Source organism: uncultured Ruegeria sp. (assembly GCF_947489545.1).
In the GTDB taxonomy this organism is placed as follows: Bacteria; Pseudomonadota; Alphaproteobacteria; order Rhodobacterales; family Rhodobacteraceae; genus Ruegeria.
Genome location: NZ_CANLDZ010000011.1, coordinates 1 through 112509 on the forward strand (window position 1 = coordinate 1; position 112509 = coordinate 112509).

The window sequence follows — 112509 nt, forward strand, 5'->3', positions numbered from 1 at the left end:
GCCGCGACGCCATGAAAAAACCCGTCGCAGTCGCAGGCGTCAGCGCAAACGACATGACACCTCAAATACAAGCGTAGGAGCGTGAAACCTCTGCGTACAATTCTCGGAACTGAAACCGGTTCCGACAAGATCATCGCCCTTGCTGAGGGCGATGATCCACGCGTTGTTGAAGGTGCTCTGAAGGCGCGCGCTGAAGACATTGCCCAGATTATCCTTGTTGGAGATCGGGCAAAGGTCATTGCTTTGCTAGAAGAACAGGGCGGGACGGATGTCGATGGAATAGACATTCATGATCCCAACGATTCTCCGCATTCGGGGGCATTTGCGGCGTCTCTTTATGAGTTGCGCAAACACAAAGGCATGACGCCTGAACAAGCGCAGCAACAAGTCCGCAATCGTCTGAACTATGCCGCGATGTTGGTGCATGAAGGTTTCGCAGACGGAACGGTTGGCGGAGCGGTTGAAACAACATCAGCCACTGTCCGGGCCGCGCTTCAAATCATTGGCAAAGCGCCTGACGCTGCGATGGTCTCCAGCTTTTTCCTGATGCTCTATTGCCGCGACCATCATACCGTTCGGGGCGCGCATATCTTTGCCGATTGCGGCCTCGTCGTGGATCCGAATGAACAGGAACTGGCAGAGATCGCGCAAGCATCAGCCAAGTCTTATCAGACCTTGACCCACGAAACGCCCAAGGTTGCGATGCTGTCGTTTTCGACCAGAGGCAGTGCAAATCACCCCAAGGCCTCAAAGGTCATCGAGGCAACACAGATTGCAAAATCTGCAAATCCCGACCTTTTGATTGATGGTGAATTGCAGTTCGACGCCGCCTTCGTTCCAGAAGTGGCGGCGAAAAAGGCGAAGGATTCTCCACTGCACGGAGAAGCAAATGTCTTTATCTTCCCAAACCTCGATGCGGGTAATCTAGGCTACAAAATCGCCCAGCGGATCGGTGGTGCCGAAGCAATCGGACCAATCCTGCAGGGTCTGGTAAAACCCGCAAACGACCTGTCGCGTGGATGCTCGGCCGAGGATGTATTGCATATGATTGCCGTGACTGCCGTGCAGGCACATCACTCAAAAGCACAGGACGCATCCGATTAAAGCCAGCTAGCAATAAAGGTTTTGTTCTGACCGAAATACTGGAAGGATCGAACCAACAGCCAAAGGGACGTACATGAACCAGCCAGCTATCGACACATCGCCGAAGGTTTCGGACGAGGTCCGAAAGACCACCTGTTACATGTGCGCCTGTCGATGCGGCATCAATGTACATATGAAAGACGGCAAGGTTGCCTATATCGAAGGCAACCGTGACCACCCGGTCAACAAGGGTGTCTTGTGCGCGAAGGGCAGCGCCGGGATCATGCAAGTCAACGCGCCTTCGCGCCTGCGCAAACCATTGCGCCGGGTCGGGCCACGCGGATCGGGTGAATTTCGCGAGATCGAATGGGACGAAGCGATCAGCACTGCGGTAGGCTGGTTGAACGAGCTGCACGAGACCGCGCCGCAAAAACTGGCGTTTTTCACCGGGCGGGATCAGAGCCAAAGCTTCACTTCGTTCTGGGCGCAGAACTTCGGAACGCCAAACTACGCGGCGCATGGCGGGTTCTGTTCCGTCAACATGGCTGCCGGCGGCATCTACACGATGGGCGGCGCGTTCTGGGAGTTCGGTCAACCCGACTGGGACCATACAAAGCTGTTCATGCTGTTTGGCGTGGCAGAGGACCATGACAGCAATCCGATCAAAATGGGCATCGGCAAGATCAAGGCGCGTGGCGCGCGGGTGATCGGGGTCAACCCGATACGGTCCGGGTATAATGCTGTGGCTGATGACTGGGTCGGCATCACGCCCGGCACCGATGGCTTGTTCATCCTGTCCCTGATCCATGTGCTGATGAAGGCAGGCAAGATCGATCTGGACTATCTCGGCCGCTACACCAACGCGCCGGTTCTTGTGAATGCTGCGGACGGCCCGGAAAAAGGTCTGTTTCTGCGCAATAACGACGGCAAGCCACTAGTGATTGACCGCAACACCGGCAAACCCACTGCATTTGACAAACCCGGTGTTCGCCCGAATTTGTCAGCGACTTACGAAAAAGATGGTGTTACCCATCGTCCCGTCTTTCACCTAATGGCGGACAAGTACCTCTCGGATGAACACGCACCCGAGGCCGTGGCCGAACGGTGCGGTATCCCAGCCAAACGCATTCGCGCGATTGCCGCTGAAATCGCCCGTGTGGCCTTTGACGAGGCCATTGAGCTGGATCAGGAGTGGACTGATTTCCGCGGTGAAACCCACGCAAAAATGATCGGTCGCCCTGTCAGCTTTCATGCGATGCGCGGAATTTCAGCCCACGCCAATGGATTTCAGACCTGTCGCGCGCTGCATGTGCTTCAAATCTTGTTGGGAACGGTCGAGGTTCCGGGCGGCTTCCGCTTCAAACCGCCCTATCCCAAACCGGTTGAGGCGCACCCGACACCGCATGGTGATCGCCGCCCCGGGCGCCCGCTGAATGGCCCGCATCTGGGCTTCCCACGTGGCCCCGACGATCTGTTGCTGGATGATGACGGACAGCCGCTGCGCATCGACAAGGCCTTTACCTGGGAAAACCCGATGTCGGCCCACGGGTTGATGCACATGGTGATTTCCAACGCCGCGGCAGGCGATCCGTACAAGATCGATACGCTGTTCATGTACATGGCCAACATGTCCTGGAATTCCTCGATGAACACCAAGGGCGTGATGGAGATGCTGACCGCCCGCAACGAAGACGGCAGATACGTCATACCAAACATCATCTATTCAGATGCGTATTCGTCAGAAATGGTGGCCTATGCCGACCTGATCCTGCCTGACACGACGTATCTTGAACGGCACGATTGTATTTCGCTACTGGATCGCCCGATCTGCGAGGCCGACGCCGCTGCCGACGCCATCCGCTGGCCGGTGATCGAACCCGATCGTGACGTGCGAGGATTCCAATCCGTGCTGATTGAACTGGCCAACCGCATGAGTCTGCCCGGCTTTATCAATGAGGACGGTAGTCCAAAATGGAAAGACTACGCAGACTATATCGTTAATCACGAACGTCGACCGGGCATCGGGCCACTGGCCGGGTTCCGTGGCCCGGACGGTGACAAAGAAGGCCGTGGCGAAGTAAATGCCGAGCAGTTGAACCGCTATATCGAGAATGGCGGTTTCTATGTCGCGCATATTCCGGACGGGGCTGACTATTACAAACCCTGGAACACGGCCTATCAGGACTGGGCCGTGGGTATGGGCATCTATGACAGCCCGCAGCCCTACCTGTTTCAGCTTTATTCCGAACCCATGCGCAAGTTCCAGCTGGGCGCCGAAGGCCATGGCGACCGGCAACCGCCGGATCACCTGCGTCAGCGTATCCAAGACACGATGGATCCGCTACCTATCTGGTACGAAACAGACCAGCAGGGCAACGAAGGTTACAGTATCAACGCGCTGACCCAACGCCCCATGGCGATGTATCACAGTTGGGGCACACAGAATGCCTGGCTGCGGCAGTTGCACGGGCGCAACCCGCTTTACGTACCAACGAAACTCATGCGGGAACACGGGCTGCAGGATGGCGATTGGGCCAAAGTCAGCTCTCCGCACGGAGAGATCACTGTTCCGGTCATGGAGATGGCGGCGCTGAACGACAATACGGTCTGGACGTGGAACGCCATCGGTAAGCGCAAGGGTGCTTGGGCGCTGCAAGACGACGCGCCCGAGGCGACCAAAGGGTTCCTGCTAAACCATCTGATCCACGAACTGATGCCGCCCAAAGGCGACGGGATGCGGTGGGCCAATTCGGATCCGATCACCGGTCAGGCCGCGTGGTTCGACCTAAAGGTCAAGATCGAGAAATCAGAACCCCCGGGCGATGCTGAAAGCCAGCCAGAGTTTGATCCGATTAAATCACCGGTAGGAACCGGCCCCAAAGACCTTGCGTGGAAGGTAGGCAAATGACCCAACTCCCCCAATCCACGGACCGCAAGATGGGTTTGGTCATCGACCTTGATACCTGTGTGGGCTGCCATGCCTGCGTTATCTCATGCAAAGGCTGGAACACCGAAAACTATGGCGCCCCTTTGTCCGATCAGGACGCCTATGGCGCTGACCCCTCGGGTACCTTCCTGAACCGAGTGCATTCTTATGAAGTCCAGCCGGCCGAGGGCCACGCCCAATTGGTTCACTTCCCCAAATCTTGCCTGCATTGCGAAGATGCGCCCTGCGTTACTGTTTGCCCCACCGGGGCCAGTTATAAACGTGTCGAGGATGGCATCGTTCTGGTCAATGAAAGCGACTGCATCGGGTGTGGCCTGTGTGCGTGGTCCTGCCCGTACGGAGCCCGCGAACTGGATATGGCCGAGGGTGTGATGAAGAAATGCACGCTTTGCGTCGATCGCATCTACAACGAAAACCTGCCCGAAGTGGATCGGGTTCCATCCTGTGTTCGCACCTGCCCGGCAGGCGCACGCCATTTTGGCGATCTGGGCGATCCCGACAGCGATGTCAGCAAACTGGTCGCGGAACGTGAAGGCATGGATCTGATGCCAGAGATGGGCACGAAGCCGGTCAACAAATATCTGCCGCCGCGCCCCAAAGACACTGTTGAAGACCAGATCGATATTCTGGCACCACTGCTGGCCCCTGTTGCGGAAGAACCAAAGGGCTTCATGGGATGGCTCGACAAAGCCCTCGATAAAGTCCCCGGGGGAGCGAACTGATGCACCCGGCACCTTCTGTCATCATCTTCACCACCTTCTCTGGTCTGGGCTTTGGGCTACTGTATTTCCTTGGGTTCGGTGTCCCGGACGTCTCGGGCGTCACGGCATTTGTCTTCTTCGCGATCGCCTTTGGTCTGGCTGTTGGCGGCCTGTTGGCGTCGACCTTTCACCTCGGCCATCCCGAACGGGCGTGGAAAGCGTTCAGCCAATGGAAATCAAGCTGGCTAAGCCGCGAGGGCATCTGCGCCGTGGCCGCCCTGCTGGTCATGGGGCTCTATGCCATTGGCGTGATATTCCTGGGACAGCGCTGGGTTTTTCTCGGACTTCTCGGCTCGATCCTCAGCCTCGTAACGGTCTTTACGACCTCGATGATCTATGCCCAGCTCAAAACCATCCCGCGCTGGAACATGTGGGCGACACCCGCCATGTTCATCACCTTCAGCATCGCGGGCGGGTCCTTGCTGGCGGGTGCAGAAAGCCTTGCGCCCAAGCTGATGGCTGTGGCCGGGGTCGTGCAACTGATCTATTGGGCGATGGGGGACAAAGCGTTTCAGAAGGCGGGCACCGACCTGGGCTCGGCAACGGGTCTTGGTGATCGCGGCTCTGTCCGCGCCTTTGAACCGCCCCATACCGGCACAAACTACCTTCTGCGCGAATTCGTTCATATCGTCGGGCGCAAACACGCCCAAAAACTGCGCATCATATCGTTCGCTCTCGCCTTTGTACTGCCCATCCTGCTGATCATCGCCCCGGTAGACGGCATCGTGATCAAACACCTTTTCGCGCTGTTTGCCGTCCTCTCTCACATCGCTGGAGTCGTCGTCTCTAGGTGGCTTTTCTTTGCACAAGCCGAACATGTTGTCGGGCTGTATTACGGAAAACGGTGATAATTTTGAAAAGAGCCTCAAAATAGAGGCTCTTTTTTTTCAACTATGTCACAAATCTAGTCGCTGGCCCGTCCTGTTTCTGTTCAACTCAGAAACAGGAGATTTCAATGTCCGTACGCATCAATCATTTTTCCGTTGCGCCAACCTTGATGCAGCCCATGCTCGACCTGGAGGAGCGTCTCAGAGCATCAGGGTTGGAACACAGTTTGATCGAACTTGTGAAGCTTCGTGTGTCGCAGATCAACGGCTGCGCCTATTGCATCCACATGCACACCCATGACGCCCGCGCAAATGGCGAGAGCGAGGACCGGCTGCACTTGCTGAACGCGTGGCACGAATCGTCGTTATATTCCGGACGCGAACGCGCCGCGCTATCTTGGGCTGAAAGCCTTACCAGGATTGAATCCAACCGAGCTGCCGAAGCGACGTATCAGACAATGGCGGCACAGTTTTCCGAGGAAGATCAAGTGGCGCTGACATTGGTTATCACAACCATCAACGCCTGGAACCGCATCGCAATTGGCTTCGCGATACCACACCCCACGTCCAGCAAGGCATCAGCGGCGTGACCCGCAACGAAGAAGTCCCCGACGATCAGGTTTTCGTCGTTCTGCAGCCGCGCTTGTTCGCGGTTGCATATCGCATGCTCGGAACCGTCAGCGATGCTGAGGATATAGTGCAGGATGCCTATCTGCGCTGGCGGCGTGTCGACCCCGAAACTGTGCGTGACACGACGGGCTACCTTATCCGTATCGTTACGCGGCTCTGTCTCGACCATTTGCGCGCGTCAAAGGCTGTTCGCGAAACTTATCCTGGTGAATGGCTACCAGAACCTCTGGTGACCGAGGATCCAACAGAACGGCTGGATCGGGACGTGTCGATCGCACTGTTGATGGCGCTGGAAAGGCTGTCCCCGCTGGAACGCGCGGCCTTTCTTCTGCATGACGTCTTCGACCAATCCTATCACGAACTGGCCGAAACGCTAAAGCGCAGCCAAAGCTCATGCCGGCAATTGGTCAGCCGCGCAAGAAAACATGTCGATCAGGCCAAACCGCGAACCAAGATCGCACGCGAACATGGTGAAAACCTTGCCACCGCTTTCTTCAGAGCAGCCAAAAGCGGGGATACCAACGGTCTGGCAGAAATGCTGGCGCAGGATGTCCAATTACATTCCGACGGTGGCGGCAAGGTTATCGCGACGCTAAATCCGATCTATGGACAAGATAAGGTCATTCGATTTTTTGCCGGGCTGGCGCGGAAGCCATCTGCTCAACAAAGGGTCGACTGGGTCACGTGTACGCTGAACGGGCAACCTTCGATCATTAGTCGCGACCCGAAAGGCTTCGTACAGGCGATTTCCCTCAACGTCGAAGCAGACCAGATCACAGCTATCTATATGGTGCGCAACCCCGACAAGACCCGGCACCTTGAAGCACTTCTGACCTAACAGGGCCTGCACGACGCACAGGCCCAGAGGTTTGACGTTAAAGTAACCCTGCGTGGGCCATGGCCGCGTCGATGGCGACCTTGGTGCTGTCTTCCAGCGTGGTCAGTGGCGAGCGCACCTCTTCGCTACAACGCCCAAGCTTGCTCAGCGCGTATTTTGCGCCCACAAGCCCGGGTTCGATAAAGATCGCCTCGTGCAGCGGCATCAGTCGGTCCTGATACTTCAATGCGGTCGCATAATCGCCGGCCAGTGTTGCCTGCTGGAACTCTGCGCAAAGTTTTGGTGCGACGTTTGCCGTGACCGAGATGCACCCAACCCCACCATGGGCATTGAAGCCAAGCGCCGTCGCGTCTTCGCCAGACAACTGACAAAAATTGGGACCACACGTCGCGCGTTGCTGGCTGACACGGGCCAGATCACCGGTCGCGTCTTTGACGCCGACGATGCGTGGCAGCTTAGCCAGCTCACCCATCGTCTCAGGCGACATATCGATGATAGAACGGCCAGGAATATTGTAGATGATAATCGGAATGTCCGCGCATTCGTGCAGGGTTGTGAAATGTGCCAACAACCCGCGTTGGGTCGGCTTGTTGTAATATGGCGTCACGACCAAAGCCGCAGCGGCACCAACAGTCTTGGCGAACTGGACAAACCGGGTGGCTTCGACCGTGTTGTTTGATCCTGCCCCGGCGATGACCGGAACGCGTCCAGCAGCGGCTTTGACAACCTCTTCGACCACCGTCTCATGCTCTTCATGGCTAAGCGTTGGGCTTTCCCCAGTGGTGCCGACAGGAACCAGCCCGGTGGAGCCTTCCTGGATTTGCCACTCAACCAAGTGTTTGAGCGTATCCAAGTCCAACTCGCCGTTGCGGAACGGGGTGACGAGAGCTGGCATCGAGCCTTTGAACATGGAACGTTCCTTCGGGTACAGTTTAGAATTTTCGCACCCCGGTCCATCACGATTTTAGCTTTGTGAGTTGATCCCGGCGGCGCAAGGTTTATCCTCACAGGCTCTATCCTCGGTTGGTTGGGAAATGCAAGGGATGACACGCGTTATAGCCCTGTTGATAGCAGGGATTATGTTTTTGGCGCTGCAGCCGGTCTCGGCACTGGCGAATACGGCAGGGGACTTGCAGGCCGGGCTGCATGAAATGCGCAAAGGCGACTGGAACGAAGCGCTACGGGTTTCGGGGGCACGTGGATCTGTGTCGCGAGACATCATCGTTTGGCACTGGTTGCGCGAAGGATTCGGCAGCTCGGGCGATGTTCTCGTGTTTCTTGAGCGACGCCCGGATTGGCCGGGCCTCGCCTGGCTGCGCCGCGAAAGCGAGCCATCATTTACAGGCGCAGATCCCAATCGGGCGCTTAAGTTCTATGCCGAGGTTCCGCCGCAAACTGCAGAAGGCGCGTTGAACTATGCCGTCGCGTTGATGGCCAAGGGTCGGCAAGGTGACGCCGAGGCAGATATCGTGACCGCATGGCGCACGATGCCCATGGGTTCCGGGCTGCAAAAAGACTATCTGGAGAACTTCGGCAAGCTGCTCAAGCCCCATCACGCGGCACGGCTGGACCGACTGCTTTGGGACGGCCATCTTATCAGCGCCGACCGGATGCTACCCCTGGTCAGCGATGATGATCGCAAGCTGGCCGAGGCGCGTATCGCCCTGCAAAAACGCCAGCCGGGTGTGGATGGCAAGGTCGCGGCGGTTCCAGACTCTCTGACCGGGTCCGCAGGCCTTGCGTTTGACCGCTTTGTATGGCGCGACCGCAAAGAACTTGACGATAGCGCAATTGACCTGATGCTGGCCCGTTCCACTGACCCAGACGCATTGGGCGAGCCGGACAAATGGGCGGAAGGGCGGCGCAGGCTGGCCCGCCTTGAAATGCGCAACGGTGACCCGTCGCGCGCGTACAGAATTGCCGCAAACCACCACATGACCCCCGAGATGGGGTATGGCTATGCCGATCTTGAATGGCTGTCCGGATTTCTGGCACTGCGTAAGCTGAACGATCCGGCAACGGCCGCCCGGCATTTCCAGAATTTCACGGGCGCGGTGAAGTCACCTATCTCAAAGGGTCGTGGTGGGTACTGGCTGGGACGCGCCTATGCTGCGTCAGGGGACGCCGAGAAAGCCTATGACGCTTACGCCAAGGGCGCTGACTATCAGACCTCTTTCTATGGTTTATTGGCTGCCGAGCAAATAGGGCGACCCTTTGATGCCGAGTTGGCCACACCCCGCCGTGCGCCACATTGGAAGCAAGCCGGTTTCGCCGATTCCAGCGTTCTGGAGGCCGGGTTGTTGCTGCTGAAAGCTGGCGAGGACAATTTGGCGGAACGCTTTCTGACTCATCTGGTTGAAGACCTTGATTCCGTAGAAGCCGCCCAATTGGGCGATCTGGTCATAGAACTAAAAGAGCCGCATCTTGCGGTCATGATTGCCAAGCGCGCCGCAACAACCGGAACTGTTTTGCCTGCCGCCTACTACCCAGTGCATCCGGTTGCTGACATGGGGCTACCAATGGCCAAGGAAATGACCTTAGCCATCGCCCGTCGTGAAAGCGAATTTGATCCGGTTGTCGTCAGTGGTGCGGGTGCGCGCGGTTTGATGCAGGTGATGCCTGCCACAGCAAAACTGGTCGCGCGGGAACTCGGGATCCTCAGCGGGCATCAGACCGGTCGGTTGACGTCGGACTGGCAATATAACGCAAAGCTAGGGGCCAACTACCTGTCCGGGCTGGCCGCTGATTTCAACGGCAATATCGTGATGATGTCCGCTGGTTACAATGCCGGACCCAGGCGGCCAATATCCTGGATGGCACGCTACGGGGACCCTCGTACCGGGGACATAGACATGGTCGACTGGATTGAGACCATCCCGTTCAGCGAAACCCGCAACTATGTGATGCGCGTGGCGGAAAGCCTGCCGGTGTACCGCGCACGTCTGGGCCAGCCGGCGCTGCCAGTTCCCTTCTCGCAGGAATTGGTTGGCTCAACTCTGGCGGCGTTCGCGCCATAACGTGAACAGCCCTGCGGCAACGACAATCGATGCACCTGTGACAACCTCGGGGCGCAACGCTTCACCAAAGATGGTGATTCCAAGAATTGCGCCCCAGACCAGGTGGAAATAGGCGAATGGCTGCACGGCGCTGGCCTCGGCCATCTCATAGCATTTGATCAGTAGCCAGTGCCCCAACACGCCGCTGACGCAAAGCACCGCCATCCAGATCCAATCGCCTCTGGCCATGGGTTCCCAGAACCACATGCCGACCAATGTCATCGCCACTGCGCCCGCAACCCCAGTCCAGAAGAAACTGGTGGCGGTGCTGTCCTGACGCGCCGCATATCGGGTCAAAAGCCCATAGAGCGCAAACATCAGCGCTGAAATCAACGGGACAATGGCCCACGGGTTAAAGACGCCCACGCCAGGCTGCAAAATGATCAGAACACCCACGCACCCAACGCCGATGGCGGCCCAGCGCCGCCACCCAACTTTTTCGCCTAATACCGGGCCACTCAACGCTGCAATCAAAAGGGGGTAGCAGATAAAAACGGCCATGGAGTCGATCAGACCCAGGATCGTGAAACTGAACACGGCCACGCAGATCTCGGCCGCCAACAGAACGCCGCGAAACACCTGAAGACCCAGCTGGTTGGTTTGGGTTGCCGCCTTCAATCCACCGGGTGCCCGAGCCGCCAGCGCAATGACAAACGCGGCAAAGAACCAATAGCGGATCATCACGACCATATATGTGTTGTAGGTCCCGGCCAGATGGCGCGAGATGCCATCCTGCAAGGCAAACACAATCGTCGCGGCGATCATCAGCGCGATGCCTGCGCGGGCATTGTTTTGCTGTGTCATAGTTTGACAGCCCGCGTCATATGCCGCTTGTGGCCATAGCCAGATGTTCGCGTGACCTGAAAACCGGCCTCTTGCAAACCTCGCCGTACAAAACCTGCGGCGGTGTAGGTGGCCGCTGTACCTCCTGGTGCGGTGTGTTGGGCGACGTCCTGCATCAACTCTGCGCCCCACAGCTCCGGGTTTTTTGCCGGGGAAAACCCATCAAGAAACCACGCATCTGCTATCCCGGCCCAAGCGGGCAATGTCGCTCGTGCATCCCCTTGGATCACTTCAAGCTGCAGGGTTTCAAGCTGGCACTTGTGACCATCCCAATGCGTTAGGAACCGATCGCTCCATGGCTGCAATTCAGGGAACCCAGCCAAAGCGCGCCGCATGTCTGCGGACGCCATGGGAAAGGCTTCGAAGCTGCTAAAGTACAGCGGGCTGGTTTGCCCCGATCTCTCCCACTCGGACCAAACGGTCAACATGTTCAGACCGGTGCCAAAACCAAGTTCTGCAATGTGAAACCCAGGGGCGAAACGCACGGGCAGATCATTGCCCGCCAGAAATACATGGCGGGTTTCTTCCAGGCCGTTGTGCAGTGAGTAGTACGGGTCATCAAAACGATCCGAGACCGGAATCTGATCATCCGTCCACGTCAACTGGGCGCGCTGGTCTGCCATTCGGGAATCCTGTAGCTAAGCGGCGCGACACTGAACAAGGATAAGGGAATTGGCAATGGTCGATGTGACGGTGCGCGGCGCGGGGATTTTTGGCTTGTCCATCGCATGGACCTGCGCCCGACGCGGTGCGAAGGTTCAGGTTGTCGACCCCTTTGGCCCAGCCGCAGGGTCAAGCGGAGGTCTGGTCGGCGCCTTGGCCCCACATGTGCCCGAAAACTGGAACGCCAAGAAGGCTTTTCAGTTCGAAAGCCTGATCATGGCCGAACCGTTTTGGACTCAAGTTGAAGCAACTGGTGGAGTATCAGCTGGTTATGGTCGCCTGGGGCGCATCCAGCCCATCCCTGATCAACATACCCTGAACTTGGCCCACCAACGCCAGATATCAGCTGAGGAACTGTGGCAAGGTCGTGCAGAATGGCGCGTTGTCGAAATAGCACAAGCCGGTTCATGGTGCCCACCCAGCCCAACAGGCTATGTTATCCACGATACTCTGACAGCGCGCATGCATCCCCGCCGTGCCTGTGCAGCGCTGGTTGCAGCCTTGTCCGTGATGGGCGTGGGGGTCCTGACCAAGGCCCCTGACCAAGGCCGCGTTGTGCATGCAACCGGGCTTGCCGGGCTACAGGAACTGAACGAAGCCTTTGGCAAGACCGTCGGCAATGGCGTCAAGGGTCAAGCGGCGCTGCTGCGGTTTGATGCAGGTGTAGCGCCGCAACTCTTTGCCGATACGGTCCACATGGTGCCGCATGCGGACGGAACATTGGCCATCGGATCCACGTCCGAGCGGGACTATGACGACCCAACCAGTACCGATAGCGCTTTGGACGACGTGATTGAGCGCGCCACGCGCGCCGTTCCTGTCCTGCACGGCGCCGAGGTGATTGAGCGTTGGGCCGGAGTTCGCCCCCGCAGCAAAAGCCGGGCACCGATGCTGGGGGCCCATCCCTTGCATCAGGGACAATTCATCGCCAACGGCGGGTTCAAGATCGGTTTTGGCATGGCCCCCAAAGTGGCCGATGTCATGGCTGATCTAATTCTTGAAGACCGCGACACCATTCCCAAAGATTTCCGGCCCGACGCGTCTTTGTGATAGCCAAAGACCGACCCCGCCTAGCCGGGGGCAGTCAAAGCAACCGCCTGCATACAGGACCGCCCGTCTGACCCACGCACCCAAAGATCCGGCCCATTGCGGCACAGCGTGGCAGTTTCGAAATGAATCAAGGGTGATGACGCACGGAAGGAAAACTTGGTCAGGTTACCCATAAGCTCTTCGGCAAACATCATTAACAGTTGCGCTAGTAAAGGGCCGTGCACGACCAGCCCTGCATAGCCTTCAACATCCCTCGCATAGTCCAGATCATAATGGATGCGGTGACCGTTGAACGTCAAAGCCGAATACCGAAACAGCAGAGTTGAATCGAACCCAATCTCGCGTTGGTCCGTCTCATCTGTTCGAGCCGCAGGCGTCAGCGGCTCAACCGCTGTTGCCGAGGGGTCTTCGCGATACACGAGGTCCTGCCATTCGGTCAGGCAATGCGTACCCTCTTGCCAAATCTCATGCCGCAAAGTCACAAAACCAAGCGGCCCGGACCGCCCGATCTTAGAAGTTTTCGAGTCTAGCACCGATCTGCGTTCTGCCTCGACACCTGCCCGTATGGGCGCATGAAACTTCAGACGCCCACCAGCCCACATCCGGCGCGGCAGTCCCATATCGGGAATCGGACCAAGACCAACCTTAGGGTGCCCGTCGCGCCCCAGTTCGGCAGGTGCGCGTGGCGTCCAGAAGTACAGCTGGTGAAAAAACGGCGGCAGGTACGATCCGTCAACAATTGTCGCCGCCCGGCCCAGCGCCACCTGAAAAGCAGCGGCGCGGGCGGGATCCATTTTGTCAAACTGGATATCGTCGATCATGCTAACAGCGTTGACTTAAATGCCAATCTCGGCGCGTAGCTTCTGCATTAGCGTGTGCAGCATTTTCTCATACCGCTCGGATGTCAGTTTTCCCTGTTCGTCAAACTCGTTCGAGCTGTTGGCCAGATGAATTTCGGGCCCCTGAAGGATGCGCGGTTGGAACGGCACCATATACGCGCGAAGAATCATTTGCGCCCGTTCTCCACCAGCGCGACCTGCCGCAGCAGACATCACCGCAACCGGTTTGTTTGCCCACGGATTGCCTTGTGTTCGACTCACCCAATCCAGCGCATTTTTCAGAACGCCAGAAGGGCCCTTGTTATATTCAGGGGTCGAAACGATAATCGCATCCGCCTGCCCGATCTGGTCCGAAAGTGTTTGGACACCGGTTGGTATGCCTTCGCCTTCCTCCAGGTCGCCATCGTAAAGGGGCAGGTTCAAATCTGCTTCGACGAAACTGGCAGGATCGAACAATCGGGCTGCTTCGCGCAGAAGTTTGCGGTTGGTGGCGCTTTGGCGCAGCGACCCGGAAAGGCCCAGAAGGATCGGTTCGGACATCAAGGAAAACTCCGTTTCGTTGTTTTCCAATAGTTAGACCGAGTTCACCCGGTTCCAAACCCCGTTTTGCGCACAATCGTTGCGCAACGCCAGGGCCGCCCTCAGGCGACCCTGTTTAGGACTTTTGTCAAGGATCAGGCGTTGCCGCTGGGAATGACGATGATCTCGACCCGACGGTTCTGTGCCTTGCCCTGAGGTGTCAGGTTCGACGCCACCGGATTGTTTTCGCCCTGTCCGATGGTGCGAATGCGATTGTAGCTGACACCGTTGGCTTGCAGGATATCGGCCACGGCATTCGCCCGACGCACTGACAGACCCTGATTGTAGCTCGCATCCCCATCACTGTCGGTATGACCGATGATCTGCACGTTGGAATTCGGGTAATTTACGAGGTTCTGACCCACTTTCACCAGATCGGACCGCAGCGCCGGGCGCACGGTCGAGCTGTCGGTGTCAAAGGTGATGTCATTCGGCACAGTGACAATCAGACGGTCGCCTGCGTTCACGATAGTGATGCCGTCATTGGCCAGTTGCTGGCGCAGTTCCGCCGCCTGACGATCCAGCTGATTACCGATCACGCCACCGCCCGCGGCACCAATGGCACCACCTGCGACCGCCCCCAGAAGCGGATCCGAGTCGTTTGCGATGGCGCCTACACCTGCACCGATCAAACCGCCAATCAGAGCACCCTGCTTGGCGTTCTGGTTGGGGTCGTTTTGGACATTCAACGTGCCCGGATCGGTACACGCGCCTAGTGCAAGCGCTGAACACAGCCCTACGGACACAACAAACTTGGAAATCGTCATAGTTTCACCTTCTGCTCTGGCACCCACTGTAAGGGCTTGCCTCATTTGGTGCAGTATAGCACGGCGCGTATGCGCAGCCTCAAGCTACAAAAGGGTGATATCGGCAAATACTCGCCAAATGCCCGTTTTCACACGGTTTCGGCAGTGCTGTCCCAAAGGTCCTGCTCCTGCCACAGATCCCGCAACGATTCACCTTGTCCACAAAAACTCTCGTCAGCGCTTTCGCTGGCCCAGATGCGGTCTGTACGGAAATGACGAAACCCATTGCGCAGCTCGCACCATCCAGCCAGCATTGTGCACTCGATGTGGTAGATCAGCGCGACCGGTCGAACGACACGGGTTGTGCGCTCGCCCTCCGCACTCACATAGGTAATCCGCAGTTTCTGTTCGGCCCGGATAGCCTCACGATAATTGGCAATTGGCACACAGCCTTTCGCGGGGTCATCGGTAGGTGTGCCCCACGGCGCGACTTGCAACCAGTCTCTGGGGGCGTGTAGCGCATCGATCTTCCTGCAAATGCGCCGGGCTGCCTGCTGCAGCTGGCTGTCGCCGGTACGCGCCAGCATGGACAGACCGACCCAAAGTGCCTCGACCTCTTCAGAGTCGAAATTCAGCGGCGGAAGATCATAGCCACGTCGCATCAGATATCCGACACCCGCCTCGCCTTCGATAGGTGTCCGCTGGGCCTGTAATTCCGCGATGTCCCGATAGACCGTGCGTACCGAAACCTCTAGTTTTTCCGCCAACATTTCGGCCGTTACCGGTGCGCCAGCCGCGCGAAGAATCTGGATGATTTCAAACAATCGGGTCGAGCGGCGCATGTCTTACTCCTTGGGATCTGCTGACACACTAGCACACCCCCCTGACAGGGTGGTGTCAGGAGTGATGCGCGAGACTTTCTAAGAGCTGAAGAAAGGATCGAAAGATGTCTTACTACGACAACCACGTCATGATGAGCTTGAAACTTGGCCGCTGGTCGCAGGAGCATTCGCTGCGCGCATATGAGATTGAACGCGAGATTATGGCAGCCCGCCAGAAAACACCGGTTAAGTCCAAAATACGCATTAAGCGGTTTTCATTGGGCAACCTGAAATCCCTTTGGGGCAGCACGGCCTGACCTCAGAACGCGGGCGCGGCCGTGAATTTCATAGACACCCCACCTTCCGGGTGTTTCAGGCGCAATTCCTCGGAATGCAGCATCAGGCGCGGGAAATCACGGGCCGCACCTTCGGCATAGAACGGGTCGCCCAGAATCGGGTGCCCCGATGCCAGCATATGAACCCGCAACTGATGCGACCTGCCCGTCTTGGGAAACAAACGGATGCGAGTGGTGTCGGCTTCGTGCTTAACAACGCGCCAATCCGTGACTGCCGGTTTTCCGGTTTCGTGACAAACCATCTGACGCGGACGGTTGGGCCAATCCACGATCAACGGCAGGTCCACCGTGCCGACCTTGGGCTCAACAATCCCCCAGACACGCGCGACATAGGTCTTCCGGGTCTGGCGCTTTTCAAACTGCAGGCCCAGATGCCGTTGCGCATGTGGCGTTTGGGCGAAAACCATCACGCCGGATGTATCCCGATCCAACCTGTGCACCAGCAATGCCCGGGGAAACGATGCCTGAACCCGTGCCAGCAGACAATCCGCCAGATGCTCTCCGCGCCCTGGCACTGACAACAAGCCCGGCGGTTTGTTCACTACGATCAACTGCGCATCTTCGTGCAACACGTCCAGCGGCGTTTGAGGGGGGCTATAGGTCTCGCTCATGGGCGCCTGCCTATCGCAGCCCGCCACCTCTCGCAACGTCGTCCTTGCCTGTCGGCTGACCTTCGGCAACTCTCGTTCCAGCGACAAAGGAGAGGCCATGCACCCGACCATCGAACGACTGCAAAAGGTTGTTGCCAAAGGCGACGACTCGCTGATTTCAGAGCTTCTGGCCGAAGATGTCCGGTTCATGCCGCCAACATATTACAGCACTTGGACAGGCCGCGCGCCGGTCGCGGCCGTGTTGGGCCATGTTGGACAGGTCTTCTCGGACTTCAGCTATCGCCGGATTATGGGTCAGGGGAAAGACTGGGCGCTGGAGTTTCAGTGCAAGGTCGGCGATCTGGATGCCGTTGGTGCAGACCTGATCACGTTGAACGACGACGGCCTTGTGCAGACCTTTGAGGTTGTCATGCGCCCCTACAAAACCATCGGTGCATTGCGCGAAGCGATGATGGCGCGTGTGATGACAGATGTCCGGTTTCTGGAATTCAAAAACGCCCTGAGCTGATCATGCCCGCTCGAATTGCTGCCGATCAGATTCTGCGATGGCCACTATTGCCTGTGCTTGCCGCGCAAGGCCTGTCCGTGCGGCGCAAGGCACAGTTGCTGCCAGAACCAAAAGGCCCAAGGGAAGGGCGCGCAGGTCGTGGACCTCGCCTGCGTTTGTTGATCGCAGGCGACAGTTCGGCAGCTGGGGTTGGCGCGGGGACACAGGCGCAGGCTCTGTCGGGGCATTTGGTGAGAAAACTCGCCAAACACCATTCGGTCGAATGGCGCCTCGAGGCCACGACGGGCCATACGACCGAGGACACGATCAACCGCCTGCAATCACTTCAGGGCCGGTTCGATGTCGTGGTGACTGCGCTTGGCGTGAACGATGTAACCCGTGCGGTGACACGCAAGCAGTTTGTCGAACGGCAAACCCGGCTTGTAGATGTCCTGACCGGTACCTTCGGCGCACGTCGGGTTGTCGTGACAGCCGTACCGCAGATGGGTCGGTTCCCCGCCTTACCGCAGCCGTTGGCTTGGGTTCTCGGGCGTCAGGCTGCGCGGTTGGATCACGGGCTGCGGCAGGTCGCCGACGCCTGCCCCCAAGTTCGGCACCTGACGCTGGACCTGCCGGATGACCCGGCACTGGCGGCTCCCGACGGGTATCACCCTAGTCCAAAAACGTATGCGCTCTGGGCTGAAGAGGCGGCGCGCCTACTGCTTCAGGTCTGAGCTCGGGCTTGCCGGATCATCGGGATTGAGTAGACCACGAGGGCCGACCAGATCAGCGGGAATGCAATCATGCGACCCCGATCAATTTGTTCGCCGAAAACAGCGACTGCTGTAACGAAAATCATGGTCGGGGCGATGTATTGAAGAATGCCCATTGTGGACAGGCGCACCAGCTTTGCCCCGTTAGCATAAACCAACAACGGAACCGCGGTCACAATACCAGCACCTGCCAGTAGCATCGTGTCTGTCGCAACCGATCCGAAATGGCCGGTGCCTTGCGCGCCTAACCATGTCACATAAGCCAATGCCGGGATCAGAAGGATCAGAACTTCCAACAAAAAACCCTGATTGGGACCAATGGGAAGCGAGCGTTTGAAAAACGCATAAAACCCCCAGCTGAACATCAGACCCAGCGCGGCCCAGGGCAACCGCCCGGCCTCAAGCACCAGCACCAGAACGCCAAGCGCCGCTAAGCCAACTGCCACCAGTTGTGTGCGATTTAGTGGCTCGCGCAGCAGGATCGCACCCAGCGCGATGCTGAACAGCGGGTTGATATAGTATCCAAGAGCCGCGTCCAGCGCGTGTCCTGACGTGATCGCCCAGACATAAATTGCCCAATTCACGGATATCAACATTGCCGTCAAAGCGGCCATGCCGAGCATGCCCGGGTTCCTGATAGCAGCTTTGATATCCCGTGTACGGCCAAGGGCGACCAACAGTAATCCTGCGATAGGAACCGACCAGATGATGCGATGGGCCACGACCTCAACCGGTCCGATATGTTCCATCGCTTTCATATAGATTGGCAGAAAACCCCACAGCACATAAGCGGTTACAGCCAGGACCAAGCCCTTTGGCGTGTCCTCGTTCTGAGGCTGTTTCGGCAAGTTGGCCATTGTGGGTCTCCGGTTGATACCAAAGACCTTTACGGCAGATCATCGCCTGTTGGGAACTGTGAAATCCGTGAAGTCGGACATCAAGAAATGTGATGGGTCCGTGGCAGACCAGCACATCCCGAGGAAACGAGGCGCATACACGCCTCGACCAGTTCGTCATTGCGTTTTGTTAGACCTTCACGCGTTCTGATCTCGGATCATACATCGGCTTCAGCGACGCTTCGGCTTTGACCTTTACGCCGCAGACATCGATCTCGTAGGTCGACGCCAACACATCAGCAGGTTTCTCACCTTCGCAAGGCACATAGCCAAGGCCAATCGCGCCACCCAGAGTATGGCCGTAGTTGCCCGAGCTGAGATAACCCACATATTCGCCATCCCGCACAATGGGTTCGTTATGGAACAGCAGCGGCTCGGCGTCGGTCAGCTTGAACTGCACCAAACGGTTCTTGGCCCCCCTTTCCTTGCGCGCAATCACGGCCTCACGCCCGATGAAGTCACTGCCCTTATCGACTTTGACTGCAAAACCAAGCCCGGCATCGACCACGTGATCCTCGCACGTAATGTCATGGCCAAAATGGCGGAAGCCCTTTTCGATCCTGCAACTGTCCATCATATGCATGCCGCACAGCTTCAGCCCCAAGTCCTGGCCTGCCTCGTGAAGCGTTTCAAAAACATGACCTGCCATGTCGGAAGACACGTAGATTTCCCAACCAAGCTCGCCCACGTAGGTAACGCGATGCACGCGGGCCAAGCCCATGCCGATCTCGATCTCTTGTGCTGTGCCAAAGGGGTTTGTGATATTCGAGAAATCAGCGGGCGAGACTGTTTCCAACAACGCCCGCGCATTGGGGCCCATAACAGCCAGAACACCTTCGCCTGCCGTAACGTCAGTGATAACGACGTTGAAGCCTCCGGCGTGGCGCATCATCCAAGTCTGGTCGGCCAATCGGGTCGCCGCTGGAGTGACGACTAAGTAAGACGTTTCAGTCAGACGGGTCACGGTCACATCTGCCTCAATCCCTCCTAATCGATTGAGGAATTGGGTGTAGACGATCTTGCCGTTGGCCACCGAGTAATCGCCGCCGCCAATGTAGTTCATGAACGCCTCGGCATCCGGTCCTTCGACGCGAATTTTGCCGAACGAAGACATGTCATACATGCCCACGTTTTCACGCACCGCACGATGCTCTGCAGCCGAATTCTCGAACCAGTTCTGGCGCTTCCAGCTGTATTCATACGCACGCTCCTGGCCCTCATTGGCGAACCAGTTTGCCCGTTCCCAACCCGCTAGCTCGCCCATTATGGCGCCCTGTTCCATCAACTGGTGATGGAATGGGGTCCGACGTACGCCGCGCGCGGTGGCTTTTTGGCGATACGGATAGTGATCGGCATACAATAGACCCAGCGTTTCCTTCGAGCGTTCGAATAAATACTGCTTGTTGCCCTGGAACGGCTGCATTCGGCTGACGTCTACATCGCCCAGATCGAAAGGCTTCTCACCGGAATCCATCCACTCAGCCAATGCCATTCCTGCGCCACCAGCAGATTGGATACCAATAGAATTGAAACCCGCTGCAACCCATACATTGTCCATCTCGGGTGCCAGCCCCAAATGATACGCATCGTCAGGCGTGAAGGATTCCGGCCCGTTGAAGAAGGTGTGAATACCCGCTTCGGCCAACATCGGCATCCGGTTACACGCCGCTTCGAGGATCGGCTCGAAATGGTCGAAGTCTTCAGGCAACTGATCGAACTCGAAACTGTCGGGAATGCCTTTCATCGCCCAGGGCTTGGCATTGGGTTCAAACGCACCCAGCAGGATTTTTCCCGCGTCTTCCTTGTAGTAAGCACATTCATCCGGCACGCGCAGCACCGGCAGCTGCGTCAGCCCATCGATCCCTTCGGTCACGATGTAAAAGTGCTCGCACGCATGGAGCGGCACGTTGACCCCGGCCATGCGACCCACTTCGTGGCCCCACATTCCGGCACAGTTGACGACCATATCACATTCAATGTGGCCCGACGCGCTGCCATCATCCGCGACCCAATCTACACCCGTGACATTGCGACCATCTTTGACGATGTCAGTGACCTTCACACGTTCTTTGACAATCCCACCCCGCTGCCGCGCGCCCTTGGCCAAGGCCAGCGCGATATTGGCTGGATCCCCCTGCCCGTCGAGCGGCAGGTAAACCGCGCCTTTCACATCTTCCAGATTCAAGTGCGGATACAACTCGCCAACACGCGCGTTGGAAATTTCTTCGACCTCGACACCAAAAGCCCGGGCCATCGCGGCCTGACGATAGATTTCTTCCTTACGCTCTTCGGTCAGGGCAACGGTGATCGATCCGCACCGTTTGAACCCGGTGGCCACACCCGTTTCTTCCTCTAGCGCGCCATAGAGTTCCTGACTGTATTTCGCCAGTTTGGTCATGTTCGCAGTCGCCCGCAGCTGGGCGATCAAACCTGCAGCGTGCCAGGTTGTGCCGCTGGTCAGCTGCTTGCGTTCCAGCAGCACAACATCGTTCCAACCTTTTTTGGTCAAGTGGTAGGCGACAGAGCATCCGATAACGCCGCCACCGATGATGACCACGCGGGCCTTGTTAGGAAGATCAACCATTCTGACGACTCCACTTTGTCAGGTTTCATCCTGAATGACATGAAAGATCGACAGGAAACCCACCAAAAACGTCAGCGCGTCGGCAAAAATCACCTTTGAGACGCTTGTCGTTTTTCCCGCCGCATCACAAACGGCGTGATGCCAAAAACGCTTTTGTAGACTGACGAGAACCCGTTGGTGAAACCGCAAGCCAACCCAATTTCCCGCACGCTCATCGTTGTGTTCAACAGCAGGTTATTGGCTTTGGCCAATCGCATTTCCCGGTAGAAGCTATTCGGGGTCGTGCCAAAGAATGATTTGAATTTGCGTTCCAGCGATCGGTTCGACAGGTGCAGATCCTTAACGATCTGGTGGATTGGCATCGGATCTTCGATATTCGCCTGCATCAGCTTTATACACTGATCAAGCTTTGCATCCCCGGTAGCGGTTGTTTTTGCGCCAGAAAACGGTTGCATGGATGAGAAATCGCGGATGTTCTCATGCAGCATGATATCGGCTACCGTCATCTTCGCAGGTCCCGAGATATGCCGACCTATTACGGCCAAGGCGATGTCGGCCGTCGCGCCCATCCCTGCGCAGGTCACGACGCCACCCTGTTCAGTAGCAATCGAGAGCTTTGCCTCGAATCCTGCCCCACGTTCGCGAAGAAAAAAGGCATTTTCCCAATGGGTTGCCAGATCGGCAGTGCCTTGTTCGTCAATGTAACGGCTCGCGGCTTCGGCCAGCAAAAAAACCTGGGCACCACGATAGGTGTAGTCTGAAACGATCCGCCCCAGTGACAGATCTGGCTGATCGGGGTCCGAGTTGCCGATAACAAACAGATAATCAGCCTTTGGCTGCGATGGCACGCATTCGGTTGAAACCGTGGCATCGCTGCTGCTGGCCACCGAACCGCCCCGCAGGGACCGGTACGCGTATCTGAACGGGGGCGCGGCGCAGACCCGGTTTGCCAGACGCAATACATCCACCAGTGACGCCACTTCCAGCAACACAAAACCCGGTGCCACCAGAATGTCGAAGCTCCAGGTTTCCTGAGTTTGCTCGGAACCAGTGGGGGATGTTTTGGCTGCCATGTGCCTTCCTCAGACGATCCGATGCCCGGCCAATCGAAGCTTTTTGGACAAAACCTCGATATGATCAGGACCAATCTCGCAACACCCGCCGACAATGGTCGCGCCTTGAGCGATCCATGCCATGACATGTTCTGCGTATGCGTCCGGGCCAAGGTCCTGTCGCTGATCCAAACTGTCGACAGTTGGCGCATCTTCCAGGAACCCTGAGGAGATATGCGTGAACCCATTGGCATAGGCACCAAACGGCAGTCCCATCCCCGCAAGGATCTGCAAGGCAGCCGGAACGGCCTCGGGCCGCGAGCAATTGATCAGCACAGCATCCGGCCGATATCGTTCGACAAGCGGCGCGATGTCGCCAAGCGACTCACCGGAACGCAAACGTGTGCCATCCTCATCCATGACCGACAGCGCCAACCAAACTTGTTTTGCGGACGTTGCAGTGCCTCGCATTGCACCTTCGGCTTCAAGCACTGAAGACACTGTTTCAATTAGAAACAGATCGACGCCACCCTCCATCAACCCAACCAATTCGGCGAATTTTTCGGCGGCATCCACGGGATCGGGATTCAAGTCTGGGCGATATGACGCCAGCAAAGGCCCAAGAGCACCGGCAATGCGGGCATGTGTATCCGGGCGGGCTGCCCGAGCCTGCGACACGGCGGTTTCGACCAACACTTCCAGCTGATCCTCCAGCCCTTCACGCACCAGTCTCGAGCGGTGGATCGCATAGGTATTGGTTGTCGCAATTGTTGCGCCACGACGGAAGTATTCGGCATGAACGGCCTGGACCAACTCGGGATGGTCCATCATGACTTTGGTCGACCACAAAGGCGTCGGGCTGTCACCGCTGCGCTTGACCAGTTCTTGCCCAACCGAGCCATCCAAAAGAGTAATATCTGCCATCTTAAGACTCCTCAGGGGATTAGAACCATCTTTCCCGGCGACGTTTTGGATAGGAAATCCTCTTGCGCCTTGGCAATGTCCTTCAGGGGGTAGGTGCGTGAAATCAATGGCTTGATCCGCCCTTCGTTCATCAACTCAACCAAGCGACCAAAAACCTCAGGCGACTGATAAGTGCAGCCGTGAATGGTGATGTCGCGCAGATAGATATCGCGCAGATCGGCCTCGACGATCGGACCGCCAATGGCGCCGGAGACGGCATAATGACCGCCCGGCTTCAGTGCGAGGATCAGGCCGGACCAAGCGGCACCACCAACCACATCTATCACGGCATCGAACATGTCCTTTGGGATGGAAGCGTCGCGTTCGAAAGTCGAAACAGCACCTTGTGATTTGACCGCTTCTGCTTTGGCCGCACCGGTCACACCGCAGACGGACGCACCGCGCAAAGCCGCCAGTTGTACCGCCGCCAAGCCAACACCTCCGGACGCGCCAGTGATCAAGACCTTGTGCCCGGCGGTGACGCCAGCCCGTGTCAACAGGTTCTCGGCCGTCCCGAATGCGCAGGGAATTGCAGCGATTTCCACGTCCGTCAAGGGCGACGCGGACACATCGTAAAGGTCATCTGCCTCAACCAGACAATATTGCGCGAACGCCCCGTCGATTTCTGAACCCAGTGCGATAAATCCATGCGGGTTACCGGGCCTTGGGCGTGGCAGGTTGATTGGGCAGGTCACGCGCTGCCCATGTTCGAATGAACTACCTGTTCCAACTGCCTCAACGATACCGCACAGATCACCGCCCTGAACACGCGGGAACTGCAGGGCCCCGCCCCAACCGCCTGCTTCGACCTCTTGATCGACCGCATCCGTGGCGCCAGTCACATCCGACGAATACCAGCCCACCCGCGTATTGATATCTGTATTGTTGACCCCGGCAGCAGCCACCCGGACAAGCACCTGACCCGACCCGGGCTGGGGAATGGGTATGTCGTCACGCCATTCCAACGCCTCTGGACCACCATGGCGTGTGAGGTAGACACCGGCCATCGTTGCAGGAGATGCCATCATTCAGCTCTCGTCATCGGGGTGAGGCGGGATTGGTCCCATTGGCACGATATCGTAACGGGCATTCAACTCAGACATCTTTGCCTCATCAGCGAAATCGGTTTCGCTCATCTTTGCAAGTTCCGCTAGAAAACCGTCAAACCCCGATGGTTGAAAGATCATCAGCATCTTAGCAGGCGCATTCCCGATCACGCGGCAAGCATGGGCTACCCCCGGCGGGACATGCATCGTGGTTCCTTTGCCACATCGGTGCCAATCCCCGTTAACGTAGAAGTCCACTTCACCTTCAAGGAAATAGAACGTCTCGGCATGGGTGTCGTGGCGATGAAGGCCAAGCGCAAAGCTGGCCTTCAGATTGTCTTCCATGAGCGTATAGGCACCATCCGTGTCTTTTCCGGACACTTTGACAAAGGTATGATCGTTTTCCCAGTCATAGTTGGGGCCCTCACCGGGTCCCAAAATGGCGTATCGTTTGCTCATGGCGGCCTCCTTGAGAGTCTAAGCGCGCAACCGCTCATTCTCGGGATCCCAAAGCGGTTGATCCTGCTCTACCACGGCGCGGCACTTCTGACCGTAGATTTCGATCTCAAGCTCGGTGCCCGGATTTGCCAGATCAGCCTTAATCATGCCCAGCGCGATCGATTTGCCAACGCGGTACCCCCAAGCGCCCGAAGTGGTCTCGCCGACAATCTCTCCGTTTTGCCAAATGCAGGACATGTAAGGCGCATCGCTATCGCCTGCATCAACGGTCATCGTGACAAATGCCTTTTTCACGCCTTGCTGCTTTTCGTTCAGGATCGCGGCCTTGCCCGGGAAATCCTGTGGCTTGTCCAGCTTGACGAACCGCTCCAGCCCACCTTCCAGCAATGTGTAGTCGGTTGACAAGTCGCCCTTCCAGGTGCGGTAGCCTTTTTCGATACGCAGGCTGTTCAGAGCATACATGCCAAAGGGTTTGGCACCGACGTCCAAAATCGCATCATAGATCGCAGGCATATCCGCATTTTCGGCATGAACCTCCCAGCCCAGCTCGCCAGCGTAGGACACGCGCAACAAGGCGACCCAACCGCCCTTGATTTCGCTTTCCTGAAAACTGAGCCAAGGCAACGACAGATCTGCATCACATACTTTGCTCAGAACGTCCCGAGATGCGGGTCCCGTGACGATGAGCGTGCTCATTCGGGTTGTCCAATCGTCAAGCGCAAAGGCAGCGTCGGCGGGTATGTGGCGCTCCAGCCACTCGCGGTCGTGCCACTGCGCCGTCGCCGCCGTGACCAATATAAAGAGGTCCTCTGCCTCCCGCGTGACAGACATTTCAGTCACGATCCGACCGCGTTCATCCGAGAAATACACCAGCCCAACGCGGCCAATCTTGGGTAGCGCCCCCGTGACCATGCCACGCAGCCACTCATCCGCACCGGGTCCTTGAATTTTGAATCGCGAAAAGCCTGGCAAATCCAATACACCGCAATGGTCGCGCACAGCCTCGCATTCCTGTTTGATCCGCTGCTCCCACGGACCAGAACGACCCCAGGTATGGGTCGCCTCAAGCGAGGTGTCATCGCCGGGTTGCGCGAACCAATTGGCGCGTTCCCAGCCATTATAGGCGCCCATGACACCGCCTTGGTCTTTGACCTTGGCATGTATCGGCGACAGCTTTTTGTCGCGGGCGGCAGGCCATTCATGGTGGGGGAAATGCATGGCGTATTCATTGCCGTAAACTTCCATGCCTTTCCGATTGCAATAGTCCTGATCGGTGTAGTCGGTATATCGGCGCGGATCGACGGCCCACATATCCCATTCGGTGCTGCCATCGACGATCCATTCGGCCAGCACTTTGCCAGCACCACCGCCCTGCGCAATCCCGAAGGTAAAGGTGTGTGCCTCGAACGCATTCTTTACGCCCGGCATTGGGCCGATCAGTGGCAGACCATCTGGCGCGTAGGGGATCGGTCCATTGATCACGCGGCCAACACCCGAGGTTGCCATTAGCGGCACACGCTCCATCGCGTCCGTCATGATATCCTCGATCCGATCCAGATCGTCATTCCACAGTTGGAACGAGAAATCTTCGGGCATCGGGTCATCCTCGGTCATCCAATGGCCCTTACAGTTGGGTTCATAGGGGCCAAGATTGAAGCCGTTCTTTTCCTGCCGCAGGTAGTAGGAGATATCTACGTCACGCAGCAGCGGAAGTTTCTTGCCGCCGTTCTCTTTGGACCATGTTTCGACTTCAGGCACTTCGTCGGTCAAAAGATACTGGTGGCTCATCACCATGGCCGGAACGGTGCGACCACCAAAGGCTTTGAACCATTCACCCACACGCTGCGCATAGTAACCGGCGGCGTTCACAACATAATCGCAGTCGATGTCGCCCTTATCCGTATGGACGGTCCAGGTTCCATCACCACGCTGCGTCACGCCAGTTGCGGGTGTGAAGCGCAGGATCTTTTGCCCAAGATCACGCGCACCCTTGGCCAGAGCTTGGGTCAGCTGCGCAGGATCGATATCACCATCGGTTGGGTCATATAGGACGCCTTCGAGGTCATGCGTTTCAAGAAATGGATACCGTTCCTTCGCTTCTTCCGGGGTCCACATCTCCATCGGGATACCCTGGTACCGACCCATCGACATGGCATGTTCGAATTCCTGCATCCGCTCCTTGCTGTGCGCCAATCGGATCGACCCCGAAACGTGATAGTTCATTGGGTAGTCGACCTCATCGGCAAGGCGTGAATACAGCTCGGTCGAGTAGCGCTGCATATTCATGATCGCCCATGAATTTGAGAAGGTCGGTACATTGCCTGCAGCGTGCCATGTCGAACCAGCAGTCAGTTCGTTCTTTTCCAGTAGAACACAATCGGTCCAACCTTTTTTTGCCAGATGGTAGAGCGAGGAGGTCCCCACCACACCACCACCGATGATGACCACGCGGGCTTTCGTCGGAAAATCACTCATGCGTTTAGTTCCCTATCACTGTGCCTCTTGAGGCAGGTCGTCTTTGATGTCGTAGTAATCGCCCTTGTCGGCCACAAAGATGTGCCGGGCGAGCTTCAGGTCGGTGGGCTCATCCAAGGCGCCCATAGAAATTGAAATCGTATCTTCATCATCGTGCTGCCAGAACAGGAACGATCCGCAGGCCCTGCAGAATCCACGGCGCGCAATGTCCGAGGCACGGAACCAACTCAGCGTTTCATCCGACGAAAAGCTGAGATTGTCCTCATGGGTACTCGTCGAGGCCCAGACATGGCCTGATTGGTTGCGGCACTGGCCGCAATGACACGCGGATGGTGCAGAAAGCGCACCATCGATCGCAAACGCAACCGAACCGCAGAGGCATGAGCCTGAATGCATGTGACTATCCCTTCGCAATAGGCGCGGTGCTGGTTCCCAGCAACACACCGTAGATGATGAAGCAGCCCGCCATCGCCCGACGGACCCAAGTATTGAAAACCGCTCCTAAAGCCGCTTTTCCCATCACGGCGCCCAATACGGTGAACCCTGTGTAGCTGAACATTGTGATCACCAGCGCGGTCGGCATGATCATCATCATCTGCTCCCAGATCGGCACGTCTGGCTGCACGAACTGGGAAAAGGCCGCGAGATATCCGGCAACGCTTTTGGGGTTGATCGTCGCTACCGCCAATGCGTGCAGATAGACCTGCCGCGCAGGGCGTTCCGAAGCAGGCGCAGGTTTTGTTGCATTCATCCAGCTTCGAAGACCGAGCCAGATAAGAAATCCGGCTCCGACAAGTTTTGCAATGAAGAACCCAGTTGGTGAGGCAGCGATAAGGGCTGTCACGCCCAGCGCCGAAAGGATCAAGAATGCACTGGCCTGTGTCAGGATGGCCAGTACACCCAGCATCGCTTTGGAAAGCGGCAAGCTCATTCCGTTTGATATACAGTTGACCGCATTCGGCCCCGGTGTGGTGACGAACACCACCCAGAACAGCGCGAATATGGTCCAGGCATCAAAGCTCATCAGTACACCGGCGGAGCGATGACCCAGATGGCCACAGCAGGAGAGAAGAATGGGTTCGACCATTGGTAGGGTTCGTGTCGGATCCGAAAGCTGTCACCGGGCCCAACCGTGAATTTGCGATCCCCAATTTTCAGATCCAGATTGCCCGAAATCATGTACCCCACTTCTTGCGTGGGCCGATTTGCAGGGGTCTGCATGCGCGAGTTCGGCTCAAATGTGGAATACACCATCTCAAAGTCATCGGTCAGATCGGGTGAGAGCAATTCTTCGATCAAACCTTCCTCATTTGACCCCATTGGCCGACGTGACCCTGCCCGGACGATGTATCCTTGCTCATCTGCTGGCGCGGCCGAATGTGCAAACAGCATCGACATTGGCACACCCAGACATTCTGCGATCAACCTCAGGTCTGAGATCGAAGGTTCAGACATATCACGCTCAACCTGGCTGAGCCAACCGACAGACCGATCCAATCGTGCGGCAATTTCGATCAGGGTCAACCCACGCGCCTTGCGCAGGGCGCGCAAATCCGCTCCGAGTGTGGCGCTGGGTAAGGCCTGGCTGTTCACTAACCGCTCCGAATCTTGTGAAATTTTCTTTCCGTTTTTCACGATGAAGCAAAACTGTGAAATTTCAAAGTATTTTTTCATTTGCAGCGTGTCACCCAGATGTCTAATCGTCTGGCATGTGGATTTCGGTGGTGTACCTTTGGATGATCAACGTCCTGACCTTGCTAACTTTTGGTTGGGACAAGGCACGCGCAAAACGACGCAGGCGCAGGGTTCCTGAGCGTAAATTGCTCTGGCTGGCTGCGCTTGGTGGCAGCCCCGCAGCGCTTCTAGGTCCCTGGATATTCCAGCACAAGACACGCAAGCGCGGATTCACGATGCGGTTGCTAGGGATCGTTCTGGCGCAGTCGGCGGCTGTTTACCTGGTGATTTCAGGAAACCTTTTCGGGCTGGATTGACACGTAGAAACTACCCCTTTGAAAGGCGGTTACCCAAATTCTATCCGCAAATGATGACTTGGCTTTCTCAGAACAAACTCATCCCGTATCCAACGAAGAACCCGCCTTTGACCGCCGAAGGCAACCATTTCAACAGCGCCGTCAAAGCTGACCCAAACATAGTCACTGTGCTCAAAGTTCAGTTTCACGTCAGCTTCGTTGTCGATGTAAGCAACAAATACTGGGGACATCGTTATGGCATCGCGATGTGGCTCGTAAAACTGTTCGCAAATGTCAGCAGAGTACAGCGAAACCGCTTCTAAACCCGTTTCTTCCCGCAGTTCACGCAGCGCAGCCTGCCAAGCCGTTTCGTTTTCTTCAATCGAACCGGCGATCTGGCACCATTCTCCTTCAAGCGACTGGGTGCGCTTCAACAGCAAGACTTCGACATTGTCACGACCTTCACGAATGGCGACCAATGAGACAATGAATGCTCTGATAGGAACTTCGGGCACATCGATATCCGCTTGCTTGAGCTGCGTTGTCAGTATCGCGAGAATACACTGGTTAGGATTTCACCAAGTTTCTCTGCGTCTTTCTCATCAAACGCATCCGGCTGGTCACTATCGATATCAAACACCGCGATAACCTCGCCAGCCGCGTTCCGGACCGGTAGAACCAGTTCGGATCGGGTCGAGGATGCACAGGCAATGTGACCGGGAAAGGCATCGACGTCGGCGACAAGCTGCACTTCACCCGTACGCGCGGCAGCGCCGCACACACCCCGATCAAAAGGGATCACAAGGCAACCATGGCCGCCCTGATAAGGTCCGATTTTCAACAACCCGGGCGCGGTGACACGATAAAACCCGGTCCAATCGAACCGTGCATCAGAATGGTGCACTTCACAGGCAACAGTTGCCATCAGGGCGATTTCGTCAGTTTCGCCCTCGGTCAGGGCAGCAATGGTTTTGGCAAGCGCGCCATAGTCGATCATCATGTGTGTACCCGTTTCGCTGAGGGGTCAGGACACCGCCCGGTTCCCGAACCGCTTGGTCAATTCCCCCGAATTATTGCGAAACAGGGAAAGGGTCAAACGCGTTCAATGGCGATGGCTGTACCTTCCCCACCACCTATACAAATCGCGGCGACGCCCCGCTTGAGGTTGCGTTTTTCCAGCGCATTCAAAAGCGTCACCATGATCCGGGCACCGGACGCACCGATAGGATGCCCCAATGCGCAGGCGCCACCGTTCACGTTGACCTTGTCGCGTGTCAGACCCATTTCATGCATGAAGGCCATGGGAACCACGGCAAAGGCCTCGTTGACTTCCCACAGATCGACATCCTCTTTCGCCCAACCGATGCGCTCCAACAGCTTTTGCGCCGCCGGAACCGGAGCGGTGGTGAACAGACCCGGGGCCTGCGCATGGCTTGCATGGCCCAGGATCCGGGCGCGAACGTTCAGACCCTGAGCCTCAGCTGCGTCAGCAGAGGCGAGGACGAGCGCCGCAGCCCCGTCAGAGATGGAAGAGGAATTGGCAGCTGTGACGGTTCCGTCTTTCCGGAAGGCCGGTTTGAGGGTCGGTATTTTCTCGGGCCGCGCGGATTTGGGCTGCTCATCAACATCCTGCGTTAGTTCACCTTTTCGAGTTCGCACGACAAAGGGCGTGATTTCACCCTCGAACGCACCACTGTGCTGTGCCGTCAACGCGTTTGACAGCGATTGCAGGGCGTACTCGTCCTGTGCTTCGCGCGTGAACTGATAGGCTTCTGCGCAGTCCTCGGCAAAAGTGCCCATCAGGCGACCCTTGTCGTAAGCATCCTCCAACCCGTCGAGAAACATGTGGTCAACCACCTGACCATGGCCAATACGTGCCCCGCCACGCATCTTCGGCAGCAGGTACGGCGCGTTTGTCATGCTCTCCATCCCGCCTGCAATCATCGTGTTCGCATGGCCCAGCGCAATCTGATCAAAGGCAATCATCGCCGCCTTCATCCCTGACCCGCACATTTTGTTGAGCGTGGTGGCCGGGACCTCTTCGCCCAGACCTGCCGCAAATCCTGCTTGACGAGCGGGCGCCTGACCCTGCCCCGCCGGAAGGACGCACCCCATCAACATCTCATCAACTGTCCGGGCACCTGCCTGCTGCAGGGCAGCAAGCGCAGCACTGCCGCCCAGCTCAGCCGCAGTGACACTGTCAAAGACACCCTGAAACCCACCCATCGGTGTACGCGCGGCCCCTGCAATCACGACTTCTTTCATCCCGGTATTCCTTCTGTTGTCGGCCCTTGAATACCGAATGGTAAGAATTGCCGTCTAGCGTATTTATACGACGCAATTTCAGTTTGGAGGGCAGTCGATCATGGGGCTGACCAGCACAATCACTGGCGCAACACAAGTTATCACGGTTCATTCCGACCGTATCGACGCCGCAATGGCCATACAGTTCAAAGAAGATATGCGCCGCGAAACCGATTCGGGTACAAATCGAGTTGTTCTCGATCTTGCGGGTGTGGAATTTATCGATTCCAGTGGCCTCGGCGCGATTGTCGCATCGATGAAGCAGCTGGGAGGCAATCGAAAACTGGATTTGGCGGGACCTCAACCGGTCGTCGAAAAAGTGTTCAGATTGACGCGCATGGACACAGTTTTTCGGCTGTTCCCGACCTTGGACGACGCATTGTCAGCCACCGCTGACTAACCTCTAGCAGGAGTGGACCGGCGTGAATCCAATTTCTAACGAGACCTGTCTGGAGTTGAGCTTTCCCGCAACGGAAGCTGAGGCCAGTGCCGGGATTGAACAGCTTAGCATCGGTTTGTCCAATCAAGGCTTACCTGTGCAGAAAGCGGATGATGTGAAAATCGCACTGGCTGAAGCCATCAACAATGTCGTCGAACATGCTTATGCTGGCATCGCGCCGGCGAAAGTACAGGTCACTTGTCGACTGGATCAGGATCGACTGGATATTCTGATCTCGGACACGGGCAACCCTCTGCCAGGATTGCACCCCCCTGACGGAATACCAGCCTCGGTCGATACGACCCAGCAGGATCTGCCGGAAGGCGGGTTTGGGTGGTACCTCATATATGAATTAACGAGTGATATCAGCTACGAGCGTCGCAAGGGATGCAATCGACTATCCTTGCGGTTTGATTTTACGGGGCACAGTTAGTTTAGCGAGGATAGTCACAATAAGGCCATTTTCGAACCATTGTAGCGCCCCAAACAACGTTCATAACTCATCCTGTAGCTCAGATAGCTTCCCTCGGCGTCACGAATCACAGCCCCCACCCAGTGAACGGCGCCGAGGAACTTCTCCCTTGAAATAGCTGGACAAAACGAGACCGCGATATACCTTCGCCACGTCAATGCGAAGGGGATGCGCCATGCGTGATTTGCACAAACCGGGTCGGTCAGAGGTTTTGGCAACCGAAGGGATGTGCGCCACATCGCACCCGCTGGCTGCAAAGGTGGCGATCGATGTTCTCGCCCAAGGCGGCAATGCGATGGATGCTGCGATTGCCGGTGCCGTTCTGCTTGGAATTTGTGAGCCGCAAATGACAGGATTGGGCGGTGATTGCTTTGTTCTGTTCAATCGAGCGGGCGAAAACGAAATACGCGCCCTGAACGGTTCGGGCCGCGCGCCTGAGAGCGCTTTGGCGCAACACTTGCGGGACAAGGGTTTTGCCTCCGTTCCCCTGAACAGCCCGGACGCCGTCACCATTCCCGGTGCGGTGGACGTGTTTTGTCACCTTGCCCAGACCGAGGGGCGCTTGGGTCTGGAAGCTCTTTTGCAACCGGCGATTCACTATGCGGAACGGGGCGTTCCAGTCGCCCCCAGAGTGGCTTTTGATTGGCAGATCGGTGCGGCGACGCTGCAAGGCAGCGCCAGAGAGCGCTATTTGATCAACGGAAAGGCACCAGAAACCGGTCAGGTTTTTCGAGCACCGGGGCAAGCAGAAGTTCTACGCCAGATCGCCCGCAATGGGCGCGACGCCTTCTATTCGGGCGAAATCGCTCAAGACATGATCGCAGCATTGGCTTCAATGGGCGGCGTTCATACCGACGAGGATTTTATGAATACCAGATGCACGGTCACGGACCCCATAAGCGGAGACTACGGTGGCATCGAACTTGTCGAGCATCCGCCCAACGGACAAGGCGCCACGGCCATTCTGTTGCTGAACATTCTCAAGCATTTCGATCTGCAAAACATGGATCCTTTTGGGGCAGAACGGGTGCATGTCGAGGCTGAGGCCACGAAACTGGCGTATGACGCACGAAATCGTCTCATCGCCGATCCGGATCACACCGATATGTCGGAGCGGTTCTTGAACCGTGAGATAGCAGAGCAGCTTGCCGCCCTAATCGATCCAAAACGCGCGATGTCGACACCGGCGCCGCTGACCGAGACGGTCCATAAGGACACGGTTTATATTACTGTTGTGGACCCGGACCGAATGGCCGTGTCGTTGATCTATTCCATATTTCACAGTTTTGGTTCAGGCATTGCATCCGAAAAATACGGAATTCTTCTGCAGAACCGAGGGGCTGGATTTACCTTGCAGCCGGGTCATCCCAATGAATTTGGTGGCGGGAAACGTCCCATGCATACGATTATCCCGGGGATGCTTCGCCAAAACGGCCGGGTGATGATGCCATTTGGAGTTATGGGCGGAGCCTATCAACCAACCGGTCACGCGCGTTTCCTGTCCAACCTTACTGATTTCGGCCTTGGCCTGCAGGAGAGCATTGATGCCCCTCGCGCTTTTGCTGACGGATCCGTCCTAAAACTGGAGCGCGGCTATACAGATGGGATCTCGAAACAATTGTCTGAAATGGGTCACAATATTCAAGAACCGGAAACACCACTGGGTGGCGCACAGTCAATACGAATCCGCGAGGATGGAGTTCTCGAAGGAGCCAGTGATCCGCGCAAAGACGGCTGCGCTATCGGGTATTGACGGAAACCGCATCGAGACGTGCGGGTCAGACTTACTCAGTTAAGGTGGAAGTGCAGCGGATATCCACCGTCTTCAAAAGGCCCGAACATGTTGGGAATGTCGGGATGCTCAACGGGCTCACCCGACTGGTCAGCGATCAAATTTTGTTCTGAAACATAAGCTACATAGAAGGATTGGTCGTTCTCGGCCAGCAGGTGGTAGAATGGCTGATCTTTGATCGGGCGGCTGTCTTCCGGGATCGCCTCATACCATTCCTCAGTGTTTGAAAACTCAGGATCCACGTCAAAAACCACCCCTCGGAAGGGATGTTTTTTGTGGCGAACCACCTGACCCAGGCGGTACTTGGCTTGTGTCTTCAGCATTATTCTGCCCCCAAAGCAGTTACTACCCCGTTCCGGGTATAAAATCCAATCATTGATCTGCAATTCAGGGAAACAGTCTGTGAACCTCTGACTGACAGTGTGCAAGGACATGGGGTTCGTTTTTTCAACTGCAAGGACAGGTTTTACTACGGTGACGTTAGGTTTCGTCGTCGATTAGCTGGCTGTCGCCCGATTTGCGACGCAGGAAATGACGTGTGCTTGCATGTCCACGCCTGACGGATCGGCCGTTTTGGCCATCGCTTCATGACGAATGTGATTCCCTCAGACTACAATCTGCGCTAGAATAAAGAAAAAAGGCACGAGGCACATGAGCAGAATTCTTATCGTACTCTTCGGGGTGCTGCTTTTGGCATCCTGCGGGGGTGGTTCGCAACGACCGCCCAGCAAGCTGAACGATGCATGCAGCATTGCGCGCGAACGTCCCGATTTCATCAAGGCGTTCAAAAGCACCGAGCGGAAATGGGGCGTGCCGGTCCACGTCCAGATGGCGACAATTTATCAGGAAAGCCGATACCGCCACGACGCGCGCACGCCGCATCGTTACGTATTAGGCGTGATCCCGATGGGTCGGCAAAGTAGCGCCTATGGCTTCAGTCAGGCTCTGGATGGAACCTGGGATGAATATCAGCGCGAAACCGGAAAGCGCCGCGCCAAGCGGGATCGCATCCGCGATGCATCTGACTTTATCGGTTGGTACATGAACAAATCGTACGAGCGCAACGGCATTCACCCCGCCGACACACGCAATCAGTATCTAGCCTATCACGAAGGTCACACTGGTTTTGCGCGCGGAAGCTATAACAATAAGTCCTGGCTGCTGAACGTCGCCAGCGATGTGGATTCACGCGCACAGTTGTATCAGTCACAACTGGCCGGTTGCAGATACTAAGACTGGCTTGGCGGGTCAGCGATTGTCTGACCCGCGCCTTTCCTTGCTGGAAAACAAATCCTGATCCAGGCGACCGCCGTCCGCCAGCGGTCCAAGCAATACCGTGGTCTGGCTGCCTGCGTTATCATGGATCACCCATTTGCGAAGCTCAACCGGATCACCTGTGAACATAAGTTCAATACGACCGGAATCTGGGTTTTTGGGATCCTGAGCTGTCACGACTGTAGCCGTACCATCGAAGCTATGGCCCACGACCATATTCGCCTGACTAAGGTTCACGTTCCGCGCCAAAACCAAGGATAGTGGGGTGCGCTTCAGGGGATACTGCTCGGGCGGCTGGTTCGACTTAGGGTCGAATATCTTGACGCTGCCAGACCGGGCCACAACAACCGCACTGTTGGGTGGGTCGTATTCAAACCGCATTTTGCCCGGTCGCTCCAGCCACAGCTTCCCTGTGCTCAGCGACCCGTCATCATTGACCTGAGTGAACGTTGTCTGAACCGTTTTCAAACCGTTCAGGTAGGTTGATATCTGCGACAGCGGAAGCTTATCCGCGGCCCAGGCCGCCGGGGCAGCCATTGTTAAAGCAAGGGCAAAAGCAATCTGTTTCATGACACTCAGATATGCGCTTTGACCTTGTTATTAAATATCCTATTGCTCGGGGACCAGGATTTCGCGCTTACCGACATGATTTGCCGATGAAACAACGCCTTCGTCCTCCATTTGCTCAACAAGCCGCGCAGCTTTGTTGTAACCAATGGCAAGTTTCCGCTGAATGTATGAGGTCGAGCATTTGCGATCCTTGATCACAATCGCCACCGCCTGATCGTACAGAGCGTCCTCACCATTGGTATTACCACCGGTGTTCAAGCCCAAAACAGCATCGATATTGTCGGCTTTGTCTTCGGCCGGACCATCCAAAACGGTGTTCACATAGTCCGGCGGGCCGTACTGTTTCAGGTGGTTGACGATTTCTTCGACCTCTTCGTCCGAGACAAATGGGCCGTGACAACGGGTGATTTTGGCGCCGCCCGCCATATAGAGCATGTCGCCCTGACCCAGCAGTTGTTCAGCGCCCATTTCACCCAGAATGGTACGGCTGTCGACTTTCGATGTTACCTGGAACGAAATACGGGTCGGGAAGTTTGCCTTGATCGTACCGGTAATCACGTCGACTGAAGGCCGCTGCGTGGCCATGATCAGGTGGATACCCGAGGCCCGTGCCATCTGTGCCAGACGCTGAATACAGGCCTCAATCTCTTTACCTGCAACCATCATCAGGTCGGCCATTTCGTCGACAATGACAACGATATAGGGCATCGACTCTGGTGCGAATTCCTCCGTCTCGAACATCGGCTCGCCGGTTTCATCGTCAAACCCGGTCTGAACCGTACGGCTGAACATTTCGCCCTTGGCCAGCGCATCCTTCACCCGGCCATTGTAGCCGGCGATATTGCGGACACCCATTTTGGACATCTTGCGATAGCGATCTTCCATCTCGCCGACGACCCATTTCAGGGCGACAACTGCCTTTTTCGGGTCGGTTACAACGGGCGACAGCAAGTGCGGAATGCCATCATAAACCGACAATTCCAACATCTTGGGGTCGATCATGATCAGGCGGCACTCATCCGGAGTCAGCTTATACAGCAGCGACAGGATCATCGTGTTAATTGCCACCGACTTACCGGAACCGGTGGTTCCGGCAATCAGAAGGTGAGGCATCTTGGCCAGATTAGCTACAACAGACTCGCCGCCGATATCCTTCCCCAATGCCAGCGGCAGGGCCTGATTGCCGTCGCCAAAATCTCGGCCGGACAGAATTTCCCGCAAAACCACCATCTCGCGGTTCTCGTTCGGCAATTCGATGCCAATGACCGAGCGACCCGGCAGGGTCGAAACCCGTGCCGATAGCGCTGACATCGACCGCGCGATATCGTCGGCCAGACCGATCACACGGCTGGCTTTCAAGCCTGGTGCGGGCTCCAATTCGTACATGGTAACAACCGGGCCGGGACGGACGCTGACGATCTCGCCTTTGACACCGTAGTCGTCCAGCACGTTTTCAAGCATCCGTGCATTTTCCTCCAAGGCCTCATCGCTCAGATGATGGCGCTGAATGGCGGACGGGTTTGACAACAAGCCAAGCGGTGGCAATTCGAAATCCGAGTGCTTTTCTTCGAATGACAATGTCGGTTGCGCCTCGGCCTGCGCACGACGCGACGGTGAAGGTGCACGGCGAACCGGTTGTGCCACAACGGGCTTCCGCGGTTCTGCGACTGGAATTTTCATCGCAGGGCGCGATTGCATCGCCTGATCGGCCGCATCTTCAAACACGGCTTCGTCCTCAATTTCTGGCTGGGGCTGATACTCATTCATGTAGTCGTCGGCATCAGCCAGCTGCGGTGCATATGCGTCGGCAACCGGGTCTTGCCTGTCGACTGCCCCGGCACCTGTCATCGGCGGTTCCGGCGGCAAACCCGTCGAAGTCAGTGGCGGCTCAGGTGGTAATCCATCGTTCTGCGAAGCATTCAGGATCAGGGGGTCGGGTCCGCGCCCCCTGCCCTTGGTGAGCGGCAGATTCGGATCGGGCTCTGGTGTCACTTCCCCGCTGGCGACTTTGCGATTGCGCACAGCCGCCGAGATTTTGGACTGAATGCGGTCCTCTCCGGGCATGTCATCATAGCCCATGACAGGATCCGGGTCGATCAACTCAGGTTCTGGCATTGGGTCCGGGCGGCGGATCAGTGAGGGCATTCTGGCCAGTAGACCCGTCTTAGCAACGGGTTCCGGATCGAACAATTCCGGCTCATCAAAGACTGGATCGGCGTAGGCCAACTCGTCCTCGTAAACAGCCTCGGCCGCTTCCACGCGAGCCGCTTTGCGATCTTCCCACTGTGCGCGACGTTCGCGCGCAGCCCGTGCCGTCGCTGACGCTCCGCGGCCCAACAGGGTCATCAACATGTCGTAGGCCATCACGAGTCCCAACAGAAACGCGCGGAACCCCCGCTGTACATCCGTTTTGATGAAGCCCAGCACAAAGATACCCAATGCGATCATCCCAACGGCCATAATCAGGGACATCAGTTTGACCAGAAAATGAGAGGCGATCGGCAGCAGGGTCAGCAAGGCGCCCATTGCAGTATCACCGAACAGGCCTCCTAACCCATAGCTATGGGTCGCGCGCCAATCGGCACCGGGTAGCAGCGTTGCGGCGTACACAGAGACAACGGCAATCCAGATCGGGGCAAAGATCAAGCGGGCTACGGCCCGCTCTTCTCCGAAATGCCCGGCAAACCGCACACCCCAGCCAATCAGCACCAACGCAATGCCCCAGCTTCCCCAACCAACGATCATGAACAGCGGCGCTGCGATCGAGGCGCCGATCCGCCCCATCCAGTTCTGCACTGGTGCGTCTGTTGATACCATCCAGTTCGGATCGTCCGGCGTATAGGACCAGATCATTGCAGCGGCGGCAAAGCCCAAAAGGATCAGGGCTATCCCGATCAGTTCCTTGCTGCGCCGTTCAATCGCGGCTTGGGTCGTGCTGTCCAACAATGGATCGCGGTTGCGCGCGTTGTAAGATGCCATTTTGCCCTCGTACCTCACAAATAGATGCAGTCGCGGAGCTGGGTCAGCCCGTGCTGCATCTCTGTTCTTGGGGCCACCATGGCGACCCTGATAAACTGCTCGCCCGGGTTCTGTCCCGGATCACCTTGAGAAAGATATGCGCCCGGCAAAACCCGAACTCCGGTTTCCTGCCAAACCTTAAGCGCTGTTTCCTCGCCATTCTCGACGGGCAACCACAGGAAAAACCCGGCTTCAGCGGGCATGTAGCCCTGAACGCCGGCGAAAACCGCATCCGCAATGGCGTATTTTTCCTGATAGAGCGCACGGTTTTCAGCAACATGGGCCTCGTCTGCCCAAACCCGGGCAGCGGCAGCTTGAAGCGGTGCGGGCAACGGGGCACCTGAGTAGGCGCGCAACTGTTTGACGCGCTTGATCGTTTCTGGCCCGCCTGCAATCAGACCCGACCGCAAACCAGCTAAATTCGACCGTTTCGACAGTGAATTGAACAGCGTGACCCGCTCGGGATCAGCGCCGAGCTCTTGTGCGACAGTCAGAACGCCAACTGGTGCCTCGTCGCGGTAAATCTCGGAATAGCACTCATCGGCGAAGATGCGGAAATCGTATGCCTCGGCCAGCCGGATCAATTCGGCCCAATATTCGCGCGATGCGACCGCCCCCTGCGGGTTCGCGGGCGAGCAGATATAGGCCACGGCGGTGCGGTTCAACACGTCCTCGGGCAAGCCTGCATAATCCGGCAAATGTCCCGTGGCTGCGGTGGCAGGTACGAAATACGGCTCCGCTCCGACCGAGATCGAGGCGACCATGTAGACCTGATAAAATGGGTTCGGGCACAGGACGACCGGTTTTTGGCCGTTCTTTTGTTCGGGGCACAGGGCCATCGCGGCATTATATAACCCCTCGCGCGTGCCGTTCAGAGCCATCACATTGGTGTCCGGATCCATCGCCACGCCATAGCGCCGTTTGATCCAGTCAGTGATGGCAGCGCGCAGTTCGGGTGATCCTTCATTCGGCGGATATCCCTGGAATCCACCCGCGTTTTCCATGATCACATCCGTCACCCAGGCCGGAAAATCGTGCTTGGGCTCGCCGATGGTCATGTGAATTACGTCGCCACCCGGCTGATGATGATCCAACAGGGCGCGCAGGCGCGGGAATGCATATGCCGGTAGGTTCGAGAACCGCTCGGGGAAATTCATAAGTACTGCCTCAATACCGGGATCATTTTCGCCCCGTTTTTTGTCAGATTACAGATCACGCACCCCTTCGTCCAGACAAAGAGGTGCCGAATCAGGGGATTGTGGCATTCAGGTCAGTGCAGATTCGACCGCTGAACCGACACGCAATAGGGCCTCTTCAGACCCTGGATAGCCCAACATCATAAGGCCGCATCCCGGTGTTCCAGTGGGCAAAGTCAGCGCAGCCAGGCCCATCAGATTGCCGATCCGGGTGTTCCGCAGGGCAAGAAGGTTCTCGGTCACGTAATACTCATGATCGCTCATCAAACGATCCAGATTGGGCGGCAGTATTGGCGCAGTCGGGGCCAACACGGCGTCGAAACTGGCCGTTGCCGCATCCCAAGCGGTGCGGCAAGCCTTTAATTTCGACCACGCGGACACATAATCCGGACCGGAATACGTCTTGCCCATACGGAACCGTTCCAGAATTTCGGGATACATCGCCTCGGGGTTCGCTTCGATCACATCACGCCAAAGGCCATAGGCTTCGGTGGTATAAAGAACACCGGACAGACCCATCGCCTCGTTCAATTCCGGCACGTCCAAAGGAACGATTGCAGCACCAGCTTCCTTTAGTCTTTGCAGCGCATCATCATAAGCTTTGCGCGGCATATCACGCAGATCATCCTTGGCTACATTCTGCAGGTCGGCAAACCTCCGCCCTTTCAGTGTCGCCCCGCGTAGATCCGCGGGTGTTCCGCCTTCCAGGAGCGCCAGCACATGTGCTGCATCTTCGACAGATCGCGCCAAGGGCCCTACGGTGTCGAAGCGCAGGCAGAGCGGTACTGTGCCTTCCAGACTGACCCGCCCAGCGGTGGTTTTCAAACCCACCAAATTGTTCCAGGCAGCCGGGATGCGCACGGACCCGCCCGTGTCCGACCCAATGCCACATGCCGCCAAACCCCAAGCAACAGACGCCGCTGCGCCAGAGGATGATCCACCTGAAACCGCGTCTTCATCGTCAATACAGGGCGGCGTGCCGGTGATCGGGTTCAAACCAAGACCCGAAAAGGCCAATTCGCTCATATGTGTCTTGCCCAGGCAGACGGTTCCCATGGCTGTGGCGTTGCGTAGAACCACTGCGTCTGCGTCGGGTACGCGGCCTTTAAGCAAGGCTGATCCTGCCTCGGTTGCTGTACCAGCGGTATCGAACAAATCCTTCCAACTGATCGGAACCCCATCCAACAGGGAACGTCGCAAGCTCAGACCCGCTCTCTCTTTGGCGGCGGCAGCCTCGGCCCGTGCTCTGTCATGGCTCACGCGTGCATAGATCCGGTCGCGGTGCGGATGGGCGTCAATGGCGGACAGGTAGGTTTCGGTCAACTCAACCGGATCAATTTGGCCCATGCCGATTCCACGACCCAGATCACACGCCGTCATGGTCAACCAATCCTGCATTTTATCCCTCCGATTTCTGGCTTTTAGGGACGGTAGCGACAGGACCGCACATGGACAATCCCGAAAGGGCGCGCATATTGCAGGGCATGACAAAGGCTTCGGATATCCTGATCGTCGGCGGTGGCCTGAATGGCCCGGCGCTGGCGCTGGCGCTGGCGCAAACCGGGCATTCGGTTACAGTTATAGACACGCTGCCAGAGACACTGCGCATGAAGGCCACGTTTGATGGGCGCGCCTATGCCTTGGCGTTGGCGTCTCAGCGTCTTCTGGATGCGATCGAGGTCTGGGATCGGGTCGCGGAGCACGCGCAGCCAATGCTGGAAATCAAGGTGACGGACGGCCACGCAGGCGCTGGCCCGTCGCCGTTCTTTATGCATTTCGACCATGCCGAGATCGAAGAAGGTCCGATGGGATACATGGTCGAAGACCGCCACCTTCGCCGCGCCTTTTTGGACGCGATGACGCAAGAGCAGCAGATCACCCAACTCAGCGGCAAGACAGTTGTTTCTCAAAAGACCGACATGGCAGGCGTAACACTGGCACTTGACGACGGATCCACCGTTTCGGGTCAGTTGGTCGTCGGATGTGATGGTCGCCGCAGCGGTACAGCGGCGCGTGCCGGTATTAAGCGCAGCGGTTGGGACTATGGCCAAACGGCCCTGGTTTGCGCCATCGAACATGATCTGCCGCATCATGGCGTCGCCCATCAGTTTTTTATGCCCCCAGGCCCGTTGGCGATCCTGCCTCTAACCGGCAACCGCAGCTCGATTGTCTGGAGCGAACATACGGAAACCGCGCAGCGCATCAACGCCATGTCTGAGACGGATTATCTTCAGGTCCTGCGCCCCCGTTTCGGAGATTTCCTCGGTGACATATGGCTACAGGGCGACCGATTCACCTACCCGCTGAACCTGACCATCGCCAATTCCTTCATATCGGACCATTTGGCTTTGGTCGGGGACGCCGCCCACGGCATGCACCCGATTGCCGGGCAAGGCCTGAATGCAGGCCTGCGCGATGTAGGCGCATTGGCCGAGGTTCTGACTTTGGCTGGGCGTCGAGGGGAAGACATCGCATCGACACTGGTTTTGGAGCGGTATCAAGAGTGGCGCCGGTTTGACACCGCCGCTTTGGCCATGGCGACGGATGTGTTCAACAGGATGTTTTCAAACGACAACCCTGTCCTGCGGATGGGCCGCGATATCGGCATGGGCCTGGTCGGCTCGCTGCCCGGGTTGCGCCGTAGCTTTGTGCGCGAGGCCGCCGGGCTGACCGGAGACTTGCCGAAACTGCTGCAGGGCCGCGCGATTTAGTCCAGTTCGCGGGCCTCGTCCACCAACATCACTGGTATTCCATTGCGGATCGGAAACGCCAAACCCGCAGCTTTCGACACCAGCTCCTGTCGGTCAGCGTCATAATGCAGGGTCGTCTGGGTTTTTGGGCAAATCAGCGCCTCAAGCATGTGGCGGTCAAATGCGTGTTCGGATGCGTTCATTGCAGTGTTTCCTCATTTGAACCGCCACGAAGGGCGAACTCGATCAATGTCACCAGTGTTTCGCGCCGGGTGCGCAAACAGGGCGCCTCAAGCAAAGCCTGTTTTTCTTCGGGATCGAAATCCAGAAGCATCGAAAGCGAATTCACCAGTAATTCGTCATCGGCATCTTTCATGGAATCCCAATCAGTTGACAAATCCCGTGATGAGAAGAACCGCTCGAGTAAGGTTAAGAACCGTGTACGATTAAACTCGTCATCCTTTTCGGTTTTACCCAAGTCGCGGTCAAACCCATCCCATGCGACAGCACACCGCCGATAAGGTGTGAATGCGTCCAGTTCCGAAGTGATCCGAAACCGCGAAACCCCGGTGAGCGTGATCAGATACCTACCATCCTCAGTCTCGGAAAACTGTGTCACACGACCGGCACATCCGATCTGATGCAATTTCTTTTCGTCACTCGGGGACGGGTTCGGCTGCACCATGCCAATCAGACGTTCCTTGGTCTTCAAAGCATCATCCAGCATTTGCAGGTAGCGCGGTTCAAATATGTGCAAAGGCAAGCGTGACCGGGGCAACAGCAACGCCCCGGGCAGTGGAAAAACGGATATCGTATCCGGCAGGTCGGCGGGATGCATCATGTATCCGAGTGTAGCTCTGAACCGGAATTAGGCAAATATCATCGAGCTGAGTTTGCGGCGTCCGTTCAGAACAATCGGATCATTTGGCTTCAACGCATCAAAGATCGTGAACAGCTGCGACTTGGCTGCACTTTCATTCCATTCGCGATCCCGGCGGAACAGTTCCAGGAGTTGCGCCACGGCCTCTTCCACATCGCCATTGGCATGCAGTGCCTGCGCCAGATCGAATCGCGCCTGATGATTGTCCGGTTCAGCGTCCACCAGCGCTGTCAGATCGGCCACCGGACCCGCGTCAGCGGCCTGTTTGGCCAGCTCAAGCTGCGCATGGGCTGCTTCGATTTCAGGCGACGTAGAGATCTCGGCGGGTGCGCCATTCAAGATCGCTTCGGCCTGCTCAAGATCACCAGATGCAATGTGAGAACGCACAAGACCACCATAAGCCGCGGCATGGTTGGGGTCTTCGCCCAGGATAGCGGCAAAAGTCTGAGCTGCATCAACAGCGGCACCTTCAGTCAGCATTTCCTCGGCTGCTGCCACCGCGTCTTCCAATTGTCCACCGGGGCTTTCCCCACCAGCGGCTTCTATAACACGATCCACAAATGCCTTGATTTCAGATCCCGGCACGGCACCCTGAAATCCATCAACAGGCTGACCCTTGAAAAAGGCATACACGGTTGGGACCGACTGGATGCGCAATTGCGAGGCGATTGCTTGAGCTTCGTCGACATTGATCTTGACCATTTTCACCGCGCCTTTGGCAGCGGTTACGGCTTCTTCCAAAAGTGGACCGAGCGTTTTGCATGGGCCACACCAAGGTGCCCAGAAATCAACGATAACAGGAATGTCCTGTGAGGTTTCGACAACGTCGGCCATGAACGTGGCCTCGGTTCCATCTTTGATCAGATCACCGGTATCAGAGCCGGCTGCGGTGTTCAGAAGGTCCATGGCAATCACTCTTTCGTTCAAATTTGCGCCCTATATGCAACCACTGAGCGCGGAAACCAAGGGGGGAGTTTTCAGGCCGTATCCGATCAAATGTCAAAGGTCGCAAAAACCGGAGCGTGATCACTTGGTTTTTCCCAGCCACGCGCGTCGCGCAGAACCCTGCTGGAATGGCCCGCGTTCGCAATATCGGGTGTCGCCCAGACGTGATCCAGCCGCCGCCCCTTGTCCGCAGCATCCCAGTCACGCGCACGATAGGACCACCAGCTATACAGCTGCCCTTCGGGGATATCCTGACGGGTGATATCGATCCAACCGCCTGCGTCTTGGGTTTCAGCGAGTTGCTCGACCTCGATGGGTGTGTGCGACACGACCTTGAGCAGTTGCTTGTGGGACCAGACGTCATCCTCACGCGGGGCGATATTCAGATCCCCGACCAGAATTGATTTCTCTGGCTTGTCCACGTGAAACCAGTCCCGCATTTCAGTCAGATAGTCGAGTTTTTGACCGAATTTCTCATTCACCTCGCGATCGGGCACATCCCCACCTGCAGGAACATAGAAATTATGGATCGTCACTCCGTTCTCCAAACGACCGGCGATATGTCGGGCATGACCCAGACTAGCAAAGTCCTTGTCGCCAACATCCTCAATGGGTAAGCGAGACAGAATAGCGACGCCGTTATAGCCCTTTTGACCCCGCGCAATCATATGGCTGTAGCCAAGCGCCGAAAACGCCTCGGTTGGGATCTTTTCCACTGGCGATTTACATTCCTGCAGACACAGAACATCCGGTGCTTCTTCCTTTAACAGCTTCAGCACGATCGGCTCACGCAGACGGACCGAGTTGATGTTCCAGGTGGCAAGGGTAAAGGGCATGGGGTAGGCTTCCTCTGTCGCGGTTGGCGCAACCTATCGCGGTGTAGGTGCAGGTGCTATCGGAAAAAACGTCTAGGACGGGTGCCCATCAGATTGGGGTGCATCATCGCAAATCTCATACCAATCAGGTTTCTCCGAGACAAACTCGTGAAACTGGACCTTTGAAGTCAACGTCGTGTCCAGCGCGTTCGCTGCGATTGGGAAACTGTCTTCATCCGACAGAATCTCGCCAAGAGATGTTCCGCAGCCTTTGCAGAAACATCTGCCGTATTTGTAAGGAGCATTTGGCCGGTACAACGCCACCTTGTCCCTACCCTGCAGCCATATCAGATCTTCCTTTTTCACAAACACAATCGTGCTGGCCCCGGCTTTACGGCATCGGGAACAATGACACGTGCCCATTACGGAGGGTTCGCGTTTCAGTTGAAACCTGGCTGTTCCGCAACAACAACTACCCTGAATCACCAAGAATGCCTCCATCCAGAAAATTCCAACGGAACATTACAAGAACATCTGATGCTGAGCAATGTTGGAATTGCCTGCAATCCTGCTGATAACAAGCAATAACAGAACAAAAAAAGGCCGGGCCAAAGGCCCGGCAGTCCAACAGGGAGGTGCATGTCATTACCCGGACATACACGGGTCGGGAGTAATCTAATTATGACCACAGAGTATCACTTTGATCCAAATCAATCTACAGGCGATCAAGATACTAGGCGATATCCGCCCGATTCTGTGACCAAAAGGCGCGCATTTGACGGATCAGGCTCGATTTTCTGACGCAGCCGGTAGATGTGAGTTTCCAGCGTGTGTGTAGTCACTCCAGCGTTGTAACCCCAGACCTCGTGCAGCAACACGTCCCGGGCCACCACACCATCAGTTGAACGATAGAGGAACTTGAGAATATTGGTTTCTTTCTCGGTCAGACGAATTTTGCGATCATCTTCAGTGATTAACATTTTCATCGCAGGCTTGAACGTATAGGGGCCAAGAACAAAAACAGCGTCTTCGGACTGTTCATGCTGCCGAAGCTGCGCGCGAATACGGGCCAACAGAACCGGAAACTTGAATGGCTTCGAAACGTAGTCATTGGCACCAGCATCCAGACCCAGGATCGTATCGGCATCGCTGTCATGGCCCGTCAGCATCAGAATCGGACTTTTGACACCTTGTTTACGCATCAGGCGACACAGCTCGCGGCCGTCCGTGTCCGGCAGACCAACATCCAGAATCACCAGGTCGTAGATCGCCTCGCGCGCCCGCTCCATTGCGGACTGACCGTCATGCGCTTCAAACACATCGAAATCCTCGGTCATCACCAGTTGTTCGCTGAGTGCTTCGCGCAGGTCTTCATCGTCATCCACCAGCAGGATTTTCTTGAGTTGAGCCATTTCCCGGTCCTCCAAAGCCTTTTCCATCACTTGCGCGTGGAATATGCAATCAACAAGCTTTGCTGCAACGCGCTCACGCCCTCGTGTCCAAGGCAGCGGAAATATTTCACATTTTGCCCCGAAAGCGCTAGGACAAGGGCTGAACGTTACAGGGTAAGATAGATGAGTCTGATCCCAGATATCACCGAACTGCTTGCACGAGCCCGCGCAGATCTGCGCATGGGCGTACCCGTAGTACTGACGGACGACAGCGGGTTCGGCGTGCTTGCTGCCTCGGCAGAAACACTCAGCCCGCAACGCCTGGCCGATCTTCGTAGGCTTGGCGGCGAACCGGTGGTCACAATCACTGGACGACGAGCGGAAACGCTCAAGGCACGGGCCTATGATGGTGATCTGGCGCGGGTTTTGATTCCAGAAGATGCAGATCTCGGCTGGGTTCAGGCCGTTTCCGATCCGTCGGACGATCTAAGTTCCCCTATGAAAGGACCGCTGATGACCAAGCGGCAGGGCAACGCACACTTGCACCGTATTGCTATTGCGTTGGCAAAGTCTGCGCGTCTTCTGCCCGCAGCGATCGTGGTTCAGGTCGAGGACGGCAAAACATTCGCCGCAGACCACGGTCTGACATGCATTGATCACACCCGCGCTGCCCCTCATCTGGCGGGCCGCAGCGCGCTGCACGAGGTTGTCGCCGCGCGCCTGCCGATGGAAGTATCAGAAGCCGGACGTTTGCATGTTTTCCGCCCCGAAGACGGGGGGGAAGAGCATTATGCAGTTGAGATCGGGCGTCCGGACCGGGACAAGCCTGTGTTGGCGCGATTGCACTCGGCCTGTTTTACCGGCGACCTCATGGGCAGCCTGAAATGTGATTGCGGCCCGCAGCTGCGAGGCGCGCTGGCCCAAATGGGATCAGAAGGCGCAGGCGTCCTGCTCTATCTGAATCAAGAGGGGCGAGGCATTGGTCTGGCAAACAAGATGCGCGCTTATTTTCTGCAAGATCAGGGGTTTGACACTGTCGAAGCCAACCACCGCTTAGGCTTTGAAGATGATGAACGGGACTTTCGCCTCGGCTCAGACATTCTGAAATCGTTGGGGTTCAACTCGGTCCGTTTGCTGACAAACAACCCCGCCAAGATTGCAATGATGGAGCGTACCGGCATCGCCGTGACCGAACGTGTTCCGTTGAAAGTCGGCGAAACCGCCCACAACCGTGCGTATCTGGCAACCAAGGCGGCGAAGTCCGGGCATCTGCTGTGACACCCGATGATCTGGTGCTGACACCGAATGGTGTTCGGTTTCGTGGTCAGCTTTTCCCCTGTTCAATCGGCAGGGGCGGATTGAGCAATTTCAAACGTGAGGGCGATGGGGCTACCCCAACAGGCGTCCACCGTGTCACGGGCATGTTGTATCGGGCCGACCGCATCGCAGCACCGAACTACTGGGCGCGCGCCATCGGACCTCGGGATCTTTGGTCTGACGATGTGTCCGACAAAGATTACAATCACTTAGTCTTGGCGCCATACGCGTACAGCCACGAAAAACTGCGCCGCGCGGACCCGCTTTATGATCTGGTGTTTATTACCGACTGGAACTGGCCAAACGCAGTGGCGGGTCGAGGTTCGGCAATCTTTGTGCACCAATGGCGCCGACCTGGCTTTCCTACCGAAGGATGCGTGGCTTTTCGACGTGAGCATCTGCACTGGATTGCCCGTCATATCGTACCGGGCACACGATTGATTATCCCTGCGGTTTGACCCGCTCGCCAAAGATGGCGGACCCCACACGCACATGGGTCGCCCCCAACGCGATGGCCTGTTCGAAATCGCTACTCATGCCCATGGACAGACCTTTCAGCCCGTTGCGTGCAGCGATCTTAGCCAATAATGCAAAATGCAGCGACGGTTCTTCATCAATCGGAGGGATGCACATCAATCCGCGAACCGGCAGGTCCAGTTCGTTGCATTCCGCTACAAACCCATCCGCATCTGCAGGAAGAATTCCCGCCTTTTGGTCTTCTTCTCCGGTGTTCACCTGAATGAACAAATCAGGACAGGATCCGATCTCCTGCGCCAGCCTTGCCAAAGTCTTTGCCAGCTTGGGACGATCGACGGAATGGATCGCGTTGCAAAGCTCCATCGCCTGACGCGCCTTGTTGGTTTGTAAGGGGCCGATCAGATGCAGATCAATATCGCTGTATTGCTCTTTGAACGCGGGCCATTTGCCAGCGGCTTCCTGAACCCGGTTTTCACCAAAACAGCGGTGCCCTTGTTCAAGAACGGCCTGGACCCGTTCATTTGGCTGCACCTTGGACACGGCGATCAACTTTACCGACCCATCAGACCGTCCGGAACTGGTTTCGGCCTTGGCAATGCGGGCGGTGATATCTTGCAATGACATGGCGTTCCTCAATCTGTCTTTGGCGCAGAGAAACACGATGTCGGCGCAAAAGAAAAGGGCGGGTCAGAAGACCCGCCCTTAAACCTTGCGGTTCAGATCAACTTAGAAGTTGAACTGGGCACCGAAGTCGGCCCGTGTCTGGCTTTCGCCGTCGCCACGCTTCGAGCGGCCAACACCACCGCGCAGCGATGCACCGCCGCCCAGGTCGTAGATGGCACCGATGCCGTACTGCTGGTTATCGTCGTCCGCCGAACCGTCACCGTAAGCGAAGGTCAGAGTGGTTGCAGCGCCAACATTGTAGGCTGCCGACAGACCGTATGCAGTGCCGTTACGTGTTGCGTCAGCAACATCGTCGTCCGCTACAAACAGAGTACCCGAGAAGTCACCGAATTCTGCACCCAAGGTCAGAACGGTCAGGGTCTGCTTCTCTGCACCACCAACGCCGTCAGTTTGACCATAGGCCAGAGCTGCGGTGATGTTGTTGAAGGTGTAGGTCGCGCTGATGTCCCACTTGTCTTCGCCGCCAGAGTCTTGGTCATACGACGCGCCGAAGGCGAAGTCGTTGATGGCGTACTGGAAGAACACAGCGTTTGCGCCAGCGCCGGTCGAAGAGTACGACAGGAAGCTGTAGTCAACGCCAGAGTACTGACCAATGAAGTTTTCCAGGCCAGGCTCGTTACCGTAGTAGTTTGCCAGGTTGTCAAACGAACCTGCTACGTTACCTGCGTCAACACGCAGACCACCGTAGATGACCGAGAAGCGCGCGCCGTTCAGGCCAGCTGCGTTGGCTTCACCAGTGTCGGCGTCTTCGTCAGCTTGCAGACGAACACGGCCTTCAAAGCGAACGCCACCGTCGGTTTCTGCGATGCCGTCGATGTTCAGACGGAAGCGAGAAACCAGAATGGTGTCGCTAATGTTAGGATCTGTCGAACGGTCTTCCAGGTATCCAATACCAAAACGACCGTAACCGCCGAATTTCACTTCAGCTGCTGCAACGCCTGCGGTCGCAATCAGCGCCGTCGTTGCGAAGAGAACTTTTTTCATCTTGTTTCCCTCGGTTTCAATTAAACAGTTTTCTACTCGACACATACCTCGGCATATGTCTCAGCACGGACACCGTTTCGCTCTTTTTGCCCCCCGGGTGCAAGCTTGGCCTAATTGTGGCGGCCTCATTCGGGTCAAATTGGTGCAAGGATGCCACAGTCACTTTTGCCTGCCTTTCCGCGCAGTAGGCCGATATTTCAAAAGAATAGGCTTGTTGCAGATGGGGTCCTTAGCTAGGAGTATCCACCAACAACGCACAATCAGTGAAACAGGACCTGCTTACAATGCGCCTGCCGACAGTTTTGGGTATGATCATGCTGACCGCCACCATTTCGGCATGCGGGCAGAATCGAAGCACCACCACGTACAATCCCAACCTCGTCGGGGGAAATTCCGACGAACGTGAATTGAACGATTCTGATCGAACGACAATCTGGGACATTTTTGATCGCGGCAACGCCGAGCAGACAACCAATGTGAACCGGTATCTGTGGGCGGCCTCACTGGATGTCCTCAGCTTTCTACCAGTGCAAGAGGTTGATCCGTTTACTGGCGTGATCGTAACAGGTTACGGCAAACCTCCGGGCGGCGGTCGGTCTTATCGGGCCACGGTACATGTCAGCGATCCAGCTTTGGCCGCACGGTCTTTGTCGGTTGCTCTTCAGTCTAACGGAGGCGCCCCGGTCAGCGCTGCGACAACCCGCGCGATCGAAGACGCCATCCTTTCGCGGGCGCGCCAGCTGCGCATTGCGGACAACAAGTTCTAGCAACCCGACGAAATTCACAATAAGACCACGCCGGGTTCCTGCCCGGCGTTTTCATTCACGAAGGACCGCAAGATGTCGCGTTACTCGGCCACCGAAATCGAAGCAAAATGGCAAGAGGCCTGGGATAAGGCTGGAATCTTTACGGCCAACCACAAGGCGGACAAGCCGAAATACTATGTGCTTGAGATGTTCCCCTACCCGTCCGGTCGAATCCATATGGGGCACGTACGCAACTACACGATGGGTGACGTGATCGCACGGCACAAGCTGGCAACCGGCCACAACGTGCTCCACCCTATGGGCTGGGATGCCTTTGGAATGCCTGCGGAAAACGCGGCCATGGCCATTGGTGGTCACCCCAAGGACTGGACCTACAGCAATATCGCGGACATGCGCGCGCAGATGAAGCCGCTGGGTTTGTCGATTGATTGGTCCCGCGAATTCGCTACTTGTGATCCCGAATACTACGGTCAGCAGCAGGCTTTGTTTCTGGATATGCTTCAGGCCGGGCTGGTGTATCGCAAGAACGCTGTCGTGAACTGGGATCCAGTCGACATGACGGTTCTTGCCAACGAGCAGGTCGAAGCCGGGCGCGGCTGGCGTTCGGGCGCTTTGGTCGAACGGCGCGAACTGACGCAGTGGTTCTTCAAAATCTCGGATTATTCAGAAGAGCTGCTAGACGCACTCGACACGCTCGAAAACTGGCCCGCCAAAGTGCGCCTGATGCAGGAAAACTGGATCGGCAAATCGCGCGGCCTGCAATTCTCGTTTGATCGCACCGACGAAAGTGAGCCGATCACGGTCTACACAACTCGCCCGGACACTTTGCTGGGTGCGTCCTTTGTTGGTATCTCGCCCGATCACCCGATTGCCAAGCAACTTGAAGCCGAGAATGCGGAACTTGCTGAATTTGTTGCTGAATGCCGGAAAATGGGCACCACCGAGGAGGCTGTTGAGACAGCTGAAAAGCTGGGCTATGACACTGGCATCCGCGTCAAGCACCCGCTGGACCCCAGCTGGGAACTGCCGGTCTGGATCGCGAACTTTATCCTGATGGACTATGGCACCGGCGCGATCTTTGCCTGTCCGGCTCATGACCAGCGCGATCTGGATTTCTGTCGCAAATACGACTTGCCGGTGATCGATACGTTCTTCGCCTTGGACAACGATACCCCGGTCGACAAAATCGCCTTTGTGCCTCCTAAGACTGAAAAAGTCCGTTGGGCGAACCATTTCGCTGGTTTGACTGAGGCGACGGGCGAGGAAGCAATCAACGCCACCGTCGATTTCGCTGAGAAAGCGGGCTGGGGCGAAGGTGTCACAAAGTACCGTCTGCGTGACTGGGGCCTGTCGCGTCAGCGCTACTGGGGCTGTCCAATTCCCGTTGTGCATTGTGATTCCTGCGGCGTCGTGCCCGAAAAGACCGAAAACCTGCCAATCCGCTTGCCCGATGATGTCACCTTCGACAAACCGGGCAACCCCCTGGATCGCCACCCAACTTGGCGGGATTGCAAGTGTCCTAATTGTGGTGCTGCGGCTAGGCGCGAAACCGACACGATGGACACGTTCGTCGATTCTTCTTGGTACTTCGCCCGTTTCACTGCGCCCAACGCCGAAACACCCACCGATCTGGCCGAGGCCGAGTACTGGATGAATGTCGACCAGTATATCGGCGGCATCGAGCACGCGATTCTGCATCTGCTGTATTCGCGGTTCTTCGCGCGGGCGATGAATATCACCGGCCATTTGCCAAAAAAGGCGATCGAGCCATTTGATGCCCTGTTCACCCAAGGCATGGTGACGCACGAGATCTATCAGACCCGCGATGCCAACGGTCGCCCGGTCTATCACCTGCCCGAGGACGTGACCGACGGCAAACTGGCTGACGGCACTGAGGTCGAAATCATCCCCTCCGCCAAGATGTCGAAGTCGAAGAAAAACGTGGTCGACCCGGTCAGCATCATCTCGGCCTTCGGTGCCGACACCGCGCGCTGGTTCGTGTTGTCCGATTCTCCGCCGGAACGGGATGTAGAATGGACTGCAGCCGGTGCCGAGGCGGCGTTCAAACATCTAAGCCGGGTCCATCGCATCGCGTCCGAGATCGTCAGTTCGGACGATCCGGCCAACAATGAAGACGAAACCCTGCTGCGAGAGATGCACAAAGCCATCCATGATGTGTCGGGGGGTGTCGAATCCTTTGGGTTCAACGCCTCGATCGCCAAGCTTTATGCGTTTACCAATACTTTGGCGAAATCCAAGGCGGGCACAGGCGCCAAACGCGAAGCGGCCAAAACCCTGGCGCAGCTGATGTCGCCGATGACGCCACACCTGTCAGAAGAGCTGTGGCAGATGCTGGGGGGCGAAGGGCTGGTGGTCACTGCCCCATGGCCCGTCGCCAATGAGGGCATGTTGGTCGATGACACCATCACCCTACCGATCCAGATCAATGGGAAACGCCGCGCGGAAATCAGCATTCCCATGGATTTGGGAAAGGATGAGGTTGAAAAAATCGCGCTCAGCACCGAAGCTGTACAAAGGGCACTGGATGGTGCCACGCCGAAGAAAGTGATCGTAGTCCCGGGCCGGATCGTAAATGTCGTCGTTTGATCGAAGAACCTTTCTGTTGATGCCGTTGGCGCTGGCCGCCTGCGGCTTTGAACCGGTGTATGCCCCGGGCGGATCGGGTTCAGAACTGTATGGAAAAGTTGCGGTTTCCGCCCCAAACACTGTTGAAAGCTATTTTCTGGTTCAAAATCTGGAACAGCAGCTGGGCCGCAGCGCAAGCTCTGGCTCGGAATACAAACTGGATGTGCAGGTTTCGACTGTGACCCGAGGCGCCGCCATCTCAACAACCAATGAAACCAACCGATATACCATTGACGGGAGCGCCCAATATTCGCTGCGTTCCAACGAGACTGGACAAATCGTTGCATCAGGTAACGTGACCGATTTCGTTGGCTATTCGGCTGCTGGATCAACCGTGTCCACATTAGCGGATGAGCGTGACGCGAAAGAACGGCTGATGGTGATTCTGTCGAGCCAGATCATGAACCGCCTCTACGCCACACCAGGTTTGTCCGCATGAAACTGAGCCCGCGCGAGGCTGAAGGATATTTCGCCAAGCCGGACGCCAACAAAACCGGATTGCTGATCTACGGAGCAGACGCAATGCGGGTCGCGCATAAACGCCAGCAGGTTCTGGCCGCTCTGCTTGGATCGGGTGCTGAAGAAGAAATGCGCCTCACCCGAATGCCCGGCGGTGATCTGCGCGGTGATCCGGCTTTGCTACTGGATGCGGTCAAAGCTGTTGGTTTCTTTCCAGGCCCCCGCGCCGTCTTCGTCGAAGATACCACCGATACGGCCGCGCCAGCGATCGTTGCGGCCCTGGAAGAATGGTCGCCAGGTGACGCCCAGATTATCGTGACCGCAGGGCAGCTCAAGCCAAACTCAAAAATCAGAAAAGCGTTCGAGGCGCATCCGGCAACCTATGCGGTGGGGATCTATGATGATCCACCATCACGGGCCGAGGTCGAGAGGGTGCTGGCACAAGCCGGTGTGCAGAACATTCCAAACGACGCGATGTCAGCGATCAGCGAATTGGCCGTCGGCCTCGGCCCCGGGGACTTCGCCCAAACCATTGAGAAGCTGTCGCTTTACAAGCGCGGCGACACCTCTGAGCTGACGATCGAAGATATTGACGCCTGTGCACCGCGTTCGACCGAAGCGGTGGTGGATGACGTGTTGAACGTGGTCGCAGAAGGACGGGCCGGAGAGATCGGGCCGATGATCCGACGACTTCAGGCCCAAGGAACCAACGGCGTCACGTTGTGCATCGGCGCCACGCGGCACTTTCGAACACTTTATGCCTGTGCTTCTGACCCTGGTGGTGCAGCCCAAGGGATCGGCAAGCTGCGTCCACCGGTCTATGGCAAGCGACGTGACCGGATTCTGCGGCAGGCGCAGGGTTGGGGTGCTCCCAAGCTGCAAACCGCATTAACGGTTCTAACCGATACGGATTTGTCGCTACGGTCGGCAGGTCAGACTGCACCCGCTATGGCGCTGGTCGAACGCGCGATGATCCGATTGGCGATGCTCGCCCGTTCGCGATGAACACGCGTTTCGCTTGACGCCTTCCCGATCTGCCCCAAACTCGGCACAGTCCCACTCAGCAGGAGCCCCGCATGTACAAGGTCTATGGCAGCATCCCCAGCCGCGCCTCGCGCGTTCTTTGGATGCTGGAAGAAATCGGTCAGCCCTATGAACACGTCAAGGCCGGTCCGCGTGATCCGCAAATCACCGCGTTGAACCTGTCGGGTAAAATCCCTGTGCTGGTCGATGGTGATGCGGTGATCAGCGACAGCTCGGCGATCATGACCTACCTGGCGGATAAGCATGGGGCGCTCACTTATCCTGCCGGAAGTCTCGAGCGCGCGGCACAGGATTCGGTTTTCTTTGCCATGCTGGACGAGTTGGATGCGGTGCTGTGGATCGCGGCACGTCATACTTTTATCTTGCCCGAGGACAAGCGCGCGCCTCAGGTTAGTGAAACGGCAATGTGGGAGTTTGATCGCAACCTTCAGCGCCTTGAAAAGCAGTTCAAAGGTCCGTTTCTGCTGGGCGAGAAGATGACCATAGCAGACATCCTGTTGGTTCACTGCATGAGCTGGGCCAGAGGCGCACGATTTTCGCTGAATTCCGACGTGCTGAATGCCTATTGCAAAGAGATGCGGAACCGGCCCGGATACCTGAAATTGGCCGAACTTGCGCAAAAGTCCTAACGGATGCTCTGGGCCTTCAACCAGTCGACGGCGGACTGGCCAGCCCACCGGCCCGTCGCAAAACAGGCGGTCAACAGGTAGCCACCGGTTGGGGCCTCCCAATCCAACATCTCTCCGGCGCAGAACACACCCGGCACGGCCCTGAGCATCAGGCCGTCATCCAATTCGGCCCGAGGAACACCGCCAGCGGTCGAAATTGCCTCGTCCATAGGTCTTAGACCAGCATGTCGGACAGGCAGGGATTTGATCACTTGCGCCAATGCATCTGGCGTATCCGGAAACGGGCGACCGAATTCCATCAGCAAAGCTGTTCGGGTGGCGCCAAGTTTCAACACCTTGCGCAAGTGGTTAGACAGGCTGGATTTACCGCGGGGCTTGCTTAAGCGGGTCGCGATTTCGCCTTTTGTCAGGTCCGGCATCAGATCGATGGTCAGGGGTGCGCCCTTTCTCACCGCCTTGCAGATGGTATAGATACCGCCACCTTCTAACCCGTGTTGGGAAATCACCGCCTCGCCCCGCGTTTGCGCGGACCCTGCCTGTAAAGCAACGCCCTTAATTGGCGCGCCTAAATGTGGCGACATATGCTGTGACCACTCGACCAGCAGGCCTGCATTTGCCGGCGCAAACGGGGTCAAAGTAAGTCCCTTAGCCGCCAGAATTTCGGCCCAACTGCCATCCGAACCCAACCGCGACCAACTGGCCCCTCCCATGGCTAGGATCGCGACATCAGCGACGACAGACTGCGGCCCTTCCGGTGTGTCGAACGTCAACGCTTGGCCGTCCCAACCGGTCCAGCGCCAGCGCACTCTGACATCGACACCCGCCTGTCCCAGTCGCGCAAGCCATGCGCGCAGCAATGGGGACGCCTTCATCACTTTGGGAAAAACCCTACCGGTTGAGCCGGTGAACAACTCTTGCTCCAGATCGCGGGCCCAGTTCTGAACCCCCTGAGCATCAAATGCAGCGATCATCGGCTGCAACCAGTCCGCGGCTTCATCGTAAGACGCGATTAGGGTTTCAAGCGGCGCATCTTTGGTCAGGTTCAAACCCGACTTCCCAGCCATCAAAAATTTGCGTGCAACTGACGGCTTGGCTTCGGCCACAACAACCGAATGGCCAGCATTGGCCAGTTGTTCTGCGGCCATCAAACCTGCTGGCCCTGCCCCGATCACCACTGCCTGCGCCATTGTCGCCCTCTTGCCTTAGCCGCCCATTGGCGTGATTTTGCGGTCACTATGACAAACAGTGATCCAATCTGCCCGCTTTGCGACCGTCCGATCCCCGATGGGTCTGGCAGCCTGCATCATCTGATCCCAAAACTCAAAGGAGGCAAGGGCGGACCCACCGTTTTGCTGCACCAGATCTGCCACAAAGAGGTTCACGCAACACTGAGAGAAGCGGAATTGGCCCGCAGCTTCAACACAATCGACGCGTTGCGAGCCCATCCGAGGCTTGAGAAATTCTTGGCCTGGGTCCGCAAGCGCCCGCCTGGGTTTCGGTCGAAAGTGCCTGGCAAACGGCGCGGGCGGTGATCAGCGCGGCAAAACCGGGTCACCAAATGCGTCCTTGAGCGGTGTTGGCAGGCCTTCGATCTCGATCCCCAGATAGTCAGGCACTGGCGCAAACTCCGCACCCGCAACATGTTGAAATTCCAGCGTTGTGTACGGGCGTCGCCACAACCATTCGCGATTCTCAACCGCCCACAGATCAGGATTTGGCAAGGTGTCATCGGTAAAAGCGTAAAAGTGCAGGTCAAACCCATAGGGCGACACGTCCTGCACCGACAAAAGCGTCATCCCCTGATCACGGCACCACGTGTCTTCGGAAGCTATGTCGCCGGTTCGCAATGTGATCTGGCCGATCCGAGCCTGCGCAAACGGCGCGGCCGGATCAGCGCCCCGTTCGGGGCGGTTGCCTTCGAAATCGTGCTGCAACAGCTCTATAGCGAAGCCCTCGGGATCGCTTAGATGGCACATATACCCGATATCGAGAAACTGTTGTGGAGCGCTGATCTCGACACCCTGCCCTTGCAGGAAATCCGCCGCCATATCCACATCCGGCACGGTCACACCGATTTTCCAATAGCGTTGTCCGCGATCAGGTGCATAGCCTCCACCACCGGGCATCAAAAGCAAATCCGCGTCTTCGCCGTGATATCCGATGCGGCAAGTCTGTCCTTCCTTGCGCACGGACATTCCAAACGCTTCGGAATAGAATTGCGCAAGGCGATCAGTGTCAGAGACCCGCAACCGCAAGGCAGAAAGTCTCATACACATAACTCCTCTATTCCACTTGCAATTTTGGGATCTGCGCCAACGCTGTCCGCCACCAGCTGTCGCGCTGTTGACATCAGATCTTCAGACTCCACGACGCGGTCAACCAGACCAAAAGCATATGCCTCTGGCGCGGTGATCTTCTGTCCAGCCATGAGGATCAGCTTGGTTCGGGCTGGCCCGATCAATGCAGACATACGTTTGGGGTCAGAAGGTTGGGGCAAAAATCCAAGCTTCATGACCGGATAGAAGAACTTGGCCGACGGTACGGCAATGCGAAGATCGCAGGCCAAAGCCATCCCGTGGGCCCCGCCCGCCAATGTTCCGTTCAACGCCGCAACGGTCAGGCAAGGTAGCGCCGCAATCGCGCCGGACAGCCGCTCCCAAACATCCGAAGTCGCAAGCCCGGCGCGCGCCTCGTCCAGATCAGCACCTGCACTGAACACCTTACCCACCCCTGTCAGGATCAGCGCGCGCGCCTCAGTCGCGGCTTCGGCGATTTCGGCCAGTTCGGTCAACATCGCCCCGGTCAGAGCGTTCGCCTTTCCCGGGTTGTTGATCGTAACTGTCCAAAGGCCGTCCTTCTGCTCAAGTTCGATCACGTTAACCCAATCCTCTTGCGGATTTCGTCCTGTCTGAGCGAAATTTCCGTGCCAAGATACGCGTCTGAGTCCGTGGAACACATCCACAAAAGCGCGCGCGCTGGCCAGTCTGCCGGAATGTGATCCTCCCAGTCCAACTGGCTGACCGGATTGATACCGCTGGCCTTGATGACCCGCTGCATATCCGTCGCAACCGTGCCCGGTGACAAGCCCATGGCACGAATCCCATGATGGCCTTCTTCCATATGAAGACACTCTGTCAGCATCTTCGCCCCCGCCTTAGAGGCGCAGTAGTGACTCCAAGCCTCAACCGGGTTCGATGCTGCGCCAGATGACACGGTCAAAATGGTGCCACCCCCAGCGGCGCGCATAACCGGCAGGGCCGCACGCATGCCGTAGAAGACACCTTTAAGGTTGATATCAATTGCCTGGCTCCAAGCCTCGGTATCCGCGTTGGACAGTTGAAAGATCGGCTCGATCACGCCAGCATTGCCAATCAGCACATCCAAACCGCCGAAACGGTCGACGCAATCTGCAACCACTTGTTCGACCTGCGCAAAATCGCTGACGTCGCAGGCCAGTGCAATGGTATTGTCACCCAGCCCGACAGCCAGGGTTTCGATCTGGTCTCGGCTACGAGCGACCAAGACAACGTTGGCGCCAGCTGCGGCAAAAACGCGCCCTGCCTCGGCCCCGATCCCACGGCTGGCCCCTGTTATGAGCACCGTTTTTCCTTGCATTTGCTTCTCCTTATCCGTCGGTTCGGAAATCAACTACAGCCGTACCGCGTAAATGGGGAATTGGTCTACCCCTTGCCCCCTTGACGATACCCTCCACAAGCCCGACCATGCGCACCAAATTGATCAAGAAGGGTTACCTTATGTCTGTTTTCCTACGCCGTAGTTGCGGCGCAGCCTTGGCTTATGCCGTTGCAACCCAAGGCGCACTGGCCGACCTGACCGCAAACGATGTTTGGGCTGATTGGCAAACATATTTCACATCAATGGGTTACTCCATCGCCGGTGACGAAAGCGCATCAGGCAACGTTACCACCATTTCCAACATGACACTGTCTATGGAGTTTCCCGACGACGACGGGCAATTCCAGATGGCCATGCCGGAAATGACGCTGACGGAAAACGGCGATGGCACGGTCAGCATCGACTTGCCTGAAAGCTTTCCGATGACAGTTGCCGGACAGACCGAGGGAGAAGAGTTTTCTGCCGATGTCGTCTATTCTCACAGCCAGTTGAATATGGTCGTTTCCGGGTCGCCAGAAGACATGACCTATGATTACACGGCGGCCAAACTGGCTATCGTTCTGGATTCGCTTGAGATGGACGGTGAAACCTTGCCGAACGACACTCTGGCCGTCAGCATGGAAGCGAACGATGTGGACGGAAGTTCGCGGATGCGTGTCGGCGAAAATCGCGACATCGCCCAGACCTTTAATGCGGCTGACATGTCGTACAATGTCCGGTTCAAAGATCCGGAAAACGACGAAACCGGTCTGATCGACGGTAAACTGAATGGGCTGGCCTTTGAAGGCGAGAACATCATCCCAAGCGACTTTGACCTGTCAAACCCTCAGGCCTTCTACGAGGCCGGCTTCGCCTTTTCGGGCAACTTCACGTACACGTCTGGAGCGACAGATGTCAGCGGCGTCAGCGAGGGCGAGGAGTTTTCGATGGGCAGCACGTCCGAAGGCGGACGTTTCGCAGCCAGCATAGATGCAGAACGCGTAGCCTATGACATTGAACAAAACAGCACGAAGCTGGCCGTTACCACGGCAGATCTGCCGTTCCCAATCGAACTGGCGATGGCCAAAGCCGGGTTACAATTTGAGTTTCCGCTTCAGCAGTCAGAAGAGATCCAACCGTTTGGCTTTGGTATGAACCTGACGGATTTCACCATGTCAGACGTGCTGTGGGGCATATTTGATCCGGCGGGCACATTGCCACGCGATCCTGCAACTATTGCATTGGACACGGTTGGCACGGCCAAAGTTCTGATGAATATCTTCGATCCCGAGTCAGCCGCTGCATTGGAAGCAGATGATGCGACGCCCGGAGAGCTGCATTCATTGAAAATCAACGAGTTGCTGGTCTCGATGGTCGGAGCCAAGTTGACCGGCGACGGCGACTTTGCCTTCGATAACGCAAACGTTGAAGAATATGGCGGCCTGCCCGCGCCGTCCGGTGTCGCAAACCTGCAGCTTGTAGGGGCCAACACGTTGATCGACAAACTGATCGGCATGGGTCTGATGTCAGACAATGACGCTATGGGCGCGCGGATGATGATGGGCATGATGGCTGTGCCCGGCGAAGAGCCCGATACGCTGAATTCCAAGATCGAGTTCACTGAAGACGGCCAAATCCTGGCCAACGGTCAGCGCATCAAATAGCGACAACATGAGGAGGCTGCTTCGGTGCGGCCTCCTCATCTAGACGATTGCAATCTAGTGCGCGACAACTGTGTCAGCGCGTCTGATCTAACGCATTTCTCGTAGGCAAATATCCATCTCAGGCGTTTTTGCCTATTGGTGTTTCATGCACATAAGGCCAACCTTACCGATGTGGTAAGCTGGAAACTCAGACGTGATAATGCCATCGACTCTCTGCACAATTTGGTCACGGGTATTGCGAGACGGTCGGTCCAAGGCTAGGTCCAGTGCAATCAAACCGGAGGCCACATGACCCGCACACCAGAAGAAATCAGCCGACAACTGCTGGATGCGGCCCGCACTGCAGGGGCCGAGGCCGCCGATGCCATCGTTATCGACGGATCTTCGGTTTCCGTCGAAGTGCGCGGCGGTGCGCTTGAGCATGCCGAGCGCTCTGAAGGCACGGATTTGGGTCTGAGGGTGTTTCTGGGAAAACGGCAGGCAATCGTTTCAAGCTCGGACAAGCGCCCCGAAACGCTGAAGGTTATGGCCGAACGCGCGGTTGCCATGGCCAGCGAAGCCCCCGAAGACCCGTTTACCGGGTTGGCTGAACGTGACCAGATTGCCCAGGATTGGGATATTCAGGCGCTTGAACTGTTCGATCCGACCTCGGAGCCCTCTGCCGAAGCCTTGATGCACGATGCGCTTCGCGCCGAAGCAGCGGCGTTGGCCGTTTCCGGCGTATCACAAGTGTCGGACGCAGCGGCAAGCTACGGAACGCACCGGGTGCATCTGGCAATGACCAACGGGTTTTCCGGTGGGTACAAGCGCAGCAGCCGTTCAACGTCGTGTGTTGCCATTTCAGGCGAAGGCACCGGTATGGAGCGTGACTATGATGGCGACAGCCGAACGTTTCAGTCGGATTTACGCAGTCCCGACGAAATCGGACGCATAGCCGGCGAGCGCGCGGTGGAACAGGTTGGCGCCCAAAAACCAGCAACGGGCAGCTTCCCGGTCTTGTTCGACGAACGTATTTCATCGTCATTGATCGGCCACCTGCTGGCCGCCAGTAATGGCGCCGCTGTTGCGCGCGGAGCATCATGGCTGGCAGATAGTCTGGGACAACAGGTTCTGCCCGAACATCTGTCCTTGATCGAAGACCCACACCGCCCGCGCATCTCGGGCTCGCGTCCTTTTGACGCCGAAGGGTTGCCCACGCGACGTCGCGCCATTGTCGAAAACGGTATCTTGACCGGGTGGACACTGGATCTGTCCAGCGCGCGTAAACTGGATATGGCCTCGACCGGAAATGCCACGCGCGGCGTCTCAGGGCCGCCATCGCCCAGCAACTGGAATCTGAGCCTGACACAAGGCGACCAGAGCCGTGCTGACCTGCTGCGAGACATGGGAACCGGGTTGCTGGTGACCTCGATGATCGGTTCTACGATCAACCCCAACACGGGCGATTATTCCCGGGGCGCTTCGGGTTTTTGGGTCGAAAATGGAGAGATCACGTATCCGGTGAATGAATGCACGATCGCAGGAAACCTGCGCGACATGTTGAAACGCATTTTGCCGGCCAATGACGCGCGCCCATACCTGTCGCGGGTCGTCCCCTCGTTGCTGATCGAAGGAATGACGCTTGCCGGCAACTGACTTACCTCTTCTGATCGAAGCCGCCCTAGAGGCTGGCAAGATCGCCACGCGATATTCTGGCACGCAGGCGCAACGTTGGGACAAGCCCGATGGAGCCGGGCCAGTGACCGAAGCAGATCTGGCAGTCAATGCGATGCTTGAAGAACGCCTGCCCGGCGCGCGTCCAGGCTATGGTTGGCTTAGCGAAGAGACCGAGGACACCCCTGACCGCCTGTCGCGGAACATCGCGTTCATCATTGATCCGATCGATGGCACCCGCAGTTTTGCTGAGGGCGCGCGTACTTGGGCACATTCCCTTGCCGTCGCGGACCATGGCGAGGTGACGGCGGCCGTTGTGTACCTGCCAAGGCGCGACCTGCTTTATGCTGCAGCAAAGGGACAGGGTGCCACTTTGAATGGGCAAGTGATTCAGGCGTCCCAAGCCGCTGGATTGGATAAGGCCGAGATTTTGGCGGCCAAGCCCAACCTTGCCGCGCGTCATTGGCGTCTGGGAGAGGTCCCAGTCTTTGAACGAGCCTACCGTCCTTCTTTGGCATATCGCATGGCTTTGGTTGCACAAGGACGGTTCGACGGCATGCTGACCCTTCGTCCCAGCTGGGAATGGGACATCGCCGCTGGTGATTTGATCATTCGCGAGGCAGGCGGACTCTGCTCGGACCGAACCGGCCTGCCTCTGCGATTTAACAACTCCCATCCCCGTCTAAACGGGGTCATTGCTGCTGGTGCGGATATTCATGCGCAATTGTCAGCGCAACTGGACCCGGACGGGTCGGGCATTAGCGAATGAGCAAGCCGCGCTCTCTGAGTCTGGCGGCCTATCGGGTTCTGTCCTGGGGCGTGCCAAACGGGGTTGGTCAATCGGACATGCCCCGGCCAGAGGGCGAGTTGTTGTGGATTCACGTCGCGTCGCAGGATCGACTGCGGGTCGTCAACGACTTCTGTCGTCAGATGCAACAAGCACGCCCCGGGCTTTCAATTTTGCTGACGGCACCACCCAACGCCGATCTGGCGCGTTGGACTGGTTGCACATTTCCTCTGGTCAAGCTTCCGATGGAACAAGCCGGGGCAGCACGCGGGTTCCTGGACCACTGGCGCCCGGATATGGGGATTTGGGTTGGCGGTGGCGTGATGCCAAACATCATCACCCGCGCGCACGAACGTGGGATTCCCCTGATCCTGATCGAGGCGAAACTGGACATCACGATTGCCCGCAGCGCGCGCTGGTTGCCTGATATTACCCGGTACACCTTCGATTGTTTCCGCCAGATCCTGACAACTACCCCTGAAACCGCGCGTCAAATTCGGCGGCTGGGCATCCCTTCCACAAAGGTGTCAGAGGCCCCGCCTCTGCAGATCAGCCCGAACCCAAGCCCCTGGCCCGAGGACGAGCTGATCGAAATCAACCAAACACTCGCGGGGCGACCCGTGTGGTTGGCTGCTTGGGTTCAGGACAAGGAGTTCATTTCTGTTCTCAGCGCACATCGCCAGGCACTAAGGCTGTTACCGCGCCTGGCGCTGGTGCTACACGTCGCTGATATCAGCGAAGCCACACCGCTGCATCGTCGCCTCGAGTCTATGGATCTGCGATGCAGCAATTGGGACGAAGGTGGGTTGATCGAGGACACGACCCAAGTCATCCTGTCATCAGAACCCGAAGATCTGGGCCTATGGCAGCGCCTCTCGGCCGTTGCGTTCATTGGCAGCTCTCTTGAATTTGACGCAGGCGGACAGGATCCGCTGGACTCTGTCGCGCTGGGTTCGGCCATCATTCATGGCCCGTTTGTGAACCGGTATCAGGATCTGTACCATCGTCTTGAAAAGGCCGGGGCGGCGCGGATGGTCAAAACGGCAAACGAGCTGGCAGAATCGGTTGTTCAGCTGCTGGCACCCGACAAGGCTGCGGCCATGGCTTTGGCGGGATGGCAAATGATTACCGAAGGCGCACCCCAAGCAGATCAGTTAATCGAGATGGTTCAGGAAACTCTGGACCGTCGGAGTACAGACGATGCGCGCACCTGAGTTTTGGAACACGGCCCCAGGCCAGCTTGATATTCGGGCACGGGTGCTGGCTCCTCTGGGCCGGATTTATGCGTCTGCTACTGCGCGCCGGGTCGCTTCGGGTTCCGGTGTAGATCCCGGCGTGCCAGTGATTTGCGTCGGCAACCTGAACGCGGGGGGCACCGGCAAAACACCAACCGTTATCTGGATTATCGAGCAGCTAAGCAACGCCTGGCACAAACCGCACATCGTGACCCGCGGACATGGTGGGTCGTTGGAAGGCCCTGTTCAGGTCGACCCGTCCAAACATACTGCCGCGCAGGTTGGGGACGAGCCGCTACTGCTGGCAATGTTCGCTGATGTCTGGGTCGCCAAAGATCGGGCGGCAGGTGCCTGGGCTGCCGCCGCCGAAGGGGCAAGCGTGATTGTCCTGGATGATGGGTTTCAAAACCCGTCAGTCGCCAAGGATTTCTCAATCATTGTGGTCGATGCACAGCGTGGATTCGGAAACGGCTTGTGCCTTCCCGCCGGACCATTACGGGAACCGGTGGACGTAGGGCTTAAGCGTGCGGACGTGGTATTGTCGCTGGGGGATGCCCCTGCTCAGTCGCAGTTTAAGGAACGCTGGGGCACGCAACTCACCGTGCCGCATACCACCGGAGCCGTTGAGCCATTGCAAACAGGGATGGATTGGGCCGGTACGCGGGCTTTGGCCTTTGCGGGCATCGGACATCCGGAAAAGTTCTTTGAAACTCTGCGCCAACAGGGCGTTGAGCTTTTGCGGGCAGAAGCACTGGATGATCATCAACCGCTGACACAAGCCTTAATGACCCGGCTGGAAAACGAAGCGCGGGTGCTGGGTGCACAGATGGTGACCACCGAAAAGGACGCCGTACGCCTGCCCCCGGCCTTTCGAAGCAAAGTGATCACTTTGCCCGTTCGCCTTCAGATGTCGGAACCAGAAACGATCAGGGATATGCTGCTGCGCGCCGCACCATCCCCGTAGACAGCCCGGTCGGCACCCGACGCGCCAACCGGAAAAGCACTAGCTGCCCAACTCGTCTTCAATCAGTGCTTTGAATTCTTCGTAAGACTGGTTTGAGACGTTCTTGCCATTCACAACAAACGAGGGCGTTGCCTCGATGCCGTCACGCTCGGCGTTTTCCTGATACCAGGCAACCAAAGTCTGCGCGCGGGTGCCGTCCTGCAGGCACGCTTCAAGCTGGTCATTGTCGATACCGGCGCGGCGACCAATTTTGCGCAGTTCATCGACAATCTCAGTCGGACCACCGGCGCGTGTCCACTCTGACTGCCCGTCATAGATCAGATCGGTAATGCCAAAGAATTTCTCAGGACCCGCGCAGCGCGCCACCATCGATGCCCACAGACCGTAGCGGTCAAAGTAGACCTCGCGGTAAATGAACTTGACCTTACCGGTATCGATAAAGTCCTTCTTTAGCTGCTTGTAAGTGCCTTTGTGGAAATTCGCGCAATGAGGGCAAGTATAGGATGCATATTCGATGATCTCGACAGGCGCATCCTTGTCCCCTTGCACCATTTCAACAACGGTCGATGTGTCCAGATCCGCTTCTTGTGCCTCGGCACTACTGACCAGCGGATTGGGTACGGTGGAGTTTGACAGCGTCAACCAATAGCCGCCAGCGGCGACGGCGACGGCCGTACAAATTACGGTTGCAATACGGCTCATTCTCAGCCCTTTCTCAGCGTTTCTGTTTGGATAGAACGTTACGACCAAGACGTTCAAGGGCCGCGCGTAACTCACCATCGTGAACCTCTCGCGACACTTTGTCAGCCTCGGCTACAATTTCGGGTGCAATCGTAGGTTTCGGCTTTTTCGGTTTGTGATCGAAACTGGCCTGCCCCTCGGCAAATCCGATCGGCGCGGTCTGGGTGATGCGAATACGGCTGATCGCATTGTAGCCATAGATCGCGTTGACCTTGTCGCGCAGTTGTTCCTTTTGCATTTCCAACATCGGTGCCTGCGGACCTGTCGTCAGAATGGTTAGGGTCGCACCAATCCCGCCTTTGCCATAGCCAACTTTCACAGGTCGCGAGATGGCGGCGGTATCCTGCCCCACAATCTCGGCCCAATGGGTCAACAGGCGCGACACAGCAAAACCCCGGCTTTCACCGGCGCGCCGAATCTGGTCATTCAGCAAGGTTGCGGTACGTTTGAATCCGCGGGTCGACGAACGTCTGCGTTGCATCTGGTTTCCAACTCCTGCGCCGCTATTGTAGAGGGCATGGGCATAGGCGCCAGAGAAACCCGACAGGGAGATAGATAAAACTTGCGTGACATCAGCGAATTCAGCGTAAGCGCCGCACTTTTGGACTGGTACGACCACAATGCCCGCCAAATGCCGTGGCGTGTTGGCCCGGCTGATCGTGCCGCCGGAGTGACACCAGATCCCTATCGCGTGTGGCTGTCCGAAGTCATGCTGCAACAAACAACGGTTGCTGCTGTGCGCGACTACTTCATGCGCTTCACAACGCGGTGGCCTGATGTTGCCTCACTGGCAGCTGCCCCGGACGATCAGGTCATGGGGGAATGGGCCGGGTTGGGTTACTATGCCCGTGCACGCAACCTGCTGAAATGCGCACGCGTTGTGGCAGACGAATACGACGGGCAATTTCCGGATACCGTTGACGCGCTGCTCAAACTGCCGGGCATCGGCCCCTATACTGCAGCCGCAGTGGCAGCCATTGCATTTGACCGCCCTGAAACGGTTCTGGATGGCAATGTCGAGCGTGTCATGTCGCGTCTTTATGACATTCATGACCCTTTGCCCGGATCTAAACCAATCTTGATGAAAGAAGCCGCTGCTTTGACGCCGACCCAGCGGCCCGGCGACTACGCGCAGGCTGTTATGGACCTGGGGGCCACGATTTGTACGCCCAAATCTCCGGCCTGTGGCATCTGTCCATTGCGCACACCTTGCGCGGCGCGGATTGCAGGAACACAAGCGGATTTACCCAAGAAAACAGCCAAAAAACCGAAGCCTACGCGGTTCGGGCATGTTTACATCGCACGTCGGCGGGACGGCGCCCTGCTGCTGGAACGTCGGCCCGATAAAGGGTTGCTGGGTGGCATGCTAGGCTGGCCCGGCTCGGAGTGGTCCGACACCCCGTCCGAGACACCGCCGTTTGCAGCCGACTGGAGCGTCTTGTCAGAAGAGGTGCGCCATACCTTCACTCATTTCCATCTGGTTTTGCGGATTTGGACCGCTGAACTGCCTGCGGAAACAACCACGGACGGCCTTACCATTCTGGGCAAACACGAGTTCAAGCCCAGCGATCTTCCAACCGTGATGCGCAAGGCACATGACCTTTGGCAGAGGCAATAAGCCTGCTGTGCAAGCGCGTTTGGCGCGGCTAGGCTGCGCATATCCTATCGGAGCATCAGGATGATTGCATCTGGCACATTATCGGGTTGGAGATCCGCCATACCCTTTTGGGTTTCGTTTCTTTTGATCCCATTGATCTGGGCAACCGCCTTTGTCGGTGGCTGGTGGCTTTTGTTGGTGCCCTTGTCGACATGGTGGGCCTTTGCTGTGCTTGACCGCCTCACCGGGCTGAATGAGGACAATGCCGATCCGAACACGCCGGACGATGTGCTCCAGTGGTATGTTTTGCTAACCAAGCTTTGGACACCCGTTCAGTTTCTGACACTCTACGGCCTGATCTGGTATGCCACCCGCACCGATCATCTGTCGGGGCTGGAAAAGTTTGGGTTGTTCTTCGGGATGGGCGTCATCTCGGGCACCATCGGTATCAACTACAGCCATGAATTGATGCACCAAAGCAGCCGTCTTGAACGCTGGTTTGGTGATGTGCTTTTGGCGATGGTCCTGTATTCCCATTTCCGGTCCGAGCACCTGCTGGTCCATCACCGTTATGTCGGCACGCCACGGGACCCTGTCACCGCCCGGTACAACGAGGGATTTCATCGGTTCTACCCGCGCGTGTTACTGCAATGCCTGGTTTCCGCATTCAAAGCCGAACGCGACAAGCTGGCCCGCAAGGGTCAACCGTGGACGGATCGCAAAAACCCGTTCTGGCGCTACTGGGCTTTGCAAGGCGGGATGATGCTACTTGCTTTAGCGATGGGCGGCTGGCTGGGTCTGGCGCTGTTCCTGCTTCAGGCTGGCGTTGCGATCTGGCAATTGGAACTGGTGAACTATGTCGAGCACTACGGGCTGACCCGAAAACACCTAGGCGACGGGAAATATGAACATGTCTTGCCGCGTCACTCGTGGAACGCGTCGCAAAAGGCTTCGAACTGGTTGTTGATCAACCTGCAACGGCATTCGGACCATCACTACAAACCGAACCGACGCTTCCCGCTGCTGCAGCATCATACGCAGAACGCGGCGCCACAACTGCCCTATGGCTATCCGGTGATGACCATAGCCGCGATGATCCCACCTCTGTGGCGTCGGGTAATGAACCCCCGCGTCCGGGATTGGCGGCGTCAATACTACCCCGAGATTTCGGATTGGAAGCCCTACAACAAAGCAATGAACCCGCAACCAAACGCCTGACCGCAGCGCGCGTTTCGCGCGCTGCCCGGCCCAACGGTTGGCATTGCATCTTATGATGCAGTTTAAAGCGGCCGGAGCGCTTCCCCTCACATCATCCAGATATCCATCGCAGTCTCGACTCCGCGCACGGCCTGTTGTGGGTACAGGACAAAACCCTCCGTCAAATCCTGGCCTGTGGGCGGCTCCTTTAGCGCCTGTTCCCGCACAGCCTCACTGATGACAACACGTGCCTTCAGGTCGCGCGTTTTGGCTTCCAACTTGGCAGCGACATTCACCGCATCCCCAATAACCGCAAATTCCAATCGATTAGCGCCAATGTCCCCCAGCACAACCGAGCCGAAATGAACTCCGATCCCGACGTGAATCTCAGGGTCTCCGGCCCGACGGCGTTCAAGGTTCCAACGCTCCATGACATCCACCATCGAACGCGCACAGGCCAATGCATTGGTCGCATCAAAGAGTGTCGGAACGGGTGTGCCGAACGTGGCCATCAGCCCGTCCCCCAGATACTTGTCCAGCGTGCCGTGGTGTCGGAAGACTTCGGTTTCCATTCGGGCATGAAACCCACGCAATACTTCGATGACGTCATAAGGATCGCGCCCGGCCGCAAATTTTGTGAACCCCACTATATCAATGAACAAAACGGCGATGTTCTCTTTCCGAACTTGCTTTAGCGGCTCGTCATTCTGGCTGAGTTCTTCAACCACATTGGGAGAAAAATATCGGGACAGGTTTGCCCTTTCACGCTCAAGCCCTGCATTGGTCATCAGCAAGTGGTTCAGCCGACGCATTGAGATACCCAGGGTCACGGCCACCATGACAAACACGATGACCTGTTGTACTCGCTGCGGCACCATGAAGCTGTTTGGGTCCAGCAACTCAGCGACGTCCGGATACCCCTGCAACGCATCTGCCAACCGCTCACTGATGCCGGGTATCGGGGTTGCCAGCCACCATGCGATAATCCAACCGGCCGTCCACATCATTGCGGTCCATGTCCCGATTGCGACAACAGTCCTCCAGGAATACGCAAGCGTTCCCGCAGCCAGGATGATGAAAAAGTACTGAAAGTTGTCAAAGCGATACTGCATGGCCAGTGGCCTTACATCATCGCTAAACGGATTTGGTACAATCATGCCCAACGTCATGATCAACAAATCCAAAAAGATGAGCAGCAACTCCGTCCGGGACTGTCCCACCCGACCAGCGCGGCGGATCAACCAGCCATTTGCGCAAATCAGCAACAGGATGAAATGATACCACATGACATCCCAATGCGGATTCAGAAAGATCAGCAGCACTCCGGTCAGCGCCATCGCAATCCAACGGGCCCGAACTGCAAGCTCCAAACCCTCGCGCTTGTGCCGTGCCAATGCGGCCTCGGTGTATTTGTTATCCAGCTCGACGCTGTCCGGTTGCGTCAGGAAAAACCTTTCGAAACGAGATTGGCTTGCTGTTGAATCAGTCATGGCCTCGGTCTTTTGCAGGGTCTGTCAGGGCTGTTGCATGCAACCATCTCTGGCACAAAAACAAAAGACCCCGCCGTATACGGCGGGGCAAGGCGTAGTGCCTTGTGTCAGGCCACAGGCACCGGCGGTATTTGGTTGTCAGCTGTGCAGTTCCGATCGGATCTGCTGGCGCAGCACGTCGATTGGTACGGTTTTGCCATCGCGCTTAAAGCACCAATACGTCCAGCCATTGCAAGATGGTGCATTCTCAAGATGCGCTCCGACCTGATGGATCGAGCCTTTGACGTTGTCGCCCACCAGCGTGCCATCGGCACGCACTTTGGCTTTATGGCGCTGGTTCATGGAATATAGCTCTTCGCCAGGACGCAGCATGCCACGTTCGACCAACTGGCCGAAAGGCACACGCGGTTCGGCGCGTTTGCTGGCGCTGACTTCCAATGCCTCACGGTCAAACTTACGGACCTTGGCGATGCGTTTTTCAGCCACCTTGCGATAGCTTTCCTCGCGCTCGATCCCGATGAATTCGCGGCCCAGCATCTTGGCGACAGCGCCAGTTGTGCCTGTGCCAAAGAACGGGTCCAAAATAACATCACCTGGATTGGTTGATCCAATCAGAACCCGGTGCAGCAGCGACTCGGGCTTTTGCGTCGGATGTGCCTTGTCGCCGTTTTCATCTTTCAGACGCTCATGCCCGGTACAGATCGGCAGCACCCAATCGCTGCGCATCTGGATACCTTCATTCAGAGCTTTCAGCGCCTCGTAGTTGAAGGTGTATTTCGCACCTTCCTGTTTCGAGGCCCAGATCATCGTCTCATGCGCGTTGGTAAACCGCTTGCCGCGGAAATTCGGCATCGGGTTAGACTTGCGCCAGACCACGTCATTCAAAATCCAATAGCCTGCATCCTGCAAGGCCGTGCCAACACGGAAGATATTGTGGTACGATCCAATCACCCAGATCGCGCCATTCGGCTTCAACAGGCGATGGGCTGCTTTCAGCCACTCTCGCGTGAACTTATCGTAGACGCCAAAGCTGGAAAATTGGTCCCAATGATCGTCAACTGCGTCTACCTGAGAGTTGTCGGGGCGATGCAACTGGCCTTTCAGTTGCAAGTTATAGGGCGGGTCCGCAAAAATCAGGTCCACGGATGCCTCGGGAAGACTGTTCATCACATCGATGCAGTCCCCGGATAGAATCGTGTTTAACGGGAGCGCGGCTGCGCTCTTTGTCTTGATTGTGGTCATTTCACTGCCTCGGTTCCACGGCGCTTTTGCGCTCATTTGGTTGAGACAAGGATGAGTCATCCTGGATTCGCCGTCAATTTCTTTTTTGAATCAGCGGCTTACGATTTACTCTTGATACAAGATATTGTGGACCGGCTTGAAGGAACGTCTATGGTGTGGGGTCACACCAAGATTTCGCAGCGCATCGCGGTGTTGTTTTGACGGATAGCCAGCATTTGTGTCCCATCCATAGCCGGGATGCTGTTGCGCTAAATCCACCATCACTTGATCACGCCAGTTTTTGGCAAGGATCGAAGCCGCCGCAATCGACACAGATCGCGCATCCCCTTTGACCACAGCCTGCGATGCGATTTTCAAGCCGCGCGGGATCAGGTTTCCATCAATCAACAAGTAATCCGGGGCCGGTTTCAACGCGGCCACGGCTCGCTCCATCGCCAAATGCGACGCGCGCAGAATATTGATTTCGTCGATCTCAGCGACTGACGCCTTGGCAATCGCGAATTCGGCGCTCTGCCGTAGCGCGGCATCCAGAACCGCGCGGCGCTTGGCTGTCAGCTTCTTAGAATCGTTCAGCCCTTGCGGGATGTCCTTTGGATTCAAAATGACCGCAGCTGCCACCACCGGACCAGCCAACGGACCGCGCCCAACCTCATCAACACCGGCGATGCGGACATAGCCATCTGCATGCAGGACTTGCTCTAAGTTGTAATTCGGTACTGTCATATAATCGAAAAACCGTTTTTCGTCTTACGTCGCAAGCAAAAAGAGAGGGCAGTTTTCACCACCCTCTCCTGCGCAGCGTTTCTGCGACGCCGCTCCTGCTCGAAAAAGTTACTGGTAAACGACTCGATATCCTTGCTGGCGCAGGCAAGCAGGCTCGAACGCGCGCTTGACCTTTTTGCCATTCCAGAAACCGACCTTGCACTGTTGCGGCAGGCTATTGGAATGTCTGTAGTGCTTCTTGAGGCAATTGGGGCCCAACAGAGGACGATCACCGTAGGCTTTGAAAGTCCTCAGGCAACGTTGCGGCAAATCATAGCGTGCCACATGCTGCGGCAACGGTCGCACGGGCTGCGGCGTGATCACAGGCGCGGGTCGCACAGGTTCGTAATGACGTGTCGCGCGGTTTTTGCGTTTGTCTTTGTTGTAATGGTGAACTGCTGCGCCGATGATCGCGATTGCAGCCAGCCCGCCCAGAATATCACGGGTGTCAGCCGCACGGGCCTGAGACGCCGAAACGCCAGTGACTGCCACGGCAGCCGCAATGATCAGAGCAATGAATTTCCGGTGCATAGCGATGTCCTTTCAGATGTTCTGGCGATCCAGCAAAGGACCGCAAATTCGATGCTAGGACACTGGGGTTGCCGCTGTCAGACAAGCAATAGCGGCGCTTTGTTATCGGATATCAACGGTTCCAAGCCCTTTAAGTTATTGAATATCAGATGCACCCGTGCGCAGGATGCAGCCTATGAAACCGATCCTCTCTTCTCTGGCCTGCGCTGCCCTGATATCGCTTTGCTCGGCTGCGTCAGCGGCTGACTGTTACGCAGATTACAAGGCAAAGCAGGACAATCCACTGCGCCTGCATTATGGCATCATGCAGGTCGCGGCCTGTGACAAAAGCCAGGCCCAGCAAGAGGTCGCCCAGCGCCTAGATGCGTCGGGTTGGACCTTACTTAACGTCCTGTCCGTGTTTGGACCGGAAGGGTTGGATCAAAGGAAAACCAATGCCGGAAAATTCTATCTCCGTTTCTGATGCGCGGCGATCCGGCGTTCGTCTGGTTGGTTTGGGTATCTCCGCGATTTTGGTGATTCTGATTACGGCCGCGGTATTCCTGTTTTGGACCTTGCCAGACGCCAATGCCTTTAATGCTCGCGTCGAAAGACTGTTTGTTGAAAGCGACTTGACTTCGCAAGCCGAGATCCGTCTGTTGGAAATCCTCGCCCAATCAGGCACCGCCTTCGCAGACACTTTGTCCAGCTATCGCATGGTGATTTATGTCTTGCTGGTGTTTGCCTGCGCGATGCTGGTGTCAGCACTTGTTTTTCTTGTGATGCTTGTTCTGTTGAACCGGCGCATGGCGCAAATTGAACGCACAGGCATTCAGGTTACATCTCTGCTCATCAGTCGCGAGGAAAACACTGTTTATCTCAACAACATGGATTTTAAGTTGACGCCCGCAGCCATGGAAACCCTTTCGGTTCTGGCTGAGTCCCGGCTGGATGACGAAGTCCTGTCCGGCGCACAGATTGAGGCGATGATTTCCGGCCGCAGCGCCGCAGATTGCGACGAAGCTGCGGGCGCTACTCGGATCAAGCGATTGCGCGATACGTTGGGGAACCAGATGGTCAGTGAGTTGCTGGTGAAAAACATCGCAAAGAAGGGCTACATGCTGTCCATCGAAAAAGATGTCATTCAAATGGTTTGATCGCCCGGCGACGGTGCCTGCAATGGCGAAAACCCAACTCTCCCCCTTGGAAAATCGGCCACAAAGCCCCATTCTAAAAAAGCCTATGGCAAGGGAGGTCGATCATGAACGTCCACGCCACACCGAAGATCAAAGGTTATGGTATCTCCGTTGAGCCGTTAAACGGCCGGGTCGCCATTTACCGTAACGATATCCTTTTGGCCGAAAGCCAGAACGCCAAGGTGATGTACGAAACACGCCTGTCGCCCACCATTTATTTTCCGCGTCAGGATGTGAACGTGGACCTCGGTGACGAAACCGATCTGCAGACGTTTTGCCCATTCAAGGGCACAGCGACTTATCACAATGTGAATCTGGCAGGTGAAAACCTGGCCAATTCTGTCTGGTCGTACGAAGATGCTTTGCCGGAAAGTGCGGCCATTCAAGGTCACATTGGTTTCATGCCCAGCGCCTACACGTCTATCGATCTGGGCGACAACCGTCTGCGCGAACCCGAAGATGGCAACATAAGCGGCCCGTTGATCGACTGGCTGATGCGCGGTGCATCGCTGGCCGACACCCCAGAAGCCTTTACCAAGGCTCTGGCCGAAAAAATGTTGCAACACGGCGTTGCGATCCAGCGCCTGAGCATTTTGGCATGGTCCTTGCACCCGCTGATTGTCGGGAAACATTACATTTGGGAAAAAGATCAGCCCGAGATTCTAACACGGGCCCCAACATATGAAATCTACGACCACCCGGCATTCCTCAACAGCCCGTTGCGCCACGTTTCCAATGGGATGGGCGGTGTTCGTCAAAGAATAAACGATGACAACCCCCATAACAGTTTCCCGATTATGGAAGAACTGCGTGAGAAAGGGGCAACGGACTATGTGGCAATGCCGCTGCCCTTTTCGGACGGGCGCACCAATGTGCTGACCCTGACCTGCGATCATCCAGATGGTTTCACGACAGAGAATCTGGGATTGGTCTTTGAATGTGCATCAGTGATTGCCCGCTTTTACGAAGTGTTTATGCAGCGCGAGAATGCCCAAGTGCTTCTCGAAACATACGTGGGCAAGCGCTCTGGCGCTCGTGTTCTTGGGGGTGAAATCAGGCGTGGTGACGGGGACGAGATTGATGCAGCCATCATGTTCTGCGACCTGCGCGATTCCACCAGCCTGGAAGAGCGATTGGGCAGAACGGCCTACATCAATCTGCTGAACGAGTTTTTTGAAACCGTTTCAGGCATCGTCCACGATAATGGCGGTGAGGTGTTGAAGTTCATTGGCGACGCTGTGCTGGCCGTTTTCCCTGCAACCGATGACAATCCCGCCGCCGCGCGCGCCAATGCGCAACGAACTTCGATTGAAATCGTTGAAAGGTTGGGGGAATTGCGGAAATCCGAAGCAGATATCCATTGCGATTGCTCAATTGGCGTGGCGTATGGACGTGTGACATATGGCAACGTGGGGTCGCGCGAACGCCTCGATTTCACAGTGATCGGGCAAGCCGCGAACATTGCCGCTCGCCTTGGGGAATTCGGCAAAGCGTCAGGTCACCGCATTGTTGTATCCGAGGATATCGTGCCCGCTTGTGCCAATGCACTGCCGTTGGGTAAGGTCAGCCTGCACAACGTATCAAAGCCGGTGCTATCTTTCGCGTTGCGCACCTCAGCAGATGAGATTCTGAACAAATGAACACCCGTCGGCCTATCGAAGAGTTCTGATTTATTGCGCCAATTCACGACCTGAAGCCCACCAGATTAAGCAGCGCGTCCAACTTTCTTGCACCGCGCGGAACTACCCAACAGCCCTCAGCAAGATCAGCGCGGTTTGAGCTGGAGAAACCGAGGTTTGCAGTTGAGCAATCTGGCTGCGCGCCTGATAGGTGTCCGTGAGCTTCTCGACAGCCTCTTTACTGGTAAACTGAGCCAGATCACCCGATCCTGTTAGCTGACGCAAACGGTTCTTAAACTCGGACAATTGAGTGTCGATATCCAATCGCGCGAACGCAGACGGCAATCCAAGCGCTGTCTCCATCATGCTGCGAAGCGGTGGTAATCCCATCAGATCGAACCATTTCGTATCACCACTGGAACCGCTCTTCGCCAGATCGACCAACTGATGTTGCGCATACAGCGAAATACGCATCGTTTCATCAGATTCACCAACCGAAATCTCAAAACGATTGACCAAGTTTTTATTAGCGACTTTCTCCATATTTGTGACAAGCTCTGTTTTTCTGACCTCACCTGGGCCGAACCCAAAAGCATCAGAAAACTCGCGATATCTTTTGTCCGACAGACGGTTGGACAGCGCATCCTGCGCGTTGCTCCCATCTTCCAGAACTTTTTGAATAAAGAACCGGTTGTTCAGATCGCCTTCCAATCCAAAGGCGCCCAGCGCGACCTGCAGCAACCGCCGATCAGATACCAGATCTTCTGCGGATTGAACCTTACCGATATTGTCCAGAAAATACTTGGTTTCTCTCTCATTTACGTTCGAAGACGTGAAGCTTTCAATCTGGGCGTCATATGTGCGCTGAAGAAACCGCCAGCCGACCAGCCCACCTGTTGGTATGACGGGTCGGAATGTCATTGTTGATACGCCATCAACCGCTCTTCCCGCGGCAACAAAGACCGCAAGGATTTGAGACATTTGTAGTAGTGCTCAGCAACCAGCGCGTCCGTTGCTTCAGCCAAAACGCGACGACTGTCGGCGTCGGTAAAGACCTGGCTCAGTTCTTCGACCCGGCGCAACAACTGCTGACGGGCATGATCTGGCTCCATGTCTCCCGACAGTACAAGTTGGGCTGCGTAACACACGCGGCGCACCGGCGTATTCGCCTCATTCGGATGAATCGCGTCCCGTAGCCGCAAAACGTTTGCCTCAGGTGTCACGATCGAAAATCGGCTGCGGCGGCCCCCGTTTTCGATCACAACCCCGTTGATCAGAACCCTCTCTTTTGGGGCGAGCTTCAAAACCAACCCGCCCATCAGGTCGCCCTCATCTGGCGCAACCCGCGCAGAACAGCTGTGTTGATTTCAAGAAGAGGTTCGACAGTAGCATTGTTGCCCAGGATCTGGCTGCTGTGATGTTCAGTGAATTCGGCCAGATAAAAGATCCGGGCTCTAAGATCGTTTGGCAAAGCGTTATCCGAATCTGAAACACCGGTCGCCAGAACCGTCCACAATCGTCTGTTCTCGTGCAATGCTTGCACAAACGCAGAGAAATCCGTCGTTTTTTGGGCTGCGGCCGCTTTGAGCCGACGCGTGATTTTCGAAATTGCTTCGTATTCCGTGTCACGCGGCGTGCGTATCGGAGCGGCAGTCTGCGCATATGCATTTTGAGCAAGCGTTTGCGGTGTCACTTGAAGTCCTTCCAATGTGCCGTCTTTAGGCGATCAGGGTTGGGGCGCGAAAGCCGCGCCCCAGCCAGATTCCGAGCTTAACGAAACAGCGATAGGATCGATTGCGGCGCCTGATTAGCAATCGACAACGACTGCGTCGCCAGCTGTTGCTGAACCTGCAGCGCCTGCAGACGGGCCGATGTCTCTTCCATATCCGCATCGACCAGAGAGCCGATCCCCGATCTGAACGAGTCGGTCAGGTTAGAGACGAAGTTCTGCTGAGTCTCAATCCGCCCTTGTGCCGAACCAAAGGCTGCGGCGGCGTCGATTGATGTGTTGATCAGTGTCTCAATCGTACCAAGTGCCGCGGCTGCTCCCGCGTCAGAAGACACGTCAACCGAGCTTAGCGCACCAAGCCCACCGGACCCTGCATTGGTGAACTGGGCCGACACAGTAACGTCACGATCAGCATCTGCGCCAGCGGTTGCTGTACCCGTTACGAAAGACAGCGTACCCGCCGCGCTGGAATCATAATCGATAGCAACGCCAGTGATACCAAGCGCGTCGATTTGATTCTTCAGCCCGACGGCAACAATGGCATCAGTATAGGCGGCATCATAAGTGCCAGACGGGTCGAGATCACCGGCCTGAACCGTGTAAGACGCCACTTTGTCACCAATGGTAATCGCTATCTTGTCACCGGCTGCAAAGTTGTCGGTCCCGCTGTTGATCACGATGTCACCGCTGCCACCGGATTTGTCCATGGTGAAACCGGCCGCATCGTTATCAGTTGTTGCGTTATCCGATCCCGCAAGGACGCCTTTGCTGGTGTAACCGCCGGTCGACAAATCCTGACTTGCAACCGAAATCGATGATGAGCTCACGTTGCCGGAACTGTCACGGTCCAGCGAGGACAGGATCGAAGCAGTCCCTGCCGAGCCATCCACCAGATTCAGGCCGTTAAACTGCGCAGCTCCAACGACCGAGGCGATCTGATCCCGCAGCGCGCCGACATCGTCATTGATTTTATCTCGGTCAACGTTGTCTTCCTGAGCGGAAACGATCTTTTCCTTCATCTGGGTCAGAAGATCGGTCACTGTTTCAGATGCGTTTCGCGCAACCGCAACTGTCGATTCACCCAAGGCCAGACTGTCTTTGATTGCCTTGAATCCTTTGACGTCCGATTCCATGACCTTGGAAATTGCCCAAACAGCAGAGTTATCTTTTGCAGTGGCAACGTCCTTACCGGTCGAAATCGCGTTCTGGGTCATTTCCAGGTTTTTGTTGACCGACTTCAGGGTCTGCAGCGCAACCATTGCGCCATTATTTGTCAGAATGCTGGACATAGTTTTCATCCTTTTCCGTTCGGGCCTTTAAGCCCTTGTTCACCCCACAGAATCTGCGGGAATTGGTGTCTTTCTGACCTGTGCGATGCGCCGTGCGGCTGTTCGCGCCACCTGCTGTTTCAGGTGCAGGATCACTTTTGAGGCCGATCCCCTAACGGAGTGCTAAAACGCGCGAACCGGAAATTTCGGATTTGAATCAAACCTTCGTCTATGCCCGCTTTTCCAGTTTTGCATGACCACGAACTGGAAAACCGCTGCGCTGCCCGTCTGCGCCATAAGTGCTGAACTCCTGCCGAATTCGTCTTAGCTCGGCCATACGACCAGCGACTGCGCGAATTCCTTCCGCTGCGCTGTTCAGTAATGCCTGATTTCGCTCGACCTTGTTTTGTACCCGACTCAACTCGTTACTGTCGCGAACATGAAGATCATTGATCGAACCGATCAGTTTTTCCTTTTCTGGCGCCATATGCGTCAACAGATCCAAATCCCCTTCCACCAGCGCTGCGCGCTCCAGATCCAGAATTTCTTCGAGCGATTTGATGAGGGATGTATTGGGGTCAGGTGTCATTTGTTTTCTCCATCATTGATTGCAGAAGAATTTCGGACAATCCGACGCCACCAGATCGGGCCAGTTGCTGAGCTTGATGCTGTACAAGAAACGAAGAAAACTGATCCTCGCCCGCGCCGCCCTCAAAGGATTGCCGTGTTTTGCCCAAGCCTGCGGATTTCAGCATTTCAGCCAAAAACACCGCTTCGAGGTCTTCGGCCGCAGCCTGAAGCCTGTTCGCGGTTGACGGCGGGGTGGCCATCTGGGGCAGTGGGGAAACCTTCATTGCTTTCTCCGAAAATTGCTTCGAACTTTCTCGATCAAAAGTGAAAGCAGTTAAAATAAACGTAACTTCCTGCAGGCAAATTCCCGGTGAGACAAACGGAGCCGGAGCAAAATGCCCAACCCGCATACACTGGCAACCTCGACGCCAATCACGCCTAACAAACCCGGCGCCGGCCAAAGGGAAAATCACGATTCCAAAGGATCGACAAGCTTCCTTGACGTCATGAAGGAAGAGGATATTCCCTCCGAACCGGAGGCCATGATTGCAGACGCTCAGGACACGGAAGCGGAGGTAGAGGCTAGGACCCCTGACGTTGAAGGAACCCCTCCCTTACCGCCCAAGCTGCTGGTCGAAAATCAAGTATCCCAGCCAACAAGGGTCGGTGAAAACATAACCACAACTCAGCCGGTGAATGATAACGCCTCCGAGGTTGCACCAACACAAAATGAAACATCCATGGTCACCAATCCTGAGGCCAATCTCGTGGACGAAGTGCAGAGACCGGTTTTGAGACGAGATGACCAACCAATGCGCACACCGACAAGCGCGACGCCTGTGCTGTCTGAGGGGAAAAATTCAGGAAACCCGGCCTCTGCAACACGGGGATCTGAGATCATTCGCTCGGACGAACCGGCGACCGCTCAAACAGCGCACTCCGCCGGACCAGTTTCCAAACCCTTTGTTACCCCGTCCACAAAGGATTCGCGGTTGGCGGTTGATTCACAGTCGCCCCCTATCCCTGCTGACACAAGCGCCCGGGCGCAAGCGCCAAAGCCTGCTCCGACCGTCGCGCAGCTTCAATTGATCGCTGCGGCCAAGGCCGCCGGCTCAGATGAGGTTCAGCAAATCGAAAAAGCAGAAGGGCTACTTTCTGCAAGGGATGAGCCATCACTTCAGACCACGCGCGATTCAGGGCCTCAACTGATTTCAACATCGGCGACAACGCGCGCCGAAATCGCTAGGGCGATTGCTGGCCAACTGGCCGCTGCCATCCAGTCAAGACCCGGTTCCGGGGCGATTGAAATCGCCCTGAACCCGGAAGAACTGGGGCGCGTTTCCATCGTGCTGAATGGTCGAGAAGACGGGCTGCATATGACAATTGCAGCGGAGCGCCCCGAGACGCTGGACCTGATGCGACGGCACATGGCGACGCTGACGGCAGAGTTCCAGAAACTAGGATATGGCGAGATGTCTTTCGATCTGGGAACTTCGCCGGATCAACACCACGAGAACGCAGGTTCGCAGGCAGGATCGCTTTTCGAACCGGCCGCCAACGAAAGTGAGATTCGAACTGACCCCGTTCCGCGGCGTACTGCCCCGGGCAGGGGTATTGATATGAGGCTTTGAAGCATGATCAATCCAACTCAAGCCACACAACACGCGGCGCAGAATCAGACTACATCGGCATCAAAAACGTCCGCAGTGACTTCGGATTTTGAAACGTTTTTGCTGATGATGACTACGCAAGCGCAAAATCAGGATCCTTTGGAACCAATGGATTCGTCGGACTATGCGTCGCAGCTGGCGCAGTTTTCGATGGTAGAACAACAGGTGCAGACCAATGACCTGCTGGCCGCGTTGGCGACCGCGATGGGCAGCGTAAATCTAGATGAATTAGCGAGTTGGGTTGGCATGGACGTTCGGTCTGCATCGGCTTTTCACTTTGATGATGAACCGATCACCCTGTTTACTCAACCGGATCCTGCGGCAGACGAGACGACTTTGGTGATCCGCGATGAAGAGGGTAATGTCATCGATCGCATCACAGTGCCGGTAACCGAAACGGAATATGTATGGGCCGGTACGGATTCTGCTGGCAACCCGTTGGCATCGGGGACCTACTCAGCAACGCTGGAAAGTTATGAAAACGGGAAACTACTGTCCGAACAATTGGCGTCATCCTATCACCGTGTTGTCGAAGCGCAGGCCGGGGATGATGCGATTGTCTTGACGCTGGAAGGCGGTCTGGTGATATCAGCAACAGAGGTCACGGCGATCCGAACAGGCGCTTGATCTGACGGACTGGACGGGCCAAACCTTGGCAACTTCCGACTCGCCAGAAGAATTGGTAATGCCGCTGTCCGATTTGCCCTCACCACCTTCCGATCTAGTTCGGCAGCTCCAAGATCAGGGGTTGATCGGCTCGGGTGCGCGATTTGAAACGCTGTATGGTGGGCGCACCAATCAAGTGTGGAAGGTTCTTGGGGGCGATGGCGACAAAGTTCTGAAACTGTACCAAACATCCCTTAGAAATCCGCTGTTCCGCAACGATGCAGAACTAGAGGCGCGTTGCCTAAAGGCCTTGGAGGCTTCTGGTTTCGTGCCTCGATTGCGGGCGACCGGCCAGCATCAGAACGATCATTGGGTTTTTTACGACCACGCGCCTGGATCACCTTGGCGGGAAAATCCTGAACCTGTCGCGGAATTGCTGCGCAAGTTGCATTCGCATCCCTTCCTAGACGTCCCCCCGGATGGGTGCAATGGCAGCGCTGATCTCACGGCGCACGGGCAAAAGATATTGGATGGGTGCGCATCAGAAACCCGCCGCAGACTGATCAAATTGCGCCCAGCGCATAAGGTACCTGCGACCACCCAAACCTGCCTGATCCATGGCGACCCTGTTGCCGGGAATATTCTTGTGGCGGAAAGCGGGGTGACATTGATTGACTGGCAATGCCCGGCTGTGGGCGACCCTTGCGAAGACATTGCCTTGTTTCTGTCACCGGCCATGCAACGCCTTTATCGGGGCACACCCCTGACCGCCAAGGAAGTAGACCGATTCCTGTCAGCCTACAAACACCCAGAGATCATCGCCCGTTTCGAAGTTCTTCGTCCATGGTTTGCATGGCGTATGGCCGCATATTGCTTGTGGCGTGTCGAGAATGGCGCCACCGACTATGCTGAGGGGTTGCGGTTGGAAATGGAGACGCTCTGAGTTGATGAGATCTCAGAGATCGGCAAACGCCATAGCAGCGTAAGCGGGCGGCATGATCGCGCGACGCCAGCGACCAAAAGGAAACCGCCGCGGAGTCTGTGTCATTGGCGTAGGCAGGTTAATGTCTTGCCCCAACGCCAGTCGCGCCAACGCCCTTCCACAATAAGTCCCCATGGCGACACCATTTCCGTGATAGGCAAAGCCGGCAAGCAGTCCCGCCTGCCCCTGCACAGGCCCAACAAACGGCAGCAATCCACGCGACATGCACACCATACCCGACCAGAGATGAGTCGCTTCGACCCGTGACCAATCGGGAAACATGCGCTGAAAATCCTGTTGCACCTTTTGCCGAATTGCGGCCTCGCTGCGCGGGGAGGATCGCAACCCGCCCCGCATGCCGAACAGAAAACGCCCATCCGGCATCAGTCGAAAATAGTGCAGCAGGTTTCGGGTATCATAGCACATCTGATCCGACGTCCACCCCTGCGCCAACCGCTCTGCTTGGCTTAGGGGCCGGGTCACCATAACAGTGGATTGCGCAGGCATGTATCGGGCAGACATCCAGGCTGGTATATCCTCGCTGGAATATCCGTTGGTGCAGACAAGAACCTTTTTGGCGTTGACCCGACTGTTGGGTGTCTGCAGCACAAACCCTGATCCCACATTCTGTATGTTTAACACCGCGCTTTTTTGGAAGAATTCAACGCCAAGGGCCGCGGCGGCTTTTGCTATTCCGAAAAGATATTTCCGTGGGTTCAATCCAAATCCCACCGGCAGAGTGAGCCCTCCGTGGAACGACCCTCCGATACCTATCCCGGTCAATTCATGTTGCTCGTGCAAAACTCCCGACGCATCCACAGTCCGGCGCAGCTTTTCCATCGCGCGAGGGGAGTGAGCCAGCTGGGTTTCGCCTTGCGAATGGGTATCAGCTTCGATTTCATGAACCGCCAGCAGATCCGATACCAACTGAACAGCGTCCAGTTCAGCCTGGCCATAAGCTTGTGCCGCCGACTGCCCAAACCGGCGTGCAATTTTTGCGTGATCAAGCTTTGACCCGCCCAGACAACAAAATCCGCCATTGCGACCTGATGCGCCCCATCCTGGCGTTTCAGCTTCGAACACGGCGACGGAAACTGCGCTTTCGACCAGATGCAACGCGGCAGAAACACCGGTGAAACCACCTCCGATGATCGCAACATCCACACTGGTTTCATCCTGATGCTCGGGCCAATCCGGGCCGTCGATTGTCTCATCCCACCAACACCCCTCGCGCGGTCCAGGGCCGTAGGTGTAGTCTGGGAAAATACGCCTCATTCCGCGCGTTCAGCCGCCAATTCGTCCTGCCGTTGACGCATCATCGCGCGTTTGGTGACCAGCGATGCGGTGACGACGCCAACAGTGACGACCGCAATCATGATTGTTGAAAGCGCGTTGATTTCGGGACTTACACCCAAGCGCACCGCCGAGAAAATTTTGATCGGCAAGGTCGTGGCTGACGGGCCCGAGGTAAAGGACGCGATCACCAGATCATCCAGCGACAAGGTAAAGGCCAACAACCACCCCGAGATCACCGCCGGCGCAATGATTGGCAGGGTCACGAGGCGAAAGGCCTGAGCAGATGAACATCCCAAATCCAGCGCCGCTTCTTCTAATGATCGATCAAAGGTCACGAGGCGCGACGATACAACGACGGAAACAAAGCACATCGAAAACGTCGTATGCGCCAAAACGATCGTCAGAATACCCCGATCAAGCCCGATGCCGATGAACAATAACAGCAGGGACAAACCTGTGATCACTTCGGGCATCACCAGCGGGGCGTAGATCATACCCGAGAACAGCGTACGGCCAAAGAAACGCCCGCCGCGCACCAGCACATAAGCCGCCGCTGTACCCAGAACAGTTGCCAGAGTCGAAGAGAACACTGCGACGCGTACAGTAACCCATGCAGCATCCAGAAATGCTTCGTTCTGAACCAGTTCACCGTACCATTTGGTCGAGAACCCGGCCCAGACAGTGACCAGTTTGCTTTCGTTAAAGCTGAAGATGATCAGGATGATCATCGGGATATAGAGGAAGGCAAACCCCAGCGTCAGGGAAACCGTGTTGAACCAGCTTAACCTGTTCATTGCTCGGCCTCCGTCTGCTTTTGCTGGTTGCGTTGGAACAGTACGATCGGGATGATCAGGATCAGCAGGAGAACCACCGCCACGGCACTTGCCACTGGCCAGTCCCGGTTCGAGAAAAACTCTTCCCACAACACCTTGCCGATCATCAGCGTACCGGATCCACCCAGCAGGGACGGGATGACGAATTCACCTATCACCGGGATCATCACAAGGAAGCACCCGGCAATGATGCCCGGACGGGACAACGGGATTGTGACCAGCCAGAATGCCTGCACGCGCGAACAGCCCAAGTCTTCGGCAGCCTCGATCAGAGATCCATCCATCCGTTCAAGCGCCGAATAGATCGGGAGAATCATGAAAGGCAGATAAGTGTAGACGATGCCGATATAGACCGCGGTATTCGTGTTCAGAATGGTCAGCGGAGTCGAGATGATACCCGTCCACAGCAACAACTGGTTCAGATACCCGCCCTCGCTGAGAATACCCATCCACGCGTACACACGGATCAGGAACGAGGTCCAGAATGGCAGGATGACCAGCATCATCAGGGTTGGGCGCCATTCTTCCGGCGCTCTGGCCATGCCGTATGCGATGGGGTAACCAACAATCAGGGTCAGCACGGTCGAGATCAGCGCGATCTTGACGCTGGACAGATAGGCTTTCCAGTACAGGTCATCTTCTGTCAGCCAAACGAAATTCTCCAGATCTAATTGGCTGAAAAACTCTCTGATACCGGCCCAACCCTGAGACAGATCCAGCGTCGGCGTGTAGGGCGGGATCGCAAGGGCCGTGTCAGACAGCGAAATTTTCAGAACGATGAAGAATGGCACCATAAACAGGGCCAAAAGCCAGACATATGGAACGGCGATCAAAAAGGCGCGGCGCATCAGTTGGCCAGCAAAACCGCAGCCGTTGCTGTCCAGGACAGCCAGACCGGGTCTTCCCAAGTGAAGGATCGACGCGAGATTCGCCGGGTATTGGCCGATTGCGCCTTGATAACAGTGCCATTCGCCAGCTCGACATAGTAGGTGGATAAGTTGCCCAGATAGGCGATGTCATGCACTTTGCCCTGGATGGCGTTTACGGCGTCTTCTGGCCTCTCGGCGGAGATTGTCACCTTCTCGGGCCGGATCGCCAGATGGCACGATTGGCCGTTGGACAATGCAGTGGCTGAGGTCGCAGTCAGTGGCGTCTGCCCTTCGGCCCAATCGACCTGATAAGTCTCATCTCCGCCCGGCGTTGCGCGACCTTCGATAATATTCACGTCGCCAATAAAATCCGCCACGTAAACCGAGTTCGGGTTTTCATAGATGCGATCGGGCGTGGCAACTTGTTTCAATTGCCCCTGATCCATCACAGCAACACGGCTGGCAACGGTCATCGCCTCTTCCTGATCGTGGGTCACAATCACGAAAGTGGTGCCGGTCTTTTCCTGAATGTCCATCAGTTCGAATTGCGTGTCTTGCCGCAGCTTCTTGTCCAAAGCGCCCAACGGTTCATCCAGCAACAGCAGTTTGGGCGCTTTGGCCAGCGATCGCGCCAATGCCACGCGCTGACGTTGCCCGCCCGAGATCTGATGCGGTTTGCGGCGGGCGAATTGTTCCAGTCGGGTCAGGCGTAACATCTCTTCGACGCGTTCTTGCAGATCATATTTGGGCATGTTGTCCCTGCGCAAACCAAAGGCAATGTTGTCCCAGATGCTCAGATGCGGAAACAGGGCATAAGACTGGAACATCATGTTTACGGCGCGTTTGTTGGGCGGGATCGGATCAATGTCCTGACCCCCAAGCAGAATGTGCCCTTCCGTCGGGGTTTCAAACCCAGCCAGCATCCGCATCATCGTGGTTTTCCCACAACCGGACGGTCCCAGCAAAGCAAAGAATTCACGCTCAAAAATGTCCAGAGACAGGTTGTCGATTGCCGTGAAGCTCCCGAAACGCTTGGTCACATTTTGGAACTGGATCAATGGTTTCGCCTGTGGGTCTTCCCACGGCGCAAAAACGTCAGAGTTCAAAGCGGCCCCCGCATGTCGGTCAGGACAGAAAATACGCTGGGCGGTGTCGACACCGCCCAGCGTCGAATAGTCGGATCAGGTACCAGACTTGACCTTGGTCCAAAGACGAGTCACGACCCGCTGCACCTTCGCGGGATAAGGTGTGGTGATGTAGAGATTCTGCATCGTAGCATCATCCGGATAGATTGCCGGATCACCGATCACGTCTTCCTCAAGAAATTCCTGAGACGCTTGGTTGCCGTTCGCGTAGTACACATAGTTCGACGCGGCGGCCATGTTGTTGGCGTCCAGAATGAAATCAAGGAACTTATGCGCGCCTTCCGGATTTGGTGCATCCGCCGGAATGGCCATCTGGTCGAACCACATCAGCGATCCTTCGGCGAAGGCATGATATTCGATCTCAACTCCATTGTCCGCCTCGGCTGCACGGTCCCGCGCCTGAAGGATGTCACCAGACCAGCCTACGGCAACACAGATATCGCCGTTTGCAAGCGCGTTGATGTATTCTGAGCTGTGGAATTTTTGAATATGCGGCCGGACGCTGGTCAGAACCTCTTCAGCTTTGCCAATCACGTCTTTGTCGTGGCTGTCGGGATCCTCACCAATGTATTGCAGAACCATCGGGATGATTTCCGAGGGTGCATCCAGGAAATGCACCCCGCACGAGGCCAGCTTTTCCATGTTCTCAGGCTTCAGGACCAGGTCCATGCTGTTCAAAGCAACATCATCGCCCAGCACTTCTTTGACTTTGCCGACATTAATGCCGAGGCCGGTCGTTCCCCACATGTAGTTAATGGAATACGCGTTGTTCGGGTCGTAGCCTGCGGTGCGTTCCTGAATGACGTCCCACAGGTTGCCAGAATTCGACAATTTCGACGAATCCAACTCTTGGAAGGCACCTGCCTGAATCTGACGTTGCAAGAACGTCCCGGACGGCACCACCACGTCATAGCCTGAGCCACCGGCAAGCATTTTGGTCTCAAGGACCTCGTTGCTGTCAAATACGTCATAGATCAGGGTCAGGCCTGACTCTTCTTCGAATTTACTCAGCAGATCCTCGTCGATGTAGTCGGACCAGTTGTAAACACGCACCTCATCGGCAAAAGCCGCCGATGTCCCCAATGCGATGACCGCTGTCAGCGTCAGCGTTTTGATTATCATATTCTTCTCCCTGCGAATGTACGAGTATCTTCCCGTTTTTTTGGATTTGATCAAGTTTTGCGTTTTCCCCCGATCCAGCGTATGGTTTCACGAGGTCCGCCACCTGACAAGTCAGGGGTAGTCGAAATAGGATGAACCAATTGGATTTGATCAAAAATAAGGCGTTGGCCACACCAACCGAGCGCGAGAAACGCCCTGCCCACGAGAAGGTATACCAAACTCTCAGATCTCAAATCCTGTTCGGCGAACTGGTCCCGGGTCAGCCCGTCACGATCCAGGGTTTGACTGATTCGCTGGGCGTCGGCATGACTCCGGTACGTGAAGCGATCCGCAGACTTATTTCGGACGGTGCATTGGTTTTTCAAGGCAATCGCCGGGTGAGTGTTCCATTGCTATCCACGGCTGACATCGAACAGATGATATTCGCCAGAATATCAATAGAATCAGAGCTTTCTAGACGCGCAACGGCAAACCTGCAGGTCGAAGATATTGATCATCTGGAGCGCATTGATCGGCATTTGGACCAGACTATCGCCGATGGCGACGTCAGCGGGTATCTACGTTTAAACCAAGCTTTTCACGAGACGCTGTATTCCCACGCGAACGCTCCGATCCTCAGTGATCTTGCGGAAAGACTATGGCTTCGGTTTGGCCCATCTCTGCGGGTTGTTTGCGGTCGCTTCGGCACGCAAAGCCTGCCGGATCGACATAAAGATATTATTGCAGCTTTGCGCAAAGGGGACGCAGATCAGGTGGCCAAGGCAACTGCTCAGGACATCGAGCAAGGGATGGAGCTGATGGCAGAAGCGCTTACAGCCGCCTAGTTCCATGCGATTCGATTGACAGCGCAGAATTTGATCATATTGTGATCTCCAATCGCTCTTGCAGGAGATTCTCCGATGTCCACCATCACCAATCATATGCCGACCGCCGAACTACAGGCACTGGATGCGGCGCATCACCTCCACCCGTTTTCCGCCAATGGCGCGTTGGGTCAGGAAGGCGCGCGCGTGATTACCCGCGCGGACGGCGTATATTTGACCGATAGCGAGGGCGAAGAAATTCTGGACGCCATGGCCGGTCTTTGGTGCGTCAATATCGGATACGGTCGTGACGAACTTGCGGACGTCGCCGCGCGTCAGATGCGAGAGCTTCCCTATTACAACACCTTTTTCAAAACGACTCATATTCCGGTTATCGCGCTGGCAGCCAAGATTGCTGAATTGGCGCCGGGTGATCTGAACCACGTTTTCTTCGCAGCCGGAGGGTCCGAGGCAAACGACACCAATATTCGCCTCGTGCGCACCTATTGGGCCGAGAAAGGTCAGCCTGACAAAAACATCATCATCAGCCGCAAGAATGCCTATCACGGATCGTCAGTGGGATCGGCTTCTTTGGGTGGAATGGCGGGTATGCACGCACAGGGCGGTATCCCGATTCCGAACATTCACCACATCAACCAACCTAACTGGTGGGCTGAAGGGGGTGAGATGTCGCCGGAAGATTTTGGCTTGGCCCGCGCGCGCGAGCTGGAAGACGCCATTCTGGAATTGGGCGAAGACCGCGTCGCGGCGTTTATTGCTGAACCGGTGCAAGGCGCAGGCGGCGTCATTGTGGCGCCCGATACATATTGGCCCGAAATTCAGCGTATCTGCGACAAATACCAAATCCTGCTGATTGCCGACGAGGTGATCTGCGGGTTTGGTCGCACTGGCAATTGGTTCGGATCACAGACCGTTGGGATCAAGCCGCATATCATGACCATCGCCAAGGGCCTCAGCTCTGGCTATGCGCCGATTGGTGGATCGATCGTCAATGATGAGATCGCCAAAGTGATCGGGGGCACCGAATTCAACCACGGCTACACCTATTCCGGCCACCCTGTGGCCGCAGCCGTAGCGCTTGAGAACCTGCGCATTCTTGAGGAAGAAAAGATCGTCGATCACGTACGCGACGTGGCTGCCCCATATCTGAAGAAAAAGTGGGAAGCATTGGCAGATCATCCGCTGGTGGGTGAGGCCAAGATCGTCGGCATGATGGCATCCATTGCCCTGACGCCAGATAAAGCAAGCCGGGCGAAATTTGCATCAGAGCCTGGCACCGTTGGTTACATCTGCAGGGATCGTTGCTTTGCCAGCAACCTGATCATGCGCCATGTGGGTGACCGGATGATCATCTCGCCGCCGCTGATCTTGACCCCCGCAGACATCGACGAGATGTTCGAACGCATTCACAAATCTCTGGACGAAGCGCATGCAGAGATCATCAAGCAGGGTCTGATGAAAGCTGCGTCCTGAGCTTCCTGGCCGAGGCATCGAAACACAAGGGGCGGTCAACGAGACTGCCCCTTATCTTTTACCGTAAACGCTCCAACAACTGCAGGGTGGCATAACCATCTGGTGGCAAACCCTGCGCCACTTGATAGGCGCGCAATGCGTCAATTGTGTTTGGCCCAATGCGCCCGTCAATTGATTGCGTATCAAATCCAGCTTGTGTCAGGCGTGTCTGCAACTCTTTACGCTCGGTGAAACTCAATACCCGATCACCGCGCGGCCAATCAGATCGAAACGCGCCGCGCCCGGCCAATCGGTCAGACAAATGGCCAATACCGATAACATAGGCATCCGCCCCATTGTATGCCTCGATCACCTTGAAATTTTCGAAAATCATCAATGCAACACCTTGCCCGCCTGCCGGAAGCAAAATTGCGGCCTGCCCATAGTCTGGCACCGGAGCGCCATCCGGTGCCACCACGCCCTGCGCGGCCCATTCGGACGGCATCAGAGTGAATTCGCGCTTAGCTGACGAAAAGTCGAACCCGTCCGGCAGGTTCACTTCAACACCCCATGGCTGGCCTTTGGTCCACCCGTGCCGCGCCAGATACGCCGCTGCTGAAGCCAGCGCATCCGTCGGATCATCGGACCAGATATCCCGCCGACCGTCCCCATCGAAATCTACGGCATGATCTAGATACGAGGTCGGCATAAACTGCGTATGCCCCATCGCTCCGGCCCAGCTGCCGACCATGTTTCCGGCGCTGACATCACCTGACTGGATGATCTGCAATGCCGCGATCAGCTGGGTTTCAAAGAACTGCGCCCGCCGTGCGTCAAATGCCAATGTCGCCAGAGAGCGGATGGTTTGGTTGTTTCCCCGGTATGATCCGAATGCAGTTTCCAGCCCCCAAATAGCTGTGACAACCTCTTTTTCGACCCCATATTGGGCTTCTATCTGTTCCAGTATCTGACGATACCGGTCCAGAGATTCACGTCCATTGGAAATCCGGGTGTCAGAGACTGCTGAATCCAGATATTCCCAGATCGGTTTTGAGAATTCGGCCTGATTGCGGTCGCGTTTTATGACGTCCTTGTCATAGGTTACGTTGGACAAAGCCCTGACCAGAGTTGTCTGCGAGACGCCCTGCTGACTTGCCCGTTTTTGGAAAGACCCCAACCAGGCCTCAAACCGTGCATTGCCTTCTGTCGACACGCGCAACACCTCAGCTGTCGGTCGGGGTATCGGTCGCACCGAGACGGTAACGTCCGCAGATGCAAGTTGTATCGTTTTGTCCAAAGGCCCGGTTTCGGGCCCCAGACTATTGTCTGTGGTTTCCGCCTGTACGATGGATGCCCACAATGCCACGGTCATAACGCCGCCTACGCATTTACGCATTCCGGATTTTTCCTGTTTACTGCTCAACCGTAGGATAGCGCAAAATCGGAAAATCACAAAGCACTCAACGTTGCGAATCGTTTTCCTTCGCCGTGTGGTTTGCGCGGATGCGCTCTAACGCATCGCGCAACATCGGCACCCGGTTTGGTCGAAAGCTTTGATCTGTAACCAACATCTCGTGCATCCGGTCCAGACGAAAGACACGAAAATCCTGCCTGAGATGGCACCAGCTTAGCAATACGTTCGAACGATCCATGTAAACGATACTCAACGGGTTCACGCACCGACGCGTGTCGCTTCCTTTTGCGTCCGTATACGAGAACTCGATCGTGCGTTCATCCCAGGTCGCTTGGCGTAATGCAGCGACTTCAATCGTCGGGGCTGGCGGTCTGTTGAATCGCGTAGCGGCCAAGACCGCGTGGCTCAACCTATGGGACTGTCGCTGCGGAAGGCGCCCCTGTAATTTATGCAGCGCTGCACTGGCAGCTTCCGATAAGGCAGGATCACCGATCACCTGAACCTCGCGCAGGCCCAGGACCAATGCCTCCAGCTCATTATCTGTAAATCCCAATGGTGGCAGCGTGGCGTCTTCGATCAGGGTAAATCCAAACCCCGCTTCACCGTCAATGACAGCCCCCAAGCCACGCAGCGCATCGACATCCCGATGGATCGTGCGGGCAGAAACACCCAGATCCTGTGCCAGCTGAATCGACGTTTTTGGCGACGGACCAGAGCGCAGGGCTTGCATCAATTGGAACAGGCGAGCAGTGCGGGACATAACACATCCTAACCTAACTCTGATGACAGGAATTGTCATCAGCGCAAGATACCTATCAGCCATCCCAAAAGATGGAGCGAAACATGCTGACCCTTCTCACTTACCCCTCTGCCTTCGGCCTGTTCAGTGCCAGCCCATTTTGCGTCAAAAGCGCGTTCATGCTGCGGCAGTCAGGACAAGCCTGGCGGCGGTCTGACATGCTTGATCCGCGCAAGATGCCGCATCAGAAATTGCCGGTGCTGCGCACCCCAGAACGGCTGGTCCCTGACAGCGACATGATCCGTACATGGTTAGAACAACAGGGGGCGGACTTTGATAAAGGCCTCACGGACATTCAAAAGGCGCAATCCCGAACCTTGGTTCGCACGGCTGAAGAACACCTATATTTTCACATCGTGCTGGACCGCTGGGGCAATGACGAGGTGTGGCCAATCCTGCGTGAGACGTTTTTTACTGGAATTCCGGCGCTTATCCGCAAACCAGTATCCAGTTCGATCAGAAAAGCGGTACTGAAAGGGATCAATTCGCAAGGGATCGGCCGGTTTTCACTGCCGGAACGACTGGACCGGGTAGAGCGCGACCTTGAGGCGATCTCGGCCTATCTATGGCAATCGCCCTTCCTGATGGGCAACCAGCCGACCTCTGCCGACATGAGCGTTGGCCCGATGTTGGCTGCAATGCGAGCAACACCCGTCGATACCCCGCTGACGCAACGCATCAAACAGGATACTCTACTCAACAGCTACGTGGATCGGGTGGAAGAGGCATTGCCGCTGACATGAGACAGATAGAAGATCCAGCCGTTGCGGCAGCGTTTGGCGCGCTGCCGCAGGATACGCGAACCGGTGTCCTGAAACTACGGGAACTGATACTGGAAACAGCGGCATCTTTGCCCACCGCTCAGCCGCTGCAGGAGGCATTGCGGTGGGGGCAACCGGCGTACCTGGCGCCAAAAGGATCAACAATTCGGCTGGGTGGGCACAAATCGGCCCAGTTTGCACTGTTCGTGCACTGCCAAAGCCGATTGATGGGCGATTTCACAACGACCTTTCCCGGCGAAGATCGGATCGACGGCAACCGGGCGGTTCTGTTCGGCTCACCCGATCAGATCGACGAAACACGCCACGGATGGTTGATCGCACGGGCTTTGACCTATCACCTCTGACGGCGCTTACGTTCGATCTTGCGTTTGATCTTGTCTTTCTTGCGTTTCGTGCTGACTGCTTTCCGGCGCGTGGGCTTTTTGCCCGTCCCGCGCCCACGTGGCAGGGCCTGATCGTCGATGGATAGTAATTCCAGTTCCAAGCCGCCTGTCACGGGTGTTGCCTCGGTCAAGCGGACGGTGACACGCTGCCCGATCGCAATGATCAAGCCAGTGTCTGAGCCCATCAACGTGCCCGCCTCTTGGTCGAAATGGAAAAACTCGCGCCCCAGCGATCGTACGGGAACCAGCCCATCCGCCCCAGTTTCATCCATCTTCACAAATGCCCCAAACCGGGCAATGCCGCTGATCCGTCCGGAGAACTCGTTGCCAACACGTTCGCTGAGATAGGCGGCAAGGTATCGATCTGTGGTATCCCGTTCAGCCATCATAGAACGGCGTTCTGTGTCCGAGATATGGGTGGCGGTCTCTTCCAGTCGGTCAATCTCTTCCTCGGTCAGCCCGTCATTGCCCCAGTTATGGGCAGTAATCAGCGCGCGGTGAACGATCAGGTCCGCGTAACGACGAATGGGCGAGGTAAAATGCGCATAGTTCCGCAGTGCCAAGCCAAAGTGGCCGAAGTTTGCAGGGTTGTAGTAGGCCTGGGCCATCGAGCGCAGCGTGCTCAGGTTGATCAACTCGGCATCCTCGGTGCCAGCTGCAGCATTCAGCAGTGCGTTCAGATGACGGGTTTGCAGCACCTGCCCCTTGGCCAGGTTTAGACCGGCGGCCTGCGCGGTTTCACGAAGGCTTTCCAGTTTTTCAGGCGCAGGTTCCTCGTGCACGCGGAACAGCAGTGGACGACGCTTGGCAATCAGGGTTTCCGCCGCCGAGACATTGGCCAGGATCATGAATTCTTCGATCAGCCGATGTGCGTCTAGCCGATCGCGAAAGGCAACGCTTTGCACCTCACCTTGTTCACTGAGGATGATCTTGCGTTCCGGCAGGTCGAGATCCAGCGGTTGACGTTCCGCCCGCGCCTTTTTTAGCGCTGCATAGGCGGCGTAGAGCGGCTTCAGAACCGGCTCTAACAACGGCCCTGTCTTGTCGTTCACCGAGCCATCGATGGCCTCTTGCACTTCGGCATAGTGCAAGGACGCCGCAGACCGCATTAGACCGCGCACAAAACGATGGCCGATCTTATTCCCGTCTGCATCGATTTGCATCCGCACCGCGATACAAGCCCTTGGTACGCCTTCGTGCAGTGAACACAGGTCCCCGGACAGCCGATCCGGCAGCATTGGCACAACTCGATCCGGGAAATAGCTGGAGTTTCCGCGTTTACGCGCCTCGCGGTCCAGCGCCGTGCCGGGCTGAACATAGGCGGCGACATCTGCAATCGCGACCCAGATCACATGCCCGCCCGGGTTTTTGGGGTCGTCATCTGCGTGTGCGTAGCACGCATCATCATGATCACGCGCATCAGACGGATCGATGGTCAGCAACGGCATGTCGCGCAGATCTTCGCGCCCTTTCAGTCCAACAGGTCTGGCCTTGTCGGCCTCTTCGATCACCTTGTCCGGGAAGTCATCAGGAATTCCGTGTTGATGAATGGCAATCAGCGAAACCGCCTTGGGTGCAGACGGGTCGCCCAGACGCTCGACAATGCGCGCGCGGGGCAGGCCCATACGGGTCTTCGGTCCGGCCTGCTCAGCCTCGACCAACTCTCCGTCTTTGGCACCGTGATCTGCGCCATCTTGCACCAGCCACTCGGTCTGGCCCGCCTTGTCGATGGGCACGATCCGGCCACCTTCGGCCCCTTTGCGGAAGATCCCCACAACGCGGCGCGGGTTGGATCCAATGCGGCGGATCAGGCGGGCTTCGTAATTATGGTCTTCCTCATGCACCACGGTTAGCCGGGCCAGAATGCGATCACCTTCGCCCAAAGCTGGATCGCTGGCCCGCGGGATGATCAGGACAATGGGTTCCACCCCTTCGCCATGCCATTCCAACGGCCGGGCAAACAGATCGCCGTCCGAATTGGGCGCTTTCACCTGTAAAACGCTGACAGGTGGCAACCGATCAGGATCGCGGTAGCTGCGATTGCGCTTTTCCAGATGCCCCTCGGCCTCCAGCTCGCGCAGGATACGCTTCAAATCGATCCGAGCCGCGCCTTTGATGCCAAAAGCCTTAGCGATATCGCGTTTTGAAGTCAGGGTGGGGTTTGCCGAGATCCAGTCCAGGACCTCCTGCTTGGTGGGGATGCGAGTCATATCTTCGGCCTAACACGGGCGTACGACCGCGTCATGACCAAAAAACGGCGATTTGGGTCAGCTTGGCAGATCGGCCACGGTATCAACGTCGCGCAGATTGTCCAACAGTGTAGTTCGGTATCCCGAAACGGAAGCCAGCGTGTCTGCTAGCGCATGCTTGGTCGACCACCTCACACCCTCGAACAGCGCCGGCGACAACGCGCCATATCGCTGCGCACCGACCAGCCAATATCCGCCATCCGGCGCGGGGCCAAACACCATCTGAGATCTGCCCAACACGTGAAAAGCCCGCGCCACGTGCCCGCGTGTGATACCTGGAATGTCCGCGCCAATCAGGCAAACCGGCCCTTTCGGCGTCGACCAAAGCAACCGTCCCATTCTGGCGCCAAGATCGCCGCGTCCCTGCGGCGTTCGTGTCAGGTCAGCTGGCCAGATCCGGCTGTTCAGCCCTTCCCGATCTGGTGATACGGCCAGCACAATCCGCCATCGAGGGTCACGCAAACGTCGGATCAACGATCGTGTCTGATGCCGAAACCACCACGCCGCACCAACCATGCCAATATCGCGCCCAAGCCGCGTTTTGACCCGGCCCGGACGGGGTTCTTTGATCATGATAATCAATGTACGTTGCATGATTCAGGCAAAATATTCTGTCAAAATCCGTGTATAGATGGCCTTTAACTGCTCGATCTGCGCGACCTCTACGCATTCATCGACTTGATGCATCGTGCGGCCAACCAACCCAAATTCCACTACCGGGCAATGGTTCTTCACAAAACGGGCATCCGATGTTCCACCTGTTGTCGACAACTCGGGCTTCACACCGGTTTCCGCTTCTACAGATTTCGCGACCAGGTCCGACAATGGCCCCGGCGGGGTCAGAAAGCTTTCGCCCGAGATTTTGATTCTGGCTTCAACCTCGACACCGTAAGTGGCGGCCACCTGATCGGCCTCGTGCTGCAGCCAGTCACTGAGACTGGCACCGGAATGCATGTCGTTAAAGCGAATGTTAACCGTGCCAGTACACTGAGCCGGAATGACATTGGTCGCGGTATTTCCGGTGTCAATCGTCACGACGGCAAGTGTCGATGCATCAAAATGCGCAGTTCCTTGATCCAACTCGTGGCTGGCCAGCCGATCCATCAGTCGCGCCATAGCCGGCAGCGGGTTTTTTGCGCGATGTGGATAGGCCGAGTGCCCCTGCACCCCGGTGATCGTAAACCAGGCGGTCATCGAACCGCGCCGTCCGATTTTGATCATCTCTCCCATTTCGTTCGGACATGTGGGCTCGCCCACAAGGCAAACAGACATGCGTTCCCCGGCATCGGCCATATAGTCCAACAGGGCCGTTGTTCCGTCCAACGCATCCGCTTCTTCGTCTCCGGTAATGGTCAGGATGATGGCGCCGTCCGGTGGTGTTTCGCTGACAAAATCCACGGCAGCCGCAACGAACGCTGCGACCCCCGATTTCATGTCCGTGGCCCCGCGGCCATACATCACGCCATTTCGGATTTCGGCCCCGAACGGCGGCGTCGTCCATGCGGCCTTATCCCCCACCGGCACGACATCTGTGTGGCCATTGAACCCAAAGCTACGTGCATGGGCTTTTTGTCCCCAACGTGCGAACAGGTTGCAGATGCCACCACGATCCACGCGCGCGCATTCAAAGCCCGCATTGGTCAAAACCGACGCAAGCAAGACCAAAGCACCACCCTCTTCTGGTGTGACCGATGGGCAACGGATCAGGTCCGCCGTCAATTGAACTGGGTCGGTCATTTAGGTCCTCTCAAAGTTATCAGCGCTCGGGAACACACACAGATTCAACGAATTGGCCGATTTGCCAACCCCATTCACTAAATTTCACATCGCCATTCTTCTGGTGTCTCGCCCTGAGACGCCCAGAAAACATGAAACTTAACTTGGCGGCGACCTTGCCCGTCGCCACGTAATCGCGCTAGAGCGCCGCGAAACAGGTCATATGAATATGAAGCGCTCACTCTTCGGATTGATCTGCCTGACTTTCGCCGTTCTCGCACAGCAAAGCCTGGCTCAGTCCTTAACGGTTACAACTGTGTCCCGCCCCCCGTTTTCCTATGTTGAAGACGGGGCAGATACTGGTTTCTCAATTGATCTGCTGAGCGCGCTCGCCGAGTCCTTAAATTGGGACTACTCGGTCAATCGCGTGGGGTCCTTTGCCGAGATGCTGAACGCGGTTCAGGATGGATCCGCGGATATGGCGATTGCCAATATCTCGATTACGGCCAAACGTGAAACACAGATGGATTTCACTCAGCCGATTTTTGAGGCCGGGCTGCAGATCATGGTGCCATCGGATGCCGCGCGGCGTCCATCCTTGCTGCAGGCGCTGCTGTCTCGAGAGTTGTTCATCGCCATCGGCCTGGCCTTTGCGATCTTGTTGGGCGGCGGCATGATGATGTGGGGGTTCGAACGCCGCGCCCAACCCTATTTCGACCGCAATCTGAACGAAGCCTGGTTTCCATCTTTCTGGTGGGCGCTCAACCTGGTTGTGAATGGTGGTTTTGAAGAGCGGATGCCACGCACTCCCTTTGGCCGGCTGCTCGGCGTTGTACTGGTTGTATCGTCCCTGTTTATCGTATCGGTGTTTACGGCGCGCATCACCTCGGTCATGACGGTCGATGCGATCACAGGCAATGTGAACTCGGTAAATGATCTATATGGCAAGAATGTCGGTACAATTTCGGGATCAACTGCTGCCAGCTTCCTGAACCGTCGCGAAATAGAATTCTCTGGCTATCCTGGGCTCGATGAAATGTTGAACGCGTTCAAGGCCGAAGACCTGGACGCGGTGGTCTTTGATGCACCGATCCTGTCCTATTTTGCAGCCCATGAAGGCCGCCAGATGGCTACGATGACCGGCGGGGTTTTCCTGAGAGAGAATTACGGCATGGCCTTCCCAAGCGGCTCACCCCTGGTGGAAGATGTGAACCAGGCACTGCTCGCCTTGCGCGAGGACGGCACCTACGACGAGATTTACCGCAAGTGGTTCGGCAACCGGAACTAGGCCTTGGCCTCGTCTCCGAAAAACGGTGTCATCTGCGCGACTATAACTGAGTTTTCATCCAATGCGCGCTGCATTAGGCCGCGCTCATCCGGATCGATCTCATGCCCCTGCTCCTCACGCTCGGCCAGTGTTCCATAGCCGGTGACATCCAGCGGCGCAGTATCGGCCTGCTTCAGAATAGCCACAGTTTCGCGCACGGCCTCGGCCTCGTCGACACCGCTGGCAAAACACATCAAAGCCGCCCCTGTTGCACCCTCGGGCAGGCCGTCGCCCTCTTTGCGGCCAATCTGAACCAACAGTGTGTAGACTTGCTGACGCGAGGGTTTCTTTTGTTTTTCCATAGCGCGGGCATTAGCCGCATGCATGATCGCGGTCAAGTTCAACCGCTGATACGTTGCCGATGTCTGCAAAGAGCCCAACGTATCGAATGCTGTCCAATGCATGAGCGACGCTTAGCGTTGGTCTGGCGTACATCTCATTTCCTGCGCTCCAGCGTTCTGTCCTCCTCCGCGCCGTTTGAATACCATCCAGGATGTCCACAACACAGCGTTCAGCGCGACGATTGCGCAGATAGAAGGCTCGGACTGCATCAAGCTGGGCAAAAGGAGATGCACGAGCGCGCATATCGAGGTGAAATTGATGTCGATTTCCCGCCGGATGATCTAATAACGGAAATCGACGTCTGTGAAACGGCGCGTGTTCTGCACCGCCGCATTATTGATCAGAAAATCGATGGGAGGGCCGGCTTTCACGAGCGCCTCGGTGGCTCTTTCCACAGCGCTCACATCTGCAAGATCGGCCTCATATATTGCCACATCGGTGAGGACGTCAGCAAGGCGATCAGGCTGCAGGACCGCCTCGCGATGACGAGACCTGGTTATCTGCCACCAGCTTGCGCAACAATTCGAGCCCGAGGCCCGATGCGCCACCGGTGGTGATGATATGCTTGTTTCGGATTTCCATGTCATAATCCCGTGTACTCGTGAATTGAGCACACACTAGGCGGACGACGGATTTCTGAAATAAACGCGGGTTAAAACGTATGAATATCTCTGACTTTATCGCAGCCAGCGGTCGGCCACTCAAGAAGGACGCAGGTGACCATCTGTTCCGTCAAGGTGATCAGGACTCGTCGCTGTACATAGTGAGAAGCGGTCTGTTGAAGGCCTACTACCTGTCGGAGGACGGCAAGGAGAACATCAAATCATTCATCATGCCTGGTGGAAAGATCGGCAGCCTCGCTGCGGGATATCAGAAGGAAAGCTGTACTTTCAGCCTGGTTTGCGTGGAGCAAAGCGAGCTTATCGCGCTGGAGTTTTCAGACCTTTACGAGGCCAGCTGCGCAGATATCGAACTATCTAAGGCGATGGTCGACTTCCTCTTAAGCTTTGGCATACGCAAGGAATTGCGCGAGTACGAATTGCTATGCCTTTCAGCCGAGGAACGCTACAGGCGGCTGCTTGCAAATACACCTGCGCTTCTCGACAAAGTGACGCAAAACGATATTGCACGGTATCTGGGAGTGACACCGGTCGGATTGAGCCGGATCAAGACACGGGTGAACGGGCGTCGTACTCTGAAAGAATAGACACAAACAGTTACAGCTTTTGAATGACATCCGGAACGCTTTGGACTGTGAACAATAGTTCCGCGACCGTTCAAAACCCGAAGACAGATGTTCTGACCACCGCAGCGAATTCACACTCTGTCTCGCAAAGCTGAAATTGCAGAACGTGGTTTTGAAGGTCTGATTTGGGCTGTGACTGTTCGCTGACGCGAAGGGCAGACTACCTCAGAAAGAGCCCCCCTTTCCGCATCGCTGCTAGGTGGCGAAGGTCCGCTTTTCGGCAAGCAGTCATTCGCTGCGGATGCAAAGTTTCAATGTCATCTTGGTCAATGCGGACATTTGAAATTCGTCGTGAACGCAGCTGTCGCTCGGAGATAAGTAATCACAGCCATTGAACTTCTCAAAGTCGTGATGTGGAGTGTCGAGCCATAACGCGGAGCTCAAGCTTCATCGCTGTGATATCAGGGTGCTGTCCTGCAATTGTATCTGAAATCAATTCCGCCGCCATAAGCCCGATCCGTTTGGCCGGTATCCTGATTGTAGACAGAGACGGCTCTACCTCAGCCGACCCCTTGAAGTCCCCGATGCCCATAATCGATAAGTCATCAGGCACTTTCAGGCTCAAATGGTTGCTGGCATAAAGGACACCCTGCGCGATAATGTCATTGCCGCAGAGAATGGCAGTTGGTCTATGCCCCTGTTCAAGTAACAGAATGCTGGCGCGTTTTGCCTCCCGGACGCTATAGGGGGCCTCCAGCCGCCAGCTTTCGGGGATTTCGATACCTGCGGTTCGAAACTCAGACACAGCGCCGTTCAGTCGATCGTAGGCACGGTCATTTCCCGAGGGGGCTGGAAATACAAGACCAATCTTGCGGTGTCCAAGCGAAATCAGATGGCGCGCGGCCAGCCTGCCGGCCTCTGCGTTGTCCACGCCGATACAGGACAGGGCCGAGGACTTGTTGTAGTTCCAGATCGCAACCGTTGGGATATTCTGCTGTTCGATCAACTGATAGGTGGGATCCGAGTGTTCCAGCCCGATCACCGCCAGCCCATCCACACGATGTTCCAACAGCTTGCGCAGCATTTTATATTCACGATCCAGATCGAACCCGTGTGACGCAATCAGCATGGTAAACCCGTGTTGGTCTAGTTTGTCGGAAAAAGACTGAATCAGTTCGGCAAAAATCGCGTTGTCGATTGTGGGCACGACAAGGCCGATCGTCCCACTTCGCCGACCATGCATGACCTGTGCCGCCCGGTTGCGGATATAGCCCAGTTTCTGCACCGCGCGCTCGATCTTTTTCCGAGTCGCAGGCTTGACCAGCTCGGGGTGATTGTAGCTGCGGGACACGGTTGAAATCGACACGCGCGCAATACGTGCAACATCTACAATATCCGGTTTATTTTGTTTTTTATCAGTCATTTAATCCATAAAATGTGCACAAAAATGAAAACATTTGCAAAACTATTTTCATCACCTAGGCTTCTATGTCAATCGGTGACGAGAGACGGGATATCGACTTGGAATTTCTGTATTACTTCGGAGACGTGTTCTCGCCTGTGTCGTTCGGGCTTTTGCTTTTGGGCACAATTGGGGGGTTGCTTCTTGGCGCCACGCCAGGGCTGTCACCGACCATGGCCGTTGCGCTGCTTATTCCGTTTACCTTCCATCTTCAGCCGGTGCAGGGCCTGATCCTTCTTGGTGCCGCCTACACGTCGACTGTCGCGGGCGGTGCAGTCAGCGCCATCCTACTCAAGATCCCGGGGGCACCGGCCAATATTGCGACAACGCTGGACGGGCACACGATGGCAAAGCAGGGCAAAGGCGCGCGGGCTTTGCAGCTTAGCTTTCTGGCTTCAGCCGTTGGCGGCGTCATCGGTGTGCTGTTACTCATTTTCCTGACACCGGTTCTGTCGCAATGGGCTTTGGCGTTTGGTCCCAGCCACCTGTTCTGGCTCGCGATCCTGGGCGTGACCGTGATTGGGTCGCTGGATAGCGCTTCGGTGGTCAAGGGGCTGTTGTCGGGGTGTATCGGGTTGTGGCTGGCCACGATCGGGTTCGACGACATCATGGGAGCGCAGCGGTTCATCTTTCACCCAGCCCTTGGTGGCGGCATCAACATTATCGCAGCACTAATAGGCTTGTTTGCCATCCCGCAGGTACTGACCATGTTTGCCAAGGGACGCACTTCGTCAGCGGCCGAGGTGATCGAAGTCGAGAAACATTCGATCAAGGACGCTATCCGCGAGCTGGTTCGCCGGCCACGCGCCCTGACGATCGGCACCGTTACCGGCTCGTTCATCGGTCTGATCCCAGGTGTGGGCGGGCAGATTGCGGGTCTTGTCGCCTATGACCAGACCAAGAAGTTCAGCCCCGAGCGCGAGAAATTCGGCAAGGGCCATTCCGAAGGCGTTATCGCTGCGGAAGCCGCCAACAATGCCATGGTCGGTCCCAGTCTGGTTCCACTGCTGACTCTGTCGATCCCGGGCTCGCCAACGGCGGCGGTGCTTTTGGGCGGCCTTCTGATCCATGGAATTTTCCCGGGCACCGATCTGTTTGACAACCATCCAGACGTGGCCTGGACCTTCATCAATTCGATGCTGATCGGGCAGGTTCTGATGTGCATCTTCGGCCTCTATGTGGCGGGGTTGGCCGCGCGGATCGCTCAGGTGCCCCAAAGCGTCATGGCCGCCGTTGTGCTGGGACTTGCGGTGTTCGGCAGCTATTCGGTCCAGTCGTCGATGGGTGATGTCTATGTGATGGCGACGCTAGGGGTGATGATGTATTTTCTGGAACGGTTCGGGTTTTCCGCGGCACCGCTGGTGCTAGGGCTGATCCTTGGCCCCATTGCCGAGGCCAATTTCATTCAGGGCAGCATGATAGCCGGTGCCACTGACGGGCTTGGAGCCTACTTCCTGACCGGCACGCTGAATATTGTCCTTATCGCCGTGGTGATCGCCTCGATCCTCTACTCGGTATGGATGGAGTTGCGGACCCGCCGGTACATCTCAAAAGAGGAGATCATGGGATGAGCACCTCAAGCCTTCCGCGTCTGCAACATGTTTGTGCATCCGGGCTTGTCGCCGCCGTTGGGGTTTGGGTGGCGTGGATCAGCTATACGCAGCAACCGTCCGAGGCGTTTTTGTTCCCGCGGCTGATCTCGACCGTGTTTGTTGTTCTGGCGCTCTGGACTTTCTTCAAAGCACTGCTCGGTTGGACCAAGGTGGGACACGGCTTGGGCACGGATGACATGGCCAATCTACTGCCGGGTCTGGTGATTGCGCTGGTCTATGTGTTCTGGGCCGCCAAGGCGTTGGGGTTCTACACCGCAGGTGCCATTGCCTTTTTCATATTGCTATCGCTCTATGACCCGGCCCCCCATCGCGAGGTCAGGACATGGGTCCGGCGCGCGATAATCACAGCGGTCTATCTGGCGGTGATGTATGGCCTCTTTGCCATGCTTCTCAAGGTCTACACACCCCGCGAAATTCTATTCTGAACAAGGTGCGATCAACGCATCTGGCAACCGATCCTAGGGAGGACGATACAATGAAGAACCTACTTACAGCGGCCACGCTGGCGCTAACGACACTGGCCGGAGGCGCAGCGCTTGCCGAGGACTACCCCGAGCGCCCAGTGATGATGATGGTGAGCTACGGTGCTGGCGGGGCGACGGACTTTCAGGCGCGGATTGTGACCATGACTGCCGGCAATGAGGATGCGCTGGGGATGCCGGTCGCCATCATCAACAAGCCCGGTGCCGGTGGGCGCGTGGGCTGGAACTGGTTCGCCACCCAGGCTGACGCGGATGGGTATACGCTGGCCGCCTACAACGTTCCGCATTTCATCGCCCAGTCGATTAAGGGTGGCGTGGAGTATTCGACGGACAGCTTTGAACCCATCGCCAATTGGGGTGCGGACCCGGCGGTATTTGTCGTGGCGGCTGACAGCCCGATGAATTCGATGGACGACCTGGTAACCTTCGCCAAGGACAACCCCGGCAAGCTGACATTCTCAGGGGCCGGCCTGTTTGTCGGGCACCACATCGCCGCGCTGCAGCTGGAAAAGGCGGCAGGTGTGAAAATGGCCTATATCCCCACAAAGGGTGGCGGGGCCGCTGCGATGAAAGCGGTGATCGCAGGCGATGTTATGGGCGGGGTGAACAATCTGTCCGATGCCTTCCGCGCACAAGAGGCGGGAAATGTCAAAATCCTTGGGGTCTTTGACCTAGAGCGCAATGACTTTCTGCCGGATGTCCCGACCCTTAAGGAGCAGGGATATGACATCGACAATGCCAGCGTAAACTTCCGTGGCATCATGGTGCCCAAAGGAACCCCGCCCGAGGTCATCGAAACGCTGGCGGCAACGGTTCCCGAAATGTTCAATAATGACCGTGTGGCCAAGAAAATGGCGGCTGGCGGCTCGCCCATGCACATCATGGACCGCGAAGAAGTCCAGGCCATGTGGGCCGCGCGGGAAGAAACCCTCAAGGCCCTGCTGGCCGGACTCTGATATCAGCACCTTTGTGAACAGGGCGGCCCTCGCCCTGTTCACTTTACAAGGATGACCAACATGAATGCACATGATGACATTGCTCAGGTCCACGCGATCATGGCCCGCGCGCGCAGCGCGCAAAAGGCCTATGAAACCGGCGCGGATCAACAGCGCTATGACCGGGCCGCCGAAGCCGCCGCCTGGGCCATCATGGAGCCATCCCGCAATACGGCGCTGGCCGAACTGGCAGTGAAAACAACCGGTCTAGGCAACGTGCCGGACAAGATCACAAAGAACCATCGCAAGACACTAGGCTTGATGCGCGACCTCAAAGGCCTGAAGACGCAAGGCGTTATCGATGACAATGCCGAGACGGGCATCACGGAAATCGCGCGCCCGATGGGTGTGGTTGGGGCTGTGGTCCCGTCAACCAACCCCGCGGCGACGCCGGCGAACAACATCATCAATGCGCTGAAATGCGGCAATTCCGTTGTGGTGGCACCGTCCCCGAAAGGCGTCGCGAGCTGCGAGTTGTTGCTGGAGTTCATTCATACCGAGTTCGACAGGCTCGGCCTGGATCATGATCTGGTGCAGATGATCCCGGCCCCAGGGTCCAAAGCCAAGACACAGGCCATGATGGAGCAGTCCGACCTTGTGGTCTGTACCGGCAGCCAGAATAACGTCCACCGCGCCCAGACCTGTGGAACCCCCGCCGTGGCCGTGGGCCCCGGAAACGTGACAGTGATCGTGGATGAAACAGCCGATCTGAAAGCTGCTGCGCAGAAGATCACCGCATCAAAGACCTTTGACAATGCCACGTCATGTTCGTCCGAGAACTCGATGATCGTGGTTGATGCAGTCTACGATGGTTTTGTTGCGGCCCTCGCCGAGGAGGGCGGCGCACTGTCAAAAGATGAAGCCGCCATAGTGACCCGGCTTTGGCCTGATGGTCATCTCAACCGATCCGTAATCGCGCAGGATGCCGACCAGACGTTCGAGGCCCTGGGGCTGGCGGATCAGGTTCCGGCGGGGTCGAGGTTCCTCGTGGTCGAAACTGATGGCATCGGCCCGGACCATCCGCTGTCTGGCGAAAAACTCAGCCGCGTAGCCGCGCTTTACCGCGCGCGTGATTACGACGACGCACGTAAGATCGCCGCTCGCATTCTGGATTATCAGGGCGCAGGGCATTCGATCGGAATTCACACGTCAAGGGACAGCCGCGCTGTTGAACTGGGACAGTCTTTGCCGACCTGCCGGGTTATCGTAAACCAAGCCCACACCTTTGCGACCGGTGGCTCTTTCACCAACGGCATGCCGTTTTCGCTGTCGATGGGGTGTGGCAGCTGGGGCGGAAACTCAATAGATGACAATCTGCATTGGCGGCACTTCCTGCAAACTACCAGAATCATCCGCGAAATTGCTCCGAATGAGCCCGCGGTTGAGGATATCTTTGCCGACTACTGGGCGGATGTGGGAAAATGAAAGTAAGCCCAACCGCCCCCCCGCAGGGCACGGTCCGCGACTGGCTCGACCACCGCGCGGTCATGTCCGGCGAGCGCAGCGGCTATCTCTTCTTTGACGGGGGTGCGCCGCTCACTTGGAACCAATTGCGGAACCGCGCGCGGAATCTGGCTGCTCGGCTTACCGCGCAGGGCCTTGAGAAAAGCGCCAGTGTCGCGATCATGCAACCAAACGGGCGCGAGGCGATCGAGTGTCTCTACGGTGTCTTGTACGGAGGGTTTCGGGCCACCGTGATCAACCTTGCAGCGGGTGATGATGCCATCCGCTATGCGCTGGATCATTGCGAGGCCCGCATCGCGCTGGTGGGTGCAGCCCAGCAAGATCTGTTTAACCGGGTTCGAACGGATGTGCTTCGACAACTACCCCAGGCAGACGGCACGAACCCCGTCGATCTGTATGATCTGTTACCGGATGATGATGCCCTGTTGATGTATACCTCTGGCACAACGGGGCAGCCCAAAGGCGTGGTACATAGCAATTCAAGCCTACTCGCCGGGGGCTGGACGCCCACGATTGCACATGACCTCACATCGAAAGACATCGGCCTGTGTGTTTTGCCGATCAACCACATTAACGGGCTGTGCGTTACCGTGCTGGGCACGCTCATTTGCGGGGGCGCGCTGGCTGTGGCCGAAAAATTCTCGGCCAGTAGGTTCTGGGACCAATGTGAAAGCGCACAGGCGACTTGGTTCTCGGTGGTTCCGACGATCATTTCGCATCTGTTGCATTCAGAGACCGGGCCCTCGCCAAACGTGCGAGAACGACTGCGGTTTGGGCGTTCAGCTTCGGCGGCCCTTGCGCCTGATGTTCAGAACAACTTCGAGAAACGTTTTGACGTCCCAATTGTTGAGACGATGGGCCTAACCGAAACCGCCGCTCAAATCCTGTCGAATCCGTTACCGCCTGGGATTCGCAAGATTGGTTCACCCGGCAAGGCTATTGGCAATGACGTTTGTATTTTGTCTGCCGCGTTGGAACCACGCGGGCCCAACACCCAGGGTGAGATTGCAGTGCGCGGGCCCAATGTGATGCGTGAGTATTTTAAGAACCCCGATGCAACGCAAGAAACGTTCACTTCAGATGGTTGGTTGCGTACGGGCGATTTGGGACATTTGGATAACGATGGCTACGTCTTTGTAACAGGGCGGCTCAAAGAACTGATCATTAAGGGCGGTGAAAACATCGCGCCGCGTGAGATAGATGAAGCCCTCTATTCGCACCCAGATGTCATCGAAGCTGCCGCATTCGCACGCCCCTGCAAAACCTATGGTGAACGGGTCGAGGCTGCCGTGAAGCTGAAGGACGATACGAGGGTGGCACCTGAACATCTAATAGCGATTTGCCGCGAAAAACTCGGCTCATTCAAAACACCCGATGTCATTCATGTGCTCGACGACTTACCCAAAGGCCCTTCCGGTAAGATACAAAGGATTAAACTGGTATCATTAACTGGATCACCGGCCAGTTGAACATGCTTGCCAGTCAGACCCTCCCTTAGTTCAGGCAGCCATCTGTTCGAAGATCTCCGATGATGGGCACTCCTACTTTGCTCGAAGAAGACGTTTGGCAGATCCTTCTTGAGAACAGCGACATATTTGACGCCCAAGCCACAGCGGCGCGGCGCAAAACGTTTGATGACGTTTCCTGGGGGATATCCGACCGGAGGCAGTACAGCTCCTGCGTGCCCCAATCTGCCTGGACGTCATGCGCGCCATTGCTGAGGCCTATGCAAACGCAATTTCTCCAGAAGCCAAGGCTGGTGAGGAGTAAAACCCGCTCATTATCTCGTCGACAAAACGAATTACAAATACCTGCCGCCCATCCGTTTCATGAACTCCTGCTATGTCCGCACAAGCGGGACCTAGTTGCCGTTTGACCGCGTTCATTGATTGTATAGGCTTCATCAAATGACCGATGTACAGTTTGAGCTATTCGCCGACTATTTCCAATTTTACGTTCAAGATGAGCAGTCGGATGGAATCGACGGTGACTCATGGACGGACGTAGCAATCAACTCACGACTTGCTCTAGAGGCTAACGCCTTTGCCGTTAGCACAGCTCGAAACATGGAAGTTCCGGTGAGAATCGTCGTTTCTGACCGTTCACCCGACTTAGATTTATCTTTGTGGAATCATGTCGTTGAGTTTTCGATTGGCGTGCCTTCAGGTCGGTTAGTTTTCGCTGGCTGCACAGATTACTATCCGGATGCGGAACGGCTAGCTATAGAAAGCGGCTGCTATGAAGTACGTGTGCTGTATGCCAACTTGGACAAGCTTTCAGATGATGGCCTTGATGGAAACGACCACTACCGTGTCGAGCTTTGGAAGGGCCACTCCAGAAAGTTAAAAGTAGTTAAGCAGCATCCCGTTTAGTACGGGTCGAAATAGTCGGCTCTGGGCTCGTCGCGGTCATTCTTCACGTGTTAGACTCATGACCGATTGATTTCCGTTGTTCTGCATGGTTCAGCGCCGCGAAAACAAGCGGTGAACATGTCTGATCTTTTCTGGTTGAGCGACGAGCAGATGTCGCGTCTGGAACCCTTCATTCCTAAACCCCACCAAATGCCTCGCGTTGATGACAGGCGCGTCCTGAGTGGCATTATCTTCATCAGTCGCAATGGGTTACGCTGGCGCGATGCGCGGAGAGAATACGGCCCGCATATGACGCTCTGCAACCGCTGGAAGCGGTGGAGCAACAAAGGGGTATTCGCCGAGATGCTGTTTGGCAGCCTGCCGAAGGTCGAATGGCGTCTTGGGGACCGCGGTTACGACGCCGAATGGTTCAAGAAGCGCTGAAAGACAAAGGGATACGTGCCGGTATCCCCGGTCGGAAACAACGCAAATCGACTATCCGGCACGACAAGCGGCGCTATGAACGACGCAACCGGATCGAGATCATGTTCGGCAGGCTCAAGGATTGGCGGAGGGTTGCGACCCGCTACGACTGATGCCCGAAGGTCTTCCTGTCAGCAATCGCGATTGCCGCTCTCGTCATCTGTTGGGTATGAGTCCTGAGCCTAGCCGATTGCCATCTTTTTTAACCTAGTTAATTCCTGCATGTTTAATCATACGCAATATGCAGTGGAGAGGCGTCCAGTGCTTTGGCGTTTTGACTCTTTACTGCTATCGTCAAATAAATGTGCGTATGCAATGAAGACGTCTACGGCAATTCGCCTGCAGTGAAACTCCAATGTGTCCGCACCGCATTCGTTCACGCGAAACAAATCTGTCACGGTGCAGCTATCGGCTGCTTTCTCCGCAAAGCCAACATTGCCTAGTTGCTGCAAACAAAAAAACCGCGCTCTGCAGCGCGGTTCTCTCGACTTGAAGTATGCAGTTCTTAGCCCTGGCGAGCTTTGAACTTGCGCTGCGTCTTGTTGATCACGTAGACGCGGCCTTTGCGACGCACAACCCGGCAATCACGGTGCCGGTTCTTGAGCGAGCGGAGCGAGTTCTTGACCTTCATGGTCTGTCTCCAATCTGCGGCGCCTTCATCAAGGACGTGGCCAGCGCCTGGGTTAGTCGGGTGTCCCGGAAACCCGGAACAGTGAAATCATGGTGGGCGGTACAAGGATCGAACTTGTGACCCCTTCGATGTCAACGAAGTGCTCTACCGCTGAGCTAACCGCCCATGAACCCTTTGCGAACCTTGCCCCACAACGAAATGGGGCGCGGATACCCGCGCCGGTAGCGGGGTCTATAAAAGGAGTCGCAAATGGGTTCAAGGGGTTTGGTAGAACTATTTTCCGGTCTATGTTCAATGTGAACATGGAGGGATCATGCAGAACGCGGCCTTTGTATTGGATATGCCCGAAATCCGCAGCTCTTGTGCGGTTTTTTCTTCGCCACATAGCGGGCGGGACTATCCCGAAGCGCTTCTGACGCGTTCTGTTTTGAATCGCAATGTGATTCGATCCTCAGAAGACGCGTTTGTCGATTTGTTGTTCGCATCAGCCGCCGATCAAGGCGCGCCATTCATTCAAGCCGCCATGCCGCGGGCCTATCTTGACCTGAACCGCAGTGCAGATGAGCTCGACCCCGCTTTGATCAGCGGAGCCCGCAGACATGGGCATAACCCGCGTGTTGCATCGGGGCTGGGTGTGATCCCGCGTGTTGTGGCGAACGGGCGTGCCATTTACCGTGGCAAGCTGACCATGGATGAGGCGCGGTTGCGGATCGACACGTACTGGCGACCTTACCATGCGCGTCTCAAATCTCTGCTAGCCGAATCGCACAGCAAGTTTGGTCAGGCCATTCTGGTCGATTGCCACTCGATGCCGCATGAGGCCGTCGCGATGGCCAGCACCGCGCGCAGCAAGCGACCCGATATTGTACTTGGTGATCGGTTTGGGGCCTCAGCCTCGGGCGAGATTGTCGATCGGGTCGAAGCTGCCTTTGCCTCGGCGGGGCTTAACGTGGCACGCAATGCGCCATTTGCGGGTGCCTATGTTACGCAAACTTACGGCCGGCCCGCACGGCATCAACATGCGGTCCAGATCGAGATCGACAGGGCGCTATACATGGATGAGGAAAAAATCACACCGAACGCCAATTTCGAAGAGTTTTCGGACGTTCTTAGGCAAGTGATCGCTGAAATCGCCAGCATCGGCGCGCGACCGATGCGACTGGCAGCCGAGTAACTTCACCGCAGCGCGCGCCCTTTAACAATGGCATCTGTCCCAAACTTCTGACGGATTTCATCTGTGGCCCGTTCGGCCTGTGATCTGCGCACGGCATCAGGGTCAAGCAAATCACCTGAGATATCGGCCTGATCCGCAGAACACAAATCTGACAGGCCACATCCCAATAGACGGTAAGGCCCTTGATCGCCGACCTGATCAAACAAGCCGCGTGCGGTTCGATAAATCCGGTCCGCTATCTGAGTTGGGTCCCGCAAAGACAAGCGACGCGTCAGAGTTTTGTGATTGGCCTTCTTCAGTTTCAGCGTGACAACCCGGCCCGCCAACCCTTTGGCCTTGGCCCGGTCGGACACTTTCAAAGCCATGCGCCAGATGTGACCATCCAGAATGTCCAGACTTGCTGTGTCCTCGAAGAATGTCGTCTCGTTGCTGATCGATTTCATCGGCTCATGCGCCGAAACGCGGCGTTTGTCTTGCCCACGCGCCAGATGCCACAGCCGGTATCCCATGGATCCGAAGCGGGCGGTCAGCGCCTCTTGATCCCAGCGCAGCAAATCAGAAAACGCCCGAATACCGGCTCGCTCAAGCGATTCCTGCGCCGCCGGGCCAATCCCCCAGATCAGCCGCACCGGCTTGTCATGCAAGAACTCTGCCGTTTCGGCTTTGCCGATCACTGAAAATCCGCGCGGCTTGTCGAGGTCGGACGCAACCTTGGCCAGAAACTTGTTGTGACTCAGCCCTATTGAGCCGGTAAGCCCCAACTCGCCCTTCATCCGCTTGACCAAACGCGCCAGCATAATCGCAGGCGGTGCGCCATGCAGACGTTTGGTGCCGGACAAATCCATGAAAGCCTCGTCCAACGACAGTGG

The 112509-nt window shown here is 56.6% G+C and carries 116 protein-coding genes, 1 tRNA gene and 1 pseudogene (1 of these 118 only partly in view); 52 read left to right on the plus strand and 66 right to left on the minus strand.

What is annotated here, in order from left to right; all coding sequences use genetic code 11:
• The first annotated feature begins 81 nt into the window (after positions 1–81).
• The 6 genes from pta to Q1B13_RS15200 all read left to right on the plus strand — a co-directional run bounded on the left by pta (position 82) and on the right by Q1B13_RS15200 (position 7086).
• A complete protein-coding gene (gene pta / locus Q1B13_RS15175) occupies positions 82–1104 on the plus strand; it encodes a phosphate acetyltransferase (RefSeq protein WP_299082143.1) in 1023 nt (340 codons plus the stop codon).
• A 73-nt stretch (positions 1105–1177) separates the two neighbouring features.
• Positions 1178–3991 carry a molybdopterin oxidoreductase family protein gene (locus Q1B13_RS15180; RefSeq protein WP_299082141.1) on the plus strand — a complete coding sequence of 938 codons (2814 nt, stop codon included), beginning with the start codon at positions 1178–1180 and terminating at the stop codon, positions 3989–3991.
• Complete coding sequence (locus tag Q1B13_RS15185) at positions 3988–4752, plus strand: 4Fe-4S dicluster domain-containing protein (protein WP_299082139.1); 765 nt, start codon at positions 3988–3990, stop codon at positions 4750–4752. The genes Q1B13_RS15180 and Q1B13_RS15185 overlap by 4 nt, the downstream gene beginning before the upstream one ends.
• Positions 4752–5639, plus strand: a complete 888-nt coding sequence (locus Q1B13_RS15190; protein WP_299082137.1) for a DmsC/YnfH family molybdoenzyme membrane anchor subunit — start codon at positions 4752–4754, stop codon at positions 5637–5639. Before Q1B13_RS15185 ends, Q1B13_RS15190 begins: the two co-directional genes overlap by 1 nt.
• Positions 5640–5746: 107 nt before the next feature.
• Positions 5747–6208, plus strand: coding sequence for a carboxymuconolactone decarboxylase family protein (locus tag Q1B13_RS15195; protein WP_299082135.1), 462 nt, complete (start codon positions 5747–5749; stop codon positions 6206–6208).
• Positions 6205–7086 (plus strand): sigma-70 family RNA polymerase sigma factor, encoded by an 882-nt coding sequence (locus tag Q1B13_RS15200; RefSeq protein ID WP_299082133.1) that lies wholly within the window; start codon positions 6205–6207, stop codon positions 7084–7086. Before Q1B13_RS15195 ends, Q1B13_RS15200 begins: the two co-directional genes overlap by 4 nt.
• A gap of 37 nt (positions 7087–7123) precedes the next feature.
• Here Q1B13_RS15200 and dapA read toward each other — a convergent pair whose 3' ends face one another.
• On the minus strand, positions 7124–7996 hold the full coding sequence (gene dapA, locus Q1B13_RS15205; RefSeq protein WP_299082131.1) for a 4-hydroxy-tetrahydrodipicolinate synthase: 873 nt from the start codon (positions 7994–7996) through the stop codon (positions 7124–7126).
• 133 nt (positions 7997–8129) lie between these two features.
• Between dapA and Q1B13_RS15210 the strand changes: the two genes are divergently transcribed.
• On the plus strand, positions 8130–10103 hold the full coding sequence (locus Q1B13_RS15210) for a lytic transglycosylase domain-containing protein (RefSeq protein ID WP_299082129.1): 1974 nt from the start codon (positions 8130–8132) through the stop codon (positions 10101–10103).
• On the opposite strand, the gene Q1B13_RS15215 is transcribed toward Q1B13_RS15210, so the two are convergent.
• Together Q1B13_RS15215 and mnmD are read right to left on the minus strand one after the other, a co-directional pair.
• Entirely contained in the window at positions 10077–10946 is an 870-nt protein-coding gene (locus tag Q1B13_RS15215) for a DMT family transporter (RefSeq protein ID WP_298937298.1), read from the minus strand. The genes Q1B13_RS15210 and Q1B13_RS15215 overlap by 27 nt on opposite strands.
• A complete protein-coding gene (gene mnmD, locus Q1B13_RS15220) occupies positions 10943–11608 on the minus strand; it encodes a tRNA (5-methylaminomethyl-2-thiouridine)(34)-methyltransferase MnmD (RefSeq protein WP_299082127.1) in 666 nt (221 codons plus the stop codon). Before mnmD ends, Q1B13_RS15215 begins: the two co-directional genes overlap by 4 nt.
• A 55-nt stretch (positions 11609–11663) precedes the next feature.
• Here mnmD and Q1B13_RS15225 point away from each other — a divergent pair, with 55 nt between their 5' ends.
• Entirely contained in the window at positions 11664–12698 is a 1035-nt protein-coding gene (locus Q1B13_RS15225; RefSeq protein ID WP_299082125.1) for an FAD-binding oxidoreductase, read from the plus strand.
• Positions 12699–12718: 20 nt separating this feature from the next.
• Here the strand turns inward: Q1B13_RS15225 and Q1B13_RS15230 are convergent, their stop codons facing one another.
• From Q1B13_RS15230 to Q1B13_RS15245, 4 genes are all read right to left on the minus strand, one after another.
• Complete coding sequence (locus tag Q1B13_RS15230) at positions 12719–13519, minus strand: MaoC family dehydratase N-terminal domain-containing protein (RefSeq protein WP_299082123.1); 801 nt, start codon at positions 13517–13519, stop codon at positions 12719–12721.
• 15 nt (positions 13520–13534) lie between these two features.
• Positions 13535–14077, minus strand: coding sequence for an NADPH-dependent FMN reductase (locus Q1B13_RS15235; RefSeq protein WP_298937302.1), 543 nt, complete (start codon positions 14075–14077; stop codon positions 13535–13537).
• 134 nt (positions 14078–14211) lie between these two features.
• Positions 14212–14883: an OmpA family protein gene (locus Q1B13_RS15240; protein WP_298937303.1), complete on the minus strand. Its 672-nt coding sequence runs from the start codon at positions 14881–14883 to the stop codon at positions 14212–14214.
• Positions 14884–15011: 128 nt separating this feature from the next.
• On the minus strand, positions 15012–15704 hold the full coding sequence (locus Q1B13_RS15245; RefSeq protein WP_299082121.1) for a YafY family protein: 693 nt from the start codon (positions 15702–15704) through the stop codon (positions 15012–15014).
• 104 nt (positions 15705–15808) lie between these two features.
• Between Q1B13_RS15245 and Q1B13_RS15250 the strand changes: the two genes are divergently transcribed.
• Positions 15809–16000 carry a hypothetical protein gene (locus tag Q1B13_RS15250; RefSeq protein ID WP_298937305.1) on the plus strand — a complete coding sequence of 64 codons (192 nt, stop codon included), beginning with the start codon at positions 15809–15811 and terminating at the stop codon, positions 15998–16000.
• Positions 16001–16002: 2 nt separating this feature from the next.
• On the opposite strand, the gene Q1B13_RS15255 is transcribed toward Q1B13_RS15250, so the two are convergent.
• Positions 16003–16650, minus strand: a complete 648-nt coding sequence (locus Q1B13_RS15255; RefSeq protein WP_299082119.1) for an RluA family pseudouridine synthase — start codon at positions 16648–16650, stop codon at positions 16003–16005.
• A 97-nt stretch (positions 16651–16747) separates the two neighbouring features.
• Between Q1B13_RS15255 and Q1B13_RS15260 the strand changes: the two genes are divergently transcribed.
• On the plus strand, positions 16748–17158 hold the full coding sequence (locus Q1B13_RS15260) for a nuclear transport factor 2 family protein (RefSeq protein ID WP_299082117.1): 411 nt from the start codon (positions 16748–16750) through the stop codon (positions 17156–17158).
• Positions 17159–17160: 2 nt separating this feature from the next.
• Positions 17161–17871, plus strand: coding sequence for an SGNH/GDSL hydrolase family protein (locus tag Q1B13_RS15265; protein WP_299082115.1), 711 nt, complete (start codon positions 17161–17163; stop codon positions 17869–17871).
• Here Q1B13_RS15265 and rarD read toward each other — a convergent pair.
• The 10 genes from rarD to Q1B13_RS15315 form a co-directional block, all read right to left on the minus strand.
• Positions 17862–18767 (minus strand): EamA family transporter RarD, encoded by a 906-nt coding sequence (gene rarD, locus Q1B13_RS15270; protein ID WP_298937309.1) that lies wholly within the window; start codon positions 18765–18767, stop codon positions 17862–17864. The genes Q1B13_RS15265 and rarD overlap by 10 nt on opposite strands.
• A gap of 169 nt (positions 18768–18936) precedes the next feature.
• The gene (locus tag Q1B13_RS15275; protein WP_299082113.1) at positions 18937–21390 is read right to left on the minus strand and encodes an FAD-dependent oxidoreductase; all 2454 of its coding nucleotides are present in this window, start codon (positions 21388–21390) and stop codon (positions 18937–18939) included.
• 89 nt (positions 21391–21479) lie between these two features.
• On the minus strand, positions 21480–22463 hold the full coding sequence (locus Q1B13_RS15280; protein ID WP_299082111.1) for a GlxA family transcriptional regulator: 984 nt from the start codon (positions 22461–22463) through the stop codon (positions 21480–21482).
• A gap of 9 nt (positions 22464–22472) precedes the next feature.
• A complete protein-coding gene (locus Q1B13_RS15285; protein ID WP_299082109.1) occupies positions 22473–23366 on the minus strand; it encodes a homocysteine S-methyltransferase family protein in 894 nt (297 codons plus the stop codon).
• A gap of 11 nt (positions 23367–23377) precedes the next feature.
• The gene (locus tag Q1B13_RS15290; protein WP_299082151.1) at positions 23378–24430 is read right to left on the minus strand and encodes an alcohol dehydrogenase family protein; all 1053 of its coding nucleotides are present in this window, start codon (positions 24428–24430) and stop codon (positions 23378–23380) included.
• Between the two features lie 3 nt (positions 24431–24433).
• Positions 24434–24910, minus strand: coding sequence for a cupin domain-containing protein (locus Q1B13_RS15295; protein ID WP_299082107.1), 477 nt, complete (start codon positions 24908–24910; stop codon positions 24434–24436).
• An 18-nt stretch (positions 24911–24928) separates the two neighbouring features.
• Positions 24929–27385: an FAD-dependent oxidoreductase gene (locus tag Q1B13_RS15300; RefSeq protein ID WP_299082106.1), complete on the minus strand. Its 2457-nt coding sequence runs from the start codon at positions 27383–27385 to the stop codon at positions 24929–24931.
• 15 nt (positions 27386–27400) lie between these two features.
• A complete protein-coding gene (locus tag Q1B13_RS15305) occupies positions 27401–27781 on the minus strand; it encodes a GFA family protein (protein WP_299082104.1) in 381 nt (126 codons plus the stop codon).
• 4 nt (positions 27782–27785) lie between these two features.
• Positions 27786–28409, minus strand: a complete 624-nt coding sequence (locus Q1B13_RS15310; RefSeq protein ID WP_299082102.1) for a LysE family transporter — start codon at positions 28407–28409, stop codon at positions 27786–27788.
• The gene (locus Q1B13_RS15315; protein WP_299082101.1) at positions 28409–28978 is read right to left on the minus strand and encodes an XRE family transcriptional regulator; all 570 of its coding nucleotides are present in this window, start codon (positions 28976–28978) and stop codon (positions 28409–28411) included. The genes Q1B13_RS15310 and Q1B13_RS15315 overlap by 1 nt, the downstream gene beginning before the upstream one ends.
• 116 nt (positions 28979–29094) lie before the next feature.
• Between Q1B13_RS15315 and Q1B13_RS15320 the strand changes: the two genes are divergently transcribed.
• Positions 29095–29376 (plus strand): DUF1294 domain-containing protein, encoded by a 282-nt coding sequence (locus tag Q1B13_RS15320; RefSeq protein ID WP_299799933.1) that lies wholly within the window; start codon positions 29095–29097, stop codon positions 29374–29376.
• A gap of 29 nt (positions 29377–29405) precedes the next feature.
• Here Q1B13_RS15320 and Q1B13_RS15325 read toward each other — a convergent pair whose 3' ends face one another.
• The 3 genes from Q1B13_RS15325 to Q1B13_RS15335 form a co-directional block, all read right to left on the minus strand.
• Entirely contained in the window at positions 29406–29870 is a 465-nt protein-coding gene (locus Q1B13_RS15325) for an NUDIX domain-containing protein (RefSeq protein WP_298937320.1), read from the minus strand.
• Positions 29871–29899: 29 nt separating this feature from the next.
• Positions 29900–30355 carry a GAF domain-containing protein gene (locus tag Q1B13_RS15330; protein WP_299082097.1) on the minus strand — a complete coding sequence of 152 codons (456 nt, stop codon included), beginning with the start codon at positions 30353–30355 and terminating at the stop codon, positions 29900–29902.
• Between the two features lie 92 nt (positions 30356–30447).
• Positions 30448–31620 (minus strand): acetyl-CoA C-acyltransferase, encoded by a 1173-nt coding sequence (locus tag Q1B13_RS15335; RefSeq protein ID WP_299082095.1) that lies wholly within the window; start codon positions 31618–31620, stop codon positions 30448–30450.
• A gap of 100 nt (positions 31621–31720) precedes the next feature.
• Here Q1B13_RS15335 and Q1B13_RS15340 point away from each other — a divergent pair, with 100 nt between their 5' ends.
• From Q1B13_RS15340 to Q1B13_RS15350, 3 genes are all read left to right on the plus strand, one after another.
• Positions 31721–32059 (plus strand): STAS domain-containing protein, encoded by a 339-nt coding sequence (locus Q1B13_RS15340; RefSeq protein ID WP_299082093.1) that lies wholly within the window; start codon positions 31721–31723, stop codon positions 32057–32059.
• 22 nt (positions 32060–32081) lie between these two features.
• On the plus strand, positions 32082–32531 hold the full coding sequence (locus Q1B13_RS15345; protein WP_299082091.1) for an ATP-binding protein: 450 nt from the start codon (positions 32082–32084) through the stop codon (positions 32529–32531).
• Between the two features lie 214 nt (positions 32532–32745).
• On the plus strand, positions 32746–34323 hold the full coding sequence (locus tag Q1B13_RS15350) for a gamma-glutamyltransferase family protein (RefSeq protein WP_299082089.1): 1578 nt from the start codon (positions 32746–32748) through the stop codon (positions 34321–34323).
• Positions 34324–34358: 35 nt separating this feature from the next.
• Here Q1B13_RS15350 and hspQ read toward each other — a convergent pair whose 3' ends face one another.
• Positions 34359–34685, minus strand: coding sequence for a heat shock protein HspQ (gene hspQ, locus Q1B13_RS15355; protein WP_298937326.1), 327 nt, complete (start codon positions 34683–34685; stop codon positions 34359–34361).
• A 328-nt stretch (positions 34686–35013) separates the two neighbouring features.
• Here hspQ and Q1B13_RS15360 point away from each other — a divergent pair, with 328 nt between their 5' ends.
• A complete protein-coding gene (locus Q1B13_RS15360) occupies positions 35014–35595 on the plus strand; it encodes a lytic transglycosylase (RefSeq protein ID WP_298937327.1) in 582 nt (193 codons plus the stop codon).
• Positions 35596–35610: 15 nt separating this feature from the next.
• Here the strand turns inward: Q1B13_RS15360 and Q1B13_RS15365 are convergent, their stop codons facing one another.
• From Q1B13_RS15365 to Q1B13_RS15380, 4 genes are all read right to left on the minus strand, one after another.
• Positions 35611–36207 carry an outer membrane lipoprotein carrier protein LolA gene (locus Q1B13_RS15365; RefSeq protein ID WP_299082087.1) on the minus strand — a complete coding sequence of 199 codons (597 nt, stop codon included), beginning with the start codon at positions 36205–36207 and terminating at the stop codon, positions 35611–35613.
• Between the two features lie 39 nt (positions 36208–36246).
• Complete coding sequence (locus Q1B13_RS15370; RefSeq protein WP_299082085.1) at positions 36247–39186, minus strand: DNA translocase FtsK; 2940 nt, start codon at positions 39184–39186, stop codon at positions 36247–36249.
• Between the two features lie 14 nt (positions 39187–39200).
• A complete protein-coding gene (locus Q1B13_RS15375) occupies positions 39201–40382 on the minus strand; it encodes an aminotransferase class I/II-fold pyridoxal phosphate-dependent enzyme (RefSeq protein ID WP_298937330.1) in 1182 nt (393 codons plus the stop codon).
• 108 nt (positions 40383–40490) lie between these two features.
• Positions 40491–41819, minus strand: a complete 1329-nt coding sequence (locus tag Q1B13_RS15380) for an amidase (protein ID WP_299082083.1) — start codon at positions 41817–41819, stop codon at positions 40491–40493.
• An 86-nt stretch (positions 41820–41905) separates the two neighbouring features.
• Between Q1B13_RS15380 and Q1B13_RS15385 the strand changes: the two genes are divergently transcribed.
• Positions 41906–43132, plus strand: coding sequence for an FAD-dependent monooxygenase (locus tag Q1B13_RS15385; RefSeq protein WP_299799940.1), 1227 nt, complete (start codon positions 41906–41908; stop codon positions 43130–43132).
• Here Q1B13_RS15385 and Q1B13_RS15390 read toward each other — a convergent pair.
• The 6 genes from Q1B13_RS15390 to Q1B13_RS15415 all read right to left on the minus strand — a co-directional run bounded on the left by Q1B13_RS15390 (position 43129) and on the right by Q1B13_RS15415 (position 47163).
• On the minus strand, positions 43129–43314 hold the full coding sequence (locus Q1B13_RS15390; RefSeq protein ID WP_298937333.1) for a Trm112 family protein: 186 nt from the start codon (positions 43312–43314) through the stop codon (positions 43129–43131). The two genes, Q1B13_RS15385 and Q1B13_RS15390, sit on opposite strands and share 4 nt — an antisense overlap.
• Positions 43311–43952 (minus strand): LON peptidase substrate-binding domain-containing protein, encoded by a 642-nt coding sequence (locus Q1B13_RS15395; RefSeq protein WP_299082079.1) that lies wholly within the window; start codon positions 43950–43952, stop codon positions 43311–43313. Before Q1B13_RS15395 ends, Q1B13_RS15390 begins: the two co-directional genes overlap by 4 nt.
• 27 nt (positions 43953–43979) lie before the next feature.
• On the minus strand, positions 43980–44897 hold the full coding sequence (gene trxA, locus Q1B13_RS15400) for a thioredoxin (RefSeq protein ID WP_299082077.1): 918 nt from the start codon (positions 44895–44897) through the stop codon (positions 43980–43982).
• Between the two features lie 86 nt (positions 44898–44983).
• Positions 44984–45772, minus strand: coding sequence for an exodeoxyribonuclease III (locus Q1B13_RS15405; protein ID WP_299082075.1), 789 nt, complete (start codon positions 45770–45772; stop codon positions 44984–44986).
• Between the two features lie 72 nt (positions 45773–45844).
• Positions 45845–46252: a GFA family protein gene (locus tag Q1B13_RS15410; RefSeq protein ID WP_367180707.1), complete on the minus strand. Its 408-nt coding sequence runs from the start codon at positions 46250–46252 to the stop codon at positions 45845–45847.
• Positions 46253–46476: 224 nt separating this feature from the next.
• A complete protein-coding gene (locus tag Q1B13_RS15415) occupies positions 46477–47163 on the minus strand; it encodes a response regulator transcription factor (protein ID WP_120634046.1) in 687 nt (228 codons plus the stop codon).
• 162 nt (positions 47164–47325) lie between these two features.
• On the opposite strand from Q1B13_RS15415, the gene ribA reads away from it, so the two are divergent.
• Both ribA and Q1B13_RS15425 read left to right on the plus strand, forming a co-directional pair.
• A complete protein-coding gene (gene ribA / locus Q1B13_RS15420) occupies positions 47326–48420 on the plus strand; it encodes a GTP cyclohydrolase II (RefSeq protein WP_299082071.1) in 1095 nt (364 codons plus the stop codon).
• The gene (locus tag Q1B13_RS15425) at positions 48417–48917 is read left to right on the plus strand and encodes a L,D-transpeptidase family protein (RefSeq protein WP_299082069.1); all 501 of its coding nucleotides are present in this window, start codon (positions 48417–48419) and stop codon (positions 48915–48917) included. The genes ribA and Q1B13_RS15425 overlap by 4 nt, the downstream gene beginning before the upstream one ends.
• On the opposite strand, the gene Q1B13_RS15430 is transcribed toward Q1B13_RS15425, so the two are convergent.
• Positions 48901–49560 (minus strand): YggS family pyridoxal phosphate-dependent enzyme, encoded by a 660-nt coding sequence (locus Q1B13_RS15430; RefSeq protein ID WP_299082067.1) that lies wholly within the window; start codon positions 49558–49560, stop codon positions 48901–48903. The two genes, Q1B13_RS15425 and Q1B13_RS15430, sit on opposite strands and share 17 nt — an antisense overlap.
• Before the next feature lie 102 nt (positions 49561–49662).
• On the minus strand, positions 49663–50604 hold the full coding sequence (locus Q1B13_RS15435; RefSeq protein ID WP_298937341.1) for a porin: 942 nt from the start codon (positions 50602–50604) through the stop codon (positions 49663–49665).
• A gap of 284 nt (positions 50605–50888) precedes the next feature.
• On the opposite strand from Q1B13_RS15435, the gene Q1B13_RS15440 reads away from it, so the two are divergent.
• The 5 genes from Q1B13_RS15440 (at position 50889) to Q1B13_RS15460 (ending at position 56149) form a co-directional block, all read left to right on the plus strand.
• Entirely contained in the window at positions 50889–51371 is a 483-nt protein-coding gene (locus tag Q1B13_RS15440) for a DUF3576 domain-containing protein (protein ID WP_298937342.1), read from the plus strand.
• Positions 51372–51443: 72 nt separating this feature from the next.
• Positions 51444–53978 (plus strand): leucine--tRNA ligase, encoded by a 2535-nt coding sequence (gene leuS / locus Q1B13_RS15445; RefSeq protein ID WP_299082065.1) that lies wholly within the window; start codon positions 51444–51446, stop codon positions 53976–53978.
• A complete protein-coding gene (gene lptE / locus Q1B13_RS15450) occupies positions 53965–54456 on the plus strand; it encodes an LPS assembly lipoprotein LptE (RefSeq protein WP_298937344.1) in 492 nt (163 codons plus the stop codon). Before leuS ends, lptE begins: the two co-directional genes overlap by 14 nt.
• Positions 54453–55481, plus strand: a complete 1029-nt coding sequence (gene holA, locus Q1B13_RS15455) for a DNA polymerase III subunit delta (protein ID WP_299082063.1) — start codon at positions 54453–54455, stop codon at positions 55479–55481. The genes lptE and holA overlap by 4 nt, the downstream gene beginning before the upstream one ends.
• A gap of 71 nt (positions 55482–55552) precedes the next feature.
• Positions 55553–56149, plus strand: a complete 597-nt coding sequence (locus Q1B13_RS15460; RefSeq protein ID WP_299082061.1) for a glutathione S-transferase family protein — start codon at positions 55553–55555, stop codon at positions 56147–56149.
• Here the strand turns inward: Q1B13_RS15460 and Q1B13_RS15465 are convergent.
• Positions 56146–57336, minus strand: coding sequence for a TIGR03862 family flavoprotein (locus tag Q1B13_RS15465; RefSeq protein WP_299082058.1), 1191 nt, complete (start codon positions 57334–57336; stop codon positions 56146–56148). The genes Q1B13_RS15460 and Q1B13_RS15465 overlap by 4 nt on opposite strands.
• Before the next feature lie 48 nt (positions 57337–57384).
• On the opposite strand from Q1B13_RS15465, the gene Q1B13_RS15470 reads away from it, so the two are divergent.
• Positions 57385–57681, plus strand: a complete 297-nt coding sequence (locus tag Q1B13_RS15470) for an HNH endonuclease (RefSeq protein ID WP_299082055.1) — start codon at positions 57385–57387, stop codon at positions 57679–57681.
• Here the strand turns inward: Q1B13_RS15470 and Q1B13_RS15475 are convergent, their stop codons facing one another.
• Genes Q1B13_RS15475 through Q1B13_RS15485 form a run of 3 tightly spaced genes read right to left on the minus strand, consistent with a single transcriptional unit; the run spans position 57682 to position 59764 of the window.
• Positions 57682–58419, minus strand: a complete 738-nt coding sequence (locus Q1B13_RS15475; RefSeq protein WP_299082052.1) for a VOC family protein — start codon at positions 58417–58419, stop codon at positions 57682–57684.
• Positions 58416–59024, minus strand: a complete 609-nt coding sequence (locus tag Q1B13_RS15480; RefSeq protein WP_299082049.1) for an enoyl-CoA hydratase/isomerase family protein — start codon at positions 59022–59024, stop codon at positions 58416–58418. Before Q1B13_RS15480 ends, Q1B13_RS15475 begins: the two co-directional genes overlap by 4 nt.
• Positions 59021–59764 (minus strand): SDR family oxidoreductase, encoded by a 744-nt coding sequence (locus Q1B13_RS15485; protein ID WP_299082046.1) that lies wholly within the window; start codon positions 59762–59764, stop codon positions 59021–59023. Before Q1B13_RS15485 ends, Q1B13_RS15480 begins: the two co-directional genes overlap by 4 nt.
• A 107-nt stretch (positions 59765–59871) precedes the next feature.
• Here Q1B13_RS15485 and Q1B13_RS15490 point away from each other — a divergent pair, with 107 nt between their 5' ends.
• The 5 genes from Q1B13_RS15490 (at position 59872) to lpxK (ending at position 66067) form a co-directional block, all read left to right on the plus strand.
• On the plus strand, positions 59872–61428 hold the full coding sequence (locus Q1B13_RS15490; RefSeq protein ID WP_299799949.1) for a DUF2125 domain-containing protein: 1557 nt from the start codon (positions 59872–59874) through the stop codon (positions 61426–61428).
• Positions 61429–61716: 288 nt separating this feature from the next.
• Positions 61717–63063 (plus strand): TldD/PmbA family protein, encoded by a 1347-nt coding sequence (locus Q1B13_RS15495; protein ID WP_299082040.1) that lies wholly within the window; start codon positions 61717–61719, stop codon positions 63061–63063.
• The gene (locus Q1B13_RS15500) at positions 63050–63850 is read left to right on the plus strand and encodes a 3'(2'),5'-bisphosphate nucleotidase CysQ (protein WP_299082036.1); all 801 of its coding nucleotides are present in this window, start codon (positions 63050–63052) and stop codon (positions 63848–63850) included. The genes Q1B13_RS15495 and Q1B13_RS15500 overlap by 14 nt, the downstream gene beginning before the upstream one ends.
• The gene (locus Q1B13_RS15505) at positions 63847–65082 is read left to right on the plus strand and encodes a glycosyltransferase N-terminal domain-containing protein (protein ID WP_299082033.1); all 1236 of its coding nucleotides are present in this window, start codon (positions 63847–63849) and stop codon (positions 65080–65082) included. Before Q1B13_RS15500 ends, Q1B13_RS15505 begins: the two co-directional genes overlap by 4 nt.
• The gene (lpxK, locus tag Q1B13_RS15510) at positions 65069–66067 is read left to right on the plus strand and encodes a tetraacyldisaccharide 4'-kinase (protein WP_299082029.1); all 999 of its coding nucleotides are present in this window, start codon (positions 65069–65071) and stop codon (positions 66065–66067) included. Before Q1B13_RS15505 ends, lpxK begins: the two co-directional genes overlap by 14 nt.
• A gap of 39 nt (positions 66068–66106) precedes the next feature.
• Here the strand turns inward: lpxK and Q1B13_RS15515 are convergent, their stop codons facing one another.
• Positions 66107–66769 carry a DsbA family protein gene (locus tag Q1B13_RS15515; protein ID WP_299082026.1) on the minus strand — a complete coding sequence of 221 codons (663 nt, stop codon included), beginning with the start codon at positions 66767–66769 and terminating at the stop codon, positions 66107–66109.
• 13 nt (positions 66770–66782) lie between these two features.
• Positions 66783–67289 carry a DUF721 domain-containing protein gene (locus Q1B13_RS15520; RefSeq protein WP_299082023.1) on the minus strand — a complete coding sequence of 169 codons (507 nt, stop codon included), beginning with the start codon at positions 67287–67289 and terminating at the stop codon, positions 66783–66785.
• A gap of 81 nt (positions 67290–67370) precedes the next feature.
• On the opposite strand from Q1B13_RS15520, the gene mutY reads away from it, so the two are divergent.
• Both mutY and Q1B13_RS15530 read left to right on the plus strand, forming a co-directional pair.
• Positions 67371–68426 carry an A/G-specific adenine glycosylase gene (mutY, locus tag Q1B13_RS15525; protein ID WP_299082020.1) on the plus strand — a complete coding sequence of 352 codons (1056 nt, stop codon included), beginning with the start codon at positions 67371–67373 and terminating at the stop codon, positions 68424–68426.
• Positions 68427–68486: 60 nt separating this feature from the next.
• The gene (locus Q1B13_RS15530) at positions 68487–69623 is read left to right on the plus strand and encodes an alkane 1-monooxygenase (RefSeq protein WP_299082017.1); all 1137 of its coding nucleotides are present in this window, start codon (positions 68487–68489) and stop codon (positions 69621–69623) included.
• Between the two features lie 86 nt (positions 69624–69709).
• On the opposite strand, the gene Q1B13_RS15535 is transcribed toward Q1B13_RS15530, so the two are convergent.
• The 4 genes from Q1B13_RS15535 to Q1B13_RS15550 form a co-directional block, all read right to left on the minus strand.
• Positions 69710–71092, minus strand: coding sequence for an adenylate/guanylate cyclase domain-containing protein (locus Q1B13_RS15535; protein ID WP_299082014.1), 1383 nt, complete (start codon positions 71090–71092; stop codon positions 69710–69712).
• A 138-nt stretch (positions 71093–71230) separates the two neighbouring features.
• Positions 71231–72334 (minus strand): site-specific DNA-methyltransferase, encoded by a 1104-nt coding sequence (locus tag Q1B13_RS15540; RefSeq protein ID WP_299082011.1) that lies wholly within the window; start codon positions 72332–72334, stop codon positions 71231–71233.
• A 105-nt stretch (positions 72335–72439) separates the two neighbouring features.
• Positions 72440–73057, minus strand: coding sequence for a ribonuclease HII (locus Q1B13_RS15545; RefSeq protein ID WP_299082008.1), 618 nt, complete (start codon positions 73055–73057; stop codon positions 72440–72442).
• Positions 73058–73165: 108 nt separating this feature from the next.
• Positions 73166–73627: a hypothetical protein gene (locus Q1B13_RS15550; protein WP_298937364.1), complete on the minus strand. Its 462-nt coding sequence runs from the start codon at positions 73625–73627 to the stop codon at positions 73166–73168.
• Between the two features lie 175 nt (positions 73628–73802).
• Here Q1B13_RS15550 and Q1B13_RS15555 point away from each other — a divergent pair, with 175 nt between their 5' ends.
• The 3 genes from Q1B13_RS15555 (at position 73803) to Q1B13_RS15565 (ending at position 76442) form a co-directional block, all read left to right on the plus strand.
• Positions 73803–74090: a hypothetical protein gene (locus Q1B13_RS15555; RefSeq protein WP_299082005.1), complete on the plus strand. Its 288-nt coding sequence runs from the start codon at positions 73803–73805 to the stop codon at positions 74088–74090.
• Complete coding sequence (locus Q1B13_RS15560) at positions 74062–74763, plus strand: hypothetical protein (protein WP_299082002.1); 702 nt, start codon at positions 74062–74064, stop codon at positions 74761–74763. Before Q1B13_RS15555 ends, Q1B13_RS15560 begins: the two co-directional genes overlap by 29 nt.
• A 104-nt stretch (positions 74764–74867) precedes the next feature.
• Positions 74868–76442: a DUF427 domain-containing protein gene (locus tag Q1B13_RS15565; RefSeq protein WP_299081999.1), complete on the plus strand. Its 1575-nt coding sequence runs from the start codon at positions 74868–74870 to the stop codon at positions 76440–76442.
• Positions 76443–76544: 102 nt separating this feature from the next.
• On the opposite strand, the gene Q1B13_RS15570 is transcribed toward Q1B13_RS15565, so the two are convergent.
• From Q1B13_RS15570 to Q1B13_RS15595, 6 genes are all read right to left on the minus strand, one after another.
• The gene (locus Q1B13_RS15570; RefSeq protein ID WP_299081996.1) at positions 76545–77342 is read right to left on the minus strand and encodes a DUF1217 domain-containing protein; all 798 of its coding nucleotides are present in this window, start codon (positions 77340–77342) and stop codon (positions 76545–76547) included.
• Positions 77339–77740, minus strand: coding sequence for a flagellar biosynthesis repressor FlbT (gene flbT, locus Q1B13_RS15575; protein WP_298937369.1), 402 nt, complete (start codon positions 77738–77740; stop codon positions 77339–77341). The genes Q1B13_RS15570 and flbT overlap by 4 nt, the downstream gene beginning before the upstream one ends.
• Positions 77740–78114 carry a flagellar biosynthesis regulator FlaF gene (gene flaF, locus Q1B13_RS15580; RefSeq protein ID WP_298937370.1) on the minus strand — a complete coding sequence of 125 codons (375 nt, stop codon included), beginning with the start codon at positions 78112–78114 and terminating at the stop codon, positions 77740–77742. The genes flbT and flaF overlap by 1 nt, the downstream gene beginning before the upstream one ends.
• A gap of 77 nt (positions 78115–78191) precedes the next feature.
• Positions 78192–79439: a flagellin gene (locus tag Q1B13_RS15585; RefSeq protein ID WP_298937371.1), complete on the minus strand. Its 1248-nt coding sequence runs from the start codon at positions 79437–79439 to the stop codon at positions 78192–78194.
• A gap of 208 nt (positions 79440–79647) precedes the next feature.
• A complete protein-coding gene (locus Q1B13_RS15590) occupies positions 79648–80007 on the minus strand; it encodes a flagellar biosynthesis protein FlgN (protein WP_299081993.1) in 360 nt (119 codons plus the stop codon).
• Positions 79997–80272 (minus strand): rod-binding protein, encoded by a 276-nt coding sequence (locus tag Q1B13_RS15595; protein ID WP_299081988.1) that lies wholly within the window; start codon positions 80270–80272, stop codon positions 79997–79999. Before Q1B13_RS15595 ends, Q1B13_RS15590 begins: the two co-directional genes overlap by 11 nt.
• A gap of 111 nt (positions 80273–80383) precedes the next feature.
• Between Q1B13_RS15595 and Q1B13_RS15600 the strand changes: the two genes are divergently transcribed.
• From Q1B13_RS15600 to Q1B13_RS15610, 3 genes are read left to right on the plus strand one after another with little or no spacing between them, the layout of a single operon-like run.
• Positions 80384–81619: a flagellar hook-length control protein FliK gene (locus Q1B13_RS15600; protein WP_299081985.1), complete on the plus strand. Its 1236-nt coding sequence runs from the start codon at positions 80384–80386 to the stop codon at positions 81617–81619.
• Positions 81620–81622: 3 nt separating this feature from the next.
• Positions 81623–82285, plus strand: coding sequence for a flagellar hook capping FlgD N-terminal domain-containing protein (locus tag Q1B13_RS15605; RefSeq protein WP_299081980.1), 663 nt, complete (start codon positions 81623–81625; stop codon positions 82283–82285).
• Between the two features lie 58 nt (positions 82286–82343).
• Positions 82344–83207 (plus strand): aminoglycoside phosphotransferase family protein, encoded by an 864-nt coding sequence (locus Q1B13_RS15610; protein WP_299081977.1) that lies wholly within the window; start codon positions 82344–82346, stop codon positions 83205–83207.
• 12 nt (positions 83208–83219) lie between these two features.
• On the opposite strand, the gene Q1B13_RS15615 is transcribed toward Q1B13_RS15610, so the two are convergent.
• From Q1B13_RS15615 to Q1B13_RS15635, 5 genes are all read right to left on the minus strand, one after another.
• Positions 83220–84521 (minus strand): FAD-binding oxidoreductase, encoded by a 1302-nt coding sequence (locus Q1B13_RS15615; protein ID WP_299081973.1) that lies wholly within the window; start codon positions 84519–84521, stop codon positions 83220–83222.
• Positions 84518–85336: an ABC transporter permease gene (locus Q1B13_RS15620; protein ID WP_299081970.1), complete on the minus strand. Its 819-nt coding sequence runs from the start codon at positions 85334–85336 to the stop codon at positions 84518–84520. Before Q1B13_RS15620 ends, Q1B13_RS15615 begins: the two co-directional genes overlap by 4 nt.
• Entirely contained in the window at positions 85333–86223 is an 891-nt protein-coding gene (locus tag Q1B13_RS15625) for an ABC transporter permease subunit (protein ID WP_299081967.1), read from the minus strand. The genes Q1B13_RS15620 and Q1B13_RS15625 overlap by 4 nt, the downstream gene beginning before the upstream one ends.
• The gene (locus Q1B13_RS15630; protein WP_299081964.1) at positions 86223–87350 is read right to left on the minus strand and encodes an ABC transporter ATP-binding protein; all 1128 of its coding nucleotides are present in this window, start codon (positions 87348–87350) and stop codon (positions 86223–86225) included. Before Q1B13_RS15630 ends, Q1B13_RS15625 begins: the two co-directional genes overlap by 1 nt.
• Positions 87351–87425: 75 nt before the next feature.
• A complete protein-coding gene (locus Q1B13_RS15635; protein WP_298937381.1) occupies positions 87426–88511 on the minus strand; it encodes a polyamine ABC transporter substrate-binding protein in 1086 nt (361 codons plus the stop codon).
• A 140-nt stretch (positions 88512–88651) separates the two neighbouring features.
• Between Q1B13_RS15635 and Q1B13_RS15640 the strand changes: the two genes are divergently transcribed.
• Both Q1B13_RS15640 and Q1B13_RS15645 read left to right on the plus strand, forming a co-directional pair.
• Positions 88652–89335, plus strand: a complete 684-nt coding sequence (locus Q1B13_RS15640; RefSeq protein WP_299081961.1) for a GntR family transcriptional regulator — start codon at positions 88652–88654, stop codon at positions 89333–89335.
• Between the two features lie 75 nt (positions 89336–89410).
• Positions 89411–90808 (plus strand): aspartate aminotransferase family protein, encoded by a 1398-nt coding sequence (locus tag Q1B13_RS15645; RefSeq protein ID WP_299081959.1) that lies wholly within the window; start codon positions 89411–89413, stop codon positions 90806–90808.
• 58 nt (positions 90809–90866) lie between these two features.
• Here Q1B13_RS15645 and Q1B13_RS15650 read toward each other — a convergent pair whose 3' ends face one another.
• Both Q1B13_RS15650 and Q1B13_RS15655 read right to left on the minus strand, forming a co-directional pair.
• A complete protein-coding gene (locus Q1B13_RS15650; RefSeq protein ID WP_299081957.1) occupies positions 90867–92183 on the minus strand; it encodes a lytic murein transglycosylase in 1317 nt (438 codons plus the stop codon).
• Between the two features lie 64 nt (positions 92184–92247).
• Positions 92248–92961, minus strand: coding sequence for a YafY family protein (locus tag Q1B13_RS15655; protein WP_299081954.1), 714 nt, complete (start codon positions 92959–92961; stop codon positions 92248–92250).
• Positions 92962–93044: 83 nt separating this feature from the next.
• On the opposite strand from Q1B13_RS15655, the gene Q1B13_RS15660 reads away from it, so the two are divergent.
• On the plus strand, positions 93045–93743 hold the full coding sequence (locus Q1B13_RS15660; RefSeq protein ID WP_298937386.1) for a glutathione S-transferase family protein: 699 nt from the start codon (positions 93045–93047) through the stop codon (positions 93741–93743).
• Positions 93740–94126, plus strand: coding sequence for a DUF1801 domain-containing protein (locus tag Q1B13_RS15665; protein WP_299081951.1), 387 nt, complete (start codon positions 93740–93742; stop codon positions 94124–94126). The genes Q1B13_RS15660 and Q1B13_RS15665 overlap by 4 nt, the downstream gene beginning before the upstream one ends.
• On the opposite strand, the gene rnr is transcribed toward Q1B13_RS15665, so the two are convergent.
• Genes rnr through dapE form a run of 3 tightly spaced genes read right to left on the minus strand, consistent with a single transcriptional unit; the run spans position 94117 to position 98151 of the window.
• Positions 94117–96375 (minus strand): ribonuclease R, encoded by a 2259-nt coding sequence (gene rnr / locus Q1B13_RS15670; protein WP_299081948.1) that lies wholly within the window; start codon positions 96373–96375, stop codon positions 94117–94119. The genes Q1B13_RS15665 and rnr overlap by 10 nt on opposite strands.
• Before the next feature lie 57 nt (positions 96376–96432).
• Positions 96433–97008, minus strand: a complete 576-nt coding sequence (locus tag Q1B13_RS15675; protein ID WP_299081945.1) for a TIGR04282 family arsenosugar biosynthesis glycosyltransferase — start codon at positions 97006–97008, stop codon at positions 96433–96435.
• A gap of 3 nt (positions 97009–97011) precedes the next feature.
• Positions 97012–98151, minus strand: a complete 1140-nt coding sequence (gene dapE, locus Q1B13_RS15680; RefSeq protein WP_299081942.1) for a succinyl-diaminopimelate desuccinylase — start codon at positions 98149–98151, stop codon at positions 97012–97014.
• Positions 98152–98359: 208 nt separating this feature from the next.
• Between dapE and Q1B13_RS15685 the strand changes: the two genes are divergently transcribed.
• Positions 98360–99418 carry a transporter substrate-binding domain-containing protein gene (locus Q1B13_RS15685; RefSeq protein WP_298937391.1) on the plus strand — a complete coding sequence of 353 codons (1059 nt, stop codon included), beginning with the start codon at positions 98360–98362 and terminating at the stop codon, positions 99416–99418.
• Here the strand turns inward: Q1B13_RS15685 and Q1B13_RS15690 are convergent.
• Both Q1B13_RS15690 and Q1B13_RS15695 read right to left on the minus strand, forming a co-directional pair.
• Entirely contained in the window at positions 99415–99759 is a 345-nt protein-coding gene (locus Q1B13_RS15690) for a hypothetical protein (RefSeq protein ID WP_299082149.1), read from the minus strand. The two genes, Q1B13_RS15685 and Q1B13_RS15690, sit on opposite strands and share 4 nt — an antisense overlap.
• 499 nt (positions 99760–100258) lie before the next feature.
• Positions 100259–100381, minus strand: coding sequence for a hypothetical protein (locus Q1B13_RS15695; RefSeq protein WP_299081939.1), 123 nt, complete (start codon positions 100379–100381; stop codon positions 100259–100261).
• Between the two features lie 79 nt (positions 100382–100460).
• Here Q1B13_RS15695 and Q1B13_RS15700 point away from each other — a divergent pair, with 79 nt between their 5' ends.
• Entirely contained in the window at positions 100461–101006 is a 546-nt protein-coding gene (locus tag Q1B13_RS15700; RefSeq protein ID WP_299081937.1) for a Crp/Fnr family transcriptional regulator, read from the plus strand.
• A gap of 379 nt (positions 101007–101385) precedes the next feature.
• On the opposite strand, the gene Q1B13_RS15705 is transcribed toward Q1B13_RS15700, so the two are convergent.
• The gene (locus Q1B13_RS15705; RefSeq protein WP_299081934.1) at positions 101386–102408 is read right to left on the minus strand and encodes a LacI family DNA-binding transcriptional regulator; all 1023 of its coding nucleotides are present in this window, start codon (positions 102406–102408) and stop codon (positions 101386–101388) included.
• Between the two features lie 98 nt (positions 102409–102506).
• Between Q1B13_RS15705 and Q1B13_RS15710 the strand changes: the two genes are divergently transcribed.
• The 7 genes and pseudogenes from Q1B13_RS15710 (at position 102507) to Q1B13_RS15740 (ending at position 109948) form a co-directional block, all read left to right on the plus strand.
• The gene (locus Q1B13_RS15710; RefSeq protein ID WP_299081932.1) at positions 102507–104018 is read left to right on the plus strand and encodes a tripartite tricarboxylate transporter permease; all 1512 of its coding nucleotides are present in this window, start codon (positions 102507–102509) and stop codon (positions 104016–104018) included.
• The gene (locus Q1B13_RS15715; protein WP_299081929.1) at positions 104015–104485 is read left to right on the plus strand and encodes a tripartite tricarboxylate transporter TctB family protein; all 471 of its coding nucleotides are present in this window, start codon (positions 104015–104017) and stop codon (positions 104483–104485) included. The genes Q1B13_RS15710 and Q1B13_RS15715 overlap by 4 nt, the downstream gene beginning before the upstream one ends.
• A 50-nt stretch (positions 104486–104535) precedes the next feature.
• Complete coding sequence (locus Q1B13_RS15720) at positions 104536–105498, plus strand: tripartite tricarboxylate transporter substrate binding protein (protein WP_299081927.1); 963 nt, start codon at positions 104536–104538, stop codon at positions 105496–105498.
• Positions 105499–105558: 60 nt separating this feature from the next.
• Entirely contained in the window at positions 105559–106962 is a 1404-nt protein-coding gene (locus Q1B13_RS15725; protein ID WP_299081924.1) for an aldehyde dehydrogenase family protein, read from the plus strand.
• Positions 106959–108470: an AMP-binding protein gene (locus Q1B13_RS15730; protein WP_299081921.1), complete on the plus strand. Its 1512-nt coding sequence runs from the start codon at positions 106959–106961 to the stop codon at positions 108468–108470. The genes Q1B13_RS15725 and Q1B13_RS15730 overlap by 4 nt, the downstream gene beginning before the upstream one ends.
• Before the next feature lie 438 nt (positions 108471–108908).
• On the plus strand, positions 108909–109373 hold the full coding sequence (locus Q1B13_RS15735; protein WP_299081918.1) for a hypothetical protein: 465 nt from the start codon (positions 108909–108911) through the stop codon (positions 109371–109373).
• Positions 109374–109490: 117 nt separating this feature from the next.
• A pseudogene (locus tag Q1B13_RS15740) lies at positions 109491–109948 on the plus strand (transposase).
• Between the two features lie 392 nt (positions 109949–110340).
• Here the strand turns inward: Q1B13_RS15740 and ykgO are convergent.
• Positions 110341–110466: a type B 50S ribosomal protein L36 gene (ykgO, locus tag Q1B13_RS15745; protein ID WP_005648635.1), complete on the minus strand. Its 126-nt coding sequence runs from the start codon at positions 110464–110466 to the stop codon at positions 110341–110343.
• A gap of 90 nt (positions 110467–110556) precedes the next feature.
• A tRNA-Val gene (locus tag Q1B13_RS15750) sits at positions 110557–110631 on the minus strand.
• Positions 110632–110779: 148 nt separating this feature from the next.
• Between Q1B13_RS15750 and Q1B13_RS15755 the strand changes: the two genes are divergently transcribed.
• Positions 110780–111640 (plus strand): N-formylglutamate amidohydrolase, encoded by an 861-nt coding sequence (locus tag Q1B13_RS15755; RefSeq protein WP_299081915.1) that lies wholly within the window; start codon positions 110780–110782, stop codon positions 111638–111640.
• 2 nt (positions 111641–111642) lie between these two features.
• On the opposite strand, the gene Q1B13_RS15760 is transcribed toward Q1B13_RS15755, so the two are convergent.
• Positions 111643–112509, minus strand: partial view of a DNA polymerase IV gene (locus tag Q1B13_RS15760; protein WP_299082147.1) — the 3' portion only. 387 nt of this gene lie beyond the right edge of the window; the window shows 867 of its 1254 coding nt (coding positions 388–1254); its start codon lies off the right edge, out of view — the gene reads right to left on this strand; it ends in the stop codon at positions 111643–111645.

Coding starts and splice junctions, on each gene's coding strand:
- Q1B13_RS15180 (WP_299082141.1), top strand. CDS start 1,178: ATGAACCAGCCAGCTATCGACACATCGCCGAAGGTTTCGGACGAGGTC.
- Q1B13_RS15185 (WP_299082139.1), top strand. CDS start 3,988: ATGACCCAACTCCCCCAATCCACGGACCGCAAGATGGGTTTGGTCATC.
- Q1B13_RS15190 (WP_299082137.1), top strand. CDS start 4,752: ATGCACCCGGCACCTTCTGTCATCATCTTCACCACCTTCTCTGGTCTG.
- Q1B13_RS15195 (WP_299082135.1), top strand. CDS start 5,747: ATGTCCGTACGCATCAATCATTTTTCCGTTGCGCCAACCTTGATGCAG.
- dapA (WP_299082131.1), bottom strand. CDS start 7,996: ATGTTCAAAGGCTCGATGCCAGCTCTCGTCACCCCGTTCCGCAACGGC.
- Q1B13_RS15210 (WP_299082129.1), top strand. CDS start 8,130: ATGACACGCGTTATAGCCCTGTTGATAGCAGGGATTATGTTTTTGGCG.
- Q1B13_RS15215 (WP_298937298.1), bottom strand. CDS start 10,946: ATGACACAGCAAAACAATGCCCGCGCAGGCATCGCGCTGATGATCGCC.
- mnmD (WP_299082127.1), bottom strand. CDS start 11,608: ATGGCAGACCAGCGCGCCCAGTTGACGTGGACGGATGATCAGATTCCG.
- Q1B13_RS15225 (WP_299082125.1), top strand. CDS start 11,664: ATGGTCGATGTGACGGTGCGCGGCGCGGGGATTTTTGGCTTGTCCATC.
- Q1B13_RS15230 (WP_299082123.1), bottom strand. CDS start 13,519: ATGATCGACGATATCCAGTTTGACAAAATGGATCCCGCCCGCGCCGCT.
- Q1B13_RS15235 (WP_298937302.1), bottom strand. CDS start 14,077: ATGTCCGAACCGATCCTTCTGGGCCTTTCCGGGTCGCTGCGCCAAAGC.
- Q1B13_RS15240 (WP_298937303.1), bottom strand. CDS start 14,883: ATGACGATTTCCAAGTTTGTTGTGTCCGTAGGGCTGTGTTCAGCGCTT.
- Q1B13_RS15245 (WP_299082121.1), bottom strand. CDS start 15,704: ATGCGCCGCTCGACCCGATTGTTTGAAATCATCCAGATTCTTCGCGCG.
- Q1B13_RS15250 (WP_298937305.1), top strand. CDS start 15,809: ATGTCTTACTACGACAACCACGTCATGATGAGCTTGAAACTTGGCCGC.
- Q1B13_RS15255 (WP_299082119.1), bottom strand. CDS start 16,650: ATGAGCGAGACCTATAGCCCCCCTCAAACGCCGCTGGACGTGTTGCAC.
- Q1B13_RS15260 (WP_299082117.1), top strand. CDS start 16,748: ATGCACCCGACCATCGAACGACTGCAAAAGGTTGTTGCCAAAGGCGAC.
- Q1B13_RS15265 (WP_299082115.1), top strand. CDS start 17,161: ATGCCCGCTCGAATTGCTGCCGATCAGATTCTGCGATGGCCACTATTG.
- rarD (WP_298937309.1), bottom strand. CDS start 18,767: ATGGCCAACTTGCCGAAACAGCCTCAGAACGAGGACACGCCAAAGGGC.
- Q1B13_RS15275 (WP_299082113.1), bottom strand. CDS start 21,390: ATGGTTGATCTTCCTAACAAGGCCCGCGTGGTCATCATCGGTGGCGGC.
- Q1B13_RS15280 (WP_299082111.1), bottom strand. CDS start 22,463: ATGGCAGCCAAAACATCCCCCACTGGTTCCGAGCAAACTCAGGAAACC.
- Q1B13_RS15285 (WP_299082109.1), bottom strand. CDS start 23,366: ATGGCAGATATTACTCTTTTGGATGGCTCGGTTGGGCAAGAACTGGTC.
- Q1B13_RS15290 (WP_299082151.1), bottom strand. CDS start 24,430: ATGGCATCTCCTGCAACGATGGCCGGTGTCTACCTCACACGCCATGGT.
- Q1B13_RS15295 (WP_299082107.1), bottom strand. CDS start 24,910: ATGAGCAAACGATACGCCATTTTGGGACCCGGTGAGGGCCCCAACTAT.
- Q1B13_RS15300 (WP_299082106.1), bottom strand. CDS start 27,385: ATGAGTGATTTTCCGACGAAAGCCCGCGTGGTCATCATCGGTGGTGGT.
- Q1B13_RS15305 (WP_299082104.1), bottom strand. CDS start 27,781: ATGCATTCAGGCTCATGCCTCTGCGGTTCGGTTGCGTTTGCGATCGAT.
- Q1B13_RS15310 (WP_299082102.1), bottom strand. CDS start 28,409: ATGAGCTTTGATGCCTGGACCATATTCGCGCTGTTCTGGGTGGTGTTC.
- Q1B13_RS15320 (WP_299799933.1), top strand. CDS start 29,095: ATGTGGATTTCGGTGGTGTACCTTTGGATGATCAACGTCCTGACCTTG.
- Q1B13_RS15330 (WP_299082097.1), bottom strand. CDS start 30,355: ATGATGATCGACTATGGCGCGCTTGCCAAAACCATTGCTGCCCTGACC.
- Q1B13_RS15335 (WP_299082095.1), bottom strand. CDS start 31,620: ATGAAAGAAGTCGTGATTGCAGGGGCCGCGCGTACACCGATGGGTGGG.
- Q1B13_RS15340 (WP_299082093.1), top strand. CDS start 31,721: ATGGGGCTGACCAGCACAATCACTGGCGCAACACAAGTTATCACGGTT.
- Q1B13_RS15350 (WP_299082089.1), top strand. CDS start 32,746: ATGCGTGATTTGCACAAACCGGGTCGGTCAGAGGTTTTGGCAACCGAA.
- hspQ (WP_298937326.1), bottom strand. CDS start 34,685: ATGCTGAAGACACAAGCCAAGTACCGCCTGGGTCAGGTGGTTCGCCAC.
- Q1B13_RS15360 (WP_298937327.1), top strand. CDS start 35,014: ATGAGCAGAATTCTTATCGTACTCTTCGGGGTGCTGCTTTTGGCATCC.
- Q1B13_RS15365 (WP_299082087.1), bottom strand. CDS start 36,207: ATGAAACAGATTGCTTTTGCCCTTGCTTTAACAATGGCTGCCCCGGCG.
- Q1B13_RS15370 (WP_299082085.1), bottom strand. CDS start 39,186: ATGGCATCTTACAACGCGCGCAACCGCGATCCATTGTTGGACAGCACG.
- Q1B13_RS15375 (WP_298937330.1), bottom strand. CDS start 40,382: ATGAATTTCCCCGAGCGGTTCTCGAACCTACCGGCATATGCATTCCCG.
- Q1B13_RS15380 (WP_299082083.1), bottom strand. CDS start 41,819: ATGCAGGATTGGTTGACCATGACGGCGTGTGATCTGGGTCGTGGAATC.
- Q1B13_RS15385 (WP_299799940.1), top strand. CDS start 41,906: ATGACAAAGGCTTCGGATATCCTGATCGTCGGCGGTGGCCTGAATGGC.
- Q1B13_RS15390 (WP_298937333.1), bottom strand. CDS start 43,314: ATGAACGCATCCGAACACGCATTTGACCGCCACATGCTTGAGGCGCTG.
- Q1B13_RS15395 (WP_299082079.1), bottom strand. CDS start 43,952: ATGATGCATCCCGCCGACCTGCCGGATACGATATCCGTTTTTCCACTG.
- trxA (WP_299082077.1), bottom strand. CDS start 44,897: ATGGACCTTCTGAACACCGCAGCCGGCTCTGATACCGGTGATCTGATC.
- Q1B13_RS15405 (WP_299082075.1), bottom strand. CDS start 45,772: ATGCCCTTTACCCTTGCCACCTGGAACATCAACTCGGTCCGTCTGCGT.
- Q1B13_RS15410 (WP_367180707.1), bottom strand. CDS start 46,252: ATGGAGGCATTCTTGGTGATTCAGGGTAGTTGTTGTTGCGGAACAGCC.
- Q1B13_RS15415 (WP_120634046.1), bottom strand. CDS start 47,163: ATGGCTCAACTCAAGAAAATCCTGCTGGTGGATGACGATGAAGACCTG.
- ribA (WP_299082071.1), top strand. CDS start 47,326: ATGAGTCTGATCCCAGATATCACCGAACTGCTTGCACGAGCCCGCGCA.
- Q1B13_RS15430 (WP_299082067.1), bottom strand. CDS start 49,560: ATGTCATTGCAAGATATCACCGCCCGCATTGCCAAGGCCGAAACCAGT.
- Q1B13_RS15435 (WP_298937341.1), bottom strand. CDS start 50,604: ATGAAAAAAGTTCTCTTCGCAACGACGGCGCTGATTGCGACCGCAGGC.
- Q1B13_RS15440 (WP_298937342.1), top strand. CDS start 50,889: ATGCGCCTGCCGACAGTTTTGGGTATGATCATGCTGACCGCCACCATT.
- leuS (WP_299082065.1), top strand. CDS start 51,444: ATGTCGCGTTACTCGGCCACCGAAATCGAAGCAAAATGGCAAGAGGCC.
- lptE (WP_298937344.1), top strand. CDS start 53,965: ATGTCGTCGTTTGATCGAAGAACCTTTCTGTTGATGCCGTTGGCGCTG.
- holA (WP_299082063.1), top strand. CDS start 54,453: ATGAAACTGAGCCCGCGCGAGGCTGAAGGATATTTCGCCAAGCCGGAC.
- Q1B13_RS15460 (WP_299082061.1), top strand. CDS start 55,553: ATGTACAAGGTCTATGGCAGCATCCCCAGCCGCGCCTCGCGCGTTCTT.
- Q1B13_RS15465 (WP_299082058.1), bottom strand. CDS start 57,336: ATGGCGCAGGCAGTGGTGATCGGGGCAGGGCCAGCAGGTTTGATGGCC.
- Q1B13_RS15470 (WP_299082055.1), top strand. CDS start 57,385: ATGACAAACAGTGATCCAATCTGCCCGCTTTGCGACCGTCCGATCCCC.
- Q1B13_RS15475 (WP_299082052.1), bottom strand. CDS start 58,419: ATGAGACTTTCTGCCTTGCGGTTGCGGGTCTCTGACACTGATCGCCTT.
- Q1B13_RS15485 (WP_299082046.1), bottom strand. CDS start 59,764: ATGCAAGGAAAAACGGTGCTCATAACAGGGGCCAGCCGTGGGATCGGG.
- Q1B13_RS15490 (WP_299799949.1), top strand. CDS start 59,872: ATGCGCACCAAATTGATCAAGAAGGGTTACCTTATGTCTGTTTTCCTA.
- Q1B13_RS15495 (WP_299082040.1), top strand. CDS start 61,717: ATGACCCGCACACCAGAAGAAATCAGCCGACAACTGCTGGATGCGGCC.
- Q1B13_RS15505 (WP_299082033.1), top strand. CDS start 63,847: ATGAGCAAGCCGCGCTCTCTGAGTCTGGCGGCCTATCGGGTTCTGTCC.
- lpxK (WP_299082029.1), top strand. CDS start 65,069: ATGCGCGCACCTGAGTTTTGGAACACGGCCCCAGGCCAGCTTGATATT.
- Q1B13_RS15515 (WP_299082026.1), bottom strand. CDS start 66,769: ATGAGCCGTATTGCAACCGTAATTTGTACGGCCGTCGCCGTCGCCGCT.
- Q1B13_RS15520 (WP_299082023.1), bottom strand. CDS start 67,289: ATGCAACGCAGACGTTCGTCGACCCGCGGATTCAAACGTACCGCAACC.
- Q1B13_RS15530 (WP_299082017.1), top strand. CDS start 68,487: ATGATTGCATCTGGCACATTATCGGGTTGGAGATCCGCCATACCCTTT.
- Q1B13_RS15535 (WP_299082014.1), bottom strand. CDS start 71,092: ATGACTGATTCAACAGCAAGCCAATCTCGTTTCGAAAGGTTTTTCCTG.
- Q1B13_RS15540 (WP_299082011.1), bottom strand. CDS start 72,334: ATGACCACAATCAAGACAAAGAGCGCAGCCGCGCTCCCGTTAAACACG.
- Q1B13_RS15545 (WP_299082008.1), bottom strand. CDS start 73,057: ATGACAGTACCGAATTACAACTTAGAGCAAGTCCTGCATGCAGATGGC.
- Q1B13_RS15550 (WP_298937364.1), bottom strand. CDS start 73,627: ATGCACCGGAAATTCATTGCTCTGATCATTGCGGCTGCCGTGGCAGTC.
- Q1B13_RS15555 (WP_299082005.1), top strand. CDS start 73,803: ATGAAACCGATCCTCTCTTCTCTGGCCTGCGCTGCCCTGATATCGCTT.
- Q1B13_RS15560 (WP_299082002.1), top strand. CDS start 74,062: ATGCCGGAAAATTCTATCTCCGTTTCTGATGCGCGGCGATCCGGCGTT.
- Q1B13_RS15565 (WP_299081999.1), top strand. CDS start 74,868: ATGAACGTCCACGCCACACCGAAGATCAAAGGTTATGGTATCTCCGTT.
- Q1B13_RS15570 (WP_299081996.1), bottom strand. CDS start 77,342: ATGACATTCCGACCCGTCATACCAACAGGTGGGCTGGTCGGCTGGCGG.
- flbT (WP_298937369.1), bottom strand. CDS start 77,740: ATGGGCGGGTTGGTTTTGAAGCTCGCCCCAAAAGAGAGGGTTCTGATC.
- Q1B13_RS15585 (WP_298937371.1), bottom strand. CDS start 79,439: ATGTCCAGCATTCTGACAAATAATGGCGCAATGGTTGCGCTGCAGACC.
- Q1B13_RS15590 (WP_299081993.1), bottom strand. CDS start 80,007: ATGACACCTGACCCCAATACATCCCTCATCAAATCGCTCGAAGAAATT.
- Q1B13_RS15595 (WP_299081988.1), bottom strand. CDS start 80,272: ATGAAGGTTTCCCCACTGCCCCAGATGGCCACCCCGCCGTCAACCGCG.
- Q1B13_RS15600 (WP_299081985.1), top strand. CDS start 80,384: ATGCCCAACCCGCATACACTGGCAACCTCGACGCCAATCACGCCTAAC.
- Q1B13_RS15605 (WP_299081980.1), top strand. CDS start 81,623: ATGATCAATCCAACTCAAGCCACACAACACGCGGCGCAGAATCAGACT.
- Q1B13_RS15610 (WP_299081977.1), top strand. CDS start 82,344: ATGCCGCTGTCCGATTTGCCCTCACCACCTTCCGATCTAGTTCGGCAG.
- Q1B13_RS15615 (WP_299081973.1), bottom strand. CDS start 84,521: ATGAGGCGTATTTTCCCAGACTACACCTACGGCCCTGGACCGCGCGAG.
- Q1B13_RS15620 (WP_299081970.1), bottom strand. CDS start 85,336: ATGAACAGGTTAAGCTGGTTCAACACGGTTTCCCTGACGCTGGGGTTT.
- Q1B13_RS15625 (WP_299081967.1), bottom strand. CDS start 86,223: ATGCGCCGCGCCTTTTTGATCGCCGTTCCATATGTCTGGCTTTTGGCC.
- Q1B13_RS15635 (WP_298937381.1), bottom strand. CDS start 88,511: ATGATAATCAAAACGCTGACGCTGACAGCGGTCATCGCATTGGGGACA.
- Q1B13_RS15645 (WP_299081959.1), top strand. CDS start 89,411: ATGTCCACCATCACCAATCATATGCCGACCGCCGAACTACAGGCACTG.
- Q1B13_RS15650 (WP_299081957.1), bottom strand. CDS start 92,183: ATGCGTAAATGCGTAGGCGGCGTTATGACCGTGGCATTGTGGGCATCC.
- Q1B13_RS15655 (WP_299081954.1), bottom strand. CDS start 92,961: ATGTCCCGCACTGCTCGCCTGTTCCAATTGATGCAAGCCCTGCGCTCT.
- Q1B13_RS15660 (WP_298937386.1), top strand. CDS start 93,045: ATGCTGACCCTTCTCACTTACCCCTCTGCCTTCGGCCTGTTCAGTGCC.
- Q1B13_RS15665 (WP_299081951.1), top strand. CDS start 93,740: ATGAGACAGATAGAAGATCCAGCCGTTGCGGCAGCGTTTGGCGCGCTG.
- rnr (WP_299081948.1), bottom strand. CDS start 96,375: ATGACTCGCATCCCCACCAAGCAGGAGGTCCTGGACTGGATCTCGGCA.
- Q1B13_RS15675 (WP_299081945.1), bottom strand. CDS start 97,008: ATGCAACGTACATTGATTATCATGATCAAAGAACCCCGTCCGGGCCGG.
- dapE (WP_299081942.1), bottom strand. CDS start 98,151: ATGACCGACCCAGTTCAATTGACGGCGGACCTGATCCGTTGCCCATCG.
- Q1B13_RS15685 (WP_298937391.1), top strand. CDS start 98,360: ATGAAGCGCTCACTCTTCGGATTGATCTGCCTGACTTTCGCCGTTCTC.
- Q1B13_RS15690 (WP_299082149.1), bottom strand. CDS start 99,759: ATGGAAAAACAAAAGAAACCCTCGCGTCAGCAAGTCTACACACTGTTG.
- Q1B13_RS15695 (WP_299081939.1), bottom strand. CDS start 100,381: ATGGAAATCCGAAACAAGCATATCATCACCACCGGTGGCGCATCGGGC.
- Q1B13_RS15700 (WP_299081937.1), top strand. CDS start 100,461: ATGAATATCTCTGACTTTATCGCAGCCAGCGGTCGGCCACTCAAGAAG.
- Q1B13_RS15705 (WP_299081934.1), bottom strand. CDS start 102,408: ATGACTGATAAAAAACAAAATAAACCGGATATTGTAGATGTTGCACGT.
- Q1B13_RS15715 (WP_299081929.1), top strand. CDS start 104,015: ATGAGCACCTCAAGCCTTCCGCGTCTGCAACATGTTTGTGCATCCGGG.
- Q1B13_RS15720 (WP_299081927.1), top strand. CDS start 104,536: ATGAAGAACCTACTTACAGCGGCCACGCTGGCGCTAACGACACTGGCC.
- Q1B13_RS15725 (WP_299081924.1), top strand. CDS start 105,559: ATGAATGCACATGATGACATTGCTCAGGTCCACGCGATCATGGCCCGC.
- Q1B13_RS15730 (WP_299081921.1), top strand. CDS start 106,959: ATGAAAGTAAGCCCAACCGCCCCCCCGCAGGGCACGGTCCGCGACTGG.
- Q1B13_RS15735 (WP_299081918.1), top strand. CDS start 108,909: ATGACCGATGTACAGTTTGAGCTATTCGCCGACTATTTCCAATTTTAC.
- ykgO (WP_005648635.1), bottom strand. CDS start 110,466: ATGAAGGTCAAGAACTCGCTCCGCTCGCTCAAGAACCGGCACCGTGAT.
- Q1B13_RS15755 (WP_299081915.1), top strand. CDS start 110,780: ATGCAGAACGCGGCCTTTGTATTGGATATGCCCGAAATCCGCAGCTCT.